At 37.7% G+C, this 115,343-nt stretch carries 107 protein-coding genes (1 of these 107 running past the window's edge); 65 read left to right on the top strand and 42 right to left on the bottom strand.

The features are described from left to right. Positions 1-786 carry the 5' portion of an efflux RND transporter periplasmic adaptor subunit gene (locus tag J8L70_RS09330; RefSeq protein WP_211055299.1) on the bottom strand. 294 nt of this gene lie to the left of the window's left edge, so the window shows 786 of its 1,080 coding nt (coding positions 1-786); the start codon lies at positions 784-786; its stop codon lies off the left edge, out of view. Between the two features lie 117 nt (positions 787-903). Here J8L70_RS09330 and J8L70_RS09325 point away from each other — a divergent pair, with 117 nt between their 5' ends. Further along, on the top strand, positions 904-1,809 hold the full coding sequence (locus J8L70_RS09325; protein WP_211055298.1) for a LysR family transcriptional regulator: 906 nt from the start codon (positions 904-906) through the stop codon (positions 1,807-1,809). Further along, positions 1,809-2,114 (top strand): MGMT family protein, encoded by a 306-nt coding sequence (locus J8L70_RS09320; protein WP_211055297.1) that lies wholly within the window; start codon positions 1,809-1,811, stop codon positions 2,112-2,114. The genes J8L70_RS09325 and J8L70_RS09320 overlap by 1 nt, the downstream gene beginning before the upstream one ends. Before the next feature lie 46 nt (positions 2,115-2,160). On the opposite strand, the gene msrA is transcribed toward J8L70_RS09320, so the two are convergent. Then, complete coding sequence (gene msrA / locus J8L70_RS09315; RefSeq protein WP_211055296.1) at positions 2,161-2,751, bottom strand: peptide-methionine (S)-S-oxide reductase MsrA; 591 nt, start codon at positions 2,749-2,751, stop codon at positions 2,161-2,163. 162 nt (positions 2,752-2,913) lie between these two features. Continuing rightward, on the bottom strand, positions 2,914-3,540 hold the full coding sequence (locus J8L70_RS09310; RefSeq protein ID WP_211055295.1) for a hemolysin III family protein: 627 nt from the start codon (positions 3,538-3,540) through the stop codon (positions 2,914-2,916). A 256-nt stretch (positions 3,541-3,796) separates the two neighbouring features. Here J8L70_RS09310 and J8L70_RS09305 point away from each other — a divergent pair, with 256 nt between their 5' ends. From J8L70_RS09305 to J8L70_RS09230, 16 genes are all read left to right on the top strand, one after another. Next, positions 3,797-4,141 carry a hypothetical protein gene (locus J8L70_RS09305; protein ID WP_211055294.1) on the top strand — a complete coding sequence of 115 codons (345 nt, stop codon included), beginning with the start codon at positions 3,797-3,799 and terminating at the stop codon, positions 4,139-4,141. Between the two features lie 209 nt (positions 4,142-4,350). Beyond that, positions 4,351-4,644 (top strand): hypothetical protein, encoded by a 294-nt coding sequence (locus J8L70_RS09300; protein ID WP_211055293.1) that lies wholly within the window; start codon positions 4,351-4,353, stop codon positions 4,642-4,644. A 281-nt stretch (positions 4,645-4,925) separates the two neighbouring features. After that, positions 4,926-5,495 carry an LON peptidase substrate-binding domain-containing protein gene (locus J8L70_RS09295; RefSeq protein ID WP_211055292.1) on the top strand — a complete coding sequence of 190 codons (570 nt, stop codon included), beginning with the start codon at positions 4,926-4,928 and terminating at the stop codon, positions 5,493-5,495. 77 nt (positions 5,496-5,572) lie between these two features. After that, the gene (locus J8L70_RS09290) at positions 5,573-6,196 is read left to right on the top strand and encodes a sigma-70 family RNA polymerase sigma factor (protein WP_211055291.1); all 624 of its coding nucleotides are present in this window, start codon (positions 5,573-5,575) and stop codon (positions 6,194-6,196) included. After that, positions 6,189-6,872 (top strand): ChrR family anti-sigma-E factor, encoded by a 684-nt coding sequence (locus J8L70_RS09285; RefSeq protein WP_211055290.1) that lies wholly within the window; start codon positions 6,189-6,191, stop codon positions 6,870-6,872. Before J8L70_RS09290 ends, J8L70_RS09285 begins: the two co-directional genes overlap by 8 nt. 8 nt (positions 6,873-6,880) lie before the next feature. After that, positions 6,881-7,834, top strand: a complete 954-nt coding sequence (locus tag J8L70_RS09280; RefSeq protein ID WP_211055289.1) for a DUF523 and DUF1722 domain-containing protein — start codon at positions 6,881-6,883, stop codon at positions 7,832-7,834. After that, entirely contained in the window at positions 7,834-9,228 is a 1,395-nt protein-coding gene (gene phrB / locus J8L70_RS09275) for a deoxyribodipyrimidine photo-lyase (RefSeq protein WP_211055288.1), read from the top strand. The genes J8L70_RS09280 and phrB overlap by 1 nt, the downstream gene beginning before the upstream one ends. A gap of 1 nt (position 9,229) precedes the next feature. Further along, positions 9,230-9,658: a nuclear transport factor 2 family protein gene (locus J8L70_RS09270; protein WP_211055287.1), complete on the top strand. Its 429-nt coding sequence runs from the start codon at positions 9,230-9,232 to the stop codon at positions 9,656-9,658. Positions 9,659-9,660: 2 nt separating this feature from the next. After that, a complete protein-coding gene (locus J8L70_RS09265; protein ID WP_211055286.1) occupies positions 9,661-10,371 on the top strand; it encodes an SDR family NAD(P)-dependent oxidoreductase in 711 nt (236 codons plus the stop codon). Continuing rightward, positions 10,368-11,624 carry an FAD-dependent oxidoreductase gene (locus J8L70_RS09260; protein ID WP_211055285.1) on the top strand — a complete coding sequence of 419 codons (1,257 nt, stop codon included), beginning with the start codon at positions 10,368-10,370 and terminating at the stop codon, positions 11,622-11,624. The genes J8L70_RS09265 and J8L70_RS09260 overlap by 4 nt, the downstream gene beginning before the upstream one ends. After that, the gene (locus tag J8L70_RS09255; RefSeq protein WP_211055284.1) at positions 11,617-12,357 is read left to right on the top strand and encodes a DUF1365 domain-containing protein; all 741 of its coding nucleotides are present in this window, start codon (positions 11,617-11,619) and stop codon (positions 12,355-12,357) included. The genes J8L70_RS09260 and J8L70_RS09255 overlap by 8 nt, the downstream gene beginning before the upstream one ends. A gap of 31 nt (positions 12,358-12,388) precedes the next feature. After that, entirely contained in the window at positions 12,389-13,651 is a 1,263-nt protein-coding gene (locus J8L70_RS09250; protein WP_211055283.1) for a cyclopropane-fatty-acyl-phospholipid synthase family protein, read from the top strand. Beyond that, positions 13,626-14,129, top strand: a complete 504-nt coding sequence (locus J8L70_RS09245; protein ID WP_211055282.1) for a DUF2878 domain-containing protein — start codon at positions 13,626-13,628, stop codon at positions 14,127-14,129. The genes J8L70_RS09250 and J8L70_RS09245 overlap by 26 nt, the downstream gene beginning before the upstream one ends. A 145-nt stretch (positions 14,130-14,274) precedes the next feature. Further along, positions 14,275-14,679, top strand: coding sequence for a chalcone isomerase family protein (locus J8L70_RS09240; protein ID WP_211055281.1), 405 nt, complete (start codon positions 14,275-14,277; stop codon positions 14,677-14,679). After that, entirely contained in the window at positions 14,672-15,208 is a 537-nt protein-coding gene (locus tag J8L70_RS09235) for a DUF3833 domain-containing protein (RefSeq protein ID WP_211055280.1), read from the top strand. The genes J8L70_RS09240 and J8L70_RS09235 overlap by 8 nt, the downstream gene beginning before the upstream one ends. Positions 15,209-15,403: 195 nt before the next feature. Then, the gene (locus tag J8L70_RS09230) at positions 15,404-15,679 is read left to right on the top strand and encodes an HU family DNA-binding protein (protein ID WP_211055279.1); all 276 of its coding nucleotides are present in this window, start codon (positions 15,404-15,406) and stop codon (positions 15,677-15,679) included. A gap of 310 nt (positions 15,680-15,989) precedes the next feature. Here J8L70_RS09230 and ilvN read toward each other — a convergent pair whose 3' ends face one another. Both ilvN and J8L70_RS09220 read right to left on the bottom strand, forming a co-directional pair. Beyond that, positions 15,990-16,487, bottom strand: coding sequence for an acetolactate synthase small subunit (gene ilvN / locus J8L70_RS09225; RefSeq protein WP_211055278.1), 498 nt, complete (start codon positions 16,485-16,487; stop codon positions 15,990-15,992). Then, a complete protein-coding gene (locus J8L70_RS09220) occupies positions 16,487-18,211 on the bottom strand; it encodes an acetolactate synthase 3 large subunit (protein ID WP_211055277.1) in 1,725 nt (574 codons plus the stop codon). The genes ilvN and J8L70_RS09220 overlap by 1 nt, the downstream gene beginning before the upstream one ends. Before the next feature lie 448 nt (positions 18,212-18,659). Here J8L70_RS09220 and J8L70_RS09215 point away from each other — a divergent pair, with 448 nt between their 5' ends. Continuing rightward, on the top strand, positions 18,660-21,692 hold the full coding sequence (locus tag J8L70_RS09215) for an immune inhibitor A domain-containing protein (RefSeq protein ID WP_211055276.1): 3,033 nt from the start codon (positions 18,660-18,662) through the stop codon (positions 21,690-21,692). Positions 21,693-21,738: 46 nt separating this feature from the next. Here J8L70_RS09215 and J8L70_RS09210 read toward each other — a convergent pair whose 3' ends face one another. From J8L70_RS09210 to J8L70_RS09185, 6 genes are all read right to left on the bottom strand, one after another. Further along, complete coding sequence (locus tag J8L70_RS09210) at positions 21,739-22,746, bottom strand: isocitrate dehydrogenase (protein WP_211055275.1); 1,008 nt, start codon at positions 22,744-22,746, stop codon at positions 21,739-21,741. A gap of 177 nt (positions 22,747-22,923) precedes the next feature. Next, positions 22,924-24,621: a hypothetical protein gene (locus J8L70_RS09205; protein ID WP_211055274.1), complete on the bottom strand. Its 1,698-nt coding sequence runs from the start codon at positions 24,619-24,621 to the stop codon at positions 22,924-22,926. After that, positions 24,621-25,007, bottom strand: coding sequence for a DUF3192 domain-containing protein (locus J8L70_RS09200; RefSeq protein WP_211055273.1), 387 nt, complete (start codon positions 25,005-25,007; stop codon positions 24,621-24,623). Before J8L70_RS09200 ends, J8L70_RS09205 begins: the two co-directional genes overlap by 1 nt. Positions 25,008-25,060: 53 nt before the next feature. Then, positions 25,061-25,840, bottom strand: coding sequence for a flap endonuclease Xni (gene xni, locus J8L70_RS09195; protein WP_211055375.1), 780 nt, complete (start codon positions 25,838-25,840; stop codon positions 25,061-25,063). A gap of 10 nt (positions 25,841-25,850) precedes the next feature. Beyond that, positions 25,851-27,194, bottom strand: coding sequence for a nucleotide 5'-monophosphate nucleosidase PpnN (gene ppnN / locus J8L70_RS09190; protein ID WP_211055272.1), 1,344 nt, complete (start codon positions 27,192-27,194; stop codon positions 25,851-25,853). A gap of 64 nt (positions 27,195-27,258) precedes the next feature. Continuing rightward, entirely contained in the window at positions 27,259-28,809 is a 1,551-nt protein-coding gene (locus J8L70_RS09185) for a GGDEF domain-containing protein (RefSeq protein WP_211055271.1), read from the bottom strand. A 208-nt stretch (positions 28,810-29,017) separates the two neighbouring features. Between J8L70_RS09185 and J8L70_RS09180 the strand changes: the two genes are divergently transcribed. Continuing rightward, positions 29,018-30,790 carry a PDZ domain-containing protein gene (locus tag J8L70_RS09180; protein WP_211055270.1) on the top strand — a complete coding sequence of 591 codons (1,773 nt, stop codon included), beginning with the start codon at positions 29,018-29,020 and terminating at the stop codon, positions 30,788-30,790. 78 nt (positions 30,791-30,868) lie between these two features. Here J8L70_RS09180 and J8L70_RS09175 read toward each other — a convergent pair whose 3' ends face one another. The 10 genes from J8L70_RS09175 to hisG form a co-directional block, all read right to left on the bottom strand. Then, on the bottom strand, positions 30,869-31,627 hold the full coding sequence (locus J8L70_RS09175; RefSeq protein WP_211055269.1) for a glycosyltransferase family 25 protein: 759 nt from the start codon (positions 31,625-31,627) through the stop codon (positions 30,869-30,871). 68 nt (positions 31,628-31,695) lie between these two features. Beyond that, a complete protein-coding gene (locus J8L70_RS09170) occupies positions 31,696-31,875 on the bottom strand; it encodes a DUF1289 domain-containing protein (protein ID WP_211055268.1) in 180 nt (59 codons plus the stop codon). Between the two features lie 42 nt (positions 31,876-31,917). Beyond that, on the bottom strand, positions 31,918-32,532 hold the full coding sequence (hisIE, locus tag J8L70_RS09165; protein WP_211055267.1) for a bifunctional phosphoribosyl-AMP cyclohydrolase/phosphoribosyl-ATP diphosphatase HisIE: 615 nt from the start codon (positions 32,530-32,532) through the stop codon (positions 31,918-31,920). Continuing rightward, complete coding sequence (hisF, locus tag J8L70_RS09160; protein ID WP_211055266.1) at positions 32,523-33,302, bottom strand: imidazole glycerol phosphate synthase subunit HisF; 780 nt, start codon at positions 33,300-33,302, stop codon at positions 32,523-32,525. Before hisF ends, hisIE begins: the two co-directional genes overlap by 10 nt. Continuing rightward, positions 33,284-34,018 (bottom strand): 1-(5-phosphoribosyl)-5-[(5-phosphoribosylamino)methylideneamino] imidazole-4-carboxamide isomerase, encoded by a 735-nt coding sequence (locus J8L70_RS09155; RefSeq protein WP_211055265.1) that lies wholly within the window; start codon positions 34,016-34,018, stop codon positions 33,284-33,286. The genes hisF and J8L70_RS09155 overlap by 19 nt, the downstream gene beginning before the upstream one ends. A 33-nt stretch (positions 34,019-34,051) precedes the next feature. Next, the gene (gene hisH, locus J8L70_RS09150; protein ID WP_004586382.1) at positions 34,052-34,642 is read right to left on the bottom strand and encodes an imidazole glycerol phosphate synthase subunit HisH; all 591 of its coding nucleotides are present in this window, start codon (positions 34,640-34,642) and stop codon (positions 34,052-34,054) included. Continuing rightward, entirely contained in the window at positions 34,639-35,700 is a 1,062-nt protein-coding gene (gene hisB / locus J8L70_RS09145; protein WP_211055264.1) for a bifunctional histidinol-phosphatase/imidazoleglycerol-phosphate dehydratase HisB, read from the bottom strand. The genes hisH and hisB overlap by 4 nt, the downstream gene beginning before the upstream one ends. Then, a complete protein-coding gene (gene hisC, locus J8L70_RS09140; protein WP_211055263.1) occupies positions 35,697-36,806 on the bottom strand; it encodes a histidinol-phosphate transaminase in 1,110 nt (369 codons plus the stop codon). Before hisC ends, hisB begins: the two co-directional genes overlap by 4 nt. Beyond that, complete coding sequence (gene hisD, locus J8L70_RS09135) at positions 36,796-38,097, bottom strand: histidinol dehydrogenase (RefSeq protein WP_211055262.1); 1,302 nt, start codon at positions 38,095-38,097, stop codon at positions 36,796-36,798. The genes hisC and hisD overlap by 11 nt, the downstream gene beginning before the upstream one ends. Before the next feature lie 5 nt (positions 38,098-38,102). After that, positions 38,103-39,002, bottom strand: a complete 900-nt coding sequence (gene hisG / locus J8L70_RS09130; RefSeq protein WP_211055261.1) for an ATP phosphoribosyltransferase — start codon at positions 39,000-39,002, stop codon at positions 38,103-38,105. A gap of 386 nt (positions 39,003-39,388) precedes the next feature. Here hisG and J8L70_RS09125 point away from each other — a divergent pair, with 386 nt between their 5' ends. Further along, on the top strand, positions 39,389-39,616 hold the full coding sequence (locus J8L70_RS09125; protein WP_211055260.1) for a hypothetical protein: 228 nt from the start codon (positions 39,389-39,391) through the stop codon (positions 39,614-39,616). Between the two features lie 39 nt (positions 39,617-39,655). On the opposite strand, the gene J8L70_RS09120 is transcribed toward J8L70_RS09125, so the two are convergent. Then, positions 39,656-40,939, bottom strand: coding sequence for a sodium:proton antiporter (locus J8L70_RS09120; RefSeq protein ID WP_211055259.1), 1,284 nt, complete (start codon positions 40,937-40,939; stop codon positions 39,656-39,658). A 308-nt stretch (positions 40,940-41,247) separates the two neighbouring features. On the opposite strand from J8L70_RS09120, the gene J8L70_RS09115 reads away from it, so the two are divergent. From J8L70_RS09115 to J8L70_RS09105, 3 genes are all read left to right on the top strand, one after another. Continuing rightward, positions 41,248-43,074 (top strand): ATP-dependent DNA helicase, encoded by a 1,827-nt coding sequence (locus tag J8L70_RS09115; RefSeq protein WP_247664755.1) that lies wholly within the window; start codon positions 41,248-41,250, stop codon positions 43,072-43,074. 8 nt (positions 43,075-43,082) lie between these two features. Further along, positions 43,083-43,784 carry a tRNA (adenosine(37)-N6)-threonylcarbamoyltransferase complex dimerization subunit type 1 TsaB gene (gene tsaB, locus J8L70_RS09110; protein WP_211055258.1) on the top strand — a complete coding sequence of 234 codons (702 nt, stop codon included), beginning with the start codon at positions 43,083-43,085 and terminating at the stop codon, positions 43,782-43,784. Between the two features lie 67 nt (positions 43,785-43,851). Continuing rightward, positions 43,852-44,178 (top strand): hypothetical protein, encoded by a 327-nt coding sequence (locus J8L70_RS09105; protein WP_211055257.1) that lies wholly within the window; start codon positions 43,852-43,854, stop codon positions 44,176-44,178. A gap of 71 nt (positions 44,179-44,249) precedes the next feature. Here J8L70_RS09105 and J8L70_RS09100 read toward each other — a convergent pair whose 3' ends face one another. Next, on the bottom strand, positions 44,250-45,539 hold the full coding sequence (locus J8L70_RS09100; protein ID WP_211055256.1) for an alkaline phosphatase: 1,290 nt from the start codon (positions 45,537-45,539) through the stop codon (positions 44,250-44,252). A 163-nt stretch (positions 45,540-45,702) separates the two neighbouring features. Here J8L70_RS09100 and J8L70_RS09095 point away from each other — a divergent pair, with 163 nt between their 5' ends. The 4 genes from J8L70_RS09095 to J8L70_RS09080 all read left to right on the top strand — a co-directional run bounded on the left by J8L70_RS09095 (position 45,703) and on the right by J8L70_RS09080 (position 50,058). Next, positions 45,703-46,554: an alpha/beta hydrolase gene (locus J8L70_RS09095; RefSeq protein WP_211055255.1), complete on the top strand. Its 852-nt coding sequence runs from the start codon at positions 45,703-45,705 to the stop codon at positions 46,552-46,554. 117 nt (positions 46,555-46,671) lie between these two features. Then, the gene (fadD, locus tag J8L70_RS09090; protein ID WP_211055254.1) at positions 46,672-48,324 is read left to right on the top strand and encodes a long-chain-fatty-acid--CoA ligase FadD; all 1,653 of its coding nucleotides are present in this window, start codon (positions 46,672-46,674) and stop codon (positions 48,322-48,324) included. A gap of 51 nt (positions 48,325-48,375) precedes the next feature. After that, positions 48,376-49,506: a ribonuclease D gene (gene rnd, locus J8L70_RS09085; RefSeq protein ID WP_211055253.1), complete on the top strand. Its 1,131-nt coding sequence runs from the start codon at positions 48,376-48,378 to the stop codon at positions 49,504-49,506. A 30-nt stretch (positions 49,507-49,536) separates the two neighbouring features. Continuing rightward, positions 49,537-50,058 carry a DUF1697 domain-containing protein gene (locus J8L70_RS09080; RefSeq protein WP_211055252.1) on the top strand — a complete coding sequence of 174 codons (522 nt, stop codon included), beginning with the start codon at positions 49,537-49,539 and terminating at the stop codon, positions 50,056-50,058. Between the two features lie 2 nt (positions 50,059-50,060). On the opposite strand, the gene J8L70_RS09075 is transcribed toward J8L70_RS09080, so the two are convergent. From J8L70_RS09075 to J8L70_RS09060, 4 genes are all read right to left on the bottom strand, one after another. Then, positions 50,061-50,669 carry a flavin reductase gene (locus J8L70_RS09075; RefSeq protein ID WP_211055251.1) on the bottom strand — a complete coding sequence of 203 codons (609 nt, stop codon included), beginning with the start codon at positions 50,667-50,669 and terminating at the stop codon, positions 50,061-50,063. A 9-nt stretch (positions 50,670-50,678) separates the two neighbouring features. Next, complete coding sequence (locus J8L70_RS09070) at positions 50,679-51,413, bottom strand: SDR family NAD(P)-dependent oxidoreductase (RefSeq protein WP_211055250.1); 735 nt, start codon at positions 51,411-51,413, stop codon at positions 50,679-50,681. Then, positions 51,410-51,778 carry a DUF393 domain-containing protein gene (locus J8L70_RS09065; RefSeq protein WP_211055249.1) on the bottom strand — a complete coding sequence of 123 codons (369 nt, stop codon included), beginning with the start codon at positions 51,776-51,778 and terminating at the stop codon, positions 51,410-51,412. The genes J8L70_RS09070 and J8L70_RS09065 overlap by 4 nt, the downstream gene beginning before the upstream one ends. A gap of 190 nt (positions 51,779-51,968) precedes the next feature. Then, positions 51,969-52,529, bottom strand: coding sequence for a CGNR zinc finger domain-containing protein (locus J8L70_RS09060; protein ID WP_211055248.1), 561 nt, complete (start codon positions 52,527-52,529; stop codon positions 51,969-51,971). Positions 52,530-52,690: 161 nt separating this feature from the next. On the opposite strand from J8L70_RS09060, the gene J8L70_RS09055 reads away from it, so the two are divergent. Together J8L70_RS09055 and J8L70_RS09050 are read left to right on the top strand one after the other, a co-directional pair. Next, complete coding sequence (locus J8L70_RS09055; RefSeq protein ID WP_348772146.1) at positions 52,691-53,317, top strand: glutathione S-transferase; 627 nt, start codon at positions 52,691-52,693, stop codon at positions 53,315-53,317. Positions 53,318-53,386: 69 nt separating this feature from the next. Further along, a complete protein-coding gene (locus tag J8L70_RS09050; RefSeq protein WP_211055247.1) occupies positions 53,387-55,012 on the top strand; it encodes an FAD-binding oxidoreductase in 1,626 nt (541 codons plus the stop codon). 79 nt (positions 55,013-55,091) lie between these two features. Here J8L70_RS09050 and minE read toward each other — a convergent pair whose 3' ends face one another. Genes minE through minC form a run of 3 tightly spaced genes read right to left on the bottom strand, consistent with a single transcriptional unit; the run spans position 55,092 to position 56,876 of the window. Then, positions 55,092-55,355, bottom strand: a complete 264-nt coding sequence (gene minE / locus J8L70_RS09045; RefSeq protein WP_211055246.1) for a cell division topological specificity factor MinE — start codon at positions 55,353-55,355, stop codon at positions 55,092-55,094. Position 55,356: 1 nt separating this feature from the next. Beyond that, entirely contained in the window at positions 55,357-56,166 is an 810-nt protein-coding gene (minD, locus tag J8L70_RS09040; RefSeq protein WP_211055245.1) for a septum site-determining protein MinD, read from the bottom strand. Between the two features lie 5 nt (positions 56,167-56,171). Further along, on the bottom strand, positions 56,172-56,876 hold the full coding sequence (minC, locus tag J8L70_RS09035; RefSeq protein ID WP_211055244.1) for a septum site-determining protein MinC: 705 nt from the start codon (positions 56,874-56,876) through the stop codon (positions 56,172-56,174). Positions 56,877-57,017: 141 nt separating this feature from the next. Between minC and J8L70_RS09030 the strand changes: the two genes are divergently transcribed. The 3 genes from J8L70_RS09030 to J8L70_RS09020 all read left to right on the top strand — a co-directional run bounded on the left by J8L70_RS09030 (position 57,018) and on the right by J8L70_RS09020 (position 60,088). Beyond that, positions 57,018-57,299 carry a YcgL domain-containing protein gene (locus J8L70_RS09030; protein ID WP_211055243.1) on the top strand — a complete coding sequence of 94 codons (282 nt, stop codon included), beginning with the start codon at positions 57,018-57,020 and terminating at the stop codon, positions 57,297-57,299. After that, on the top strand, positions 57,292-58,308 hold the full coding sequence (locus J8L70_RS09025; RefSeq protein WP_211055242.1) for a lytic murein transglycosylase: 1,017 nt from the start codon (positions 57,292-57,294) through the stop codon (positions 58,306-58,308). Before J8L70_RS09030 ends, J8L70_RS09025 begins: the two co-directional genes overlap by 8 nt. Before the next feature lie 229 nt (positions 58,309-58,537). Then, positions 58,538-60,088, top strand: a complete 1,551-nt coding sequence (locus J8L70_RS09020; RefSeq protein ID WP_211055241.1) for a PAS domain-containing methyl-accepting chemotaxis protein — start codon at positions 58,538-58,540, stop codon at positions 60,086-60,088. A 289-nt stretch (positions 60,089-60,377) separates the two neighbouring features. Here the strand turns inward: J8L70_RS09020 and J8L70_RS09010 are convergent, their stop codons facing one another. Further along, the gene (locus tag J8L70_RS09010) at positions 60,378-60,923 is read right to left on the bottom strand and encodes a MarR family transcriptional regulator (protein ID WP_211055240.1); all 546 of its coding nucleotides are present in this window, start codon (positions 60,921-60,923) and stop codon (positions 60,378-60,380) included. 156 nt (positions 60,924-61,079) lie between these two features. Next, entirely contained in the window at positions 61,080-62,351 is a 1,272-nt protein-coding gene (locus J8L70_RS09005; protein WP_211055239.1) for an amidohydrolase family protein, read from the bottom strand. Positions 62,352-62,515: 164 nt separating this feature from the next. Between J8L70_RS09005 and J8L70_RS09000 the strand changes: the two genes are divergently transcribed. From J8L70_RS09000 to J8L70_RS08980, 5 genes are all read left to right on the top strand, one after another. Then, positions 62,516-64,336, top strand: a complete 1,821-nt coding sequence (locus J8L70_RS09000) for a DUF885 domain-containing protein (protein WP_211055238.1) — start codon at positions 62,516-62,518, stop codon at positions 64,334-64,336. A gap of 66 nt (positions 64,337-64,402) precedes the next feature. Continuing rightward, positions 64,403-64,915 (top strand): YcgN family cysteine cluster protein, encoded by a 513-nt coding sequence (locus J8L70_RS08995; protein WP_211055237.1) that lies wholly within the window; start codon positions 64,403-64,405, stop codon positions 64,913-64,915. Further along, positions 64,915-65,424 (top strand): RNA methyltransferase, encoded by a 510-nt coding sequence (locus tag J8L70_RS08990; protein WP_211055236.1) that lies wholly within the window; start codon positions 64,915-64,917, stop codon positions 65,422-65,424. Before J8L70_RS08995 ends, J8L70_RS08990 begins: the two co-directional genes overlap by 1 nt. A gap of 216 nt (positions 65,425-65,640) precedes the next feature. Continuing rightward, entirely contained in the window at positions 65,641-66,531 is an 891-nt protein-coding gene (locus J8L70_RS08985; protein ID WP_348772145.1) for a transporter substrate-binding domain-containing protein, read from the top strand. Positions 66,532-66,729: 198 nt separating this feature from the next. After that, on the top strand, positions 66,730-67,344 hold the full coding sequence (locus J8L70_RS08980) for a DsbA family protein (RefSeq protein ID WP_211055235.1): 615 nt from the start codon (positions 66,730-66,732) through the stop codon (positions 67,342-67,344). Between the two features lie 48 nt (positions 67,345-67,392). Here the strand turns inward: J8L70_RS08980 and J8L70_RS08975 are convergent, their stop codons facing one another. Further along, positions 67,393-68,214, bottom strand: a complete 822-nt coding sequence (locus tag J8L70_RS08975; RefSeq protein WP_211055234.1) for a hypothetical protein — start codon at positions 68,212-68,214, stop codon at positions 67,393-67,395. 501 nt (positions 68,215-68,715) lie between these two features. On the opposite strand from J8L70_RS08975, the gene J8L70_RS08970 reads away from it, so the two are divergent. The 9 genes from J8L70_RS08970 to asd all read left to right on the top strand — a co-directional run bounded on the left by J8L70_RS08970 (position 68,716) and on the right by asd (position 82,325). Continuing rightward, the gene (locus tag J8L70_RS08970) at positions 68,716-69,468 is read left to right on the top strand and encodes a DUF3450 domain-containing protein (RefSeq protein WP_211055233.1); all 753 of its coding nucleotides are present in this window, start codon (positions 68,716-68,718) and stop codon (positions 69,466-69,468) included. Between the two features lie 10 nt (positions 69,469-69,478). Further along, positions 69,479-70,846, top strand: a complete 1,368-nt coding sequence (locus J8L70_RS08965; protein ID WP_211055232.1) for a MotA/TolQ/ExbB proton channel family protein — start codon at positions 69,479-69,481, stop codon at positions 70,844-70,846. 2 nt (positions 70,847-70,848) lie between these two features. Beyond that, the gene (locus J8L70_RS08960) at positions 70,849-71,376 is read left to right on the top strand and encodes a MotA/TolQ/ExbB proton channel family protein (protein WP_211055231.1); all 528 of its coding nucleotides are present in this window, start codon (positions 70,849-70,851) and stop codon (positions 71,374-71,376) included. Positions 71,377-71,428: 52 nt separating this feature from the next. Further along, positions 71,429-71,839, top strand: coding sequence for a biopolymer transporter ExbD (locus tag J8L70_RS08955; protein ID WP_211055230.1), 411 nt, complete (start codon positions 71,429-71,431; stop codon positions 71,837-71,839). Between the two features lie 9 nt (positions 71,840-71,848). After that, the gene (locus J8L70_RS08950) at positions 71,849-72,454 is read left to right on the top strand and encodes an energy transducer TonB (protein WP_211055229.1); all 606 of its coding nucleotides are present in this window, start codon (positions 71,849-71,851) and stop codon (positions 72,452-72,454) included. 37 nt (positions 72,455-72,491) lie between these two features. Then, complete coding sequence (locus J8L70_RS08945; RefSeq protein WP_211055228.1) at positions 72,492-73,817, top strand: CDC27 family protein; 1,326 nt, start codon at positions 72,492-72,494, stop codon at positions 73,815-73,817. A 277-nt stretch (positions 73,818-74,094) separates the two neighbouring features. After that, complete coding sequence (locus tag J8L70_RS08940) at positions 74,095-78,192, top strand: hypothetical protein (RefSeq protein ID WP_211055227.1); 4,098 nt, start codon at positions 74,095-74,097, stop codon at positions 78,190-78,192. A 63-nt stretch (positions 78,193-78,255) separates the two neighbouring features. Then, the gene (locus J8L70_RS08935) at positions 78,256-80,958 is read left to right on the top strand and encodes a TonB-dependent receptor (protein ID WP_211055226.1); all 2,703 of its coding nucleotides are present in this window, start codon (positions 78,256-78,258) and stop codon (positions 80,956-80,958) included. A gap of 227 nt (positions 80,959-81,185) precedes the next feature. Beyond that, positions 81,186-82,325, top strand: a complete 1,140-nt coding sequence (asd, locus tag J8L70_RS08930) for an aspartate-semialdehyde dehydrogenase (RefSeq protein ID WP_211055225.1) — start codon at positions 81,186-81,188, stop codon at positions 82,323-82,325. A gap of 79 nt (positions 82,326-82,404) precedes the next feature. Here the strand turns inward: asd and J8L70_RS08925 are convergent, their stop codons facing one another. Further along, positions 82,405-83,205, bottom strand: a complete 801-nt coding sequence (locus tag J8L70_RS08925) for an ion transporter (RefSeq protein WP_211055224.1) — start codon at positions 83,203-83,205, stop codon at positions 82,405-82,407. A 99-nt stretch (positions 83,206-83,304) separates the two neighbouring features. Between J8L70_RS08925 and J8L70_RS08920 the strand changes: the two genes are divergently transcribed. From J8L70_RS08920 to J8L70_RS08900, 5 genes are all read left to right on the top strand, one after another. After that, positions 83,305-83,514 carry a hypothetical protein gene (locus tag J8L70_RS08920; RefSeq protein WP_211055223.1) on the top strand — a complete coding sequence of 70 codons (210 nt, stop codon included), beginning with the start codon at positions 83,305-83,307 and terminating at the stop codon, positions 83,512-83,514. Between the two features lie 5 nt (positions 83,515-83,519). Then, positions 83,520-83,801, top strand: a complete 282-nt coding sequence (locus J8L70_RS08915) for a hypothetical protein (protein WP_211055222.1) — start codon at positions 83,520-83,522, stop codon at positions 83,799-83,801. A gap of 61 nt (positions 83,802-83,862) precedes the next feature. Next, positions 83,863-84,054: a YwbE family protein gene (locus tag J8L70_RS08910; protein WP_211055221.1), complete on the top strand. Its 192-nt coding sequence runs from the start codon at positions 83,863-83,865 to the stop codon at positions 84,052-84,054. After that, positions 84,054-84,575, top strand: a complete 522-nt coding sequence (locus tag J8L70_RS08905) for a DUF4240 domain-containing protein (protein ID WP_211055219.1) — start codon at positions 84,054-84,056, stop codon at positions 84,573-84,575. The genes J8L70_RS08910 and J8L70_RS08905 overlap by 1 nt, the downstream gene beginning before the upstream one ends. 135 nt (positions 84,576-84,710) lie before the next feature. Further along, on the top strand, positions 84,711-85,160 hold the full coding sequence (locus tag J8L70_RS08900; RefSeq protein ID WP_211055217.1) for a hypothetical protein: 450 nt from the start codon (positions 84,711-84,713) through the stop codon (positions 85,158-85,160). A 90-nt stretch (positions 85,161-85,250) separates the two neighbouring features. Here the strand turns inward: J8L70_RS08900 and J8L70_RS08895 are convergent, their stop codons facing one another. The 3 genes from J8L70_RS08895 to J8L70_RS08885 all read right to left on the bottom strand — a co-directional run bounded on the left by J8L70_RS08895 (position 85,251) and on the right by J8L70_RS08885 (position 87,403). Then, positions 85,251-86,510 carry a Y-family DNA polymerase gene (locus tag J8L70_RS08895; protein ID WP_211055215.1) on the bottom strand — a complete coding sequence of 420 codons (1,260 nt, stop codon included), beginning with the start codon at positions 86,508-86,510 and terminating at the stop codon, positions 85,251-85,253. Beyond that, entirely contained in the window at positions 86,498-86,911 is a 414-nt protein-coding gene (locus J8L70_RS08890) for a S24 family peptidase (protein WP_211055213.1), read from the bottom strand. Before J8L70_RS08890 ends, J8L70_RS08895 begins: the two co-directional genes overlap by 13 nt. Positions 86,912-86,983: 72 nt before the next feature. Then, entirely contained in the window at positions 86,984-87,403 is a 420-nt protein-coding gene (locus J8L70_RS08885) for a MarR family transcriptional regulator (RefSeq protein WP_211055211.1), read from the bottom strand. A 125-nt stretch (positions 87,404-87,528) separates the two neighbouring features. On the opposite strand from J8L70_RS08885, the gene J8L70_RS08880 reads away from it, so the two are divergent. The 5 genes from J8L70_RS08880 (at position 87,529) to J8L70_RS08860 (ending at position 93,720) form a co-directional block, all read left to right on the top strand. Next, on the top strand, positions 87,529-88,272 hold the full coding sequence (locus tag J8L70_RS08880) for a siderophore-interacting protein (protein ID WP_211055209.1): 744 nt from the start codon (positions 87,529-87,531) through the stop codon (positions 88,270-88,272). Between the two features lie 100 nt (positions 88,273-88,372). Further along, entirely contained in the window at positions 88,373-89,401 is a 1,029-nt protein-coding gene (locus tag J8L70_RS08875; protein WP_247664758.1) for an LLM class flavin-dependent oxidoreductase, read from the top strand. 296 nt (positions 89,402-89,697) lie between these two features. Beyond that, positions 89,698-90,711, top strand: coding sequence for a patatin family protein (locus J8L70_RS08870; RefSeq protein WP_211055207.1), 1,014 nt, complete (start codon positions 89,698-89,700; stop codon positions 90,709-90,711). 416 nt (positions 90,712-91,127) lie between these two features. Then, complete coding sequence (locus tag J8L70_RS08865; RefSeq protein ID WP_211055205.1) at positions 91,128-92,534, top strand: alanine/glycine:cation symporter family protein; 1,407 nt, start codon at positions 91,128-91,130, stop codon at positions 92,532-92,534. Between the two features lie 139 nt (positions 92,535-92,673). Further along, positions 92,674-93,720 (top strand): patatin-like phospholipase family protein, encoded by a 1,047-nt coding sequence (locus J8L70_RS08860; RefSeq protein ID WP_211055204.1) that lies wholly within the window; start codon positions 92,674-92,676, stop codon positions 93,718-93,720. A gap of 114 nt (positions 93,721-93,834) precedes the next feature. Here the strand turns inward: J8L70_RS08860 and J8L70_RS08855 are convergent, their stop codons facing one another. Then, the gene (locus J8L70_RS08855; protein WP_211055202.1) at positions 93,835-94,398 is read right to left on the bottom strand and encodes a YSC84-related protein; all 564 of its coding nucleotides are present in this window, start codon (positions 94,396-94,398) and stop codon (positions 93,835-93,837) included. A 123-nt stretch (positions 94,399-94,521) separates the two neighbouring features. Between J8L70_RS08855 and J8L70_RS08850 the strand changes: the two genes are divergently transcribed. Both J8L70_RS08850 and J8L70_RS08845 read left to right on the top strand, forming a co-directional pair. Then, positions 94,522-95,733, top strand: coding sequence for a site-specific integrase (locus J8L70_RS08850; protein ID WP_211055200.1), 1,212 nt, complete (start codon positions 94,522-94,524; stop codon positions 95,731-95,733). Next, positions 95,733-96,920 carry a cation:proton antiporter gene (locus J8L70_RS08845; protein ID WP_211055198.1) on the top strand — a complete coding sequence of 396 codons (1,188 nt, stop codon included), beginning with the start codon at positions 95,733-95,735 and terminating at the stop codon, positions 96,918-96,920. Before J8L70_RS08850 ends, J8L70_RS08845 begins: the two co-directional genes overlap by 1 nt. Positions 96,921-96,964: 44 nt before the next feature. On the opposite strand, the gene J8L70_RS08840 is transcribed toward J8L70_RS08845, so the two are convergent. Next, positions 96,965-100,009 carry an FAD-binding and (Fe-S)-binding domain-containing protein gene (locus J8L70_RS08840; RefSeq protein ID WP_211055196.1) on the bottom strand — a complete coding sequence of 1,015 codons (3,045 nt, stop codon included), beginning with the start codon at positions 100,007-100,009 and terminating at the stop codon, positions 96,965-96,967. Between the two features lie 147 nt (positions 100,010-100,156). Here J8L70_RS08840 and J8L70_RS08835 point away from each other — a divergent pair, with 147 nt between their 5' ends. Further along, positions 100,157-100,366: a PGPGW domain-containing protein gene (locus tag J8L70_RS08835; protein ID WP_211055194.1), complete on the top strand. Its 210-nt coding sequence runs from the start codon at positions 100,157-100,159 to the stop codon at positions 100,364-100,366. A gap of 192 nt (positions 100,367-100,558) precedes the next feature. On the opposite strand, the gene ppsA is transcribed toward J8L70_RS08835, so the two are convergent. Next, positions 100,559-102,931, bottom strand: a complete 2,373-nt coding sequence (gene ppsA / locus J8L70_RS08830) for a phosphoenolpyruvate synthase (protein WP_211055193.1) — start codon at positions 102,929-102,931, stop codon at positions 100,559-100,561. Positions 102,932-103,073: 142 nt separating this feature from the next. Here ppsA and J8L70_RS08825 point away from each other — a divergent pair, with 142 nt between their 5' ends. Further along, positions 103,074-103,886 (top strand): pyruvate, water dikinase regulatory protein, encoded by an 813-nt coding sequence (locus J8L70_RS08825; RefSeq protein WP_211055191.1) that lies wholly within the window; start codon positions 103,074-103,076, stop codon positions 103,884-103,886. Between the two features lie 67 nt (positions 103,887-103,953). Here J8L70_RS08825 and J8L70_RS08820 read toward each other — a convergent pair whose 3' ends face one another. Continuing rightward, positions 103,954-105,303 (bottom strand): 3-deoxy-7-phosphoheptulonate synthase class II, encoded by a 1,350-nt coding sequence (locus J8L70_RS08820; protein WP_211055189.1) that lies wholly within the window; start codon positions 105,301-105,303, stop codon positions 103,954-103,956. A 1,273-nt stretch (positions 105,304-106,576) separates the two neighbouring features. Between J8L70_RS08820 and J8L70_RS08815 the strand changes: the two genes are divergently transcribed. Continuing rightward, the gene (locus tag J8L70_RS08815; protein WP_211055187.1) at positions 106,577-107,446 is read left to right on the top strand and encodes a DNA replication terminus site-binding protein; all 870 of its coding nucleotides are present in this window, start codon (positions 106,577-106,579) and stop codon (positions 107,444-107,446) included. A 67-nt stretch (positions 107,447-107,513) separates the two neighbouring features. Here J8L70_RS08815 and J8L70_RS08810 read toward each other — a convergent pair whose 3' ends face one another. Continuing rightward, entirely contained in the window at positions 107,514-108,728 is a 1,215-nt protein-coding gene (locus tag J8L70_RS08810; RefSeq protein ID WP_211055185.1) for a replication protein A, read from the bottom strand. A 782-nt stretch (positions 108,729-109,510) separates the two neighbouring features. On the opposite strand from J8L70_RS08810, the gene J8L70_RS08805 reads away from it, so the two are divergent. From J8L70_RS08805 to J8L70_RS08795, 3 genes are all read left to right on the top strand, one after another. After that, positions 109,511-110,740, top strand: coding sequence for an AAA family ATPase (locus J8L70_RS08805; RefSeq protein WP_211055184.1), 1,230 nt, complete (start codon positions 109,511-109,513; stop codon positions 110,738-110,740). Between the two features lie 22 nt (positions 110,741-110,762). Continuing rightward, positions 110,763-111,725: a transcriptional regulator gene (locus J8L70_RS08800; RefSeq protein ID WP_211055182.1), complete on the top strand. Its 963-nt coding sequence runs from the start codon at positions 110,763-110,765 to the stop codon at positions 111,723-111,725. Between the two features lie 379 nt (positions 111,726-112,104). Further along, positions 112,105-115,251: a DEAD/DEAH box helicase gene (locus J8L70_RS08795; protein WP_211055180.1), complete on the top strand. Its 3,147-nt coding sequence runs from the start codon at positions 112,105-112,107 to the stop codon at positions 115,249-115,251. Positions 115,252-115,343 lie beyond the last annotated feature (92 nt).

Genomic DNA, 115,343 nt, shown 5'->3' with positions numbered 1-115,343 from the left:
ACGAGCGGTCATACCCGCTAATAAGTTAAAGTCGGTGGGTACTGGCAGTGAAAATACAACTTTGTAAGTTAATGTGGCTGGATCTGCTTGCGTATCCCACTCTTTAATACTTAACGAATATTGCTTGTTATCATAACCATCAAAGATAACGGTCGGGTGGTAACCCGTTCCTTTTTTAAAGCGCGCGACAATTTTTTCGGGTACTTGAATCACAACATCCATTAAGTCGCGGGTTTCTAAGCGTAATATATTTTGTTTGGCTTGAATGTTTTCAAAGTTTTTAACAAATACCTTTGCAACTGTACCAGCAAATGGAGCGCGTAATTCGCTGTATTCTAAATTTGTTTCGGCAATTTTAAATGCAGATTCAGCCACTTGCATGTTTGCTGTGGCTTCATCAAGCTCAGATTGACTGGTGATGCGCTTATCGAATAGTTTTTCTATGCGGTTTAATTGAGATTTTGCTAATTCGTAACGTGCTTTTCTCTCATCGTATTGTAGCTGAAAATCTTCGGGATCTAATTTTGCTAAAAGTTGTCCTTTTTTTACGTGCTCACCAGCTAAAACAGGAAATTCAACGAGCTCGCCATTAACACGAAACGCTAAATATGACCCTTGATTGGCAACTACCTCACCAGGAAAACTACGTAAGTTTGTTTGCGAATCGTGGCCTATAGTGAATAATTTAACCGGACGAATGAGCTTTTCTTTCGTTATTTTCGGTTCTGAGCATGCAACTAATCCTGTAATAACGGTGGCTATTAAACAAAAGCGAAAGAGGTTCATGTGTTCTCCGAACAAGGTTTTACAAAATAATTAAGTGCAGCATACGCTGCAAACATATAAAATAAAAATCATTATATTTTAAAAACAATATAAATTTAATTAATGGTGTTTGCATCAATGAAAATTAATCAATTACAAATATTAGATGCCATCGTACAAAGTGGCAGTTTAAGTGCCGCGGCCCACAAGCTACATAAAACACAACCCGCTTTAACGCTTGCTATTAAAAATTTAGAAAACCAAATTGGTTTTGAGTTATTAGATAGAGAACATTACAGACTGCAATTAACACAAAAAGGTAAAACCTTTCACCGACAAGCATTGCAATTACTTGATGCAAGTACTGAATTAAACTTATTGGCGAACGAGTTAGCGCAAGGTAACGAACCGTTATTTAGGATTTGTTACGAACAGATATGCCATATGCAAAGTTACAACACCATAATCAGTAATACGTTTAAATCGTTTATGAGCACCGAGTTTAGTTTAAACAGTGGTAAGCGTTTTGTATCGCTAGAGCAAGTAAATACAGGGCAAGCTGAGCTTGGAATTGGACCATGGTTTGATTTATTTCATGCCACCGGTGATTTAGAGAGTATACCCATTGGTAAATTAGATATTGGCATCGTGTGCGCTAGCGGTTTATTACCTAAATCTTTAAGTTACAATGAGCTGCAGTATTACCCGTGTTTAGCGATGTTTGAAAGTGATTTGAGCTTTGATAGCGACCGATTATCATATTCAAAAGGTGCTGCGATTATGAAAATAGATGATCTTTCAAGTTTAAAAGCTTTTTTACTTTCAGGTGCAGGTTGGGCAATGATGAGCTTAGAGCATTGCAATCATGAAATTACCGCAGGTTTATTACAAGAAGTGAAAATAACCGATCGTGAATACCAATTTAGTGCACAAATTAGAGCATTTAGAAAGCATGCAATGCATCATGGTCCGGTGGCTCGACAAATTTGGCAGCAGTTTAAAGAATTAAGTCACGAATATATGCAACAGGAAAATATAAAATAATGGAACCTGATAAAAATACACTCATATATACAATTATAGGAACAATCCCCATTGGTTCTGTGGCAAGTTATGGCCAGGTGGCTGCATTGGCAGGCTACCCTCAAAATGCGCGTTTGGTAGGGCGTTTATTAAAGGAAATGCCTAACGATTCAACCATTCCATGGCATAGAGTTGTTAATAGCCTGGGGAAAATTTCATTTGCTGTTGGCAGCGACAAATACCAACAACAAAGGCAAAAACTGTTATTAGAAGGTGTTACGTTTAAAAACGAAAAAGTGAATATGCGTGAACATCAATGGCTTTAAATACACTGAGCGTAAAACAAGGGTTTTACGCTCAGTTAAACATTAATTAATGCGTGGCTTGGTCACCCCAAATTTGTTCTAATCGACTGTCTCTTCCACAGCGCCAGCGGTATGTATTATAACGAATAGGATTATTTTTATAATAATCTTGATGGTAGCTTTCTTTGCCTTTAATAGGGTAAAAAGTACTGGCACTTAAAATGGGAGTCACTACGGTTTGATTTGGAAATTGCGCGACAACAGCCTGTTTAGATTGCAGTGCAAGCGCTTGTTCTTTTTCATTTGCGACAAAAATTGCACTAAGGTAGCTTGGGCCTTTATCACAAAATTGGCCTCTGCTATCAAAAGGGTCAATATTCACCCAATAATGGTCAAGTATTTCTTTATAAGACACGACTTTTGGGTCGTAAGTAATTTCTACCGCTTCGTAATGGCCTCGGTGATCACCATTATAGGTCGGGTTTTTAATTTTACCGCCAGTGAAACCAGAAATCACATCGGTCACACCCGCTAGCTTTTCAAAATCTGACTCCATACACCAAAAACACCCTCCAGCTAAAACGGCTTTATCGGCTTGCGCTGTTGAGGCATAAAATGCTGCGGATAGTGTTAAAGTAAGTGCGAGTAATTTTTTCATAATATTCTCTTGGCTTGAAAGAAATAACATAAGATACAAACAAGACCTGACTTTTTTGACAAATATTTCGTTACTTACCTTCAATTTAATAACAGCGTATATTTTATAGTTAGAGGAGAAGCCCCCAATTATATTAGTACGTTTAGTTGAAATGTTTTGCACTTAATAAACATACTTACTAATGGCGATATAATGACAAACACAACCCGCTATCACAAATAAGTGCCAAATAGCATGATTGTAGCGTAACGAATTTACACTATAAAAAAATGTGCCGACACTATATAACAAACCTCCAGACACTAACCAATACAGCGCATATATATCAATGTTTAAATACAAAGGGTAAATGATAACAACAGCAAACCAACCCATTAATAAATAGGTGGCAAGCGACACTTTTTCACTGCCATTGATTATTAATGCCTTATAAATGACACCGGCTAAAGCCACAGTCCAAATGAATATAAATGGTAACCAAGACCAGTAACCTTCTAAAGATAATAATAAAAATGGGGAATAAGTACCTGCTATAAGTACATAAATAGCGCAATGGTCACACTTTTTATAAAAAGCTCTTAGTCTAGGATGTGTACTGGCGTGATATAAGGTTGAGGCTAAAAATAAAATAAAGAGGCTAGTGCCATATATAATGGTACTTATATGTGCCTTAATATTTTCTCCTTGGCTAAATAAATCCCACATAACAATGAGCGCAAAAATAACACCTAAAGCATGGCTAAGTACATTTAGCTTCTCTTCTTTTTGAGAGTATGGCGTTGCTGACATAAAAATTATCATTCTTAAATTGAGTTCAGTGTACAAGTGTACACTGAATGGATTGATTTCAAAATCATGTGCTTATTATTGTTTTAATACTACACAAATTGCTTTATAAGTTAATTATATAATTTTAAAAGTGAAAGAGAGCTCGCATAAGATTATATAAATGCAGCCTAAGTATGTAATTAACGAGTTAGTTAATTTAAATTACTTGGGGTACAGCCGTTAAACTAGGATTTAAATTTTCATTCAAAAGGTTAATATGAAACCCTTATACAAAGCATTATTACTTTCAAGTATCGTCTATCCAGGTTGTGGTCACTTTAGTTTAAATAAAAATTTAATCGGGGCAGTATTTTCACTTGTGTTTACGGTGTTACTTTTATGTGTGACCTATAGTTTGTTTTCGTTCTCTCAATGTATTGCCCATGAAATAATTGACGGCAAAATTAATAGCAGCTTTTCGGCGATAATGAATACAGTTAACAATCCTCCCCCCTCATGCAAAGCACTTAGAAGCACAGCGACTGATTATTTCCCTTTTTTACTGATTGTATGGGGCTTTAGCTTGCTTGATGTTTATCGTATTGCTAGCAAACAACGGTAGATATAACACAACCTTGGTTCGGTTGTTAAAATAACTAATAGTTAGTTTATTACACTGTTATTAGTGGTTAAATTAACTATTGGTTTATCGTTTGTTTAATTGTTATTTAAATTTGTTGTTTTAATTCAATTACTTATTTTTATATTTAGATTGGCACAACCTTTGATTATATAAATACGTCTAAAGACTATTAATAAAAGGAAATGAACATGAAAAATGTAATTAAACTAATAGCAGCGAGTGTTTTATTAATTGGCACTTCACACGCACAGGCCGTAGAAATTGAACTAGACATAACGCGATTATTAAATGAAAGTGTCAGTCGCTTTGTACAACAAACTTCGCTTGAACTGGAGAGTTCATTAAAAGAAAGTTTAAATTTCGATACTCATTTTGTATTGGATAACTTATTTGAGCCTCGTTATGCGAAACAACAAAGTGTAACGCAAGAGAACTTTAGCAAAAAAATAAATGTACACACAGAGGACTCAGTTGATGAATAATGAGCTTGAGCTATTTATTTTAATGCTACTTCCTGTTGTGAGTTTACTAAGTGTTTACTACTCATTCCAAATGCTTAAAAGCATGAGTCATTGGTTTAGTTTATAACTGCATTAATCAGTTTTAAAACACCGGCTAGCTAATTACAAAAGCAATAAAACTAATTTAATGTGTGAGTAAATAGCATTGTTGAAGTCAGGATTAAATTTAGTATGAGTTAATTTGATCGCCAAACGTATGACGCACGTAGTTAAGGGTATAGTTTTTAGCAGAAGCAGACTTTATGAAACGTGCGATTTTTCCACTCCCTTTATTTATTTTACCTGGCGGTTATACACGTTTGCGGATATTTGAAAAACGCTATTTAACCATGGTAAAAAATGCTTTAAAAGATGACTCCGGTTTTGTGTTATGTACATTTGAGCATAATACACCACTGAATGTGAGTAAGTACGGGTGCTTAGTGGACATAATCGATTTTGACCAGGATGAAAATGGATTACTACTAATAGATATTTATGCCCGTCAAAGTGTCGAAATAGTTAATACCTATTTGGGTGATGAACAATTACGATTTGCATCAGTATCGCTAAGTGATGAGCCTAAGTGGTATAACAATACAAAAGAGATTGCGCTAACTGATATGCCTTTAGCTGATAGCTTAAAGGGTGTATTTATGGATAACCCAGAGTTAAGTTCTCTTTATAGAAACACCGAATTTAATCAGCTATCGTGGGTAGTTGCCCGTTGGCTTGAAATCATTCCTATATCAATCGATAAAAAACAGCAACTTGCCTTCAAAAGTCATTTTGATAATTTACGAAACTTCCTCCATACTGTGGTTAACGAATAACTTTCATTTTAATGTGATCCTACTTTTGTTTTTTATCGTAAATCTATTTATGAAAAGCAAAACGCGGATTAAATAAGATGGTAAGTCAACAACAGTCACCATACTGTGAACCTAATGCAGGTAAATACACTGCCATGTCAGAAACGCCAAGTACTGAACTGAAAAACGCTTTAATTGCGGTTGCGCAAACACGTGATAAAAAAGCATTCGCTTTTTTGTTTGCCTATTTTTCACCGAGAATAAAACGCTTTGGTATCAAACAATTTAACTCTGAAGCACAAGCCATGGAGTTAGTACAAGAAACACTAACATCAGTTTGGCGAAAAGCACATTTATACCACAGTGAAAAAGGGGCTGCTACAACGTGGGTTTATACCGTAATGCGTAATGCGTCGTTTGACATGTTACGCAAAATGAAAAGTAATAAAGAAGATCAATTGAGTGAAGATATATGGCCAATTTTGACTGAGAGTCAACAAGATAACCATGAGTTTAGTGATCATCTAGAAGATAAAAAAATTAAAAATTATCTAGATAAGCTCCCAGCGGCACAACGTGAAATAGTCCGCGGAGTTTATTTTCAAGATTTATCGCAAGAGCAACTTGCGAAGCAATTAAATATACCTGTAGGCACGGTTAAATCACGTTTACGGTTAGCTTTACAAAAACTACGTAACGAAATGGGAGACCAGCATGATTAAACATCACCCAACAAATCAATTATTAACACAATATTGTGCAGGAAACCTAAGTGCATCATTGAGTGTTGCGGTGTCAATTCATGTTGATATGTGTCCACTGTGCCAAGAAAAAGTGGCCCATTATGAGCAGCAACACGCCGAACATGCATTTATGCACCGACAATCTGACTCGCTCGAGGACGTATCATCGAACCCTGAGCAAGCTGAAGAAGACTTCGACTCTATGTTATTTAATACGATTGTCTCTAATGACGAAGTTGATGAGGTTTACGAGATAGAACCGGTTACTGTCTGTGTAAAAAATACTGAATATACTTTACCACGTACACTCACTCGTATCGGACACAGCAAGTTTTCATCACTGGGTAAGCTTGCCCGCTCACGTGTTGATATTGACGATGGAGAGTTGCGCTCTAGTTTATTTCATATTGATGCTGGTGGAGAAATACCCGAGCATACACACACAGGTTTTGAGCTAACATTATTACTCGATGGTGAGTTTAGCGATGAAGCGGGTAGTTATGTGCCAGGTGACTTTATTTGGCAAGATCAACAACATCAGCATACTCCAGTGACTAAAGATGGGTGTTTGTGTTACACCGTTGTAAGCAGTGCATTGCACTTCAATAAGGGATTAAGTAAGTTATTAAACCCAATTGGACAATTTATATATTAAGGACATTTATGGATACAGATACCATTCATATAGGTTTAAGTGCTTGTCTGGCCGGTGAAAAAGTAAGATTTGATACCGGCCATAAAAAGTCTAATTTTTGCATGAACGATTTAGCAAAGCATGTTGAGTATACAAAGTTTTGTCCAGAAGTTGCGGTGGGTTTACCGATCCCTCGTCCTACGATTCGTCAAGTTAAAGTGGGAGACACAATTAAAGTCTGTCGCCCTGATGGCACCGGTGATGTGGGTCCGCAACTTACACAATACGGTAAAAAGGTGGCCACTGAACAAGCAAAAAACTTAAGTGGTTTCATTTTTTGTGCAAAAAGCCCTAGCTGTGGCATGGAAAGAATAAAAATATATAACGAAGCGGGGACCGGCAATACCTCCGAAGGGGTTGGATTTTTTGCAGAGCAAATAATGCACCATAACCCGCTACTACCATGTGAAGAAAATGGCCGTTTAAATGACATGCATTTACGTGAGAATTTTGTAATGCGTGTGTACACATTTAAGCACTGGCAAAAATTAGCTTCGGAGCCATTATCGCTTCATAAATTAACCCAGTTCCATGCCCAATATAAGTACTTACTTATGGCTCATAATTATCAAGCTTACCGCGATTTAGGTAACCTTTTAGGGACTTACCAAGGAAGTGATATAGAGGCATTGGCCGATGAATACATACTTGGTTTAATGATGGCATTAAAAAGCCCGGCATCACGAAGAAATAACACAAACACATTAATGCACTTGCAAGGGTACTTTAAAAAAGCATTATCAAAAATAGAAAAACAAGAACTTCGAGATGCAATTGATGAATACCGCAGTGGTTTAGTGCCTTTATATGTGCCTTTAACATTGCTAAAACATCATTTAAAAGTACACCCTAATTCATATTTAGAAAGTCAGGTGTTTTTTAACCCTTACCCAAATGAATTAAAACTACGTTATGGTATTTAATGAATACATTATTTTGGTTTAGGCGTGATTTACGCCTTTTTGCAAATGAAGCGCTGATTGCTGCGTTAAAAAATGGCGCCAAAAACGCCATTTTTTTTATTACAGAAAAACAATGGCAACGTCATGGTTGTGCCCCGATTCAACTTGATCTTATTAAACGCCGAATTGCTTACTTACAAAAGCAATTAGCGCAGTACGGTGTAACCCTTCATGTTATTAATGCACCTTTGTACAGTGATTGTCAGCAGGCACTCATTGATTTTTGTCACAGTAACAATATTGAACACATTATTGCTAACAGCGAGTATGAGCTTAATGAGGTAAACCGAGATCGTGCTATTTTAAAGGCATGTGATGGTGCGAATATGACATTTACTTTGTACGAAGGTGATTTAATTGCACCGGTTGGTAGTGTTAAAAATCAAAGTGGCGAAATGTTCAAAGTATTTACACCCTTTAAGCGTGCGTGGTTAAAGCAGTATCATCATCATTATTTTAGTTTATCGGTGTGGCCATTAACGGAGCAACCTTGTGAGTTGGTAAACGAATTTGATTACAAAACGGATGAAAGCTCGCAAAAGTGGCCTGTTGAAGATGATGCATTAGCCACAGTCGTTGATAATTTTATTGCAGAAAAACTAGCAGATTATGACGATAAGCGTGATATCCCCAGTGTAAAAGGAACCTCGGGGTTAAGCCCTTACTTAGCGCTGGGTATAATTAGCACAAAGCAGCTTCTGATAAACATACAGCAACGTTTCCCCGATATTTTAACTACCTCAAAAAGTAAAACATTTAGTTGGGTTAATGAACTGATATGGCGAGAGTTTTATCGCCATTTAATCGCAGCCTATCCTAAGTTATCTCGTTATGAAAACTTTAACGAAAAATACAATGGGATTGTTTGGCGTGAATCATCGAGTGATTTTGCTGCCTGGTGCGAAGGTAAAACAGGGTACCCATTAGTTGATGCTGCAATGCGCCAATTATTACAAACGGGTTGGATGCATAATAGACTAAGAATGGTGGTAGCAAGTTTTTTAACCAAACATTTATTAATTGATTGGCGAGAAGGCGAACGCTTTTTTATGAAGCACCTAATTGATGGCGATTATCCCTCTAATAATGGGGGGTGGCAGTGGGCTGCTAGCACGGGTTGTGATGCCCAGCCTTACTTTAGAATATTTAATCCTATTACTCAAAGCGAACGATTTGATCCCAATGGTGAATTCATTCGTAAGTATTTACCAGAGCTTGCGCATGTGCCAAATAAACAAATTCATTTCCCTCATACTTATTTAACACTAAGGGGTGAAAACGAAAAAGTATATTGGCCTGCCATTGTCGATCATAAAGCAGCACGAGAGCGTGCGTTAGCAGCATTTAAGGTGTGATATGCAAAATCAGTTAGTGTTAGATAAATTTATAGATAGTTATCAAAAGCTTAATAAGGATAATTTAACACTTTTAGATGACATATACAGTGCAGATATTGTTTTTGTCGATCCGATGCACCAAGTAACTGGGCTTGAAAGTTTACGCACTTATTTTGCAAACTTGTATAGTAATGTATCGCGTTGCCAATTTAGCATTTGTGATTCTTTTACTGTGCAAAACGATGGTTTTTTATATTGGACCATGCAATTTTCGCATAGCAAACTAGCTCATGGCGAGACAATATATGTACAGGGCCATAGTAAATTAAAATTTAAAAACGACAAGGTGGTTGAGCACCGAGATTATTTTAATGTTGCTGATATGCTCTATAAACATATTCCGATACTTGGCAACGTGATCAATTATATTGATAAACGAGCAAGTTAAATATGAAGATTTTAATTACCGGTGCGACTTCGGGTATTGGAGAGCAACTTGCTTTGCAATATGCACAACAAGGGCATGACGTGGTTGCATGCGGTCGAAATAAGCATAAATTACACTCGCTTAGCGTTCATAAAAACATACAAGCCTGTCAATTTGATACAACTAAACTTGATGAGATAAAACACGCTACCGAAAGTTTCACACAACTAGATTGTGTTGTATTAAACGCTGGTACGTGCGAATACATTGATGACGCTAAAAATTTTGATAGTGAGCTATTCGCAAGGGTAATTAACACCAATTTAGTGTCATTAGGTTATTGCTTAGACGCTTTATTAAACAAAATAAAGCCGCAAGGGCAATTAGTTATTGTTAGTTCTAGTGTGACTTATTTAGCATTACCTCGTGCTCAAGCCTATGGCGCTTCTAAGGCCGGGGTTAGTTATTTAGCCAAAAGTTTAGCCATTGATTTAAAAGATATAGATGTATCGTTAGTTCATCCTGGATTCGTTAATACGCCACTGACCGATAAAAACGATTTTTCTATGCCTATGGCTATTAACGCAACTAAAGCGGCCGATTATATTATTAAAGGCGTGGCTAAGCGTCGCAAAGAGATTCATTTTCCTCGCCGATTTACCTTTATATTAAAATTACTCACACTGCTGCCATTTACAGCATGGCTAAAGATAGCAAAAGGATTATCACGTTGAAAAAAATAGCAATAATAGGAACTGGTATTTCAGGTCTCACATCTGCGTATTTATTACATAAGCATTATGATGTCAGTGTGTTTGAAAAAAATGATTATATAGGTGGCCATACGGCAACGGTTGATGTAACGGTCGATGGCATTGAACATGCGATTGATACCGGGTTTATTGTTTTTAATGACCGAACCTACCCGTATTTTGAAAAACTGTTAAAACGAATTGGTATCGATAGACAACCGACACAAATGAGCTTTAGTGTTCATAATGATGAAACTGGTTTTGAATATAATGGCCACACTTTTACAAGTTTATTTGCACAAAGGCGAAACATCTTCAGACCGAAGTTTTGGCGTTTACTATACGATATTGTTAGGTTTAACAATCTGTGTAAATCGTTACACAGTGAAGGTGTTTACACGCAGGGACAAACACTGGGTGAGTTGTTAGTGAACCACAAATTTAATGATTTCTTTAAATATCATTATATTTTACCCATGGGCGCCGCTATTTGGTCAACAAGCATAAAAGAAATGCAGTTAGTCGATGTTGAGTTTTTTGTTAAGTTTTTCTTTAATCATGGATTATTAGATATTACTAATCGCCCACAGTGGTATGTTATACCGGGTGGTTCTCGCCAATATATCAACCCATTAATTAAGGGGTTTGCCGATAAAATAACATTAAATAGCGACATAAAATCGGTAAAGCGCAGCGGTGAAGGTGTCGCCGTTGAATTTGGTACTGGCGAAACGCAGCTTTTTGATAAAGTGATCTTTGCTTGTCACTCTAATCAAGCGCTCGCTTTGTTAGATGATACAACAGCGCAGGAGCGTCACGTTTTAGGTGACATTGCGTACTCAAAAAATTCAGTGGTATTACATACCGACACTAAATTACTCCCCGATAGAAAAGCTGCGTGGGCAAGTTGGAATTATTTGTTAAATAATAATGCTGACAAAAGCGCTGTAGTAACTTATCAAATGAATATATTACAAGGGCTTTCAAGCGATACACAATTTTGTGTCACGCTTAATCATTTACATGGCATTGATAGCGATAAAATACTGCGTGAATTTAATTACGAACACCCTGTATTTAATAAACAATCAATTGCAGCACAGAAACTTAAACATACCATTGATGGTAAAAATAATAGCTATTTTTGTGGCGCTTATTGGTATAACGGTTTCCATGAAGATGGTGTTCGAAGTGCCGTGGATGTCGCTAAACAACTTGGTGTCGAATTTGAGTAGTGCTATTTATTTAGGTGATGTGAAACACCGACGTTTTGAGATAAAACATCACCATTTTAGTAATCCTTTATACATGATGTGGGTTAATTTATATGATCCACACTCATTAAATAATATTCATCGTCAATTAGGTACTCAAGGCTTTAAAGCATTAAAGTTTAAAGAGTCAGACTATCTAAACACTGATGCAAATAACATGCACTTAAGCATCGTTAAACGCGCTCATTGTAAGCTACAAGATTTAGGTGTTGAAACCCGCTTTTCTCATGTGTACATGCTAGGGCAATTACGTTGCTTAGGCTTATATTTTAGCCCGGTAAATTTTTACTTTTTTGGTGATAATACTACCCATTTTAAATATATGGTGGCAGAGGTTAGCAACACGCCTTGGAATGAGCGGCATTATTATTTAGTGCCTTTAGATAAAAAAGTGAACTTTAATAAAGTGTTTTCCGTATCACCTTTTATGGACTTAGATATGCAATATCATTGGCGTGTTAAACAATCAATAAATAACCTGCTAATACACATTGCTAATAAGCGTGATGAGCAATGTGTTTTTGACGCCACTTTGCGCTTAAAAAAGTTCCCAATAACCGAACAATCAGTGTCTGCTTTGTTAAAACGATTTCCTGCAATGACTTGGATTATTGTTAAAGGTATTTATATTCAGGCACTTAAGTTGTTTTTAAAAAGAGTCCCTTTTTTAGGGCATGCAGATAATTATAAATAGCCATTTAGCTTATAAATAAAAAAGGTGAAGCGTGGAAAAAGTAACCAATTTACGTTGTGAAGAAAGCCCAAGCTGGTTTACAAGCTTTTATAAAAAGCTGGTTTTTAGTGCTTTTTCAACCATTGAAACTGGGTGTGTTGTTGTTATTGATGACAATCAAACGTTTACATTTGGTGAAAAAAACTCTCCCTTAATTGCCACAATAACCGTTAAAGACAAAGCAATGTATAAAGCATTTACGCTCAGTGGCAGTGTAGGTGCGGGGGAGTCGTATATATTAGATCATTGGTCATGTGATAACTTAACGCAATTAATCGAAATATTTGCAATAAACCAACAGCAATTAGATAAATTTGAAAGGAAGTTTTCAAAATTAAGTGGCTTATTCCATAAGATTAACCACATGAAGAATAAAAATTCGCATGCAGGTGCTAAAAAAAATATTGTGGCACATTACGATTTAGGCAATGAACTTTATACCTCATTTTTAAGCCCAGAAATGCTGTACTCAAGCGCTGTTTATCCTTCGCCTAGTAGCTCTCTTGAACAAGCCCAACAAAATAAACTCAAACGTATTTGTGAGCAAGTTAATCTACAACCTGGAGACTCTGTGATTGAAATTGGTACAGGTTGGGGGGCATTTGCTATTTATGCTGCTACGCACTTTGACTGCCATGTAACAACCACCACCATTTCGCAAGAGCAGTACGATTACGTAGCGAAAAAAATTAAAAAATTACGATTAGAGCATAAGATTACTTTATTGCAATTAGACTACCGTGATTTAACGGGTAAATACGATAAATTAGTTTCAATAGAGATGATAGAAGCCGTTGGTCACGATTATCTTGGCAGCTTTTTTAGCCAATGTAATGCACTATTAAAAGATAATGGGGCAATGTTAATTCAAGCAATAACCATTGCTGATCAACGTTATGCACATTATTTAAAAAACTCTGATTTTATACAGCAATATATTTTTCCTGGCGGTTGTTTACCATCACTGGGTGAAATGAACGCACAAATAAAAAATGAAACCGATATGGTAATACACAGTATTAACGACATCGGCGCGCATTATGCCAAAACACTGGCCGATTGGCGCACACAATTTATTAAAAATTGGCCTACACTCGATAGATCTAAATTTGATGATCGCTTTTATCGTTTGTGGTTATTTTACTTTGCCTACTGTGAAGGTGCATTTAGAGCAAAAGCGACAAGTACAGTACATTTAGTGGCGACCAAACCACGTTTTTTTACTAGCCATGATACAAAAACACTCAGTTATTAACTTTTGTTTGTTTCAAGCAGTGTGGTTTACAACCTTGCTGCTTGAAGAACATGCCATATTTATCAGCTGTACTGTTATTTTGATCATGTTTTATTTATCAAAACAAAAAACACAGGACATTATTTTATTAATTACTGCCTTACCTTTGGCTATTGGCCTGGAATTATTAAGTGTATATTTTAATTTAATAACCTTTAAAACCAGCTTTATTCCTTTATGGTTAGTTTTATTATGGGCTGCGCTATTACTGTGTATTAACAGCTCAATGGCACTTGTAACACGTATTAAACCACCCAATGCATTTATTATATGTATGTTGTTTGCTCCATTGAGTTACCTTGGAGCCGCTAATTTTGGTGCTTTTACACTGTCAGTTGCGACCTGGCAGTTTTACTTGGTTTATGGTTTTTTGTGGGCCAGTGTATTTTGCTGCATTTTACAGATTAATAATAAAATCAAAACTTACCTGGTAAGTTGATCCCCCACTTTTTTCTTTTCGTACAATTATTACAATCCTGTTATTTAGCCTTGGAAGTGTTGTGCGTAAAATATTTTTAATCTTCTCACTGCTTATGTGTTGCAACACATTCTCAGCCGATTTTATAAAAGTGGGCGAAAGCCGAATGAGTTATCTTTTTTGGGATATTTATGATGCAAAATTATATACCCACACTGGAAAATACCAACATATGACACACCCCATTAAGTTCTCCTTACGGTATTTAAAAGACATAAAAAAAGAAGATATTGTTAATGCAACCAATGAGCAATGGCAGCACTTAGGTAAAAGCGAGCTTATAAGCCGTTACAGTCAAACTTTATTAAAACTTTGGCCCGATATACAAAAGGGCGATACGTTAACGCTCATAACCTCAGACACAGGAGAATCAACCTTTTACTTTAATACGTTGGCGCTAGGTGAAATTAATGACCCTGAATTTGCCGAGCAATTTTTAGCTATTTGGCTTAGTAAACACACCTCACAACCTTTACTAAGAAAACAATTATTAGGATTAAGCGATGACTAAAATAGTGAAGTTATGTTTGCTGATTATATTTACAAGCATACTTAGCAGTTGTTCCTCAGCTGACGTGAGTGCGTATAAAGAAACAACCCCTGATTTTAATTTTAAACGCTTTTTTAGCGGAAAATTAAAAGCCTATGGTGTAGTACAGGATTATAGCGGTGACTTGGTGCGTAAATTAGTGGTCGATATGGACGCAAGTTGGCAAGGTAATAAAGGCACCATAAAAGAAGACTTTATTTATGACGATGGCGAAACACAGCAACGGACTTGGTATATTACAATTAATGATGACAACACAATAACAGGTACGGCTGATGATGTGATAGGCACGGCAAGAGGTCAAAGTAGCGGTGGGGTATTTCATTGGCAATACGACGTTGAATTAGCCTACGACGATTCTATGGTTGAGGTTCATTTTGATGATTGGATGTATTTAATTTCTGATGATCGCTTAATAAATCGTACATCAATAAATAAGTTGGGCTTGCAAGTCGCGGAGCTTACCTTATCAATCGAAAAAGTAAAATAACGCACAGTATCTTTAAATAATTAATATTTAGTTCATATTGTTGCATTATCTAGCGTATTTTTGATTAATAAATTTTAAATATCACTCAATTTTCAATGAAATTACGTAAAATATGCAATTTGGTGTTGCCATCACCTTTAAAATACATAAAGATAGGATTTGCGAAGGCAAAATAATAACGAATAGGAATTTAAAATGAATAAAGCTCAATTAGTTGATAAAATTGCGACTGACGCAGAAATCTCAAAAGCAGCTGCTACTCGCGCACTTGACGCGTTTACAGGTGCTGTTACTGCTTCATTAAAAGAAGGTGATTCAGTTGCATTAGTTGGTTTTGGTACTTTCTCTGTTAAAGAGCGTGCAGCACGTACAGGCCGTAACCCTCAAACTGGTGCTGAGATCCAAATCGCAGCAGCAACTATCCCAAGCTTTAAAGCAGGTAAAGGTCTTAAAGACCAAGTTAACCCTTAATCGCTTTAAAAGATTGTAAAAAAAAGGGCTTTTATAGCCCTTTTTTCATTGTCGGTCCTTTTTAATCTTCACTTTTAATAAAAATACGATCAATTACTTTACTACTTGCCCGAACCTGCCTTATTAATAAAAACACAGTGTTTTTCACATCTACGCATTAGTATGATTTAAGGTGAGTTTGTTGATGTATTTGTCATTTACCCTATGGGCAACACTAATTCTTGTTATCGTGAGTGTGAAGAGGGATAAGTGATGAGATGGGGCCTAATAGTGTAAAACAGTATTAGACCCAATAAAGCAGGTTGAAGCGCTATGCTTTTAAGGCTTTGTCGCCTCGTCCAATGCCTACAGCACCGGAGCGTACTACTTCGATAATTTCGCTTTCATGGCGTAAGGTATCTAAAAATGACTCAATTTTTTCTGTGCTACTGACCAACTGTAAACTATAACTCAGCCGACCCATATCTAAGATAGTACCTTGGTAAATATCGGCAACGCGAGTTACCGCAGCACGTGTGCTTTCGTCTTGAGCAAAGACTTTAACAAGTAGCAATTCACGTTCGATATGACTCATCTCGGTTAAATCAATTATTTTAAGTACATCGACCAATTTATTAACTTGTTTGGTGATTTGCTCCACAATGCGATCATCGCCCATCGTCGTGATCGTAATACGAGATAACGACTCATCATCGGTAGTACCAACCGTTAAACTATCGATGTTGTAAGAGCGCTGTGAAAACAAGCCAACAATACGTGATAGGGCACCGGGTTCATTTTCTAATAATATAGATAAAATACGACGCATTATGCTTTCACTCCTTTACGTAACCACATCTCATCAATGCCACCTAATTTAATTTGCATTGGATAAACATGCTCTTTTTCATCAACACGTATATCAAGAAATACTAATTTGTCTTTTATACTCATTGCTTTGTCCATCGCTGGCTGTAGCTCTTCAAGGGTATCTACTTTAATCCCAACATGGCCATAGCTTTCGACTAATTTTACAAAGTCAGGGAGAGAGTCCATGTAAGATGATGAATGGCGTCCACCATAAATCATATCTTGCCATTGGCGAACCATGCCCAGTGAGCGGTTATTTAGTGATACCACTTTGACGGCAAGGTTATACTGTAAACAAGTAGATAACTCTTGAATATTCATTTGAATTGAACCATCACCGGTCACACACACCGATTCTTTGTCTCTAAATGCTAACTTCACGCCCATTGCCGCAGGTAAGCCAAAACCCATGGTGCCTAAGCCACCTGAGTTAATCCACTGACGAGGGTATTTAAATGGGTAATATTGCGCAGCAAACATTTGGTGTTGTCCAACATCAGAACTAATATAAGCTTCACCATCCGTTGCTTTATAAATTGCCTCTATAACCGCTTGAGGTTTAATTTTATCGCCTTCGTTTTTGTAACTTAAACATTTTACTTCACGCCAGTTATTGATTTGACGCCACCACGCTTCTTGTGCGTTTTTATCTATTTGTATTGTACTTTCATCGATCGCGCTTTGTAATTGCTCTAGTACGGTTGCTAAGCAGCCCACTACAGGGATATGCGCTTTAATTGTTTTAGAAATCGACGTAGGATCAACATCGACATGTACAATGGTGGCATTAGGGCAGAATTTTTTAACGTTATTGGTAACACGATCATCAAAGCGTGCACCTAGCGCTAAAATGACATCTGCATGGGCCATGGCTTTGTTTGCCTCAACAGCGCCATGCATACCTAACATACCGATAAAATTAGGATGCACACCTGAGATACCGCCTAACCCCATTAAAGTATTCGTGATTGGTGCATTGAGCGTTTCAACCAAATGTGTCAATTGCTCTGAGGTATTTGATAAAATAATACCGCCACCTGAATATATTACTAAATTCTTAGCCTCTAGAATGGCTGTAACAGCTTTGCGAATTTGTTTAGAGTGGCCTTTTGTATTTGGGCTGTAAGTTCGCATTTCTGTTGTGGCTGGAAAATCAAAATCAAATTTAATTGCAGGGTTGAGCATATCTTTAGGTAGCTCTACTACAACAGGGCCTGGACGACCAGTACTGGCAATATAAAATGCTTTAGCAAGAATTGTCGGAATATCTGCAGCACTGCGACAATTAAAACTGTGTTTAACCACGGGGCGTGAACAACCAACAATATCGGTTTCTTGAAATGCATCATCGCCAATTAAGCTAGTGGGCACTTGGCCTGAGAGTACAACCATAGGCACAGAGTCCATATAAGCTGTTGCGATACCTGTAATACAGTTGGTAGCGCCAGGGCCCGAAGTAGCCAGTACAACACCTACCTCACCCGTCGAACGGGCATAACCATCTGCCATATGAGTAGCAGCTTGTTCATGGCGCACTAAAATATGTTCAATATCGTCTTGTTGAAATAAAGCATCATATAAATCAAGCACAGAACCGCCTGGGTAACCAAAAATATACTTTACTTTTAATGCTTTTAAAGCTTGAACAACCAGTTCGGAGCCATTAAATTGTTGTTTATTCATCCTCATTCCTCTGTGCTGCAGTGCATGTATACCAAAAAAAAACCCTCGCTATTTGCGAGGGTTTTAAAAAGGAGAATCACTTTTTAATACATCCCCGCTGGGCTTATTACCAAGACCAGTACGAGAGAAATTAAAATGCGAAACGTTAAATTCATAAATAATCACTTTTAAACAATTAAACTGTTTACTACCTAATATTTTATAGCTCTATTTTTAAGGTTTTACGGCTTTATGTCAACAGTGAGATTGAATTAAAATTGCAAAAAATAGATTCATTTAAATAAAAAGAAACTTCAGAGGCTTCTTTATAAGCTTTTATTAGAAAAAATATACCTTTTAGGCGTGCTTGATACTCATTTATACACATAACAATATAAATGATAGAAAAGGTACATAGAGCTGGATATTTTGGGTATGATTAATAGCTAATCTGTTTGAGGGACTTACAGTGAAAATTATTACTCGCTTAGTATTAGTATTGTGTACTTTTTTTAGCATTTTTATCAACGCAGCAACTCCGCAAGATTTGGGGGTGGTTGATAAAGAAAAAATTCTATATTGGTTAAAAAAAGATAAACCGTTATCTGAGGAAGATTTAGCGATTAAATATGCTGAGTTTATCAATTTTGATGCGGCTAAAAATCATAATGCATTATCATTAAAATACGGCTTTAAACACCCCTCTTTGCACGTGATACCGCCTTCGAACATAACTAAAACACGCTCAGCACCCACTTCATTGATAAGCGATGAGGTAAATAATACTCTCGATTCTGTTAAAGTTCTGGCTATTTTAATCGATTTTCCTGATTTATCTCATGATGATAACAAATTAAATGAAACCGACACTGATATGTATTATTCGCAATATCCAGTGTCTCATTATCAGCAACTATTATTTTCTGAATCTGGATACACAGGACCTAATGGTGAAAACTTACAAACTGCATTTGAGTATTATAAGGCGGCCTCGGGCAATAGTTTACAATTTACAGGTGATGTATTTGGATGGGTAACTGCTGATCATCAAGCAAGTACATACGGTGCTCGTTTAGGAACCCAAAGAGATATAGCCGCTCCCGATTTAGTTAAAGAGGCGGTTGAAAAAGCTGTAGAAGCTTATGATATAGATTTGAGCGAGTATGACTTAACTGATTTAGATGATATTGACGGTGATGGAATCATTAATGAGCCAAATGGTATTATCGACCATGTGGTGATTTTTCATTCTAGTATTGGTGAAGAAGCGGGTGGAGGGTATTTAAGCACCGATGCTATTTGGTCACATCAATATTATGTATTAGATGATGAAAATCAACCCACTTCTATTGCAAATAGTGATGTGAAAGTGTTTGGTTATACCATTAATCCAATAGATGCTGCTATTGGTGTTGTCGTTCATGAGTTTGGCCATGCACTGGGGCTTGCTGATGAATACGATTTGAGACCCAATAGCATTGGCGAGCCAGTTGCTAATTGGTCTGTTATGTCGAACGGTACTTATGGCGGCGCATTGAGTGGCACTGAGCCTGTCATGTTTAGTGCATTTGCACTTGATTATTTGCAAAATCGTTATCAAGGAAATTGGGTTAATCAATTAACATTATCAATGCGTGAACTTGATGAACGCCCTGAGCATACGCTGACACATGCTGCGAATACAGATACGCAGTTAAGCCAAATAAAGTTACTGTCAGAGAAAACCTTAGAAGCATTTAAAACCCCAGTAGAAGGTAATTTTCAATATTATTCAGGCACCGGCGATAATGTAACTCATCGTTTTACACAAACCATTACTTTGCCATCAACAGATGAAGCGTTAACCCTCGCGTTTGTTGCTTTTTACAGTATTGAAAAAGACTATGATTTTGTTCAAGTTAAGGTTAATTCCCAGCCAATTGAAGGTAATTACACCGAAAGTGTAAACCCATACTATGGTAATATAGGCCCCTATATTTCAGGTGATTCATTTAGTAATGGGGATGCACAACAACCTAATAACTACCTTAACTATAGCTTTGACTTATCATCTTATAATGGTCAAACCATCACATTAAGTGTTGAATATTATACAGATACAACAACACATTATTATGGTTTTGTGTTTGATGACGCGAAAATAACACAAAGCGATACTGTTATTTGGCAAGATAACGCAGAGTCTTTGTCCAGTGCTGATTTATCTGGCTTTAGTCGTATAAGCAGCTACATTTATGCTCCTGATACACATTACTATTTGCAATTACGCGCTCATTTGGGCATTGATTCGGGTTTACAAAATGAAGCTTATTCACCGGGGTTACTGCTTTGGTTTAGCTCTCAAGCATATGATGATAATAATGTAACAACGCATCCAGGATCTGGTTTTGCGTTAATTGTAGATGCTGATCAACAACAGATTAATCAAGGGACTACGACTAATGCAGCCGCAACGAGTATTCAGATACGCGATGCCGCATTTAGTTTATACGATCAAACGCCTGGCTTAGGTGATACCGAACTCTCCGCTATTAGTCAATTTAGTGATGCGGATGATTATAGTTTTGCGGTACAACCGGAGTCTGGGGTGGTATTGCCAGCTAATGGTTTCAATTTTAATATTATTGAACAAGCTTCAAATAGTGAAAGTATCACGATTGCCCTTAATTACGATCAAGTGCAGCATATCCAAACGAGTCAACAAGACAAGCGTGTAACATTTACTGTCGAAAACCTTAATATCAATGCAGCTGATACGTTGTTATGGGATTTTGGTGATGGTGAGTTTAGCGAACAATTAACTCCCACGCATGATTATTCACAATATGGTACCTATGATATTTCATTTGCTGCAACCGATGCTGAGGGTGTTTTAAAATCCGCCGTCGCAACTTTAACTGTGGCAGAGTCGTTTACAATTGAAAAGGTTAATTATCAAGTTGACCAATCTATACTTAGTGCAAGTGTTGAGTTGACTGGTGGGCAAACCCCTTTTTCATATTTATGGCAGTTAGGGGATGAGACTCAGTTAAGTGATGCGGTGATTTCGCATCAATATTTACTTTCGGGTGAATATACAATTTTACTCACCGTGACAGATAATGCTCAGCAATCGGCATCGCATAGTTTTATAGTCAACGTTGAGGTGCCGTTGCAACTTGATGCGCAAGTAGCGGTATCAGATAAAACGGCTTCTTTTAGCGCTCAAATAGCAGGGGGTTATGGTCAGTACAGTTACCATTGGGATTTTGGTGATGGTAACGAGGTATCAAATAGTCAAAACCCAAGCCATACCTACATTAATAGCGGTCGTTATAACGCAAAAGTGACGATTACAGATACGACAGATAATAAAACGATCACTAAAACAGTGGCTGTCGATATTTTAGAGCAAACAACAGTAGAGAAAAAAAGCAGTAGCTCGGGGTCGTTACAGTTTATGTTGATCGTTTTACTAATGGGGTGGGTATTTAAAAATTGTCAATATAACGTCAGGCCATAAAGCCAACTAAAACGGCTTTATGGCAATTAATTATAAAAAGGTTAAATTATAAGCGCTCAATCACTGATTGGGTGAAATCGGTTGTACCATGATTTCCGCCCAAGTCGCGTGTTGTTCTGTCGCCAGATTTAATCACTTCAGCAACCGCTTGACGAATACGCTGTGCTGTATCGCCCATATTTAAATGTTCTAACATTTGAATTGACGCGAGAATAACTGAGGTTGGGTTCGCTAAATTTTTACCTGCGATATCAGGAGCACTGCCATGTACAGCTTCAAAAATAGCCGCATCTTCACCAATATTAGCACCCGGTGCCATTCCTAAACCACCGACTAAACCAGCACACAAGTCAGAAAGAATATCGCCAAATAAATTAGTCGTCACAATAACGTCAAACTCATCTGGGCTCATTACTAATTTCATACACGTGGCATCAACAATCATTTCAGCTGATTCGATTTGTGGGTAACGCTGGGCAACTTCGCGTGCCACTTTTAAAAATAAACCAGATGTTGATTTTAAAATATTTGCTTTATGGACTGCGGTGACTTTATTGCGACCTTCTCTTATTGCTAACTCGTAGGCAAAGGTTAAAATCTTTTCAGCACCTTCACGTGTGATCATTGACATGGCTTGCGCTTCATTACCATCTTCACTTGTGACTTGGCCTAAGCCTGAGTACATTCCCTGAGTATTTTCACGAACAGTAATAATATCAATATTATCGTAACGTGCTTTTGTACCGATAAAGGATTTAACAGGACGAACATTCGCGTATAAACCAAATTGTTTGCGTAAAGTAACATTAATCGAGGTAAAACCTTCACCAACCGGTGTGGTTAGTGGACCTTTTAACGTGATTTTATTTTTCGCGATAGTATCAATTGTCTTTTGCGGTAATAGTTCACCGGTTTTTTCTAGGGCAGTTAATCCAGCATCAACAAATTCATAATCAAAATTACAACCCGCTGCTTTTAAAATTTCTAATGCGGAGTCTATGATGCTTGGACCAATACCGTCGCCTTTGATCACTGTAATCGTTTGATTAGTCATTGAATTTTCCTATAAAAATAATTGCACATAAATAGTTACTCTAAAGAGAGCACACTTGTTAGGATATTTATGTGACGAAATGAGATATGAGGCTGTATTTATACCAATAGGCGATGCATTTAGCTAGTTTATAATATTTATATGGGGTATAAGCTTGGTTTATAGTAGCAGTGCAATCTACAAAATGTCAGATAGATTAAGTTCACTTATCGCGCAGTTAAACGCTTCTTGTGACTCCCAACCCTGAAGCTTAAGTTGTTGCGCTAATGTTTGCTGTTGCCAACTGCTGAGTATGAGCGTGGGTTTGTAGATACATTGTGCAATGATTTTTAAGCATACCCAAAGTTTACTGTCTACTGTGAGTTCTGCTTTGCTGCGCTGTTCAGCATCAAGTAATGCGGGCATCCATTTATTATCATTTAATAAATCAGTCAGTCGCTTATTTTTGTGCTCATCTAAAGTATGCGATACACCAAAAAAAGCACCTAGTGGCGCGCTGTATGTTTTATTTTCTTGCTCATTAATTACTATTTTTCGTGAGATTGTGGTACTTTCATAGGTCAGTAAATAATAGGCATAAGCATAAAGAGGCAGTACGATATGCTCAAATTGTAGCGCTTTATTTTTACTGACTATAAGCGCTGTTATATCAACTAAACTTGTTAATCTGTTTAAGAAAAACTCATGCATTGGGTGAGCAATGCTTTTTACTAATTCACAAAAGATAACCCGTTGTAAAACCGCAGGCAAATTGTAATAGCCAATCATAGACAAGCAGTGTTTTAAATTACTCGCCGTTTGTTGTTCTTTGTTATAAAACTTTGCAGCGTGACAAAGTTGTTGCACAACACAAGGGTAGGGCTTAAGCATGACGTCTAAGCTTTTAAAAGTATATTCGTGATTAACCTTTAATTTTGTTAAAAGTTCAACGAGCTTTTCTGTATGAGCGGCTTTTTTGTTATCAATAGGTCGTGGTATATATTGGCTATTCCACATATTAAAATGTAGGCGAGGGTCATTACATTCTCGTTGTTTGGCATTGTTATTTAATCTCGCTTTTAGACTAAGCCAATTAAGTTTACCCCCAGATGTATTCTCAACGAGTATTGCTCTATTTTTCTGATCAGTACACACAAATACAGCCTGTTTTTCGCCATAAGTTACCAGGCTTGCAGGCAGTATAGGTCCAATATGCTCAATCAGGCATTGCAACGCTGTTTGTGTAAATATATTGGGTGTACGGATATATAAGTCACTAATCGCCTTATAAAAATCAATATGCTTTGACGATTTTTTAAATGTTATATTTGTAGAGATAATATTTGCGATACTTAATAATATGACACCACGGTCATAAAGCATCACTTTTGGTGCATTTAATAATGCCTGCTTATATTTTTGTAACTTACTAAGCGAGCTTGAAAAAATAAGTAAAGAGGGATGCTCTGTTTGCAAAATTTTTAACGCTAGTTTATGTCGTGAGTGCCATAGCTGTTTGTCACTCAGTACTAAAGGAACATCGTTATCTCGTTTATTTAATTGTGTTGTAATACAAAAGTTATCTAATAATGAAACACAGATAAGATTGGTTGAAATTTCATCATCATAACCTTGAGATTTACATAATGCAGCGGTGATGATGCACTGATTAATTGTTAAATTAGTTGCATAGCTGAGTTTTGCATGATGTAAAACCCATTGCGCTTGCATTGCAAGGGGAGCTTGAGAATACAATTGCCAGTATTGTTGTGCGAGTTGACTTAAAACAGGGTAAACAGTGTGCCATTTCTCTTTGTTATAATATAAAGTGCTAAATAACGCGGTTCTTTTTAATAAAGCATTGAGTTGTTCCGCTATCGTATTATCACTATTCACTAGGCTGTATACTCTAAATATTTTTTATAGGCATCAGGGCCCCAGTAAATAAGTTCGCCACTTTTAAATAGTAAACCCGTACATTCATCCATCGTTGTAATGCCGTCTGAATTGACATGTTGAGTTCGATAGAAAATAACTTGCCAAACTAACTCTCCTTGGCGTTTTGCGTAGGTTAAATCTGGGCTCCCCAAATAATCTAATACAGTATTAACGGTTGTGGTTTGTTCAAGACTAATTTTTTCTATATACCGTTTATTAAATGCTTCACGGTCCTGCCATATCATTGCTTGTGGATCATCTTTGTAAAAGGTGATCACTAAACTTGCTATGAGTGCGTACATACCAAGCCCTAATACTAAATACCTTAATACTTTTTTTAACATTATCGACTCGTATAATTAATATTCATAGTGGCAAAAACGACGAGGTTCTCCCGTTAATTAGCTGGAAGACGTAACTGTTTTAAACTAAATCCCAGATTAATATCACAACGTAAACTCACTAGATTTTTAGATATTATAAACATAGCCATGTCTGATTGTAATTTTTTTTGTAATGATGGGGACAGCGTGTCGCTGTTTAATGCCAGTTCTATTTCATCATTGTGGTTAATTATTTGCAGTGCTGATTTATTACCTATGCCTTTTACTCCCGGTACATCATTGGTTTTATCTCCCGCGAGCGCCCAAAAATCAATTAATCTATTTTTTGGTATAGCAAATCGATTATGTATATCATCTTCATTAATAAACTGTTTTTTAAAATAATCATAAACAGCGATGTGCTGGGATAAAAAAGGCAAAAATCCTTTATCCGTCGATACAATTGTACTTGAAATCGCATTATTAGCCGCTTTATTTGCTAATGTGGCAATCACATCATCAGCTTCATCATTAATGGGTTGATAGACGACAATCCCAGTTTGTTCTATGGCGTCTTTAAATAATGGCAATGCTTGTTTAAGCTCACTCGGCATAGGCGAACGAGAGTGTTTATATTCTTTATAGTAATGGTAGCGCCAACTTTTATCACCATCGAACACGGCAATAGCATGGGTAGGTGAGACATTAGCAAGCAACTTTTTACACGCATGATTTACACGGGCACAACTGCTCGCTATCATTTTTTCATCACTGTGATGTGTTTGATTGGCATCAACAGCATAAATGCGCCTAATTAAATTAAGCGCATCGATTAACAATAATTGGGGTTTCAACAAGCGATACTCACGTTTTTAATTTATAACACGGTATATAGTCAGTACCAGGCAATTTCATTCGCCCTTGTGTGACAAAAGCGCGTAATAAACGATCTAAATTAGTCATAAAATCTTGGTCACCATCTAAAATAAATGGACCATATTGTTTGATAGCTTTAACGGCATCATCTTTTATATTCCCCGCAACAATACCTGAAAAAGCACGCCTTAAATTAGCGGCTAATAATTGTTGGGGTTGGTTTAAGTGTAAATCTAACGACGCCATATTTTTATGTGTCGGTGCAAATGGTCGCTGAAAATCAGGGTCTATGTGTAATGTCCAGTTAAAGTAATAAGCGTCACCTTGGCTTTTTCTATATTGGCGAACTTGGCTCATGCTTTGATTTAAGGTGGTTGCTACGCGTTTGGGATCATCAATAATCACTTCAAATTTACTCAGCGCAGCTTCACCTAAAGTCATCTCGATGAATTGACATAATTCTGTAAAATACGCTTCGCTTTGTTTCGGTCCGGTTAAAATAACAGGTAAGCATTGTTTCTCATTCTTAGGGTGTAATAAAATACCCAGTAAATATAATAGCTCTTCTGCAGTTCCGGCACCTCCAGGAAATATAATGATTGCATGGGCTGTACGAATAAAAGCCTCGAGTCGTTTTTCTATATCGGGGAGAATAACCAACTCATTAACAATGGGGTTAGGCGGCTCTGCTGCAATAATACTGGGCTCTGTGAGCCCTAAATAACGATTATTGCTGATACGTTGTTTCGCATGCCCAATAGTGGCTCCCTTCATGGGCCCTTTCATTGCGCCAGGACCACAACCTGTACAAATATTTAAGCCTCGTAATCCAAGTTCATAACCGACTTGCTTAGTGTATTTATATTCTACTTCATTAATCGAATGTCCACCCCAACACACGATCATGTTTGGTTCACTATTTACTTCTAATGCACCGGCATTACGCAACATATCAAAAACCATATGAGTTACCGATTTTTGGTCTTGATGAACACCGTCGTATTTTTGGCAAATAAATAAAATATCGCGAAGAACAGAGAAAATGTGTTCATGAATCCCTGTCATTATTTCACCATCAACAAAGGCGGTTGCTGGAGGATTACTTAACTCAATTTTTATACCGCGCTCACGGCTTATTAGTTTAATGTCAAAGTCGCTAAATTGGCTGTATATTTCTTGTTCGTCATCGGTGTGACTTCCTACATTTAATACAGCTAAAACACAATTTCTGAAAAGTCTGTAGCGCTCACTGGTCGATGAATGTTCAAGTAGGTCAACTTCTAATTGAGAAAGTAAACTTAATACGCCTGTGGGGTTAAGTTGTATTTTCATTGCAATTCCTCGTCGATATAACTAAATAATTATACAGTTAAGCAACATAGTATTACATCTGTATTTACTTACTAAGACAAAGGCGGTCTCTACCCGAGTTTTTAGCTGTATAAAGTGCATCATCAGCACGATTAAATGCATCTAATTGTGTATCACCAGACTTTAATTGCGTAGCGCCTAGTGAAATCGTAATTTGTATTTGAGTGTCTTTAAATTTAAACGGGATTGCTTTTATTGTCTTACGTAATTTTTCTAACGGAATACTCGCAAACTCTAGTGGCGTTCCAGGCATTAAAAGCACAAACTCTTCACCACCGTATCGGGCAATAAAATCAGACTTTCTAATTGATTTTTGTAATGCTTTAGAAATTACTTGCAGGGTAATATCTCCTGCACTGTGCCCAAACCGGTCATTAATCGATTTAAAATGGTCCACATCGATTACGACTAAAGTTAAGTCACTTGCTTCCATATTATACAGATGAATTTCATGGTTATAACGCTCATCAAATGCTGCTCTATTTGGTAATTTAGTTAAACTATCAATTAAACTTTGCGAACGTTGCTCGTTTAAACGCTTTTTGTATTTAGTCAGTTTACTTTCTAAATTTGAAATATGTTCGTTAATATTTTTAAAACTATCGATTAACGTGTCTCGTTCAGCTTGTTCTAGTTTTTCTTTAGCTAAAAAATCTTGGCTAAGGGATTTTAGTTCGTTATCGACAATTTCTTTTAATGCTGAAATAGAGGTCGCTTTTTGTGTTTGAATATTCAGGTTTTTAATTTTGCTTTCAATTTTACTGTTTAAATCTTTAAATTCTTGGTTCATCGATTCTGAATGAGTGCGAGTTGAAACGATAGAAACATGTAACTCTTCAATGGTTTGGTTTAATGAAACCAAAAAGTTTTGAGCCGATTGCCTTTCTTTAGAAATATTTTTAACAACAATTTGAATTATCGCTATCGCTGAATTAAGTAATGAATCAAGCGAATCATTTTCGGCAAGGTCGTTTTGAATGTCGATTATTTGCTTGGCTGCATTATCTTCTAATTTTAATTCGTTTGATAATTGAAGTAATTTTTTTGCGAGTGCCGGGTTCGCTGTTTCATTTTTACTCTCGCTTATTATCTCTAATTTTACTTTTAAAACTTCGTGATAAATATTAACTAATTTGTCTAAAAGTGGAATATAGGCTGGAGTTGAGTGAACATTTGCTAGTTCATGGTCAAGTAAATTACGTAATACGCGTCGTGTTTCTTCAGGCATTTTTTTTGTTTTTTGCAGTTGTTTTCCTGCATTTTGCACTGATGAAAATAACGCTTGTTGCTGTGATAATTGTATTTTTTCTTGTGATTGCAACATGTGCATAATGTTATCGATCATAGGAATGAGTAATTCAAAATCGATGCCTTTAGTTAATGCCGTTCTAAATTTAGCCAATTTGTTATCAAGCTGAATATCAATGCCTTTACTGCATAGGGATAATTTAGCAGCAAGCTGTGACAACTTATCAACTTGAAATTTACGTGCATCTTCAATAGCAATGCGAGCTTCTATTGCCTGCTTTAATTTTTGATTCGTTACATTTGAGTTGTCTTGCACTGATAGTTCCATTTGGCATTTAACTATGTATTTAGTTTACAACAAAAATAAACTATGTGTAGTTATCTCTTTATATTCTTAGTATTTTTAGCTAAAAAATTGATCCCGTCGGGTTGTTTTACTCCTGTCAACTCATACAGTGGGTACTTTAACGTTTTTTATTCACTTTTATTTTTTCAATTGTTAGTATCTCAGTCACTAATAATTATTAAAAGCTGCTATGAAAAAACTAATCGCACTGTCTCTTCTTATTACATCTTTACCGACTCTTGCTGATGTAAATTATAGCCTTAGCATTGACCAGCCTCAGCATCACCTTGGCAATGTGGAAGTAGAATTTCCAAAAACAGTCCAAGCACACTTAGACGTAAAACTGCCAGCATGGCGTACAGGTCGTTATGAAATGCTTAATTTAGCAAATGGCGTACGTTATTTTGATGCTAAAGATAGCAAAGGTAACCCATTAAAATGGGAAAAAATTGACTTTAGTACCTGGCGTATACATCTTGATTCACCGAGTAAAGTGAATCTGAGTTATCAAGTATATGCTAATGAGCTAGCTAAACGAGCACGTCACATTGATGATAGTCATGCATTTATTGATGCTTCAGGTTTTTTTATGTTCAGCGAAGCTTTTCGTCAGGAGCCTGTGACAGTCGCTTTAGATGTGCCTAAGCAATGGCGTTCTGTTTCGGGTATGGAAAACCATAAAGGACAACATAGTTTTACTGCTGCCGATTATGATATTTTAGTTGATTCACCAATCGAAACGGGGATTAATCATCACTACACCTTTGAAGTCGAAGCAAAGCAATACGAATTAGTCATTTGGGGTGAAGGGAATTACGATGTTGATTTAATGTTGAGCGATCTGAAAAAGCTTGTCACAACCGGTCATGTAATTTGGCAAGAGTATCCATATGATCGTTATGTATTTATGGTACATGCTACTTCTGGTGCAGGGGGCGCCACCGAACATATTAATTCGACAATCATTCAACGCCCTCGTGATCGCTTTGGTAGCCGCGAAGATTACTTAGCATTTATAAGTACCGCAGCTCATGAATTTATTCATACCTGGAACGTAAAAGCATATAGACCAAAAGGTCTGGCTCCTTATGATTACACACATATGAATTATTCAAAACTATTATGGATTGCAGAAGGCTCAACCAGTTATTTTGAAGATCATCTTATGGTTCGTTCAGGAATTGAAACCACAGATGAATTTTTTAATGTGATGACTAAAACGATTAATCGTCATTTACAAACACCTGGCAGAAAAGTGCAAAGTGCCAGTGAAACCAGTTTTGACAAATGGATTAATCAAGGGGGCGATCATGCTAAAAACTACAGCACGAATATCTATTTAGAAGGCTCTCTTATCTCTATGCTACTTGATATTAACTTACTTGAAACAACAAAGGGCAAAGTTAATTACCGTGATGTACATAACGAACTTTATAAACAGCACAAACTACCAGATGGCTTTACTGAGCAAGATGTACTGGCTATTTTAAAGCAGTTAACAGGTCAAGATTACTCTCAGTGGTGGCTTAATAACGTGACAAACCCTGCACAAATAGATTTTGAGACCTTATTATCTAAAGTCGGCTTGAAGTATGAGCGTCCAATTAAAGCTAAAGCACTTGCTAGCATAGATGCGTTGGCAAAAAACACTGGCGAGCTACTTACGTTAACCCATGTACGTCGTGATGGTGCTGCATGGTTAGCAGGTTTAACAACCGAAGATAAAATTGTTGCTATCAACAAACAACACGTAGGCAAAAACTTAAAAGCTAGTTTAGAGGCGTTTAATGCTGGGGATAAAGTCACGGTAAGCTTTATTCGTCGTGATGAGTTGCATGAAACAACATTAGAGTTAACTGAGGAATTTGATAAACCTAAAAAGGTAGTTGCTGACCCTCAAGCAAGTTTAAGCCAACGCGCAATGTTTAAAGCATGGATTGGTGTAGAACATCCTGCAATGTAATTAAATTACACCGTTAAAAAAGTAAATAAACTCTTTTAACGGTGTTTAAATTAACTGCTAGTTAATTTAAATTATTGATTATATGTGGCTATTTTGCGTTTTTTTTATAAATTCTTTAGTTGCTTTGCTGTTTGCTAGCATCGCTGATAGCTGTTGAATTTTACGTTTAAAAAACGCTTTCTCTGCTCTTTTTTGTGAGCTTCTTGCCTTAATATCACTCTTGATTTCTTCATCTTGTAAAATAGGGTAGGGCATCAATGAATAACCAAAAACCCCAGTTTCCCAGCTATGCTGTAAATCACAATCAACAGGACGACCAAAGCGAGTTGTTGCTTCTAATAATTGTTTCGCACCAGAATAACTTATAGCGGTTGCGCAACATCCTGTCATTAACTTGCTGTGAATCACTAAGCGCTGTTGATGATTAAGCGCTTGGCTGTAAGCAATAGGTCGAGGCCTATTTTGATAAGCGGCTAATTTGATAAGTTGCCATGGCTGAGAGAGTTTTTCGATATTATTAATGGCGTGATGAATACTGGCATCAATATAGAAATCATCTTCTAGTACAATGGCATATTCTAATTGACGGTCAACAATTGTTTGCCATGCTTTTCGATGGCTAAGGTAACAGCCAATTTGCCCAGGTTGCAGTGGATAATGGTAGTTTTTTTTATTTAAATTGATATCGTAGTGTTGACTAATTTCTTGTTCGGATAACAAGGCTCCATCAACGGCATCAATTCTTTCAAAGGGCAAAGATACAGCAGCTAATCGATCATGGGTTTGCTGTAATCGATCTTTCGAACGTGCTAAATTTATTACAAATACAGCAGCCATTGTTTACCTCAAAAATAAAAAACTAATTATAATCTTGCAAACAACGAAAGACAACTAGCGCTATAGCATTAATCTTTTCGATCTTCTCTTGGCATGGCTAAAATCGCTTTTTTTTCATCATCACTAAGAATGATCCAATCAAAGATTTCTTCATTTGTACGCCCACAGCCTTTACAATACCCACTTAAGCGTTCACAAATACCTTTACAATCAGTTTTATATTTACTTGTTTGATTAGTATTTTGCATATAAAAATGCTGATCTAAGCAAGGCTTAGATCAGCGAAACCCTTATTTATGACGGCTTTGTAAACACTTTACAACATCTTCAAGGGCTAAGCCTTGGCGTTGTAGTAGTACCGTCAGATGATAAATTAAATCAGCCGACTCGTTAGTGAGTTCATCGTTATCGTTTTTCATTGCAGCAAGCGCCACTTCGACCCCTTCTTCACCTACTTTTTGACAACTACGACTTAAGTCTTTAGCAAACAATGAAGCGGTGTAGCTTTTTGATGGGTCGTCGTTTTTACGCTCAACAATGACATCTTCTAATTGTGCTAAAAAGCTCAGGCTAGGTTTAGCGTCATCGCCAAAGCAGCTTTGTCTGCCTAAGTGGCATGTTGGGCCCTCAGGGCTTGCCAGTACCAAAATTGAGTCGTAGTCACAATCAGTATGTACTGATACTACGTTTAAGTAGTTTTCTGATGACTCGCCTTTAGTCCATAAGCGCGATTTAGAACGTGAATAAAAGGTCACCTTGTTACTTTCAAGCGTTACCTTCAGCGCTTCGCTGTTCATAAAACCTTGCATTAAAATAACCCCAGAGCGAGCATCTTGAACAATAGCAGGGATCATTTCGCTTTTAGCAAAATCAACTTGAGTTTGGTTTTGTATGGTTAATTGCATAGTCTTGCTGCCACTTGGTTATCAGTTAAAAATTGTTTTAGTTCGCTAATGTTTATCACATTTTTATGAAAAACACTGGCTGCCAATGCGCCATCTACTTCGCTTTGTTTAAATACATCTACAAAGTCTTGCATGCTGCCTGCACCGCCAGATGCTATCAAAGGTATATTACATAAAGCGCGCATTTTACTTAGTTGCTCGTTGTCATAACCATTACGTACACCGTCTTGGTTCATACAGTTTAAAACAATTTCGCCTGCGCCTAAGTCTTGTACGCGTTTTACCCATTCCTCGGTTTTATAACGTGTACGGCTCGATGCATTAGGATCGCCGGTTAATTGATACACTAAGTAATCGCCGGTCACTTCATCGTAAAAGCTATCAATACCAACAACAACACATTGCTTACCAAATTCATCGTGTAGCTCTTTAATTAGCTCAGGGCGGGCAATAGCAGGGCTGTTAATACTTATTTTATCGGCGCCGCGCTCTAATACACGCGCTGCATCGGCTACGGATTTAATCCCCCCAGCCACACAAAAAGGAATATCGATGTGGCGGGCAATGCTCTCTACCCAATTAACATCAAGTAGGCGTTTTTCAACACTGGCGCTGATCTCATAAAACACCAGTTCATCGGCACCGGCATCGCTGTATGCTTTTGCCATTGTTAAAATATCGCCAACCACTTCATGGCCTTTAAATTTAACGCCTTTAACAACTTGGCCGTCTTTCACGTCTAAACACGGGATTATGCGTTTTGATAACATACCAACGCCTCCTCAACGCTAAATGCACCATCGAGCAGTGATTTTCCTAAAATAACACCGCCGACACCGAGCTCTTTTAGCTTTTTAATGTCATCAAGTGAGCTTACGCCACCCGAAGCTTGCACTTTAATAGTACTGTTATGGTTAGTTAAATCTTCATATAATTCAAACGATGGGCCTTTCATGGTGCCATCTTTACTGATGTCCGTACATAAAAAATCAATAACGCCTAAGCTGACATAAAAATCAACAAGCTCAAGTAAACCAAACTCAGACTCGCTCAACCAACCGTGGGTAGCAGGTGCCCAGCCAGTGGCTGTTTTATTTACATCAAGGGCAATAACAAAGTGCTCTGCGCCAAATTGTTCAATCCAGGCTTTAACTTGCTCGCGTTTTTCTACCGCCATAGAGCCAATAACAACTTGGTTAGCACCGGCTTTTAGCCAATCACTTACATCTTGCTCTGAACGAATACCGCCGCCCACTTGGTATGGTACATTAAGCGCTTTAGTGGCTGCTTGAATATGTTGCCATTGTTTTTTACTCGGATCGCGTGCACCTTCTAAATCGACAAGGTGTAGCTTACCTGCGCCACTATCGGCATATTCTTTTAAACGAGCACCAAGCTCGAATGGGTAAAACTGAGCGGTGTCGTATTTACCTTGGTATAAACGAACAATTTGATTTTGTAATACGTCTAATGCTGGAATAATCACAACTAATCTCTTTATTGTTAGTTGATGGGCGGCTTATAGCTGCCAATCAACAAAATTTTGTAATAAACGTGTGCCTACTTTTGCACTGCGCTCTGGGTGAAATTGCATGCCAGCGTAGTTGTCTTTTGCAACAATGGCTGAAAAGGTTTGGCCGTATTCGCCGCTTACAAGTGTTGCATCGTTTACGGTGTGAGCAAAGCTATGTACAAAGTACACTTGCTCATCTTGTGTTAAGCCTTTAGTAAGTGCATGCTCTTTATTTACGCTTAAGTTATTCCAACCCATATGCGGCGACGTTAAATTACCTACATCGAGTGCTTTTACTTGCCCTGGTATTTTACCTAAGCACTGTACGTTACCTTCTTCGGTGCTTTCGCACAGTAACTGCATTCCTAAGCAAATGCCCATCAGTGGGCGCTGATATTCATTGATTGCTTGTTGCCAGCCGTTATCTACTAGGCGTTTCATCGCAACCGATGCATGACCAACACCTGGCAATATAGCGCGCTCAAAACCCGCTAATTGCTCTGGTGAAGTAATTACTGTTGGCGTTTGCCCTAAGCGTTCAAACGCAAAGCGTACTGAATTTATATTGGCACAACCGGTATTTATTATGGCTATCATAAACATCCCTTAGAGCTGGCTGTTTGTTGGGTCGTGTCTTGTGCTACGGCCATACGAAGGGCACGTGAAAATGCTTTAAATAACCCTTCTACTTGGTGATGACAATTACCGTCGCTCACCGATAAAATAAGGCTAATAGCAGCGTTATCACTTAAGCTTTTGAAAAAATGTTCAACCATTTGCACGTCTAAATCGCCGGCTTTTTCGCGGCTAAAGTTGGCGTTTAATACAAATGAGGCACGGCCAGATAAATCAATTTGCGCTTCCGCTTTACATTCATCCATCGGTAGTGCAAAACCATAACGCGCAATTTGTGATTTAGTACCAAGGGCTTGTTTAAGGGCGACACCTAGCGCAATACCAATGTCTTCAACAAGGTGGTGCTCATCGATGTGTAAATCGCCTTTGGCTTTAATATTTAAGCCAATGTTTGCGTGGGTACGAATTTGATCAAGCATATGATCAAAAAAGCCAAGACCCGTTTCAATACTGCCGTTTTTAGTTTGATCTAGGTTTATGGCGACATCAATTTGAGTTTCTTTGGTATTACGGGTAACACGGCCTTCGCGGTTTGCAGTGGTTAGCTTTGTTACAATTGCAGGCCAGCTGCCATCGTACAAAATGCCTTCACAACATAAATTTTGTGCAAGACCAATATCGGTTTGGCGATCGCCAATTACATACGAACGTGCTAAATCCACTTTGCCCGATCGCATAAGCTCGGTTAGTAAGCCTGTTTTAGGTTTACGACAGTCACAATTTTGCTCATCAAAGTGTGGGCAAATTAATACGCTGTCAAAGTTAATCCCTTGACTTTGCATTATATCCATCATTTTATCTTGTGCTATGTCAAAATCAGCAGTCGGGAAGCTGTCTGTGCCTAAACCATCTTGATTCGATACCATCACTAAGCGATAACCTGCCGCTTGTAATTGTAATAAAGCTGGGATAACACCTGGTAAAAAGGCGAGCTTTTCTAGGCTATCAACCTGTTTGTCTGTCACCGGTTCTTCAATAATGGTGCCGTCGCGGTCTATAAATAAATAGGGGTTACTCATGATACTTCTTTTCCTGCTAATGATGCTGTGGCCGCTGGCATTTGTAAGCCATCTAACCAGATTTTTACTTGTTCGAGCTCTTGTTCACTACCAATTGATATACGTAACCAATCATCTTCACCATATAAAGTGAAAGCGCGCATGACCAGCCCTTGTGCAAGTGCTGTTTTAAAGTAGTTTCTATCGGCTAATTTTAAAGTAACAAAGTTGCCTTCACCAGTGAGTATTTTTAATACACAATCCGAAGCCTCTAACCAATCAATTAATTTGGCTTTTAGGGTATTTAAAATGGTTACTTGACGGCGCATCGATGTAATTGCATCGGGTGCAATCGCTTGCGCTGCAATACTTGCTACCACACCCGATACAGGATACGGCGCTATCACTTTGCGGATAGGTGCAAGCACGCTTTCTTGTGCAAGCGTAAATCCCGTTCTTAATCCAGCAAGTGCAAAGGCTTTTGATAATGTACGTAATACCACGACATTACTATATTGGCTGATGAGTGCGGTGGCACTTTGCTCTGGGCAAAACTCAATATAAGCTTCATCAACGATAACAAGCGCTTTACCCGCAAGTGCACTTGCAATGGCTTTGACTTTATCAAGGGGTGTTAAGCTACCCGTTGGGTTATTTGGGTTACAAATGAACACCAATTTAGCGCTTGCGACAGCGGTGACTATTTCCTCAACACTGCCATTTAATAACAACGCTTGCGTGAGTGCATTAATGGTTACATTGTGTGTATCTGCGGTTACTTTGTACATGCCGTAGGTGGGTAAAAAAAGCGCAATACTGTCTTTTGCGGGTTCACAATAGGTGCGTACTAAAAGCTCAATACCTTCATCAGCGCCACGCGTCATTAATACATTTTCGTTATCAAGCTGTGTGTAAGCCGCGTAACGTTCTATCACCAGTTGTGGTTGTGGGTCTGGGTATCTATTTAAATCTTCAATACTTAACTCAAGGTTTTTAGCATACGGGCTTTCGTTCGCATTTAACCACGTTGTACCGCTAAGTTTTTCACTTTTTGCTGAGCTGTATGCAGCAAGGGCTGCAATGTTATCAGGTAATAAGCTAGACGCTGTTGCGCTCTTATTGCTCATTTTTAATTGCCTCTAAACGAATTGATACTGCATTTGCGTGAGCATCAAGGCCTTCAGCATCTGCCAGTGGTAAAATAGCTTTAGAAAGTTGTGTTAGGCCACTTTTAGTAATGGTTTGTACGGTGTAAGTACGGAAAAAATCAAGTAAGTTTAAGCTTGAATAAGTTGCACTATAACCGTAGGTCGGTAACACATGGTTAGTACCCGATGCGTAATCGCCTGCTGACTCTGGTGTATAATCACCGACAAATACCGAGCCTGCATTTTGTACTTTATCTAAATATGGTGTGGCATCAGCAAGCTGCAAAATTAAATGCTCTGGACCGTATTGAGCAGAAACCGCAAAGGCTTGCTCAATGCTGTCGACTAAGATAAGTGATGAATTAGCCAGTGCTTGTTCAGCCGTTTCTTTGCGGCTTAAGTTGGCGAGTTGACGTGAAAGAGCGTGTTCTGTTTGCTCAATTATATTCTCGCTGTTACATAATAAAATAACTTGCGAGTCGCCGCCGTGCTCAGCTTGCGAGAGCAAATCGGCTGCGATAAATTCGGGGTTTGCACGCTCATCGGCAATAACTAAAACTTCAGATGGGCCGGCGGGCATATCAATTGCCATACCTGGAATGGTTTGTGCCACAAGCTGTTTTGCCATGGTTACAAAACTATTACCGGGGCCAAATATTTTATTTACTTTGGGTACTGATTCTGTGCCGTAGGCCATAGCAGCAATTGCACCGGCCCCGCCACTTTCTATTAATGTGGTGATGCCGCACAGTTTTGCTGCATATAAAATGGCTGGGTTTATCTTCGCATTACCTTGTACTGGTGTTGCTAAAACCACAGTTTTTGCACCGCTTAATTGTGCAAGCACACCTTGCATTATAACCGATGATGGTAGTGGGGCACTTCCCCCTGGTACGTAAATTCCAACTGCTTCGATGGCTTGATATTTTAATTCACATTCAACGCCTGGTTGAGTAGATAGTTTAATATCTTTAGGCAATTGTGCTTGGTGAAAACGTTTTACGTTTGCATAAGCGGTATCAATTGCATATTTAAGCTCTGCGCTCAGTGATTGCTCTGATGCATTTATTTCATCAAGCGGAACACGTAAACGAGGGTTAACTCTATTATCAAACTTTTCAGCCATGGCTAATAAAGCGTTGTCTCCGTGCTCTTTTACCTGTGCTAAAATGCCCTGACAAATAGCCTCTACTTTAGCGCTTACAGAAACAGCAGGGCGCATAAGCGCTGCTGTTTGTACTTGTGAAGATTCCTCATTCCAACGAAGCATGGTAATTACTCCATCATTTTTTCAATTGGCATAACTAAAATAGAGTTTGCGCCTAAAGCTTTAAGCTGCTCCATTGTTTCCCAAAAAAGTGTTTCACTGCTTACCATGTGAAGTGCTACGTACTCCTCAGAACCAGCTAAAGCGAGTAACGTTGGCTGACCCGTACCAGGTAATAAATCACAGATTTCGTCTAATTTATCTTTTGGTGCGTGAAGCATAATGTACTTGCTTTCTTTTGCTTGCTTAACACCACGTAAACGCGGCATTAGCTTGTTGATTAACGCTAATTTGTCTTCGTCTTGTAGGTCTTTATTTTGAATTAAACACGCGTTCGATTCTAAAATAGTTTCACCTTGCATTAAGCCATTCGCTTCAAGTGTTGCACCGGTAGATACTAAATCACAAATAGCATCGGCAAGGCCTGCACGTGGCGCTACTTCTACAGAGCCCGTTAACATAACAGTGCTTGCATTTATCCCTTCACGGTTTAACCATTGTGTTAAAATTTCAGGGTAGGTTGTTGCAATACGCTTACCTTCAAACCAGCTTTTATCGCGTTCACCTAATTCTTGTGGCCATGCAAGCGCTAAACGACAGTAACCGAAGTCTAGTTTAGCAAGTTTGCTAACTTCGCTACTGGCACCTTGGCGCTCGCGTTCAGCTTGTACTTCTACTAATACATTTTCGCCAACGATACCTAGATCACATACACCGTCCATTACTAAGCCTGGAATATCGTCATCGCGCACGCGTAGTACGTCAATTGGCATATTTGTAGAGTGTGCGATTAAGCGTTGTTCACGAAGGTTTAATTTAACGCCAAGTTGTTTTAGTAAGTCTTGGCAATCTTTTGATAAGCGTCCGCCTTTTTGGATAGCGATACGTAGGCGATTTGTGTTACTCATTATTCATTTTCCTTTAATTTAAAAACTAAAAACCCCGAGTGGAACCTCAGGGCGAAAATGAATCATATAATTTGACTCGCCAGAGGTTCCTTTTAGGAATAACCTCTCAGCGAAAGACCTGACAGGTTATTCCGGTGAATGGTGGTGATGATGTACTTTTGTCAGGTTTAAACGCATTTTGTTTCCTATAATACTATCGTGATAATCACAATAGATAAAAATTGTTTGTTAAATATTTCAAGGCCATAAAAACATATATAACGCGGCTTTGGCAAGCTTTTTTTTAATGTAATTAAAGAATAAGTTATAACGGCCGATTAATTTTATAACTATGCGAAGACGTTGACTAATTATTTTAATCAATAAATAACGGTATAGAGGTTTGTATGGACATAATGATCCCATATTTAGGGCAAATTACGCGCTTAACTGCGCAAAATAAAAGTGTCTTTCAAATTGCCGGAGTGCAAAAGTCTGCGCCTGAAAAACGCCTTATAGATAATAAAAAAAAGCAATGGCTGGACGAACAAAGTAAGCACAATCACAATGAAATTGATAAAGAGTCAGACGATGATGAAAATGCGAGTAAATCGCACTTAGATACATGGGCTTAAAGTAAGTAAAATGTGTTTACTTACTTTAAGCCGGTTTTATTATGTTTTATACTCAGTTGCTTTAATACTGCTTTGGATTAACGGTGAAATAGTTAACCCTTGAACAATAATAGAAAAGATAACGACGACATAAGTAACAATAACAATTAAGTCGTGTAAATCTGTCCCGCCAATAAAAACTTTGTCGTGTGGAATAGCCGCTGCCATAGCCAGTGCTAAGCCACCTCTTAATCCACCCCATGTTAATATTTTTACACTGTGCTTATCGTAAGTACGATAGCGTTTAAAAATGATAAACGGAGTGCCGACACTAATAAATCGCGCTATTAATACCGCAGGTACCATTAATAAGCCAAGTCCAATTTCATTAAATGTAATGGGCATGGTCACGATAAGCATACCGATTATCAAAAATAATAACGCATTTAAAAAGCTGTCAGTGGCATGCCAAAAATCTTTCACGTAGCGGGTATCATCAGGGCCTGATATTTCGGTTGCTTTTGCTCTAGTAATATTGCCCAGTAAAATACCACTGGTCACCATGGCTAATGCACCCGATATATGCCAAAGATTTGCCGCAGCAAAGCCCGCAGAGGGAATTGATAAGGTAATCAGTAAACGAATGTTCACATCACGACTATTTATGATTAAGTAATGCCCGACTAATGCAATCACTAGCCCAAAAGCAATGCCACCTAATGCATCGGTAATAAAGAGTTCGGCAATATCAGTAAAGTTTGCTTGCGTACCATAAAATGCAACGGCAAAAATAGTCGTAAAAATAACTAAACCAATGCCGTCATTAAATAATGATTCACCTTCGACTTGGACCGATATACCCTCAGGTGCTTTCATTTGTTTAATAATGGCAAGTACTGCTATTGGATCGGTAGGGCTAATTAAAGCGCCAAATAATAAACAGTATATAAAAGGCACCGGCCAGCCTAATGCTGAAAAAATATAAAAACTAAGGTAACCAATTATAAAAGTAGAAGTAATGGTGGAAAAAAGAACCAAGGCGGTTATTTCAAAACGCTGTTTTTTTAATGCTAATAGATCAATTTCTAGTGCACCTGCAAACAATAAAAAACCTAACATGCCTTTAAGTAATAGTTCGTTAAAGTTAATACTAGAAACAATCTGTGTCATTGCCAGTGCATGCTGATCGCCAAGCAATTTCACCGCAACAATCAATAATAAAGAGATAATTACAGAGCCAGTTGTAATGGCAATAGTGGTTTGCATTTTAAGTATATATTGATTCGCAAATGCAATAAAAATAGCCAGTGCAGATAAAAAACAAATGAGGTACCACGCATTCATTTATAGAGCCTTAAATAGTGAACGTTGTAAAAATTAAAGAGTCGAGTTTTGGACGCGTGTATGGTACTCCTGCATTAGCGATATGTCACAAGTTTAATGGTGTTTTTTTAGCATCACTGTTTGGCAAAAAAATGCGTTCTATTTAAGGCAATTCAAATAGATTTGTATTTGCGCTTGTGCACTTGCTTGCGTAAAATCGCGTTATTATTATTTTATTTGCGATTGCTGTTATCAAACAACTGTTTAGTGCAACCGGACCTTTAGCTTTAGCATTAACTGGCTATACACCTCGCCAGCCACAAATTGATATGGCTGTTGCTGTCGATACTGCATTAAAAAACAGCTCACAATTAGTGGTTGAAGCCGGTACGGGCACCGGTAAAACCTATGCTTATTTAGCCCCAGCACTTAAATCAAAAGGAAAAACAATTATCTCTACGGGGTCAAAGGCACTGCAAGAGCAGCTTTATCACCGTGATTTACCCCAGTTAGTGAATGCGTTAAAAACCAGTAAAAAAACAGCTTTATTAAAAGGTCGGGCTAACTATTTATGTACGTATCGATTAAATCAACATATTGCTCATGTGCCTACAGACGACAGTGATGTAATGCATCAGCTGGCTATGGTGGCCAAATTTGCAAGTGAAACGCAATCGGGTGATTTGGCTGATTGTGTTGGTATAGAAGAAGACGCCAAAGTGTTGCCTTATGTTAATTCTACGACCGATAACTGTTTAGGCAAAGAATGCCCTGATTTTCAAAGTTGTTATATCCGAAAAGCACGTTTAAATGCTGCACAAGCGGATGTCGTGGTGATAAATCATCATTTGTTTTTTGCCGATATGGCGGTAAAAGACAGTGGCTTTGCTGAGTTAATGCCTACTGCCGACGCGTACATTTTTGATGAAGCACATCAACTAAGTGAAATTGCCAGTGATTATTTTGGCGAAACGGTCAGTACTAAAAAGCTCGTTGATTTAATAAATGATTTAAGAGCAATTTATCGAGCAGATATTCCCGATATGCTGCAATTAGGTAAAAGTTTAAATAAACTCGAAACCAGTACCGCAGATTTACGACTGCAATTTGGGGTGGATGGAAGTCGTGGTGATTGGCGAGAAAAGTTGAGTGATCAACAAATTTGTGCCGCATTGCATCGCGTTATTAGCGATCTAGATTTTGTGTATCAAGTTTTAAAGCTATGTTTAGATAGAAGTGAAAAGATAGAACATCCTTTTGAAAGAGCATTGGCTTTTAAAGGCCAGTTAGAGCGTGTGTTTGATACAGCACAAACGGGTTTTAGTTATTGGTATGAAACCACGCGGCGCTATTTAAGCATTAACATTACCCCGCTAAATGTATCAGCAAAATTTGCACAAATGATGAAAGACACCGGCGCAGGGTTTGTGTTTACCTCTGCGACTTTATCTGTTGATAATGAATTGAGTCACTTTAATGATAGCTTAGGCTTAAAACCAGCCCAAAGCATGATTGTAGATAGTCCGTTTGATTACCCAAATCAGGCTATGTTGTGTTTACCGCGTTATTTACCCGAATCGCACGCTGATAATATGCCCCATGCCATTGTTCGATTAACACTTGAGTTAATTAAATCGGCAAAAGGGCGATGTTTTGTGCTCTTTACCAGTTACCGTATGATGCACATGGTCGCTCAGGGCCTGACAACTCAAATAGATTATCCTGTGTATATGCAGGGGCAAATGTCAAAACGTATTATTTTAGAAAAATTTACCCGTCATGGGAATGCTGTGTTATTAGGTACGGCTTCTTTTTGGGAAGGGGTTGATGTACGTGGTAGTACATTAAGTTGTGTTATTATTGACAAATTGCCTTTTGCAGCACCCGATGACCCTTTATTACAAGCAAAAATGCAAGATTGCCAAATGCAAGGCAAAGACCCATTTGCCCATATTCAATTACCACAAGCAGTGATAGCACTTAAGCAAGGGGTTGGGCGTTTAATTCGTGATAATAAAGATAAAGGCGTATTAGTGATTTGCGATAATCGTTTAGTAACGCGCCAATACGGACAAGTATTTTTAAAAAGCTTACCGCCAATGAAGCGCACACGTAGTTTAGAGCAAGCAAATAAATTTTTACAACAAATTAATTGAGTAACAAAATGATAAAAAGCAATATTTTAGCCCTAGATGCATCAACCGAAGCCCTGTCGATAGTGCTACATGTTAATGGTAAAACATTTCATCATTTTGAAGAGTGTCCACAACAACATAGTCAAAAAATATTACCGCTGATTGATGAGTTGTTGGCAAATGCGCAATGCAAATTGAGCGATCTTGATGTGATTGGATTTGGCCAAGGCCCAGGTAGTTTTACCGGCGTACGTATTAGTGTTGCCATTGCACAAGGTCTAGGTTACGCCGCTAAGTTGCCTTTGGTTGGCGTATCTACTTTAGCAATTATGGCGCAACATGCATTTGAGCAGTGTAATGCAAAGTGTATTTTTCCTGCAATAGATGCACGTATGGGAGAGATATATTTTGCACACTATAAAGTAACAAATGGCTTAGTCGATTTAGTTAACGATGAATGTGTAATTAAACCTGAACTTTTACTTAAAGAAAACGAGTTAGCCGATTTATCAGGTGTTGCTGTCGGTACCGGCTTTAAAAGTTATCCCGATACATTAGATGAGGCTCACGATATTACGATAAATACTGAAATTACATTACCTGATGCAAAGTATATGTTGGCCTTGGTCGATCACGCATTTATAAAGGGGGATGTTGTTAAAGCAAGTGAAGCGCAGCCTAAATATGTACGCGATACCGTCACATGGAAAAAACTACCTGGGCGTGAATAGCCTGTTAAGTTGCAAATTGCTCTTTTTTACAGCATAATTTTATTATGTTTAATTTTGGAGTTGTACAATGACATTACCAATTGGATCGGGTTTTTATACCGGTGATATACCAGGTAAGGTTACTTCTACATCGGTTGCTATTAAAGCTAAACCGTTACTAGAACAAACAACAACCACCGAAATTAACAACCAATTTGTAAAAAATACGCGACAAGGCCAAGAGCAAGCAGAGGCATTTTTTCAAGCAAATAGTGCACAGTCGCAATACAGTAATACAATTTATGACCAACCTAACGCACAAACGAGTAAAGCCATTTCTACTTATACTGAGTTTGCAAACTTAGAGAGGCGCGCTGAGGTTCAAAGCATGATTGGCGTAGATATTTACGCTTAATGCTTAATTGATGTGACAAAAAACCCGGTTATTACACCGGGTTTTTTTATGCTTAAAAATATTTACACGCTTTATTGTTGAATGAAATTGATTAATTTGTCTGCAATGTCAATATTGTTTTGGGCGCCAATAAATTTCTCGCTCCCTTGACCATAAGCGAACACTTGCACATCAACCGCAGTGTGACCCGTAGTTGTCCACCCGGTAAAGCTTTCATTACTAATGATTGACTTTATAGCTAGGTTTAATGCTTTATCGCCCAGTTTTTTAGCTTGTTCAAGCTGCGCCTTATGTACAGGAGTAAATTCTATATTAGTATATTTATTCCATACAGGCGCTAAATCATCAGCGGCTAAAAGTAACTTAGTGAGTTTAACAGCCGACGCTTTTACCCCCTTAACAACGTTTGTATCCCATTTATATTGACCGTGAGCACCTATTGTGAATCCGCCAGTTGAGTGATCGGCTGTAACAACTAAAATGGTATCTGGGTGTTTGTCAATATATTGCTTTGCTACCTTAATAGACTTTGCAAAGTCATCCATTTCAGCCATAGCACAAGCAACATCATTTGCATGGGCACACCAATCAATTTGGCTACCTTCGATCATGGCAAAAAAACCATTTTCGTTCTGATCTTCTAGTAAGTTTAGTGTTTTAGTGGTTAGCTTAGTGAGACGCGTTGGGTTTTCATCAATAGCAAATGGCAAGCCCACTTCAGCATACAAGCCTATCGCTGGTATTTGCGTTAGTTCAGCTAAATTATTAATATTGTCATTGTACTGATAGCCGGCTTGTTTAAATTCAGCAACTAAATTGCGCTCATCACGGGTAAAGTATTTAGTCCCCCCACCTAGCATTAAATCGACAGGTAGCTTACCTGCAATTTTATTATCTATATATTGATCTGCAATAGCATCATAGTTATTACGCGATTCATTGTGAGCTGCAAAACTTGCCGGTGTGGCATGGTTAATTTGAGATGTTGCCACTAAGGCCGTTGTCATACCACGCTCTTTTGCGATTTCTAGCATGGTTTTTACGCTTTTTTTATCGGTATCAACAGCAATTGCACCGTTATAACTTTTATGACCACTACTTAATGCAGTTGCACCGGCGGCGCTGTCTGTCACATAAGTATGATCATCAGGGTAAGTGCGTGCCATACCCGTTAAAATCGTATCGAAAACAGTTGTTTCAATTTCTTTGGTTGCAGGATCATCTTTATAATAACGGTATGCGGTTGTGAATGCGGGGCCCATGCCATCACCTATCATGTATATGACATTCTTTGGCGCTTCATTTGCGTAAATACTCGTAGCCGAGCACAATAACGCTAATAAGCTAAGTTGTTTTTTCATTATTATCCCTTAAAAGTACCTAAAAAATTTAACCGCTGTTATTGTATACCCATCGGCAGATAAATAAATGATATTTATTCTGATTATAATTAATTTACAGTCTATTTTTTATTATATTCACGTGTTTAATAAACAGATATAAGACGAAAAGCAAGGGTATTAAGTGCAGTCTATTAATATTAAAACAGCGCATCTTCAGTTAAGTGGGTTTAAAGCAGGGGAAGGTGACGAAGTCGTTATTGCACTTCATGGTTGGTTAGATAACTGTCACAGTTTTTTACCTATGCTCTGTGATAAAGCGCTGACACATACTTGGTATTGCTTTGATTTAGCTGGACATGGTTTATCGTCTTGGCGTGGCGTTGATGCACAGTATCATTTTGTTGATTATGTTGATGACTTATATAATTTAATTAAAACATTAGGCTATAAAAAAGTTCATTTGGTTGGGCATTCGATGGGGGCAATGGTAGCCGGATTGTTTGCAAGTAGTTTTAATGAATATGTAAAGTCAGTGACCTTTATAGAAGGTTTTGCTTTGATCACATCTGAAGAACATGAAACTGCCATACAATTAAAACAATCAATACTTAGTAGAAAACGAGCGAATGAAAAAGCACTAAAAACTTATGAAAATGAAAAAATGATTCACTTGGCGCGTGCTCTAAATAGTGATTTAACACTTGAGCAAATTGAGTTACTGATGCAGCGAAACATAAAATCAGTGGCTGGTGGTTTTAGCTTAACGACAGATCCAAAGCTTAAAAATAAATCAGCTTTTCGTTTTAGTAAGGCGCAATGTATTGGTGCAATAAAAGATTTCTCTGCACCATGTCAGTTAATATTGGGCCATAATGGCTATGATTTTGTAAAGCAAAACTTTGAACAGTACGGTAATTATTACAATAACTTAACTGTGAAAAAAGTTAATGGAGGACATCATTGCCATATCCAAAGTAGTGAACTATGTTATGAACATGTTCATGCCTTTATCGTGCAAAATAGTGCACCTTAATTGTAAATTGACGGTAAATATGGGATTATTCTTCGATTAGAGTATTTGCTCAATTGCACGAACTACCTTACTGACAACACTAAGGTTAAAAAACTATAAATAAAATAGGAGCTAAGTGTGGAAAAAATCTGGCTTAAACGATACCCCGAGGGTATGCCCGAAACAATCGACCCTGAGCATTACAACTCATTATTAGAAGTATTTGAAAAATGCTTTGATGAATACACACAATTACCCGCTTTCACCAATATGGGTAAAACACTCAGTTATCAAGAAATAGACGACGCGACAAAAAAAGTTGCATCATATTTACAGCATGATTTAGGGCTTAAAAAAGGCGACAAAGTTGCTGTTATGATGCCTAACTTGTTACAAACACCTATTACCATTTTGGGTGTTTTGCGAGCGGGTTGCGTTGTGGTTAACGTTAACCCACTTTACACCGTACGTGAGCTTGAGCATCAATTAAAGGATTCAGATACTTCTGCTATTTTCATCTTAGCTAATTTTGCTGTCACACTTGAAAAAGCATTAGCTAAAACAGATGTTAAACATATCGTAGTCACCGAAGTTGGCGATATGGTAGGGAGTATTAAAAAGCATATCGTTAATTTCGTTGTTAAATACGTGAAAAAAATGGTGCCTGAATTTAATTTACCTAACACCATTAAATTTTCTGACGTGCTTAAAGCCGATGCCAATAAGTACGAAAGACCTGATATAAATTTATCCGATCTTGCTTTTTTACAATACACGGGTGGTACAACCGGTGTATCTAAAGGTGCAATGCTAAGTCATGGCAATATGGTGGGTAATTTAGAGCAAGTATCTGGCTGTTTAGATAATGTACTCGAACGTGGTAAAGAAGTAGTGGTAACAGCGTTGCCTCTTTATCATATCTTTGCGTTAACAGCGAATTGCTTAACCTTTATGAAATACGGGGGATTAAACTTATTAATCACAAACCCTCGCGATATGCCTGGCTTTGTAAAAGAGTTAGGTCAACATAAATTTACCGCAATTACTGGTGTTAACACTTTGTTTAATGGTTTATTAAATACGCCAGATTTTGACACACTTGATTTTAGCCATCTTAAAATGTCGTTAGGCGGGGGGATGGCAGTACAACGTCCCGTTGCCGAAAAATGGCAACAAGTAACGGGTGTTAAACTCATGGAAGGTTATGGTTTAACTGAATGCGCCCCATTAGTAACGATTAGCCCTTATGATTTAGACGCCTATAATGGTTCAATTGGTTTACCTGCTCCTTCAACAGAATTAAAGCTGATGCTTGAAAATGGTGAAGAGGCTGCAAAAGGTGAGCCTGGCGAGTTATGGGTAAAAGGTCCTCAAGTTATGGTCGGTTATTATAATCGACCTGATGCAACTGATGAGTGTTTAACAGATGGTTGGTTTGCAACGGGTGATATTGCAACTTATGATGATGAAGGCTTCTTTTATATTGTAGATCGTAAAAAAGATATGATCATTGTATCTGGCTTTAATGTATTTCCTAATGAAATAGAAGAAGTTGTCGCAATGCATGAAGGGGTATTAGAGGTTGCGGCCATTGGTGTACCTCATGATGTGAGTGGTGAACAAGTTAAAGTTTTTGTTGTGAAAAAAGATCAATCTTTAACTGAAAAAGATATAATAAAACATTGTCGTGATAATCTAACTAATTATAAGGTCCCTAAACTGGTTGAGTTTAGAGATGAGTTACCTAAAACAAACGTAGGTAAAATACTCAGAAGAGCCTTAAAAGATTAGTATTTAAAAAAAGCCGACAACCATGTCGGCTTTTTTATTGTAGGAGACTAAGTGCAGTATCAATTGATTGAAAACCAAAACCAGCTAAATAGTTTTGTTGAAAAAATAAAAAATAAGCCCATTTTAGCCATAGATACTGAATTTATGCGTAGGCGCACTCTCTACCCAGAAGTGGCACTAATACAAGTGTTTGATGGTGAGCATTTAGCATTAATTGATCCCCTTGCTGAGCTATCGTTATTTGATTTTTGGCAAATATTAAAAGACCCCAATGTATTAAAAGTATTGCACTCGCCCTCAGAGGATATTGAGGTATTTCAAAAATACGCAGGTTTTGTTCCTGCGCCATTGTTTGATACACAGTTTGCTTTACAGCTATTAGGCGAAGGCAATTGCATGGGTTTTGCGTTAATGGTTAACAAATTACTTGATGTTGAAATTGATAAAAGCGAATCAAGAACCAATTGGTTACAACGCCCATTAACTGAAAAACAACTTGATTATGCCGCAGCCGATACTTATTACCTACTACCATGCTTTGAACAAATAATAGAAAAAATTAATCATGCTGGGTTTTTTGATATTGTCATTAATGAAAGTTGCTTGGTTGCTAATAAACGCGCCTTTTCATTGCCTGATAGTGAAATTTACAAAGATATAAAAAATGCTTGGCAGCTAAAACCTCATGAACTTGTGGTATTAAAAGAGCTTGCTGCATGGCGGAAAAACAAAGCGATAAGAAAAAATTTAGCATTAAATTTTGTACTTAAAGAGCACAACTTAGTTGAAATTGCAAAACGGGCACCTTCAAGTTTAAACTCGTTAAGACAAATCCCGGGTGTTGAATCAATGGAAATTAATCGTTCAGGTATTGAAATTTTAAAATGCATTGATCGAGCGAAAGCAATCGACCCTGAAAATTTCCCTGCACAGCTTAAGCGCCTTATTGATTTTGTTAATTATAAAAAAGTAGCAAAAGAAGTCAGACAAAAAATCACTAAAGTTGCCAAAGAGCATGACATACCTGAAGATGTTATGGCCTCTAAAAAGCAAATAAATCAATTGTTAAGCTGGAATTGGAAATTAACTCCCGCACAAAGAGAGAACCATATTAAGCCTGATTTATTAAGTTCTTGGCGCTATAAGTATGTTAAAGATGTATTGAGTGAATGGGATACTTAACCAACTCGATAAGCTAAATAAGGAAATGAGATGGAAAAATTTATATTACTGTTTAGAGGTATAAATGTGGGTGGTAACAACATTTTACCCATGAAGCAACTTGTAGGTTTGCTTCAAAGTGCAGGGTTTAACACTGTATCTTCATACATTCAAAGCGGTAATATTGTTTTACAAAGTCAGAATAACCCACTAGAGAAAGTAAAAAAAATAGTGGCTGAAAACTTTGGTTTTTCCCCTTCGATATTTTTATTTACTGAAGAAGAATTTTTGCGAAATAGTGTACAAAACCCTTTTTCGGATCACGAGCCTAAGTCAGTACACTTATACTTTTGTGATACCCGTATAAGTGTAAATATTGATTTATTAAACAAATATATAGCCGAAACAGAAAACTACTCGGTTATAGATAATGTCTTTTATTTATATGCGCCGCAAGGGATCGGCCGTTCAAAATTAGTAAAAAACATTGCTCAATGTTTATCGCAAACGACCACTGGGCGTAACTTAAACACGGTAAATAAACTCAAGCACATGTTAAGTCAAATAGAATGATGCTATTTTTTTGCATACGGTAAGCGCGCTAATTTTTCGGTGCTGTGGTAACAATCTAATCCGCTTAGTGCAACTGTGTCTATCGCTTGTAAGTTTACAAAACCATCGTCATCAATTGCTTTATCATCAACATGAATCTCAACGATTAAACCAATGACAAGTTGGGTATCATTAACAGATAAACATTGGTTTTCGACTAACTTCACACCATACTTTAATCGACTTTGTTTTACATAAGGGGCATTTAAACCGCCTAAGTATTGTTTAGTTAATCCTGTATTATCAAACTCAGATTCGAATTTATCGTATCGTGCAGAAGTTTGGTGAGCTTGTTTATAAATATCTCCATTTACCTGATTTATTGTATAAAACCCAGTTTCAATAATATTTTCAAGGGTGTGTCGTGGTGAACTGTGAGGTCGAATTATCATTCCTACCAAAGGAGGGTGTGCGCCTAAATGAAACACTGAGCTGACTATTGCTAGGTTAGTATTTCCGAATAAATCTTGAGTACCAATTAGATTCGCACTTTTAAAACCCGACAACGAGTTTATTAAATGTGTTCTGTATTTCTTTTCTAACTTACTTATAGACTCAGTATTAAATATCATTGTTTTCCTTTACCAGCTTATGGGTTGACCATTGAAATCGATATAAGCTGGGTTGTTTGAATCAGCTTGAGACGATAAATTTTGTAATTGAGCGAACAGACTCTGCGCAACAAAGTCCGGTGTTAACAGGTTTTCTTTATTTATATTCTTTTGAAATGGTTTTGATAGTTTCGTATCCGTTGTCCCTGGGTGAAATAATACAAGCTGTGTGTTTTTAGCTCTTCGTGTTATTTCTATTGCAGCTGTTTTAAAAAGCATATTAAGTGCAGCTTTACTTGCCCTGTAGCTATACCAGCCGCCAAGCTGATTATCATTAATACTGCCTATTCGGGCACTTAAAGCCGTTATTGTGCACGGTGTGTTATGAGATAATAATGGCAGTATTGCTTGAATACATAAAATTGGCGTTAAACTGTTAGCCTTCATTAAGGTGTTGAAGTAATTGGCATCAATGTCTTCAATTTTCTTTTCTGGTGCATGGTTGTCATAATGCAATAGACCATTAAAAACAATAACTTGGTTTAAGCTGGTAACTATAGTTTTAAGTTTATTGGTGATTTTCTTTAAGCTTTGTTCAGAGTAGTCACAATAAAGGCTTGTTACTTTTATAGGTAAATCAGCGAAATCATTGGGTTTGCTACTAATACAAATTACATGACTAAGTGGCTTGGTTTTAGCTAAATACCGTACATAACTTTTTGCAATGTCACTGCTGGTGCCAAATAGTACATAGGTTAAACTCATCTTTTTAAACCACATGAAGAGCGACAAAAAATTCCCACGATAGGTTGACGATATTTAGCAAAAAGCCAGTACCCAATATCTGCAAAAATATTAATTAGTGGAAGCTTTAAAATGTTAAGCCATTTGTGCTTACCTACCGTTGCCCATGCTTTTATTGTGACATCTAAGCCATAAAGCATTTCGCCTTCATTGGTTTGCCCGTGTAAAAACCGCAATGCATCTTCACGTTTAATATAATTAAAACGCTGTTCGAAGTCTGGAGCGTTAATGTCTTCTAAAACAATGTTGTTGTTATAATCAGCTTGTTTAAGTTTTCTCATTTCTGTTGAGCACAATGGACAGTTCCCATCATAAAAAACAATCATTTCTCTAACCAACTTAATTAATAATATTAGCTATACGTTGAAATTGATTTAAACGATTACTTTTAAATAATAAATTATTACTTTTATTGTTTTAGCGGTTTACAGGCTTTTGTTTGACTTAGAAAAGAGGCACTACGTGCGCTTGAGATTATCATTATAGTTATAATGATAATCATCAAGGAGTGAAACGTTATGAGAGTTGTTTTTTATAGTGTTTGGCAGCTTTTGCACGGTTTCCGCATATTTCCATACTACACCATCGTCTTTTTTTTGTACGAGAGGTATCTAAAAACATTAAAACACAGTGTGGATTACTACAATTTTTTATGTTTTTAACTTGATCACTGCATAGTAATTTAGCGCATTCATAGGCAAGTTTACCAAGGAGTGATTCGATTGTGTGTGCACAACGCTCATGTGTTAGGTTAAATGAATTTTGTGCTTTATTGAACGTTAGTAGGTTATTAGGCCTATGTTTACTGATGTATTCGTTTATTTTTGCAATATCATCTTGGTTGTTACTTGCATTTAAGCAGTTATATATACATTGTCTTAGCTCAATGACAGACGCTAATTCATCAGATGTTATGTCTTTATCTAATTCATAATCCACACTTTCACACCAACTTTTAAGATCTTCTTGCGTACTTAGTAATTCAACTAAAAGAGCGTCTTCCATTATTTGTGTATTTACAAAGTCGATGACGATGTGATTGCCAACGAGGACAAAGTTGTTATTTGTAGTTTTCATATAACCACTATAAATCATTTGACAGGTTAGATAAACCTCTTTAGCATACTAACCACTCTAATGGGTTAATAGTGGTTAGGTGTTTTGTTGATGTGTATTAAAAACACACTAATTGAGTATTAATTCACTTTATTTCGCATTCAAATAAATAGGTACTTTTTGTGGTCAATAAAATAAAGTTATATAGGAACCCTAAATCAGGTCATTGTCATCGGGTTGAACTCATGTTGGCATTACTAAACTTGCCTTATCAAACTATTGATCTTGATATGGAAAATGCAGAGCATAAAAAAGCAGCGTATTTAAAAATAAGCCCATTTGGGCTAGTGCCAGCAATTGATGACGAGGGTTTTACATTATCAGATAGCAATGCAATTTTGATTTACCTTGTACAAAAATATGCACCTAACTCACAGTGGTTACCGTGTGATGCTAAATCTGCTGCAAATGTTCAGCGTTGGCTTTCGATTGCTGCAGACAATATTTATTCAGGTCCATGTGCGGCCCGTTTAGTAACATTGTTTGGCGCACCGTTGGATCATGCTGGCGCAGTTAAAAAATCACATGATTTATTGATTATGATGGAAGCCTATTTAGAAAATCGCCAGTGGTTAGTGCAAACGCATATTACAATTGCCGATGTTGCAGCATATAGTTATATAGCACATGCGCCAGAGGGAGGTGTTTCGCTAAAAGCATACCCTAATATTCGTGCTTGGATAGGGCGTATAGAGCAATTACCAAATTTTGTTCCTATGATACCTTCAGCACATGTTGAATTAAGTTAACGCTTAGGCACGGTTAATTAAAGTAAGGTTCAACCTTCATTAAATCGATAGTATAAAAGAGTAGGCTGCATGAAAATCTCACAAACCCCATCTCCTTTTCATAAAGGGGAGATACTTGCTCAAAAACGAGCTGGTGCGAATGATATAGCGCAATGGGCCGGTGATTTCATTCGTGATTATTTGCCTGAGCAACACCGTGATTTTTATACTCATTTACCGTTTTTAATTGTCTGTGGCAGTGATAATCAGCGTAATGTATGGATAACGCTAATTGAAGGAGATGAAGACTTTATTCAATCTCCTAACAAACATTTAATAACATTATCAGCGAAGATAAATGATGATGACCCTTTAAAACTTAGTTTTTCCGATGGTAGTCATATTGGTGTATTGGGGATTGAGCTGCAAAATAGACGCAGAAATAGGTTCAGTGGGTTTATAAAAGCCCTAAATACAGGGTATGAGATAAAAATAGGCCAAACCTTTGGGAATTGTCCGCAATATATCCATCCACGAAACTGGACGCGTGAGTTCACCGAAAAGCCATTACCTGCAATATCTAGTCATGAATTGAGTAACGAGCAGCAACGTTTTATAACCCATGCCGATACCGTATTTATAGGCTCTGGGCAGTTAAATGAATCTGAGCCATTATCAAGCGGGTTTGATGCCTCTCATCGTGGCGGCGAGCCGGGCTTTGTTAAAGTAATGACAAAAACCAGACTCTATTTACCAGATTATTCGGGAAATAATTTTTTTAATACGATTGGTAATATTATCAGTGATGGCCGTATCGCCTTAGTGTTTATTGACTTTGAAACTGGAGGTTTACTGCATATATCAGGTCATGCCAAGATAGATTGGGAGCCTGTTAATCCCCACGACAGTGCTGCTAAACGAATGATAATTATAGATATTGTTAATGTAATTGAACGTCCTAACGCCCTTTCTCTGCGCTGGCAAAAACAAGATGATCAATTATTAAATTTAAAATTAATAAAGCGAGAAGAAGAATCAGCAAATATTACGTCATTTTATTTTTCTACTGTAGATAATACACCACTAGCGCCTTATGCGGGTGGGCAGCATTTACCGATTGAGATACAAATCCCCGGACAAATGGGGTTATCTAAACGCAGCTATTCTTTATCTTCAGGTTATGATGATGGCCAATATTATCGAATTAGTGTTAAACGCGAAGAAATGGGCGTGGTATCTCGTTTTTTACATGATCAATTTAATACCGGCGAGACTCTAAAAGCAGGGCGTCCGACTGGCAGTTTTGTGATAGATAATGTAGACACACCCATTGTATTAATTAGCGCAGGGGTTGGTTTTACCCCGCTGTTGTCTATGTTACAAAGTTTAGTAGAGCAAACTGAAAAACCGGTTTGGTATGTTCATGGAACACAAAATAGCCATACTCATGCGTTACATCACGAAGTAAAAAATATTACTGAGCAATATAATCACTTTAATCATGTTACTTTTTATAGTAAACCTCTGGGTAATGATAAATTGGGGAAAGACTATAATGAAACCGGACGCATAAATGCCCATTATTTAATTAATTTGTGTAAAGCGAGCAATACACAATATTTTTTATGTGGTACTTATGGGTTTATGGCTGAAATCCGCCAGAACTTAGAGTCTTTAGGCGTGTTAGAAACTCACATCCACTATGAAAGCTTTTAAATCAGTCATTTTTTAACTAGACACTAAAAAGCCCATAATTAATTATGGGCTTTTAACTTACCAGTGTATTGGATAAAGCTTATTTAGGCTCTTCGTCTGGTAATGTAACGTTTAGTTCGAGTACGGCTAAGTCATCTTCATTTTGATCAAACTGTACTTGAACAGCCTCAGTACTTACGTTAACGTACTTACGGATCACATCTAATATATCTTGCTTTAATTGTGGCAAATAATCAGGTGTTCCTCGCTGCGAACGTTCATGTGCAACAATAATTTGCAGACGTTCTTTTGCTAGCGAAGCTGTGTTCTTTTTCTCAGAACGGAAATAATCAAGTAGTGACACATTAACCTCCAAATATCCGTTTTAGTAAGCCTTTTTTCTCTACGTCTAAAAAGCGAAAATCGACAGTTTCTCCAAGTAATCTATTGATGGCATCTGCGTAGGCTTGTCCTGCGTCAGAGTCTGCATCTAAAATTACAGGTTGGCCCGAGTTTGAAGCACTTAATACTGCTTGTGATTCTGGTATAACACCAAGTAGTTCAATCGAAAGAATATCTTGTACGTCTTCAACAGAAAGCATTTCACCTTTTTCGACACGCTCAGGATTGTAACGAGTTAATAAAAGGTGCTCTTTTATATTTTCTAACCCTTCTTCAGCACGTTTAGATTTACTATGCAAAATACCTAAAATACGATCTGAATCACGCACAGAAGATACTTCTGGGTTAGTGGTTACAATTGCTTCGTCAGCAAAATACATCGCCATCATTGCGCCGGCTTCGATACCTGCAGGCGAATCACATACGATGTAATCAAAATCTTCTTTTAATTCGTTTAATACACGCTCTACACCGTCGCGAGTTAATGCGTCTTTATCGCGAGTTTGTGAAGCGGGTAATAAAAATAACTTTTCAACGCGCTTATCTTTGATAAGTGCCTGATTTAAGTTTGCTTCGCCATTGATGACATTAACAAAATCATAAACAACTCTGCGCTCGCAACCCATTATTAAGTCTAAGTTACGTAGTCCAATATCAAAGTCGATAATGACTGTTTTATAGCCTTTTAAAGCTAAACCGGTGCCTATTGCAGCACTTGATGTTGTTTTACCAACACCGCCTTTACCTGACGTTACGACAATTACTTTTGCCATGAGATTTATCCTTTAACCAAAGCTGAAATTTCTAATGATTCATTATTTTGTTTTATTTGTACTGCACTACTCCAGTGTTCTCCTTGTAGAGAGTCACTTAACCAGTAGTTACCATTAATAGACACCAATTCGGCCTCTAATTTTTGGCAAAAAATATGTGCGCTATCTAAACCTTTAGCCCCAGCAATTGCTCTGCCTCTTAATGTACCATAAATATGTACATTGCCATCTGCGATAACCTCTGCACCGTGACTGACGGCACCGATAACGATTAAATCACGTTCTTTTGCATATACTTGCTGGCCAGAGCGAACAGTACCATTAATTATTTGAGCAGGTAAATGCACTGTCTTTTCAATTACTGATGTATTTTCTACCGGCTGTGGTGGGGCATTTTTAACATCTTGAGCATAGTTTAAAACTGATAAGCCTGCTGATTTAGCAAGTTTATGTTGTTCTTCACTGCCATTACAAACACCAACAGGATTAAAATTCAGTCGTTCTATTAACGATTTTAAATGAATAAAATCGATACTTTCACCTTGCACATCACTTAAATTTACGACAATAGGCGCCCCTTCAAAAAAACGTGGCGCTTGAGCAACCTTTATATATAGTTGCTCTGCTAATAACGTTATATCAGCGCTAAATAGCTGCAAAACTGATAATGTGAAAAGATTTCCTTTTAGCTCAAAAATTTGATCCGACATAAACACTCATAAGGTTGTTTGATTAGCTATATACATGCTTTTATAACGATAAACATGTAATCTGTAATCTATTTTTTCTAACTTATTATTACTCTCATGTTATAATGTGGCGAACTGTTAAGCAAGATATAAAGGGCGATAATGCTAACTGCGGTATATAAAAGTATTAAAAAAGCGGACACTTTCTTATTTGTTGAAAAAAGAGATGATTTTACAAAAGTGCCTGAGCCATTATTAACCATGTTTGGTAAGCCTAAGTATGTCATGTTAATCAATTTAGCTAAGCGAGATAATTTAGGAACTGCTGATTTAGAAACTGTTAAGGAGGCATTAACCGAGCAAGGTTATTATCTACAAATTCCACCGCCGCAAGAAAACTTGTTGAGTGAGCTACAAAAAGAAAACGGAGTTGATAGTGTTTAAAAAATTAGTCATTTTATTATGTGGAGCGTGTTTAAGCGTCCCTGTTACAGCTAAAACACAAGCTGAGTTTGATATTTATTTAAGTGATCTTAAAGCGCAAGCTTTAGCAAAAGGGTATGAGCAACAACTGGTTGATCAAGCATTTGCTACAGCTAAATATAAAAAAAAGGTCATTTCAGCTGATAAAAATCAACCTGAAGTAAAAGAAACACTCGAAACTTATTTACCTAAAAGAGTGCCGCAGTGGAAAATAGATAAAGCACGTCAACTTTATAAAGAAAACCAAGTTGTACTTGAAAAAATAGCGAAAGAGTATGGTGTGCAAGCCCGCTTTATTGTTGCTTTATGGGGCCTTGAAAGTAATTTTGGCAGAATTCAAGGTGGACATAATGTTATATCGTCTTTAGTTACCCTTGCTTTTGATGGCCGCAGAGAAACTCTTTATAAACGCCAATTATGGGCTGCTTTAGATATATTAAAATCAGGCCATATCAGTTTAGATAAGTTTAAAGGCTCTTGGGCAGGTGCCATGGGGCAAACACAGTTTATGCCAACGTCCTTTAATGCCTATGCTGTTGATTATAATAATGACGGACGTAAAGATATTTGGACCACAAAAGAAGATGCCTTTGCTTCCATTGCAAATTACTTAAAACAAGAAGGCTGGGACGATGAGCTTACTTGGGGCCGACAAGTAAAATTACCAGATAACTTCGATAGCAAGTACGTTTTAAAACGCGGCACTAAAACACGTAAACAATGGCTAGAATATTGGAATGACTCAGAGCGCACTTTAGCTGATTGGCAAGCACTTGGTGTACGAAAAGCTGATGGCTCTGATTTACCTAAGGCTGATGTGCGAGCAGCATTAGTTATGCCAGACGATATTAATGGCCGAATGTATTTAGCGTACGACAACTATAAAGTATTCATGCATTGGAATCGCTCTTATTATTTTGCTACCAGTGTTGGATACTTATCAGATCGTATTGGTTACCCTAAATTGTAAAACACCACATTTTAAAGCCAGTGGCTCCCGTCACTGGTTAAATTTAAAGCCTCAATTTAAACCTTATATTCGTCATATGCCTCCTTGTTTAAATTAATTTTATAGTAAATATAAAGTATTGTTTTTATGTTTATTAGCGATTTTAATTTATAACAACTAATATTAATTATTCCTATTTAGCTAAATCATAATTAATGAACATACGTAAATAATACAAGGATCAGGTGTCATGCGTAAAAATCTACCTGTTACAACCATCGGTAAAACATTTGATGCCAACACCAAGCTCATTTCGGTTACGGATATGCAAGGCATCATTACCGACTGTAACGATGCATTTGCCACAATAAGTGGTTTTTCAAGAGAAGAGTTAATTGGTCAACCTCATAATATAGTCAGGCATCCCGATATGCCTCCTCAAGCTTTTACTGTAATGTGGAGCCATTTAAAAATCGGTAAACCTTGGATGGGACTGGTTAAAAATAGGTGTAAAGACGGTGGCTACTATTGGGTCGATGCTTATGTAACGCCTGTCACCGAAAAAGGGAAGGTTGTTGGTTATGAATCAGTCCGCTCTGTCCCTAAAGCAAGCGATATTGCAAGATGTGAAAAGCTTTATGCACGTTTAAATGATGCCAAGGGGTTGGTAAAACCATTACCATTAGCAAAATCCACGCTATTTATTTCAACTCTATTTATAATCTCCACACTGCTATTTTTTTCTGGCTTTAGCACATTAGGCTTCATTGCCATGGCCATAACCGCGTTACTAGGTGCGGGTATTTTAAATTATAAACATACTGCGCGTTTAAATAATTTATCTAAACAGTTAGAAGGGACGTTTTCTGATGATTTGTCAGTACAATCTTATACCGATAGAACAGGATTAATCGGTCACTTAGAAGTTTCAATTATTAGCATGCACGCACATATGATTACAGTGATAAGCCGTATTGAAAATGCAGCTCAACGGGTCGCTAAAGAATCGTCAGAATCTTATGATTTAGTTCAAGATACAAAATTAGGTATAGATCAACAACAAGCCGAAACAGCCCAAGTGGCCACTGCGATGAATGAAATTACAACCACCATAGGTCAGGTTGCTAATAATGTGTCTGATACAGCAAGCCAAGCAGAAACAGCGTATGATTTAGCTAAAAAAGGTGAAGCATTATCACAAGTTACCAGTGATGCAATTAATGGCTTAAGCGATACGGTCGAAGTCATTAGTACATCTGTTTCTGAGGTTGCTGATCAAACTAATTTAATTGCAAAAGCAGCCAATATGATTGAGCAAATAGCAGAGCAAACCAATTTATTAGCGCTAAATGCAGCTATTGAGGCGGCAAGAGCAGGGGAGCATGGTCGAGGCTTTGCCGTTGTTGCCGATGAGGTTAGAAATTTAGCTAAGCATACTCAAGATTCAACCAGCGAAATTTATAAAATAGTATCGACATTGACAGCGAAAGCAAATGATTCGGTAGAGATAGCCGATAAAGGACGTATAGGGTCAAACGCAGGCTTAGAAAAAGTACTACAAAGTGCAAACATGCTAAATGGGATCGTAAACTCAGTCGGTGAAATTACAAATATGTCGACACAAATAGCAGCCGCGGTAGAGCAGCAATCTCATGTAGCAGAAGAAATTAACCAACAAGTTGTTAATATTTCATCGTTAGCAGATAGCAGTGCCCAGGCCACACACAACGCGTCAACCTCGTTAGCGCACTTAAAAGATATATCTGATGAGTTACACGAATTAGTCGTACGCTTTAAATAATGTTTAAGTTATACCTACGTAGCCTCTTATATTGAGGCTACTTATGCATAGCCATTTGTATCACGGTATCCTTCAGATTCGTTAGCGCTGCGTGCTGAAGTTGATAATATATTTGATGAAACGTATTACACCAATTCGTTTGCTGATGCATGGGTACAACCGGGAACCCCTCGCAGTGTTCGACTATCGGCAAGCTATAAGTTTTAAATAATAGCCATAAAAAAAACCTATAAACATGGATGTGTTTATAGGTTTTATTTAAATAATTAATTGTAATACACTATTTTATTTATTCTTTTTTAAATAGTTTATCTTTTAAATCAATGACTTTTCCAATCCCAGAGCCTAACTTCATTAAATTATTTAATTGCTCAGGGGTTAAACGTTGTAATTCAGATGACCATTTAGTTACTGTTTCAAGTAAATTATGGATTTCTTCCATTTGTTTTTGTGCATACTGTTCATCTTCATTAGCCGCTTGCTCTAAAAGATTATCGCGTAGCAGGCTGAGAGTGGGCTCAATTTCACGTTTTTTTCTTTCTTCAAAAACACGATTTGCCATATCCCAAATATCACCCGCGGGGGTGTAATACTCTTTACGATCGCCAGGAATATGATGTACTTTTATTAATTGCCACGACTGTAATTCTTTAATACCCATACTCACATTACCTCGTGAGATACTTAATGCATCGGCAATTTCATTTGCAGTCATTGGATCTTTGGTAATAATTAATAAACCACACATTTGGCCTATAGTGCGGTTAAAGCCCCAACGACTTCCCATTTCTCCGCAGTGCATAACAAAGGCAAAGTTTTTTTCAGATAATGTCATGATTTTTAGTTTTCAGTAATTTCAATAAATTAATGCTAGCACGGTTAAAAAATATAGCAATGATTAGCACTCATTGACATTGAGTGACTAAAATTAATTTATAAAAAACGCCTATTAGGTAGGCGTTTTTATTATTTATTGGCCTTTTTTAAGCGCTTATTGTTTGTAAACTATGCCTGCCTTCATAACAAATGGTACTTGTTCTAACACTGATATATCGTTCAGTGGATTACCTTTAACGGCAATAATATCACCGGCATAACCTTTTTTAATTTGCCCAAGTTGTGTATCCATTTTTAACAACTTAGCGCTATTTATAGTAGCCGCTTGGATTGCTTGAAGTTCGCTCATACCAAATTTAACCATACGAGAAAACTGTTTGGCATTATCACCATGCGGGTATATTGCAGCATCGGTACCAAACACCATATTTACGCCTGCTTTTACTGCACGACTAAAACTATCACGTTGTCTTTTTGATACTAGCCTTTCTTTATTAAGATTTTCTTCATCAACCCCGTTTTGTTCGCCATACGCTAAAGTATATTCGGTGTTATATATATCCATTGATAGCCATGTACCATGTTTTAGTGCAAGTTCAATGGCTTCGTCATCTAAAAAGCTTGCATGTTCAACGCTGTCTACACCGGCTTTTATTGCGTCTTTTATACCGCTTGTACCATGTGCATGAGCAGCAACCGGCAAATCTCGTCTATGCGCTTCACTTACGATTGCTTGCATTTCTTCAAGTGAGTATTGCTGCGCACCAACCTTGGTGCCTTTTGAAAACACGCCACCTGTGGCACAAAACTTAATAGCATTGGCGCCGTATTTTATGTTTTCTCTTACTTTTACACGGACTGCCCAAGGGCCATCTGCTACACCATCTGCAGTGTATTTAAGTTCAGGAGGTAGGCGGTTGTTATCACAGTGACCACCGGTTATGCCAAGTGAAGGGCCTGCTGCCCAAATACGAGGACCTACAACATCTCCTGCATTTATGCCATCTCGTAGTGCAATAACACTGTAACCTGGAGCACCGACATTACGGACTGTAGTAAAACCTGCTTCGAGTGTTATTTTAGCAAAGTGAGCCGCTTTAACCGCCATACGCGGAACTGATTGGCCTACACGCTCACTACGAGACACCGTTGGATCGCTGGTTAAATGCACATGCATATCCATTAAACCAGGCACTAATGTCAGCTCTGGCAATTGTATGTATTCATCTTCTTCGGTAATGGTTGGTTTAGTATTTTGTTGTACGGCGATAATTTTTCCGTTATCAATACTTATTAAAGGCGATTTTAGTAATTTACCGGTTTCTACATCTAGCATTGCCTTCGCACTGATATAGGTAATAGCGTGGCTTGGTAAGCTGGTAGCACAAATAAGGGCAAGGGAAGCTGCTAAGATCGATTTTTTCATTCGTTTCTTCTTATTGATTAATTAATGTTTTAGAGGCTGTTTTTTTAATGTAGCAATCATCGATTGCACTGTAAATTAATAATGATGTATGTCACTGACCGCAATTGCTTTTAATCAGCTAAATTTAAGCCCATAATCGGGGCAAAGTTATCATAAGGAACAACATGAAATTTATAAAACTAGCGTTAGTCGCAACAAGTGTGATCGCTGCATTAAGTGGTTGTACACATACACCTAACTCACAACACACCCATTTAGCTACGAATAATAAAGTGGTGTCTGAGTTATCAGCCGAGCAACAACTCGATGTATTAGTTTCATTGTATTTTGAGCAATCTTTAACGTTTAACCCAATTAAAGCAACTTATGTTGGCGATAATTCATTTAATGATCAATTTTTACCGGTTATTTCTGCAGAAAATAGGGCAAAACAAGCTCAATTTTATCAACATTTTCAAAACCGTTTAGCGCAAATAGATAAAACGCAATTGACTGGCCAAGCATTATTAAGTTTTGAAGTACTTTCGCATGAACTATCTATTAAACAACAAGGTATGCAATTTCCATCGTATTTGTTACCCATCAATCAAATGTCGGGAGCGCATAATACATTTGCTGGGCTAGGGTCTGGGCAAAGCGCACAACCTTTTAACACACCTGCAGATTATGAGGCATTTATTGGCCGAGCTCATAGTTATATTGCGTGGTTAAATAGCGTACAAACCGCTATGGCACAAGGCATTAAACAAGGGATTGTGTTACCAAAGCCTTTGGCAGAAAAACTACTTCCACAATTTAAAGCACATGTTGTGACTCAGGCCGAAGATTCGTTGTTTTATTCACCAATAAAGCAAATGCCAGCGTCGTTTACAACACAGCAAAAAGAAACGCTGACCGCTAAGTACAGCGCATTAATTTTAGAAGAAATTGTCCCAGCGTATGCCGCTATGAGTGAATTTTTAGCGCAGCAATATATACCTAATAGCCGTGACTCAATAGGGTACAGTGATTTACCTAACGGAAAGGCTTGGTACGAATATCAAATAAAACAAAATACCACATTAAGTTTATCGGCAGACGAAATCCACGAAATTGGCTTAAGTGAAGTGGCACGTATTTTATCGCAAATGAAGCAAGTAAAAGAAACGGTTGGCTTTAAAGGTGATTTACATGCGTTTTTTAATCATTTACGTGATTCAGACGAGTTTTATTTTAATACGCCAGAAGAATTAGTCGCAGCGTACGAACAAGTAAAACAAAAAATTGATGCGCGCATTCCTTTATTATTTGATATTGCCCCTAAAGCGCCTTATATCGTGAAACCGGTTGAAGCGTATCGTGCACAATCGGCAGCGGGCGCGTCGTATGCCTCTCCGGCTCCGGACGGTTCTCGTCCTGGGATATTTTATATCAATACATTTAATTTAAAGGCTCAACCCAAGTTTTTACTCGAAACATTGTCTATTCACGAAGCGGCACCGGGGCATCACTTTCAAATAGCCTTACAACAAGAAGTTGATAATCTACCTTTATTTCGAAAATATGGCGGATACACTGTATTTGCAGAAGGCTGGGCTTTATATGCAGAAAGTTTAGGTAAAGAATTAGGTTTATTTACCGACCCTTACATGTGGTATGGCCGCTTAAATGACGAGCAATTACGTGCAATGCGATTGGTACTCGACACGGGCTTTCATGCCAAAGGCTGGACCCGCCAACAAGGTATCGATTACATGCTGGCAAATTCTTCAATGGCAAAATCTGACGTCATTGCCGAAGTTGAACGTTATATTGCATGGCCAGGGCAGGCACTGAGTTATAAATTAGGTCAATTTAAAATTCAGCAATTACGTGACTATGCAAAAGAGCAGCTAGGTGAGCACTTTGATATTAAGGCATTTCATAGCCAAATATTAATCGACGGAGCTATGCCAATGCCAATTTTAGAGCGTAAAATTAAACGTTGGGTTGCTGCACAAAAATAACAACTTTACGGTGTATATCGCAATACGCTAAAATGCGCGCTCTTAAACGGGGCGCGCGAGTATTATATGGTTTCACAACAGTTAGCACAGACACAGTTTTGGCTTAAAAAGAGCCTTGAAGAAATGCAGCAACATGAATGGGAAGCTATTTGTGATGGCTGTGGTAAATGCTGTTTAAATACATTTATCGATAGTGAAGATGAAGATGACTTTACCGCCACTGACCAATTGCGTGAAGGTGAACAACTGATATTTACTAATATTGTATGCCAATACCTAGACAACCAGAGTTGTGGTTGCAGTGAATATGAAAACCGCCAAACCCTCGTCCCATCGTGTGTTAAGTTAACCAAAGAAAATCTAAAAGATATTTTTTTCATGCCGCAAAGTTGCAGCTACCGTCGTTTACATGAAGGCCGTGGTTTAGCTTCATGGCATCCACTATTAAATAATGGCAGTAAAGAATTAATGCACGAATTAGGTATTTCTGTTCGTGATAAAACGGTAAAAGATGACGAAGTATCTCTTGATGATTTTGATTTATATATTGCCAGCTGGCCAACCATGGATTGTGATTAATGAGTGAGTTAAAAGCCACAATTGGTTTAATTAACCCTAAAAGCCCTACAAACGTCGGGGGTGTTCTGCGAGCTGCAGGGTGCTACGATGCAAAGCACGTTTTTTTTACCGGAAACCGGTATTTAAATGCAAAAAAATTTCATACCGATACTAAAAATGCCGCTGAACATATACCGTTAACTGTTACAACGCAATTATCTGATGTTACCCCGCCAGGGGCTAAAGTGGTTGTAATTGAATTAATTGAGGGTGCAACACCGTTACCTGAATTTATTCATCCAGAGAACGCTTTTTATATCTTTGGTCCAGAAGATGGCTCTGTGTCAAAAGACATTTTAAAATGGTGCGATGAAGTCGTTTATGTACCCACCATTGGTTGTATGAACTTAGCAGCTACTTGCAATGTGGTGCTATATGATCGATTAGCTAAATTGGGTGGTATAAAGAGTAGCGACGAGACTATTATTAGTTCGCGCGATACTAACAATAAAATGAAATGGCAAAAGTAAGGTGCAATAAACCTAAGTCTGCATATCAGTGATAATAAATTTAATTTAGGCGTGTGCCGAAGTGATGCCAACCTTGTAGTTCAAAGCAAATAAGATAAAAATGTTGTATAATAACCGCTCATTAGCGATTACAGCGAAATTTGCTATGGTAGCGTTTATATAACTTGTTACCGTTATTTAAAATTATTTATTTTGATTAACCTAGGTGTAAGAAAAGTGCGATACATTAGTTTATGCTTGCTATTTTTAAGTACTTTTGCAAATGCAAAAGTGGTGGTGCAGTACTATGCTAATGAAAAGCAAAACACAGTAACCAGTGAGTTTTATAAATCTGGTTTGTTATTTAAACACCCTAATAGTCAGCGTACATTACGATTAGTCACGTTAAATTGGCCTCCATATATTAGCGACTCTTTGTGTAACAATGGTTGGATATTACAATTTGTCGTTGCTGCACTTCATCAGCAAAATTACAATGTGCACATTGAATTTATGCCTTGGGCACGTGCGGTTCGATACGTGGAGTTAGGTCAAGCTGATATTTTAATACCCGAATATGATATAGAACATTCGGCGCCATCAGATAACATAACCAATACGACACGCCTTAAGCTATTAGCTTTAAGTGCCCCGTTTCCTGGTGGGGCTTTGTCTTTTTTAAAGCGTAAAGATGATGAATTTACCTTTAATGGTGATTTAAATAGTATTAAAACACGACAGCTAGGAGTTGTACGGGGTTATCAAAACACCCCCGAACTTGATGCAATGATTGATAATAAATTAATCGAACCTGTGTATGCTGTTGATGATTTTCAGTTAGTCAGATTGTTAGCTGAAAACCGGGTAGATTTAATTGTCGGTGATCCTCTGGTGTTCCAACATAGCATTATTAATTCAAACTTAGACGATGAACAAAAGCACGCGTTAATGCAAAAACTCACTCCCGTTGGTAAACAGATTGCTGATAAATCATTGCATTTTGCAATTAGTAAACGTATACCCCATTGGCAACGTGTGCTTGCTGATGTTAACTCCTCTATCTTAGCTATGAAAAATAATGGTGAATTAGCGCGCTTAGCACACACCCCCGTACGCTACTGTAAATAACTTTCCACCTAGCTATATGTGAATAACTAGCAGGCTTTAATGGGCAGGCAAAGTATACTTTTGCTGTTTTTAGGCACCGAGTCATTGTAAGTGTTGTTTAATAGAGGTTACTCACAGCTTTTAGGTTTTATTAATATTTGTAATACGCTAAGGTAGTGATTAAATTTGTTAATTTAAATATATGCTATTGGTTTAAATATGAAATTATTATATGTACACGATCCTATGTGTAGCTGGTGTTGGGGTTATGCGCCGACTTGGGATAAATTAAAACAAAGTTTAAATGGTATTATTGACATTGAATACCGTGTGGGTGGATTAGCGAGTGACTCGGATGAGCCAATGCCTGAACAAATGCAATTAATGCTGCAAAGTACGTGGCAGCGCATAGCTGATTACTTAGGCACTGAGTTTAATTTTAAATTTTGGCAAAATTGCCAACCAAGACGATCGACTTACCCTGCTTGTCGAGCTGCTTTATTAGCACGTAAAGAGAATAAAGAAGTACAAATGATAGCAGCCATCCAACAGGCTTATTATTTACAGGCAAAAAACCCTTCAGATGTATCGGTTTTAGCACAGTTAGCCCAGGAGCTAGGTTTAGGTACTCAGGCTGAGATTGAATCGAAATTACTTAGTGATGAATTAAACCGTGAGTTAATGCAAGAGTTATCCATGCTACAAGCTCTTCCCGTACAAGGGTTTCCATCATTAATTTTGTTACATAACGAACGTGCAATACCCATTGCGATTAATTATGAAGACCCCCTGATTACTGCTGAGCAAATTAAGCAGTTACTTGCTAATGGTTAACAAAATAAAAGCGACATAACGTCGCTTTTATTAAAATTTAACAATGACTTAAGCTTTGTTATCAACAAGCTTGAAGTTCATCGTGCTAACATCACCAAACTTCACTGTTGAGGTTGAACCTACCAGCGTTTCATGAACCCCGGTGATCGCGCCTGAGCTACAAAATGAACCGGCTGGCAAAGTAATACCACGCTGAGCACAACAATCAATCATAAATGCAAATGCAGCCATTGGCCCATTTAATATGCCATCAGTTGGAGCTTCGTTAATTAACTTATCGTTAATTGATACACTGGTACTCATTGACGCAATTTTATTTTGCCAATCTTCGATTACGCTACCAACAATCATACCGTATTGATTACCAATATCGGCGATAATAGCTGTTGGGCCATAGCCATTTAAATCAACAACTGGGCTACTGGCAATCTCAATACCGGCGTACACATTTTTAACTAAGTGCTCCACTCCTTTTGAAGTATCAATACTACCAGGTTTAATTTCTTGATTTGTTTCTATCATCAACTCTGCTTCAATAGCGATAAAGCCACCAGCATATACTGGTAATTCAAATGCTTCGCCAGTACCTTGTGCTTGAGTTAAATGATGATAAACATTATTAAATACAGGGCCTAAAACACGTTCAGAACCTAACTCTTCGCGTAACTCAGGTGGGACCATGCCCACTTTCCAACCTACAATTGTATCGGTTGATGCCTTAATTGAACCATCTTGTACTGTATATGCTTGTTCTAACGTACTTGGGATTGGTCCTGGGAAAGTCGGTAAAATTGTCGCCTCTTTACGTGCGTCAGATAAGGTTTTTGCAAGTTCATCAATTTGCACACTGGTTAAAGTGGTTGTAGACATAAATATTCTCTCTTTATGTGTAATGCGATTATATTTTGATAATGCATTCGTTTCTGGTTTGTAGATATTTAATACCTAGTATAAACAGATTAAAAATATCAAACAAATAGCGATGCCGGCTATTGTGGCAATTAATTAATAAAAAGTAAGAGGGAAGGGGTTTTAAAATGATCATAAATACCGCCACCTTTATGACAGTTTTGTCTTACTAGCGTTAATTTATTTTATTTAAATGAGTGCGTAAATAATTTTAACTATCACATTAAATATTTAACCTATTGATATTTAATAGTTAAAATGCTTTTTTTGTTGTGTGTGGCAAGTTTGTTTCTTTTGTAATAAAACTGACTTTTTAGCGCAACATGCTTGTCATTTTTCATCTATACAATCTCGTTCATTGAAATTTATTGCTTAAATTAAGCTTTATATAAAAAGTTAAATTTTAAACAAAAAATTAAAACTAATAGCAAATCCGCTAATTAACGAGTAAAGGTGTATGCGATGAAAGCCGTTAAACCATTAATCTTAGCTGGTATTGTAGCAGCCAGTGCCGCAGTACAAGCAAATGATTTAAATAAGGTTATCGATAAAAGCAGCAAAATTAACGAAACTGCTGAGCAATCTCAAATTAAAATAGACAAAATTGCAGATTCGATGCAAGGACGTTTACAACAGTTTAAAATCCTTAATAAAGAAATTGATGGTTTAGCTGTTTATAACGCGCAATTAACGAAACAATTAAGTAACCAAATTGAAGAAATGGAGTCGCTTAACTTTTCGATGGATCAGGTCTCAATCATTGAGCGCCAAATTACACCTCTTATGTTACGTATGATCACAGGCTTAGAGCAGTTTGTATCTCTTGATGTGCCATTTTTAAAAGAAGAGCGCACCAAACGTACCGATTCATTAAAGGCCATGATGGATCGTGCTGATATTTCATCAAGCGAAAAATTCCGTCGTGTACTAGAAGCATACCAAGTTGAAGTAGATTATGGCCGTACTATCGAGTCATACACAGCGCTATTAACAGTTGAAGGTAAAGAAAGAGAAGTTGATTTTTTACGTATTGGCCGCCTTGAACTTATTTATTTAACACGCGATGGCAAACAAGCGGGTAGTTGGAACAAAGAGTCTAAATCGTTTGTGAGCTTACCTGATTCAGCCATTAGCCAAATTAATAAAGGTTTACGTATCGCTCGTAAGCAACTTGCCCCAGACATGTTAACCCTGCCAGTACACGCAGCGGAATAAGAGGTTAAAAATGAAATTGTTTACTCAAATGACAAAAATGGCCGTTTTTGCTGCAAGCTTAACGTTTGCGGGTACATCGGTAGCTGCCGAGCCAATGGACTTAGATGCTTTATTAAAAACACTTGAACAAGGCCAATCAGCGCAAGATGCACAAAATAAAGTGCGTGAAGATGCGTTTGTTCAGCGTCAAAGCGAGCAAGTGCAAATGCTTAAAGATACACAAGCTAAGCGTAATCAAATGCTGGTTGAATCTGAGCGTTTAGAAACCCAGTTTGAAGAAAATGAAATAAAGCTGGCTAATTTATCAGATACGTTAGCTAATCGTATGGGCACTTTAAAAGAGCTTTTTGGTGTTCTTCAGCAAGTGGCTGGCGATTCAAGTAATAAATTTGCAACGTCAGTCGTATCGGCTGAGTTACCTAATCGTAGCGTATTTATGGATGATTTAGCGCAAAAAATGGGCTCAACATCTAAACTGGCATCAATTGAAGATATCGAAAAAGTATGGTTTGAACTTCAACGCGAAATGACAGAGCAAGGTAAAGTGAGCCGTTTTAATACGTCGGTTATTGTTGCCGGTGGTAATAAAGCACAGCAAGAAGTGGTCCGTGTTGGCGCATTTAACCTTGTGTCTAATGGTAAATACCTTGAGTTTAACCCACGTACTAACACACTGAGTGAATTAACACGTCAACCAGTGACACGTTATAGTGATACTGCAGAGCAATTACAAAGTGCAACATCAGGTGTTGTTCCATTTGCACTTGACCCAACGGGCGGTTCAATACTTGGTTTATTAGTGCAAGCCCCCGATACATCTGAGCGAGTGACACAAGGTGGTACCGTTGGTTATGTTATTTTAGGTGTGGGTGTAGTAGCACTTATTATTGCTTTAGAACGCTTTTTCTCATTATTGTTTATTGGTGCAAAAATGCGTCGTCAGTTAAAAACTGATGTGCCAAGTAACGACAACCCGTTAGGGCGTGTTATGAAAGTCAAAGATGACTTCCCAACGGTTGCTTACGATACGCTAGAGCTTAAATTAAGTGAGGCAATATTACGTGAAATGCCAAAAATAACGCGAAATCTAACGCTCATTAAAATTATATCTGTGGTTGCGCCATTACTTGGTCTATTAGGTACGGTCACCGGTATGATTAATACCTTCCAAGCAATTACCCTATTTGGTACTGGCGACCCTAAATTAATGGCCGGTGGTATTTCACAGGCATTAGTTACCACCGTACTAGGTTTGGTTGTGGCTATTCCAACCGTATTTTTATACACCTTATTAAACACACGCGCTAAAAACTTACTGCTTATTTTACAAGAGCAAAGTGCCGGTATTATTGCTGAGCGTAGTGAGAAGGGAGCATAAACATGGTGCTATTGATTGATTCAATCAATGCTATCCGTGATTTTCTCGACACCGGTGGCCAAGTTCTCTTGGTCATTGGGGTGTTAATCTTCGCGATGTGGTTATTGATACTCGAGCGATTTATATATTTTTTTATTGGCTTTGGTCAGTACAAACGCAACATTAAAAAGACCTGGATTAACCGTCACGAACGCAACAGTTGGAACGCAGAGCAAATTCGCCAAGCAATGGTGTCTCGTGCCGGACTGCGTTTAAACACCAACTTAGCACTAATCAATGTCATGGTTGCTTTGTGTCCGTTACTCGGTTTGTTAGGCACAGTGACAGGTATGATCGAAGTATTTGACGTAATGGCGATTACCGGTACCGGCAGTGCTCGTTCTATGGCATCGGGGGTATCAAAAGCAACGATACCTACAATGGCTGGTATGGTTGGCGCATTATCGGGCGTATTTGCATCTACATTTTTACAACGTAAAGCAAAACGCGAAGTTGAATTACTTGAAGACAGCATGGTTTTAGACCACTAAATAACTTTTAACAACAGCTTTATTATAAAGCTGTTGTTTGCAGGAGAATAAAATGAGAGCACCACTGGGTAATTTAATGCAAGAAGATGATGCTGAAGAAATTAATATGACACCGATGCTGGATGTTGTATTTATTATGCTTATTTTCTTTATTGTTACGGCATCATTTGTAAAAGAAGCCGGTATTGATGTTAACCGTCCTGAAGCAGCCACCGCGGTTAAAAAAGAGCGCGCCAACATTTTAGTGGCTATTTCAGATAAAGGCGAAATTTGGATTAACAAACGTCAAATTGATGAACGTGCTGTACAAGCTAATATTGAACGTTTAAAAGCCGAGAACCCACAAGGTAGTGTGGTTATTCAGGCCGATAAAAAAGCAACCACCGAAACATTAATTAAAGTAATGGATGCGGCCAGAGCGGCGGGTGTATTTGATGTATCGATTGCAGCGCAAGAAGCATAAGGGTTAATTATGCGTTATTTAGTAGCATTAGTAATAGCAGGCTTAGTCACCTTCTTTTTGTTTTTAGGGATGCAAGCACTGATCACCGGCGGTGAAGGTGCTATGAGCGAACCTGCAAAAGGTAATGTGCTTGACTTTGTCCGCTTAAAGAAAGAAGAAACCGTACAAAAGAAAGAGCGTAAACCGCAAAAGCCGCCTACACCCAAAGAGCCGCCTCCCCCTATGGAGTCGCCACAAATGCAAGATAACAATAGCGATGCAGGTGCAAATAACTTTGATTTTGGAGCCGAAATTAGCGGTGATGTTGACCTCGCTGGTGGTTTAGCGCTTGAATCAAGTGATGGTGAATATTTACCGATTGTTAAAGTTGCCCCCGTTTATCCAAGACGCGCATTATCGCGTGGTATTGAAGGGTATGTAATTGTTGAATTTACAGTAACTAAACAAGGCACCGTTCGCAGCCCTAAAGTGATTAAAGCAGAACCTGAATCATTATTTGATAGAGCAGCAATGGACGCCGCTTCTAAGTTCAAATATAAACCACGTGTGGTTAATGGTGAAGCGGTTGAAGTGGCCGGTGTACAAAATAAAATATCTTTTAAAATAAATGGCTAAGCCAATATTTATAGCTAGTTAGAAACGCGAGGCGATTATGAAATTATACCCAGCAGCTAAATATTTAAAACTAACCTTGTTTTGCACAGCAGCAATCACAGCCAGTGTTGTGCTACCCAGTGCACTTAACTTATTGCCCGGTGTGAGTATGGGGATTGTAAATGCACAAGAGCAAAAAACAGTGCGTGTACCTTCATTACGTAACAAGGTTTACAGCCAATTAGCACGTGCACAAAAGCTTGCCGATGACGGTGATGCAACCGCAGGGTTAGCAGCACTTGATAGTGTTAAAGAGCGTATATCTAGCATGAATTCATACGAAATTGCGATGATGTATAACTTTTACGGTTTTATTTTATATAACGAAAATGATTTACCAGGCGCTATCGCGGCGTTTGAAAAAGTGATTGCAGAGCAAACTATCCCTGAAACACTGCGTTTAAGTACCACATTTAGCTTAGCGCAATTAGCCATGGCGAATAGTGATTACAATAAAGTTGTTTCATTTTTAGATCAGTGGGACGCTATCAACACTAAGCCTAAAACCGATGCATATTACGTATTAAGAGCGCAAGCGTACTATCAGCTAAAAGAGTATGAGCAAGGTTTAAGTTACATTTCACAAGCGATTAATTTAAGCGACAGTGCCGATAAACAGCCGAAAGAAAACTGGCTAGTGTTACAGCGTGCTATGTACTACTCACTGAATCAAAGCGACAAAGTGGTTGAAGTGCTTGAGCGCATGGTTAAATTGTACAATAAACCTGAATATTGGGTGCAGTTATCGGGGATGTATGGCGAAACGGGTAACGAAAAAGCACAGCTAGCAGTGATTGAAGCGGCTTATCAGCAAGGGTTTTTAAAATCTAAGTCGGATTACCGCCAGCTTTCTCAAGTGTATTTATATAATGGTTTAGCGTACAAAGCAGCTGAAGTTATGCGCGAAGCCATTAATTTAGGTATTGCCCAAGACAATGCTAAAAACAATGCATTTATCGCTGAAGCTTTTATCGCTGCTAAAGAAGATGACGAATCGGTGAATTATTTTGCTAAGGCGGCCGAACTGTCAGAACATGGTAAGTTTGATCAACGATTAGCTGAAGTCCTTGTTAATATTGAAAAATACGATGAAGCAGCCGATGCTGCGCGTATGGCACTTGATAAAGGCCAATTAGATTTTGAGTCTAATGCTTACGTTGCACTTGGGATGGCGCAATACAATTTACAAAACTTTGATGCGTCAATTTTAGCGTTTGAACAAGCGCAGAAACACAAAAAGTCACAGCGTTTAGCTCAGCAATGGATTAAGTATGTGAAAAGCGAAAAAGTGCACGCACAAACACTTAGAACCGCACTGTTATAATTTTAGCGTTGCTTTTGGGCAACGTCACCCTTTCATAATCGCAACACCCAAACCGCCTAACGGCGGTTTTTTTCTATCTATAACTTTAACTTATTGAATATGCGTTGTTTTATATTGTCATTTTAGTTTTATTAAAGTGTAACAACTTTGTCATATGTCTGGCGTAAGGTGTGTCGAATTAGAGACAAATTACCTTAGCCGATTATTAAGTCTGCTAACGTAACTTGGGTTTATCCATAAACGAACAAAATAATTAAATACTTTAACGGAGTGAACAATGAAATTATCTGACTTATTTAAAGTTAGTTTGATTGCATCTGCAGTGACTTTAGCGGGTTGTGGTGGTGATTTAGTTGTATCTGAAGGTGATACTTCAACAACAATTAATGAAGGCGATACAATAACAAATATCATTGATGATTCAGATGATAGTAATGATGAAACTTCACAACGTGATGATTCACAAAATGCGACGACGGGTTTTCCTAGTGATATAGATAACGCGTTTGTGCAAGGTTTAGCGACCGATGTTTCAAGTGAATTTAGTTCAATTACAGATAAACCTGTGTATCGTTTAACAGCAGATACAACGTTTACATCAAATGTAAGTTTAACCAATGATGCATACTGGATTATCAGCGGGCGTACGGCCGTTGGTAACGACCGTGCAGATAACGCTGTATTGTATATTCAACAAGGTACAACCATTATTGGTGAATCTGGCGATGACTTTTTAGTGGTTCGTCGTGGTTCGCAACTTGAATCAGTAGGCACAGTAAGCCAACCGATTACAATGACTTCAATTGAAGATGTGACCGGCGGTGAAACGACCATTGGTCAATGGGGTGGGTTAGTTTTATTAGGGAATGCACCTGCTAACTCGTGTGGCGATCAAGAAGGTGAAGCAACCGCCGATGAACTTGCTAACTGTGGTGTGTCTGCTGAAGGTGATGCGGGTCAGTTTGGTGGTAACATCAGCGATGATAACTCAGGTACATTAAAGTATTTAGTCGTAAAACAGGCTGGTAAAACACTGGGTAATGGCGATGAATTAAATGGTATTTCATTTGCAGGTGTAGGCTCAGCAACAACGGTCGATTACATCCAGGTTCATGAAAACCTGGATGATGGTATTGAGTTTTTTGGTGGTACCGTTGATGTTTCAAACGTTGTACTTACCAGCATCGGTGATGATTCGCTTGATTGGTCATTTGGTTGGACTGGTTCGGCAACAAACGTTTATATCCAACAACAAGAAGATACCGGCGATAATGCAATTGAAGCAGATAACTCTGAGTTTGACTCACAAGCAACGCCATTAACTAACCCAACTATTTCTAATGTGACGATTGTCGGTGCTGGCGGTAATAATGGTATTCGTCTTCGTGCCGGTACAGCCGGTGTGTTATCAAATGTATTTGTAACAGGCCCAGCCACTTACGAAAACTGTTTACGTGTAGGGTCTGATTCTGTGCCACGTGCTGAAGACGGCACGTTAACTATTACCCATTCAATTGTTGCCTGTGAAACAACAGCCAATAACTTTGGTAGCGAAACCATTAACGGTGACTCTGTTCAAGCATGGTTTGAAGCACAAGAAGGTAATCAAACTCTTTCAACTACCGAGTTAATGCTTGATGACGATGGGTTTACGCCATTATCAGGTTCGCCATTATTAGCCGATGGCCAAGTTGGCGCATTTGATGGTGTGACTAACTGGATGGACGGTTGGACTGTTGCTATAAACGGTGGTTTTCCAGAAGATATAGATAATGCCTTTGAACAAGGACTGGCAACCGATGTGTCGAGTGAGTTCTCAGAAATCACCGATAAACCTGTTTATCGTTTAACACAAGATACCACTTTTGTTGAAGATGTAACGTTAACTAACGATGCATATTGGATTTTAAATGGTCGAACAGCCGTTGGTAATGATCGCGATGATAATACCGTACTGTATGTTCAATCAGGGACTACGTTAATTGGTGAGTCAGGCGATGACTTTTTAGTTGTACGCCGTGGTTCGCAGATTAATGCGAACGGCTCGGCATCGGCACCTATTACGATGACTTCTATTGAAGATGTTACGGGTGGCGAAACTACAATTGGTCAATGGGGTGGCTTAGTATTACTAGGTAACGCACCTGCTAACTCATGTGGTGATCAAACAGGTGAAACAACCGACGACGAATTAGAAAACTGTGGGGTTGCTGCTGAAGGTGATGCCGGACAGTTTGGCGGTAATATCAGCGATGATGATTCTGGTGTTCTTCGTTATGTTGTTGTTAAGCATGCAGGTAAAACTTTAGGTAATGGCGATGAGCTAAATGGTATTTCGTTTGCAGGTGTCGGTTCAGCGACAAAAGTTGAATACATACAAGTTCACCAAAACCTAGATGACGGTGTTGAGTTTTTCGGTGGTAGCGTTAATGTGCGCAATATCGTATTAACCGATATTGGTGATGATGCGTTTGATTGGTCTTTTGGCTGGACGGGTCGTGCGCAAAATATTTATATCCAACAAAGCGCTGTTGAAGGTGATAACGCAATCGAAGCTGATAACTCTGAGTTTGATTCTAACGCCACACCATTAACGAAACCGCTATTATCAAATGTGACGATTGTTGGTGCAAATGGCACAAACGGTGTGCGTTTACGAGCAGGGACTGCGGGGGTTATTCGTAACTTAGTAGTCACAGGTCCAGATTCGTATGAAAATTGTTTACGTGTAGGTTCAGATTCTGTTGCTCATGCCGAATCGGGCGAATTGTCTATCGAGAACTCAGTTATTGCTTGTAGTACCGATAACAACTTTGGCGATGAAAGCATTGGCTCTGGCAATGTTCAATCATGGTTTGAAGGCCAAACAGGCAACCAAACGCTTACCTCTAGCGACCTAAATTTAGCCACCGATGGGTTTACACCTAAATCTGGCTCTCCATTACTGGGCAACGGTGTTGATGCTTCTCAGTTAGATGCATTCTTTACTTCGACTAATTATGTGGGTGCCTTTGATGGTGATACTAATTGGATGGATAACTGGACTGTGGCTATCACCCCTAGCTTTCCTGATGATGTAAGCAATGCTTTTGAGCAAGGTTTAGCAACCGATGTATCTAGCACGTATGCAGCAATTACTGATAAGCCTGTTTATCAATTAGACCAAGATGTTGTCTTTACATCCGATGTTACTTTAACAAACGATGCACATTGGATACTCAAAGGGCGTACGGCCGTTGGTAACGACCGTGCAGATAACAGTGTGTTATATGTGCAATACGGCACAACATTAATTGGTGAGTCGGGAGATGACTTTTTAGTGGTTCGTCGTGGCTCACAAATTGAAGCGCAAGGTACGGCTACGCAACCAATCACGATGACATCGATTCAAGATATGACGGGCGCCGAAACCGGTATTGGCCAATGGGGTGGGTTAGTATTACTTGGTAATGCACCCGCTAACTCGTGTGGTGATCAACAAGGTGAAGCAACCGCAGAAGAATTAGAAAACTGTGGCGTATCTGCAGAAGGTGATGCGGGTCAGTTTGGCGGTAATATCAGCGATGATAATTCAGGTACTTTAAAGTACGTTATTGTTAAACAAGCGGGTAAAACACTGGGTAACGGTGATGAGCTTAACGGTATTTCACTTGCTGGTGTAGGTAGCCAAACCGAGCTTGATTACATTCAAGTACATGAAAACTTAGATGATGGTGTTGAGTTCTTTGGTGGTACAGCAAGCATTAGCCACCTTGTATTAACAAGCATTGGTGATGACTCACTTGATTGGTCATTTGGTTGGACAGGAAATGCCCAATATGTATTGATTAAGCAATCAGGTTCAGAAGGTGACAATGCAATAGAAGCCGATAACTCTGAATTTGACTCTGATGCAACGCCTCTGACACTGCCTACGGTATCTAATGTTACTATTATTGGTGATGCCGGTGTAAACGGAATTCGTTTACGAGCGGGTACTGCGGGTATCCTTAAAAATGTGCTAGTGACCGGTGGTGAAGGTTACGAAAACTGCTTACGAGTAGGTTCTGATTCGGTGCCACGTGCTGAAGATGAAACATTAACAATCACTCATTCTGTTGTTGCTTGTGAAGCGGCAAATAACTTTGGCTCAGAAACGATTGGTACAGGCAATGTAGAATCGTGGTTCTTAGCGCAACAAGGTAATTCAGTGCAAGCAGCGGCTGATTTAGGCTTAGATGATAATGGCTATATGCCAGCGTCGGGTTCATTACTATTAAGTAACGGGTTTGATTCATCTAGCTTAAATAGTTACTTCGACGCTGTCGATTATATTGGTGCGATGGATTCAGATAAAGACTGGACAGCAGGTTGGGTTACAGTAGGTCTTGAATAACTCACTGTATATTATGGCCGGGCATTGCCCGGCTAGTATATTGTCTTGTTTCGGAGTAAAAAAATGAATTGTATCAAACCTTCTAGCCTTGTTTTATCAAAGTTAAACTATGCAGTGATTGCTGGATTATTGGGGCTATCGACCCACACTGCGGTTGCCGCACAAGCGCAAGCACAAGAGCAAGAAATAGAAGAAGTTGTTGCTGTAGGGCAACGTTTAAAAGGCAGCGCAGGCGCTGTTTTGCAAGAGCGCCAAAATCAAGCCTTTGTTGCTGATATTATGGGTGCTGACCAAATTTCTAAAACCGGTGACGGTGATGCGGCTTCGGCACTGCGTCGTGTTACAGGTTTAACCCTGGTTGATGGTAAATTTATTTATGTTCGTGGTTTAGGTGAGCGCTACTCAAGTACACAGCTAAATAATATGTATGTACCGAGTCCCGATCCTACGCGCTCTGTGGTACCGCTTGATTTATTCCCTTCAGATATCATTGAGAGTCTTAGTGTACAAAAGTCATTCTCGCCTGATATGCCAGCGCATTTTGGTGGTGGTAATGTAAATATCCGTACTAAATCAATCCCGTCTGACTTTTTGTTTAATATTCAGGTAGGCACTTCGTATAACACATCAAATAGCGATACCGGTTATTTTTACCAAGGTGGTGACACTGACTGGATGGGCCGTGATGATGGAACTCGTTCATTGGCGCCATCATTTGTTGAGGTATTTAACTCTGATGCAGGTCTTGAAGGTGATATTAATACTACGCTCGATGAGCGTATTTCATTAATTCAAGATTTAGATTGGGATGTAGGTATCAGCGAAAAAGACGTAAGCCCAGCGATGAGTTTTTCGGTGTCATTAGGTGATCGCTTTGACACTGAAGTGGGTACTTTTGGGGTACTTGCTGCGGTTTCTTATGATAACGAGTGGGAAGTAGTACAAGAGCAAAATGGTGCGAGTCTAGGGAGTTTAGGCTGTGAAGATAAGTGTTATGCTCAGTACTACTCAGGCACGTCTACCGAGCAAAATGTACGCTGGAGTGGTACTTTAAATTTAGGCTATGAGTTTAACTCAAACCATAAATTTGAACTGACTAACATTGCTTTACACGATATGAGTGACCGCGTGCGTAATCGTAGTTATTACGATGCAAACGAAACAGAAGAAGGCGATACTGAGCTACGCCGTGTGGACATTACGTACGAAGAACGTGAGATGTTTTCAACACAGCTTAAAGGCACGCATAACTTTCCTGAGTATAAGAATGTATTTTTTGATTGGTATGCTGGCTTAAGCCGTGCAAACAGAGATGCACCCGGTGGTATTGATATTGTTTATCAAACTAATTTAGATGACGGTGTGTTTGAATCAGAACAACTACAAGATGTTGCTGCGACTAATATCAGTCGTGAGTATCAATCATTACACGATGACGTAGAAACATTTGGCTGGAATATGGGGATCCCTTTTTATGGTGATGGCTATGAGCTTGAGCTTAAAATCGGCGGCGATTTTTCAGAAAAAAAACGTGACGCAAGTAATATCAGCTTTGGTATAACACACCGTGGTATTAGCGATGACTATACTTTTGGTTCAAATATTAGTGACATTTTTGCTGATGAAAATACCGCAAATGCTGATTTTTATTCAAGCGCGACAGGCTCTGGGATTTTTGATGATGGCACCACCGATGGCGATGCCTATGTAGCAGCACATCAATTAAATGCTTATTATTTTATGGCCGATTACTTTTTAGCTGACACATGGCGTATAACTGGCGGCGTGCGGTGGGAAGATTTTTCTCAAGTCTCTATTGGTTATCAAGCTCATACCCAGTTATTTGATTCATCACTTGAAGAAATTCAGGCCGTGGCTATTAAAGAAGATAACTTTTATCCTTCTTTAGCATTAACCTATATTATGAATGAAGAAATGCAGTTTCGTTTAAACTTAAGCGAAACCACAATTCGCCCTGATATGCGTGATGTTAGCTCTTCTTTCTTTGTTGATCCTTTGACTGAGTTCTTAGTTCGTGGTTCGCCTACGTTAGAAAGTTCAAATCTGACCAATGCTGATTTTAGATTTGAATGGTACATGCCATCAGGTGATAACCTATCGGTTGCATTGTTTTATAAAGACATTGAAAATCCAATTGAAATGGTTGAGTTAGCTGGGGTAGGGGGAGCCTCTCCTCAGTTACTTACAGCGAATGCTTCATCGGGTAAACTTGCTGGGATAGAGGTTGATTTTTTAACTGATTTTAGCTTTATTAATGCCGATTGGTCTGCGTTATTTTTATCAGGTAATGTCACGTTATCTGATTCAAGTGTGGATTTAGGAATTGATGACTCTGATGGTGTCGATTCGTTATTTGAATCACAGCTAAAAGATGCATTAGATGCCGATACCGTATCAAACATTGTCACTAATAACGAACGTCGTTTAGTTGGTCACTCACAATGGGTTGCTAACCTACAAGTTGGTTACGATTCACCAGATGGATTTCACTCAAGTTCACTTGTTTATAATGTGTTTGGTCCACGTATTATTGTTCCGGGTACACGCGGTAATGAAGATGCGCAAGAGCAGTCGTTTCATTCTTTGGATTTAGTGTATTCTTACTTTCCTAACTTTAATTCTAAAGTTAATTTTAAAGTGAAGAATATTTTAGGCCAAGAAAAAGAAATTGAACAAGAAGGCTTAACCTTGTGGAAGCAAGAAACCGGGACTGAGCTGAGTTTAAGTTTTAGCTACGAATTTTAGTTACTTCCTTAGCAAAAGCATAATTAACGTGTTTTTATGAACCCCATACTCGGTATGGGGTTTTTTTATGCATGTAATTCTGTATATGAAATAATTTTAAGTTATGCTTTATTTGCTAGTGTTGTCACCCTAGCAATGGTAGTTTACTGCTCTGAGCCTTTAGTTTTGGCTTTAAAAATTAAATCTCACGCAATGAATTTTAATTTTTATGTATTAAGGCATTTTTTATGAATCAAACAGTGGAACAAACAATGAAAAAAGTAGGTTTAGTCGGTTGGCGTGGCATGGTTGGCTCGGTGTTATTAGAGCGTATGGAACAACAAAGTGATTTTGCACATATCGATACCACTTTTTTTACCACCTCTCAAACGGGCCAGTTAGGTCCTGATATTGCGGGTCCTGCAAAACCACTATTAGATGCCAGTGATATTAGCGAACTGGCTAAAATGGATATTATTGTTACCTGTCAAGGTGGCGATTACACAAAAGCGGTTTATCCTGCACTGCGCGATAGCGGCTGGGATGGGTATTGGATTGATGCTGCATCTGCACTGCGTATGGCTGATGACAGTATTATTGTTCTTGATCCTGTTAATAAAGACGTTATTGCACAGGGCTTACAACAAGGTATTAAAACCTACGTAGGCGGTAACTGTACTGTATCGTTAATGCTGCTTGCTTTAGGTGGTTTATTTGAACAAGATTTAATTGAATGGGTAAGCCCAATGACTTACCAAGCAGCTTCGGGTGCGGGTGCGCGCAATATGAAAGAGCTGATTGCGCAAATGGGGGCTATTCATTCAAGTGTGGCTGAACAGTTAGATAACCCAAGTTCTGCAGTGCTTGAAATTGACAAAATTGTGAGCGAAAAAATGGCAGCGAATGAGTTGCCACACGATCAATTTGGGGTCCCATTAGCAGGGAGCTTAATTCCATGGATTGATGTACCTATGCCAAGTGGTCAATCTAAAGAAGAGTGGAAAGCGCAAGTCGAAGCAAACAAAATATTAGGCACATCAGAGCAGCAAGTCCCTATTGATGGCTTATGTGTACGTATTGGTGCAATGCGTTGTCACAGCCAAGCGATGACGATTAAGCTACGTGAAGATATTAGCGTAGAAAAAATTGAAGAGATTTTAGCCTCGCATAATGAATGGGTTAAAGTTATTCCAAATGAGCGTGATATTAGTGCAACTGACTTAACGCCGGTTAAAGTAACCGGGACTTTAAGTATTCCTGTAGGACGTATTCGTAAATTAGCGATGGGCCCTGAATATATTAGTGCCTTTACGGTTGGCGATCAGCTTCTTTGGGGGGCCGCAGAGCCACTTCGTCGTATGCTTCGTATTATTGTTGACGAAAAATAACAGCGCGTTAATACCTATAAATAGACCTACAAAAAATACCTGACAAAAAGGGCGAATTTATCGCCCTTTTTATTGCGTGTTATTTTTGTTCGAGTGCTTTGCTAAGCGCGGCTATTTGCGCTTGTAGTGCTTTGACTTGCCCTTGCGTTGCGGGTAACGAATCGGCATCATTTTCTTCACGGGCATTTTTATGTTCTTGCGACATGACTTCTAAGATAGTACCGACCATCATGTTGAGGAATATAAACGCAGTTAAGAATATAAAGGTTAAATAGTAAATCCAACTGAGTTCATACACCGCCATTGTTTCGTACATAATATCGGTCCAATCTTCAAAGGTGGCAACACGAAACAGTGTTAACATTGATATGGATACATCTTTCCATAATGTAGGATTGATATCGGCAAACAACATGCTACCCATCGCCGCATAAATATAAAAAATAACAAACATGAGTAGTGCAATATACCCCATTTGTGGAATGGCTTTGAGTAATGCATTTACTAATAGCCTTAGTTCGGGGATCATCGATACTAATCGTAATACTCTAAATATTCGTAATAACCGTGCAAGTAACATCGCAGAGCCAGCCGCTGGGTATAAGCTGCCTAATACAATCAGCGTATCAAAAATATTCCACCCTTTAGAAAAAAAGTGCTTAATGCCTCTACTGGCAATAAAACGGATCACTAATTCAATTAAGAAAAAGCCGGTAATAGCAATATCCATCCAGTTTAAAATAAGCTCAACCGTTGGATGTAAAGTATAGGTATGCGCGCCGACTGTAAGCGCAGAAATAATAATTACGGCAATAACAAATGATTGAAATATTTTACTTTTATCGATACGCTCGAATAATTGTTGCAACTGCGACAACATATACAATAACCTTGAAATTAATTAAATTTTAATTGAGCTAATATACAATATTATGGTCTTAGTTGAACCTACTTTTAATTTCAATTTGTAAGGAAATTTATGGTTACTAATAAATCGACTAAATTAAGCGCATGTTGTGTTTTTTTAGCGCTGGTGGCAGGGTGTAGCTCTGATGCTCGCTTTCATGAAATTCAAGCCGCTCGTTTAGCTGAATGTAAGTTTAAAGCCGATAAAGAATATGCCGAATGTGTAGAGCAACAAAACGATAACTTTGAAGAATTTAAAAAACAGCAAGTGCAGCAGCCTTAATTATTATGACTAAAACACAAAAACTTCGTGATAAACAAATACGCCAAGCCTTAACACGCGCCTGTGATGCAATTAAATTACAACATTCTGAGTTTGATTTTTTAACCCACAGTGTCGATTTAAAAAATGAAATGCGCACACTCAAGGTAAGTTGCTTTTTTACAGATACACAGGCTTTAAATTGTGCCCAAGAACAACCCCAATGTATTACCGATGTTATTATTGAGCAGTTATCTGCTATCAAATTATCGATTAAGCCCACACAAATCTCATTTTCAGTGAAATAGCGTTGGTTTGTGTTAAGCGCACTTGTATACTTCAGCAAATTATTTTTAAGGGTGAGCATTAATGGCGGTTCCAACACGTTCGCAAATTAGTATCGGTAGCGAAGTAAACATTGTTTTAAAACAAGATCAACGCAGTGGCACTTTAATCAATGGGATCGTTGCCCGTTTGTTAACTAAGTCTCCTGTGCATCCTCATGGTATTAAAGTGCGTTTAGACGATGGCCAAGTTGGTCGCGTAAAAGAGATTTTATAATGAGTAAGTTAACAACGCAGCAGTTTTGGCAATTAGTGACGGCAACCGATTTAACCGCAGCGCCTGATATTGTAAGTGAAAACTTAAAAGCGCAATTGGCTAATTTAAACGATGAGCAATTAATAGAGTTTGATAAGCTTTTTGCTATTCGTATGCGCCAATGTTTTACTTGGGAGTTATTTGGTGCTGCTTTTGTTATGGCTGGTTGCAACGATGAATATGGGTTTAGCGAATTTAGATGTTGGCTTATTTCTCGTGGCGAAAGCGTATTTAATAATGCATTAGCTAATCCAGACTCGTTAGCGCAATGCCCTTGTTTGTATTACCTTAACGAACAGCCTTATCCGTATATTGACGAATACGATTTAATTGCTGGTTTTATATTTGAGCAACGCAATCAAGACGAACTCCCTTACTTCCCCTCAGGCGGTGAGCAACCTAGTGGTAAACGTTTTAAAGATAAAGCAAAATACTTAAAAGCGAGTTACCCTCAATTATTTGCAAAGTACTGGCAATCTTAGTCGTTATAGCTTTCACTTAGGGGATTAGTCGGTGTTTGTAGCTGCTTTGTAAACCACGCTTATGCCCTATATTGTTACAGTTAATATAGGGTTAGTATGTAGTGAAACTGACCAAAACAGGACTCTTTTTTACTGATGAAATTTTTATCGGCATGCCTTATTTTATTTTTATGCAGCAGTTTTTATGTTAATGCACAACTAAGTAGTAAACGTCAGTTTGTGCAGCTTTTAGCCAATAAAGTGGGGCATTATTCTGTTCAGCAGAGTAACTCTTCGTTATGTACAGACGCCATATTACGCTTTATTGATAAAGCTAACCCAGAGCAAGGGGTTATGCTGTCTAAGCAAATCATGGTGGGCCCTTTTCATAATGGAACACAAACAACAAAAAAAGAAGGTTATTGTTTTATTACCAGCTCCTATAAATACAAAACCGATGGCGTGATCCACAGTATTAAAACAAGCCGTTGTGCCAACCCAAGTAACGAGCAAACGTTAACGCAAAGCTTTAAATTTAAAGATAATAACCTGCACTATAGCTTAAAAGAAAAAAACATAAGCTGCGATTTCAAGTTAAATAACTAACGCTTTAAACACCATATTTAAGTTAGTGCATATTTAAGCTAGTGCATGTTTAGGGCTAGGGCTTATGACTACTATTGTTATGTGCCTATGCTACTGGCAGTGTATTTTGGGAATATCGCGCCAACGCGTTGTATAGTGTGGAGATAAAAAATCTCGGTTCATACGCCAGCGCGTGTTTAACTGGCTACTGGCTATATTTAGCATGCCTTTTCCGTAACGATTATTTACCGTATCTAAACATTGCATTAATTTAGGATTGTCGGTGTTTTTATTAAATAAATCGGGCTGTTGATAATGCTGCGATGTGAGCTCTATTGCACCTATTCCACATTTATAAAATCTAACCCCCGGTTGATAAATATTATTAAATACTTGTGATACCGCATTAGCCATTACACAGGTATCGTTTGTCGGTGTTGTAAATTTATACATAAATGATTTTTTACAATAGCGGTTTTCGTGTCGCCCAGTGGCTGCAAAAATATAAAGTTGCTGAGTTAGCGAGTGTTGCGCACGTAATTTAGTGGCAACCATGCTCACATGATTCATCAGTGCTGCTTTTAATGTTAAAGGTTGTGTAATACGTTCGCCAAAGCTACGGGTTGAATAAATTTCGCGTTTGTCTTGGCGTACATCGTCCCAATTTAAGCAGGTAATCCCATTAAGCTCATTCACAGTTCGCTCTAGCACTACGCTAAAAGCGCGACGTATCGTTTTTGGATTTTGTTGGGCAAGCTCCCATGCGGTGTTTATGTTCATTAGGTTAAGCTTTTTTGCGAGGCGCTTTCCTACCCCCCATACATCTTCACAGCGCATTCTTGCTAAAATAGCATGGCGGCTTTGTTCGTTATTAATAACAGCGACACCATTAAATCCGCTTAGTTTTTTAGCTGCATGATTAGCCGCTTTAGCTAAAGTAGGGGTTGGCCCAAAACCAACACCTACTGGCAGCTTTGTCTCACGCCAAACGGTACGTCTGATAATATGGCCATATTCGTGCCAACTTTTTATTAATGGCGAGTAACCATTAAAGTGTAAAAAGGCTTCGTCAATCGAATAAACATGCTGCACATCGCAAAAACGAGCGATCACATTCATCATTTTTTCGCTTAAATCGGCATACAGCTCGTAATTACTAGAGCGGATCACAACCTGGTGTTGTTCAAGAAAATGCTTAATTTTAAAGTAAGGGCCAAACTTAGGGATATTGAGTTTACGTGCAATAGGGCACACCGCACATATACAACCATCGTTATTAGTTAATACCACCACCGGCTTTGTACGAATAGCAGGGTCAAATACCTTTTCTGCACTGGCATAAAAGGCGACCGCATCTACTAAGGCATACATGTTAGTAACTCTGGGCTTGGGCGGTGCATTCTTATCGATAGCGTTACTACGCCTTCAAGCTGAAATTGATCGCCTTGCGTAAGTTGCACCGGTTTATGTAAAGGAGAGGCCGAAAGCAGTCGGGCATTGGTTTTATCAAGCAACTTACATACAAATAAACCATTTAAATTTGCAACAATAACATCGCCATTATTAGCGTGCTCTGCGCGGTCGACAATTAATAAATCGCCTGCAAAAATTCCAACCTCTTGCATTGAAGACCCTGATGCAATACCAATAAAAGTGGCGTCGGGGTGTTTAATCAAGAGCTCATCAAGCGATACCCCTAGCTCGGTATACTGGGCGGCGGGGGATTCAAATCCGCAAATACCGGCTTCTATATAAATGGGAATAACAAACATAACTCAATCACATATACTGTACATTAATACAGTATATGTTTTAAATAAAAATATGCCAATTAAAAACGCAGATCACTGCATATTTTTAATCATCTGCTGAGCTGTTAGCAAAAAAGTATTGAGTTGCTCGGGCGATAAGTTTTGGCACATTTTTTTATTTACTTTTTCTTCAGCGGCTAACAGTTGGTTAAATAATTCGCTGCCTTGTACGGTAAAGGTCAAAATGAAACAGCGTTTATCGTGCTCACTGGCGCATTTATTTATTAAATTTAAATTAATTAACTCTTTGATTAACCTTGCTATTTGTGCTTTGTCGCGTTGGCTTTGAGTCACAATATCGTTAGCGGTGCAGTGCTTTGTTACTGCAATGATATGTAAACAGCGCACATGCATCGCGTTTAATCCTAAATCGTTTGCATTAATCGCTTCACGAATTGTAACGCGGTAATTTTGCATTAATGCAAACAGGGTATTCGCAAGAGGTGTGTTCATTAGAGCCTTAAAGTAGTTGACAATATCAATTAAAAAAGTATAGTTGATTTTATCAACTAATGGGGCGTTGTGCAATATTCGCTATAAAAAGCAGTTAACTATTTTATTACACGAGGTGATTTTAAATGGGTAAACAAGTTCGCAAAGCTAAAGTACTAAGTACGCAGCAAATTACACCGCATTTACAGCGTATTGTTGTAAGCTCAAATGATTTTGCAGATATAACGTCCGCGCACATTGGTAATTACGTAAAAGTACTTATTCCGCAAAATGGTATTGCCGATTTTAATTTAAAAACGGCATGTATGCGCTCATACACAATACAACATGTAGATGAGATAAGTGGCACACTAACGCTTGATTTTGTAATTAATATGCACCAAGGCCCAGCAACGCACTGGGCTAAAATTGCACAAGTAGGAGATGAGCTAGGTATAGCAGGCCCAGGCCCTAAAAAGCTTGATAACTACCAGCATTCACATTATGTATTACTTGGCGATTTAACATCGGTAAACGCTATTAAAGGCTATGTGCACACGCTGCCTTTATTTTCAAAAATTGATGCGTTTATACATGCCCCAACAGAGCAAGACATTATTGATTTAGACACCACACGCAACATTAATTGGATAATCACCAATAACGCCGATGAAACAATGCTCAATGCGATTAAAACTATTGAGCAAACACAGCAGCCACCTATTGTATTTATGGCGCTAGAGGCTGGTTTAGTGCGTAAAGCCAAAGCCGTGTTTTGTGAGCACTTTAATATACCGCGCGGTAATATAGTGTCATCAGGTTATTGGAAAAAAGGCGTGAATTGCGAAGGGTATAAAAAACAGCGCCAACAAAATGCTCAGCTTGCCTGAATACCTTAGAGCAAAATGGCATATATTTATTTTGCTTTTATCCATACCCTTAACTTGAATTGATTTAATAGCAGACCCACTTAAGTGTTTTATACTGATGATGAACCCATTATTAGTATGCATTTTAGGAGCTGCTATTTTGTTATCTTCCATTCCCTTTTCGCTATTAGAGCTTGCCCCCATGATCAAAGGGGAAAGCGTTTCGCACACACTCGATAAAACCACTCAATACGCCCAGCGCGCCGAACAGTTAGGCTTTAATCGCTTTTGGCTGGCTGAGCACCACAATATGCCCGGTATAATTTGTGCTGCTACTTCAATATTAGTAGGCCACATTGCAGGTAAAACTCAGCGCATACGTGTTGGCTCTGGTGGAATAATGCTACCGAATCATTCGCCATTAGTTGTGGCGGAACAATTTGGCACGCTAGAAAGCTTATACCCCGGGCGAATAGATTTAGGCCTTGGTCGTGCACCCGGTAGTGATCCCGTTACCAGCCGCGCACTTAATAACGATATGAGCCGAGCTGAAAACTTCCCAAAGGAGGTAACAGAGCTACAAACATTATTAGGCCCATACAACGGTACTCACCCAATACGTGCTATTCCGGGGGAGAATACAAACGTACCACTTTGGTTATTAGGCTCAAGTTTATTTAGCGCTCAATTAGCCGCACAAAAAGGGCTCCCTTATGTATTTGCAGGGCACTTTGCACCGCGTTTTGTACATGATGCAATAGCACTGTATAAACGTGAATTTAAAGCCTCAAATGTACTCGATAAACCCTACGTGATGCTCGCATTACCGCTGGTGGCAGCAGAAACTGACGAAGAAGCGCAATACTTATCGACTACCTCAAAACAGCGAGTGCTTGAACTAATACGTGGCAAAGAGCTGTGGTTAAAGCCACCAGTAGAGAGTATGGAAGGTTTATGGAGCGAACAAGAACGCGCCCATGTAGAGAACTTTTTAAGCTTAAGTGTGGTAGGCGGCCATGTAAGTATAAAACATAAGCTTGAGATGATAGCTAAAGAGCTTGAAGTGGATGAGTTTATATTTACAAACGACGTATACAATAGCGAAAAGCGCCACCGTGCACTGGAAATTTTAATGGAAATAAAACATTAATTGATTATTTAGTTAAGCAAGCGTACACCCTAGGCTTGTTAGTATACAGACATCATCAAACGTTAATTGTTTTGTACATCGTTTATTAACTTTTAGTGGTGTCTGTATTGAGCTTTTTTTCGGTATTTTAATCGTGAATTTAAAGTGTATTGCCAATTTTTAGTGGCTGCTTTTGCACTTATTACCGTTCTGTTTTTTCAATCAAATTGATTTAAACAATCAATTTTAAGATATCACGTTAGTTTTTTATAATGACTGTATAAACCAAACATCATTAAATTAAAGGCAGGTATACCGTGAACTCTCTAAACACCCCATCAGCTAATTCAGTTACTAAATCAGCGCAGCCAAAAGTTGCTCTGATTGCTGAAGGTGGCGGACAACGAGGGATATTCACAGCCGGTGTACTTGATGCGTGGTTAGAGCAAAACTACGACCCATTTGACTTATTTATTGGTACCTCTGCTGGATCGCAAAATTTAACGAGTTATTTAGCGCGTCAAAAGGGTTATGCTAAACGCTTAATTAGAGGGCTTTCGCGCAATAAACGTTTTTTTCAGCTAGGCCGTGGCTTGGTGGGTAAGCACATAGTCGATTTAGACTGGTACTTTGAAAAAACCACCGAGGTAAACAGAGTACTCGACTTTAAAACAGCGAAAACCAGTTTAGGCGACCGCGAGCTTTTAATTACCGCGACTAACGCACGCGACAGAAAAGCCTATTACTTATCACCTACCGGTGAAGGTAAGCAATGGCGAGATTTGTTAAAAGCATCAAGCGCATTACCGTTTTTATACAAACAAGGCGTTAAACTCACACCTTGGTTAGATACAAAAGCGGCAAACGAAGCGCACTTAGCGACAGATCAAAGCGAAGAAGACTTTTACCTCGACGGCGGTTTAGCTGCACCATTACCGGTACGCGAAGCTTATAACCGTGGTGCCCGTAAAATAGTGGTTATAAGAACCGTAGACGCACACTTTCAAGCGCAATCTGCATGGGTGCAAAAATTAAGAACGTTTGCATGTGCATCGGGCTATTGCCCAAAAACACTCGACTACTTAATTCAGCATGAGCAAGCGTATTTAGATGAGCTTAACTTTATTGCAAGCCCACCAAGTGACGTAGAAATTATACAAATTTTTGCAGACGAAAAGCTGCACAGTAAATTATTAGGCAGCTCGAATGACGACTTACGTTTTGATCATAAATTAGGTTTAGATGCAGGACGCTCATACTTAGCAATGCAAAATTTACAGGTTAACAGTAATAACTACTACGGTGCTGCTACACAATACAGCTATAACTAAGCTGTAAATAAGAAGCCAAATTTTAAATATAATTAATAAATAGCGCATACCTTTATGCGCTATTTTTTGTCATTAATGACGCTTATTACGCCTAACCGTATTAAAATAAAAAGCGGTTACACCCTTCATACACCAAATAATATACTGAATCTTAAAAAGATATTATTGATTTTTTAACTAATCAATATAAAGTGTAATTGTGATTTATTATTCACATTTAAAGAAATAAAATTCACAGTTAAAGTGAGTTCTATCGCTGATCAATAAACACCCAAACACGCTTCACTAGAAGGTAAAGTCAACTTTAAAAGCAATGATCGTTTAATGTTTATCGATTTGCTAAATAGCGCGATATGGCACAGTTTAAAATGGGTGCTTATATAGAGAAAAAATATAAAAATAAAAAGGATTAGCCCATGTTCGATACCGTAGTTAAAAGTGTAAATGGCCTATTATGGGGAGAAGGGCAAGTACTCATTTACATACTACTGTTTGCTGGTATTTGGTTTTCAGTACGTTTAAAAGCAATACAAATACTTAAATTTAAGCACATGTTTAGCCTATTAAAAGGTAGCAGTAACTGTAAAAAAGATGACATATCATCGTTTCAAGCGTTGTGTACTGGGCTGTGTGCTCGCGTAGGTACGGGTAACTTAGCCGGAGTTGCCGTTGCTATTTCACTTGGCGGTAGCGGTGCCATATTTTGGATGTGGGTTATTGCTATACTCGGCATGGCCACAGGCTTTGCAGAAAGCGTATTAGGCCAAGTGTATAAAGTACGCGATAGTAGCGGCGAATTTAGAGGCGGGCCTGCTTATTATATTCAACAAGGTTTGGGTAGCCGCGCGTTTGCCATTGTGTTTGCCGCCTGTTTATTTTTAGGTTACGGTTTTACTTTTAGTGCAATGCAAACCAATACTATTACTGATGCTTTAAACTATGCATTTGAAGTACCTACCATTTATTCTGGATTAGTTATTACCGTATTAGCAGGCTCAATTATATTAGGTGGCTTTAAAGCCATTGCCCGCTTTGCTGAACGCGTAGTGCCAATAATGGGTATATTGTTTGTAGCAGCTGCTGTTATTATTACAATTATGAATTTACCGCAAGTACCGGCCATGCTTAAAGATGTGTTTTTATCGGCCTTTGGCTTACAAGAAGCGGGCGCAGGCGCGATGGGCGCAGCGATTAAAAATGGTATTCAACGCGGTTTATATTCTAACGAAGCCGGTGCGGGGAGTGTGCCCCATGCCGCAGCAAGCGCAAGCCCAATCCCTAATCACCCAGTAACTCAGGGTTACATACAAATGCTTGGCGTATTTTTCGATACCATTGTACTTTGTAGTTGTACCGCCGTGGTTATTTTATTAGCCGATGTAAATATAAGCGGCGAAATGGAAGGTATTCGTTTAACACAAAGCGCTATGACCGCACATTTAGCACAAGGCGGGGTGTATTTTGTTGCCGCAGCTATTACGTTATTTGCCTTTACCTCGGTCGTGGCCAACTATGCTTACGCCGAAAGTAACCTGCATTTATTTAAGCTCGATAACAAAGTAGGGCGCGCAATTTATACCTTACTTTATTTATCAATGATGCTTTGGGGTGCGTCGGCCTCATTAAAAGAAGTGTGGGACTTAGCCGATATAGCATTAGGGCTGATGACAGTGGTTAATGTAATCGCTATTATATTACTCACACCAACTATTTTGTCTGTTAATCGCGACTACAACACACAAAGAGAAAAAGGCATAGAGCCCGAATTTAAAGTAAAAGATGTAAAAGTACAGGGTAAATGCGAAAGTGGCATTTGGGATTAATTAACGTATTTTAAGCAACTTTAACGATAAATAGCGGTTTTATGGCAACATAAAGCCGCTTTTTAATTTTGCATAATTATTCATTTTTAGATTTTTTTTAAAGCAGTGAAATATAAAAATAATAAGGTAAACCGATTAGATGATCACTATTCACGCGGGTAAAACAGCCGCAAAAATTATTAACGAGCAGGGCTTTAAACCCGAGTTATTTACCTCTTTTTTAGGGGCAAGTGGCGGCCCTAAATGGTTTACTTTATTTGGATTAGACAGATATATTTTTGGCGAATTTTTTAAAAACCGTACCCAACCACTTAATTTAATTGGATCATCTGCGGGTGCTTTTCGCTGTGCATGTTTTGCACAAAACGACCCCGTTGCTGCTATTGAGCGTTTGGCAAAATCGTATTCGCAAACCCGTTATTCTAGTAATAAACCAACGCCCAGTGAGATCACAATAAAAGCCCGGACACTACTTGAAGAGGTTTTTGGCGATAAAGGCGTAAGCGAAATTATAAATAATCCCGTTTTTAAAGCGCATTTTATCGTGGCTAAATCGAATGGTTTCATCGCTAGCGAAAATAAATTAATTCAGCTTTTAGGTTTATCAAAAAGTTACATGCTTAACAGAGTTAGCCGAAAGTTATTAAGCTCGCAGTACGAGCGGTTTATATTTGGCGCACCGAATAGTAATTTATCAATAACCGATAGCTATAATTTTAAAACGCAAAACATAGCGCTTAGCCAAACTAATTTAAAAGATGCCTTACTTGCATCGGGATCTATTCCGCTTGTTATGCAAGGCATAAAAAATATTGCAGGCTCGCCACAAGGTATGTATCGCGATGGTGGAATAATTGACTACCACTTTGATTTAAAAATAAATAACCCAGGATTAATTTTATATCCGCATTTTAATAGTGATCCCAAAGCCGGTTGGTTCGATAAAAATTTAAAACGTAAAGTGGCTCCACAAAATTACGATAACGTGGTGATGATTTCACCATCTAAAAAATTTATAGCAAGTTTACCTTACGGAAAAATCCCAGACAGAAATGACTTTACTGATCTTGATGCAGACACGCGTATTAAATATTGGAATACGGTGTTTAGTGAAACTGAGAAATTGGCTGAAGCGTTTGATAAAAACTTAACATCACAAATAAAGCTAAAATCATTTATAGAGTGATATTAACAAACAAAGCAATAACTACCTATAATTTACGTTATGTTAAATTGGATGTTTTAAAATAAAGTGGGCGTCATTATACAAATCAGCCCACTTATAGGAGAGTTTGTTTTATTAATTTAGCTCAGAATCTAACCAAAATTTAGTGCCTTTTAATACGGCTTGTAAAGCCAACCCGCTTTCGGTTAAAGAATATACAGTAACTTGTCCTGCAATTGCTTCGGCAGCGAGTGCTCCACCATCATTTTTGTACTTTGCTGCGGCATCGGCATGTGCGCTAAAAACCCAGCCGTTTTCAATAAACTTATTAATGGCTTGTTGGTTATGAAACACCATTACGACGTTAAAATCTTTAACCCCTAAACCTAATCCTAAACCGGCTTCGCCCATATTCATATAACTCGATTTTCCAGTCAGGTTATTTTTAACAACGCCATAGCCACCACCAAAACTGGCAAGTACAACATTTACATTCGCGTTATCAAAAACGGCATAACCGGCAGCATTTTTTACTTGTTGTTTTACATCGGGTTTTTCTTCATATAATTTTTCTAGTGTGTTGCTTTTCATACTTTGAACTAGCGCTCTTTTTTTGTCTGCAGAGGCGCTGCCTGTCGTTGCACAGCCAGCAACCGCAAAACTAAAAACGATAATGAATAGAGTAAAAAGGTTTTTCATTATTATCCTATATAAAATAGTGGCGACATTATTTGAATTAACATTAATTTAAATGTCCAATACTAGACGGTATCGGACATTAAATGTATTATAACACTTACTTTATCAAATAAGTTTAATAATATGCTCGTTGCTTTAGTCGATACTTTAAAACAATTACGATATCAAATTGCACATATTGAAGATGATACCCTAAAGTCAGAATACCCCGAACTGTCTGTATTTATACAAGATGTTAGCTTGACTGTAACTGAATCAAAAGCAGAACTAAAATTTTTATATCAATTTTTATATGTATATGGTCGAAAATCCGAAGCAACATTTAATCGCTTTAGAAATGAACTTGAACGTTTTCATTTATGGAGTTGGCTTATTCAAGAAAAGCCGGTGTTATCATTAAAGCGGGAAGATATTGAAGCTTATGTTGATTTTATGGTTGAGCCAGACAAAGAGTGGTCAACTACATCGGTACAATGGCGTTATAAAGACAAGCAAGGTATACGTTTATTAAATAAAAATTGGCGCCCTTTTATTGCTCGCGACTCAATTGCGAGTCAACAAACATTAGCCGCTATGTTTACCGCACTTAATGTATTTTATAAATTTGCGATACTAGAAGAAAAAGCATTTGCTAATTTTGTCCCTGTCGTTAAAAAAAACAGCCCCTATTTAGTGGTTCAATCACAAATACAAATCCCTGACACATTAAGTGATATTCAATGGGAATATGTATTTGGTGTAACGCGTGATTTGTGTGAAAAAAAACCAGAGCTAGAACGTAATTTATTTACCTTAGCATGTTTAAAGGGGTTGTATTTACGCATTTCAGAATTGTCAGAGCGCCCGCAGTGGTCGCCGGTCATGTCACATTTTTGGCAAGATAATGATGGATTTTGGTTTTTACGTATTATGGGTAAAGGTAATAAACTGCGTGATGTAACATTAAGCGATGATTTTTTAACGTATTTAAAACGCTATCGAATTTATCGCAGCCTCCCCGCTTTACCTCGTGTTGATGAATCGCATCCGCTAGTGCACAAAATTAGAGGAAGCGGCGGAATGACAGTAAGGCAAATTAGGCGTTTAGTTCAACAAAGTTTTGATTTAGCAAAAAAATCATTGTTAGATGATGGCTTTACTGATGATGCACAACAATTAGAAGCTGCAACAGCACATTGGCTAAGACACACTGGGGCAACACATGATGCGCAAACTCGTCCGCTAAAACATTTATCTGAAGATTTAGGCCATGCTAAAATTGCAACGACAGATCAAATTTATATTCAAACAAATATAAAAGAACGTGCAAAGTCAGGATTAAAAAGGAAGGTGTAATGCCCTATTTAGTAATTTCGTATGTTGGATTATTATTTTTAATTTATTCTTTATCGATTAGGCAGTTAGAGCGTAGTGATGTATCGGGTCCGATGTTTTTTGTACTGGGCGGAATTTTATTAGCTTGGTTTTTGCCTGGTGACGTTGCAAGCGTAGAAAATAAAATAGATTTTTTATTACCGCTTATTGAAATAACGCTGAGTATTTTTTTATTTTCTGATGCTGCCAAATCAAAACTGTCGGTTTTAAAATATAGTTTTCAATACCCGAGTTTATTACTGTTTGTTGCCCTCCCCCTCACATTTTTATTAGGCACAGCCATCGCATTATTTATGTTTGCTCAGTTGAGTTTAGTTCAAGCGGCATTAATCGCTATCATACTTACACCAACCGATGCCGCGTTAAGTAAAGACTTGTTAAGTGCTGAAAATGTGCCAGAAAAAATACGCGAAGGAATTAATACCGAAAGCGGTTTGAATGATGGTATGTGCGTGCCTATATTTTTAATTTTAGTACTATTAGCCAAAAATCCAGATACAGCAATTAGTGCAGGAAAAATTAGCGAAGTGTTTGCCAGTGAATTAGGTATTGGCATTATGGTAGCCATGTTTAGTGTTTTGTTACTAATACCTATATTAAATTATGCAATGGAAAAACATTATTTTGCAAAAAACACGAGTCCATTTTTATTACTTGGCTTTGTGATGCTGATTTTTTCAAGCACTCAGCTTTTAAATGGCAGTGGATTTATTGCTGCATTTGTTGCTGGGTTGTTGTTTGATAAGTTTTCTAATCCAGAAATTCGAGAAGAACTTATCGCAGGTTCAGAACATATTGCCGATTTTACATCGTTGATGATTTGGTGTTTATTTGGATTTGTATGTGCGTATTTAGTTTTTTCACACATAACAATAAAAATAATTATCTATGCACTACTTAGCACAACATTGATCAGAATTATTCCTGTTATGTTGAGTTTAATGTTTACTAAACTCTCTATTAAAAACAGATTTACTTTTGCGTGGTTTGGCCCAAGAGGTTTAGCATCTATTGTATTAACAATGATGGTATTAGAATCAAAAATTGATAATCAATTTGAAATAGCCACGATTGCGATGACCACTATTTTATTGAGTGTGTTTATTCATGGTGTAACCACAAAACCGATTACTAAAAGCTACAAATAAAAAACCTAACTAGGTTAGGTTTTTATATTTGTAAATTAATAAGGTTAAAGTAATTCGGCGAGTAACTCTATTGGGTGTTTTGGTTTAAATTTTTCGAATCGCTTAACCTGACTCCGACAAGAAAAACCGGTTGATAACAACTGCTCCGCTTTATTTTTATCAACAATAGGTTTCCAACTCATGTCGTATAACGCTTTTGAATTTTGTTGGTTTTGTAATTCGTGGCCATAGGTACCTGCCATACCGCAACATCCAGTATGAGTTGTGTTTAACACTAAACCTACATCGTTAAAAATAGTTTTCCATATAGCGGCCGCTTTTGGTAACGCAGTTGTTTCGCTGCAATGACTTAATAATGTAAATTCAGCTTGGTTAGTATTGTCGACTTCTAAATTTTTAAATGTTTGATTTTGCAACCATTCATGTGCAAGTAAGACATTAAAGTCGCCACGTTCGTGTTGCAAAATACTGTTATATTCATCACGGTAACACAAAACTAACGATGCATCTAAACCAACTAATGGGGCATTTATATCGTTTAATTGATTTAAAAAGTCAGCGGCATTTTTAGCGGTCACTTTAAACTCATGCAAAAAACCTTTTACATGTTGTGGTTTACCATTGGGCTTAAATGGAAGCAGTATTGGTTTTTTACCTAAATGTTTTATCAATTTGATAAAGCTGGTCACTAACTCAGCTTCATAAAAGCTAGTAAATGGGTCTTGCACAATGAGTACGTAATTACTTTGTTGCTCAGCAGTCATCTTTTTAAGTGCTGCTAAATTAAACTTTTCATCTTTAGTTATGCGTTTTGTTAACGTGGGACTACTTAATTGAGGTGTATTTACATAGCCCACGGTTTTTTCAATAGCTTTACTGACAAATGTTGTGTTTACAACGGGATTAATTACCCTTGCCAATTTTGCCATCAGTGGCGCACTGCTTTCTATATTGGCAACTAAGTAATCTTTTAATGGACGCGCATAATAACTATGGTAATAATTTAAAAAACGGGCACGAAATGTAGGAACATCTACTTTTATTGGGCATGCGGTTGTACATGCTTTACATGCCAAACACTCATCCATTGCTTCTTTTACTTCGTGCGAAAAATCATACAAGCCTTTATTTTTTTCACGGCTGTGAACATAGCGTTCCCACCATGTAATCACTTCGCCCTTATTTAATTGTTTTTCAACTTCGAGCAAATCAATGTGTTTATTTTGCTGTAATCGCAACCATTCACGCATTAAAGTTGCTCGCCCTTTTGGTGAATGTCGGCGGTCGCCGGTCACTTTATACGATGGACACATCGGTGAATTTTCATCGTAGTTAAAGCAAATGCCATTACCGTTACAGGTCATAGCATTATTAAAACTAGATTTTACATCGATAGGAATTTGTTTATCAAACCAAGAACGTTTTTGCCCGTCAACACTAACAAGTAAGTCCTTACTGTCGATAGGAGTACATATTTTACCGGGGTTAATGCGGTTGTTAGGATCAAATGCTGATTTTATTTTTCTAAGTTGAGTAAATAAATGTTCGCCAAAAAAATCAGGGCCATATTCGCTACGGTATCCTTTTCCATGCTCGCCCCACATCAAACCGCCATACTTTGCTGTCAGGTTTACGACTTGATCAGAAATTGTACGTAGTAGCTTTTCTTGTTCCGGATCGCACATATCCAACGCTGGCCTAACATGTAATACACCGGCATCAACATGACCAAACATACCATATTGTAAATTATGACTATCGAGTAAGGCTCTAAATTCTACAATATAATCGGCTAAATTTTCTGGTGGCACTGCGGTATCTTCAGCAAATGCTAATGGCTTTTGGCTCCCTTTTACATTGCCTAATAGTCCTACTGATTTTTTTCGCATTGCGTAAATTTTTAATATATCAGCTTTATTATTAGTTAGTTGGTACCCTATTACACCATTGGTTTTATTTTCGACGCATTGATCAAGTAATGAGCATAAGCTATTAACTTTGTCTTTTATGTCTTCGGCTGCCACGGCATTAAATTCGACCATGTTGAGCCCTTGCATATCTTTATTTGATACATCGGTTATTAAGTCCGATACTGAATGCCAAATAATATCTTCGCGTGCGAGGTTTAATACTTTACTGTCGACGGTTTCAACCGATGTTGCTTTTGCTGATACTAAAAAAGGAGAATGGCGCAATGCTGAGTCGAAACTATCGTATTTAATATTAATTAATGTTTTAAATTCGGCAATAGGCGTTAAATTTAATTTAGCTTCACTTACAATACCTAAAGACCCTTCGGCACCGGTAATTAACCGACTCATATCAAATGTTTGTAAGTCTTCACTTAGTACATGCTCTAAGTCGTACCCGGTTAAAAAGCGGTTTAAGCGTGGGAATTTTGCTAAAATTGCATCGCGCTCACCAAGGCTAATATTTAATACCGTACTATAAAGTTGGCCTATTAATGTGTCTTGCTGGGCTATAATTTGTGCTTTTTCAATATCCATTGCACTGCTACACATTTGTGTACCATCCACTAAATACGTAGTGAGCCCTAATACATGATCGCTGGTTTTGCCATAAACTAACGAGCCTTGTCCAGATGCATCGGTACTTATCATACCGCCAATGGTTGCTCTATTACTGGTAGAAAGATCGGGCGAAAAGAAGAAACCATAAGGACGTAAAAAATCATTTAATTGATCTTTTATAACTCCTGTTTGAACGCGGACCCAACCTTCTTCTACATTTATTTCGAGAATTTCACGCATGTAGCGCGATAAATCAACAATAATTCCGGGGGTGAGTGACTGTCCGTTAGTACCGGTTCCGCCCCCACGTGGACTAAATGTTAATGATAAAAATGGGTCGCGAGATGCTGTTTGCAAAGCCGTTTGGATGTCTTTTTCAGATTTGGGAAAAATAACACCTTGCGGTAATTGCTGATAAATACTGTTATCGGTTGAAGCGGTTAACCGCGTTGCATAACTTGCATCGGTATCACCGCTAAATCCTTGTTTTTTTATGGTATCTAAATAGTGTGCAACCAAGTCAGTTGCGGCATCTTGCTGAGAAATAGTTGCTATCATAACGACGTTAATTTATGGCATTTAAATAATTATATCATGGCATTGAACAATAGAAATTGAAGAATTTACAGTTTGTAACACTCTTTTTCGTGATTTAGTGTCTAATCCAAATATACTCATAATGAAATAACACAACGAAGGTGAGTTATGAAAAAATTAGTATTATTATTGCTAGGCGCTATTTTTATATTGCTTGGGTTATTTTTTGCTGTGGTACCGGGGCCATCACTTATTTTTTTAATTGTTGGTTTAATGTGCTTTTCATTTTATTACCCTAAAGCACGTTATTATTTAGCGTTATGCCAAAAAGCGTTAACCAAATCGTGTGCGTTTTTAGATAAAAAATTAGCGAAGTAATTAAAAGCCAGACTGACGCTGGCTTTTTAGTATTAATACCATGCGTATGCACAATATTTTATTTATATACAATGGCTTAATTAATGTGTTGTACTTAAATAATGAAGCCATTGCAATTGAGTTTATTAATATAAATAAGTCGTTAACAGCCGAGTATGTTTAATTTAAATATAAACATACTCGGATAACTTATTACTTTAGGCTTTTAGCTAAATATAACCAGGTCTCTAATACGGTATCGGGATTTAACGATACCGAATCAATCCCTTGCTCTACTAACCATGCGGCAAAGTCTTCGTGATCAGAAGGCCCTTGGCCACATATTCCTACATATTTCCCTCGCGCTTTTGCGGTTTTTATTGCCATTGAAAGTAACTTTTTAATGGCGGGATCACGCTCATCAAACAAATGGGCAATAAGCCCTGAATCACGGTCTAACCCTAATGTTAATTGTGTTAAGTCGTTTGAACCAATTGAAAAACCATCGAACATATCTAAAAACTCATCGGCTAATAGCGCATTAGATGGCAGTTCACACATCATAATTACTTTTAAGCCATTTTCGCCACGCTTTAATCCATGCTCTTCTAAGAGTTCAATAACTCGTTTTCCCTCTTCAAGGGTGCGAACGAACGGGATCATAATATCAATGTTAGTCATCCCCATGGTATTTCTAACACGCTTTATGGCTTCACATTCTAAAGCAAAACAATCACGAAAATCTTCAGAAATATAACGGGCAGCACCACGAAAACCAATCATCGGGTTTTCTTCATCTGGTTCGTATTGTTGCCCACCAACGAGGTTGGCATACTCATTAGATTTAAAATCAGACATACGTACTATCACGCGCTCGGGTGAAAATGCACACCCTAGCGTTGAAATACCTTCTACTAATTTCGTAATGTAAAACTCTACAGGCGATGAATAACCGACGATCATTTGAGTTATTTCATCTTTAAGTTCATCGCTTTGTTTATCAAAATTGATAAGGGCTTTAGGGTGCACCCCAATCATGCGATTAATAATAAACTCAACCCGCGCTAAACCAACACCCGAATGAGGAAGCTTTGCAAAATCGAAAGCACGATCTGGGTTACCCACGTTCATCATTACTTTTATGGGTAAATCAGGCATTTCGTTAACACGTGAAGTAAGTACTTCGTAATCTAGCAGGCCTTCGTATATGTAACCTGTGTCGCCTTGTGCACAAGATACTGTTACGCTTTGCCCTTGATTAATTAATGCCGTTGCATTACCACAACCTACCACTGCAGGGATACCTAGTTCGCGAGCAATAATTGCGGCATGACAAGTACGTCCGCCTCTGTTTGTTACAATCGCTGCGGCACGTTTCATTATGGGTTCCCAGTCAGGGTCGGTCATATCTGTGACCAAAATATCACCTGGCTGAACTTGATCCATTTGTGAAATAGAGTCAAGTACACGCACAACGCCACTGCCTATTTTATGGCCAATAGCGCGTCCTTCAATAATTGTTTTACTGCTACTATTTAATTGAAAGCGCTCCATTACATTTGCATCTTCGTTAGAGCGTACTGTTTCGGGACGTGCTTGAACTATATATAACTTACCGTCGTTTGCATCTTTTGCCCACTCAATATCCATGGCTCTACCGTAGTGTTTCTCGATAATAATGGCCTGTTGAGCAAGTGATTCTACTTCGGTATCGGTAATAGAAAATGTATTAGATAAAGTGGAGTCTACATCTACAATTTCTACTTGTTTGGCATGTTCTTCGCTGTTTGAGTAAATCATCTTAATGGCTTTTGAACCAATATTACGTTTTACAACAGCTGGTTTCCCTTTTAATAAGGTGGGTTTATGAACGTAAAATTCATCTGGGTTAACGGCACCTTGTACGACCATTTCGCCTAATCCGAAGCTAGATGTAATAAATACAACATCTTCAAATCCAGATTCAGTATCGATGCTAAACATAACCCCCGATGCTGATTTATCAGAACGAACCATTTTTTGTATACCTGCACTGAGCGCAACACCACGATGATCATAACCTTGGTGGACGCGATAGGATATAGCGCGGTCGTTAAACAAAGAGGCAAAAACGTGTTTTATTGCCACCATAATGGCGTCTATTCCACGTACATTTAAAAATGTTTCTTGTTGACCTGCAAATGATGCATCGGGCATATCTTCTGCTGTCGCAGATGAACGTACGGCAAATGAAACATCGGCGTGTGTGTCGCCATGTAGTTGCGCGTATGCATCACGAATTGCTTGGTCTAACTTAGGTTGGAAAGGAGTATCGATAATCCATTGGCGGATATCGGCACCTACCTTTGTGAGAGTATTTACATCATCAACATTAAGTGTGTCTAATATGTTGTGAATTTTGGTATTTAATCCTGATTGCTCTAAAAATTCATTAAAAGCATCAGCCGTAGTGGCAAAGCCACCAGGGACTTGAACACCTGCGTTTGCTAGGTTAGAAATCATTTCTCCAAGTGAAGCGTTTTTACCGCCAACTCGAGGAACATCTTGCATGCCTAACTCTTGGTACCAGAGAACGTATTCTTGCACAGATCTTTCTCCATAAACAAATTGTTGTGAGTGTGTATTAATCAACCCTTTTATTAAGGTCGCTATCATTCTACACTGACCTAAATGTTTACGTAAACTGATACACGCTGATTTTAAGTATAAAAATATAAATAGGAATTTTATGAGAACCGCATTTTACATCTCAGACGGCACCGCGATTACTTCGGAGGTATTTGGCCACGCAACGTTGTCACTTTTTCCCATAGAGTTTAACCACAAAACTATTCCGTTTGTTGAAACAATTGAAAAAGCACATGAAATAAAACAACTTATAAATAACACGGCAATAAAAGAAGGTGAAAAGCCATTTGTTTTTTTTACTTTTGTGAATCATGAGCTCGCTGATGTGATCAACTCATCTGATGCTCTGTGTTATGACTTTTTGACCAGTTATAGTGAAAAAATTAAAACCGAATTAAACTTAGAACCCGTCCCTAAAATGCATAGAACTCATTCAATTCATGAAAAAAGTTATGACTTTAGAATTGATGCCGTAAATTATGCCTTAATGAATGACGATGGGGGCAATATTAAAAACTTTAGTGAAGCCGATATTATTTTAATTGGTGTTAGCCGAAGTGGTAAAACGCCAAGTAGTTTATATTTGGCATTACAATATGGAATTAAAGCCGCTAACTACCCCATTACTGAAGAAGATTTAGATAGTGAAGGCTTACCTACTTGCTTGTTACCTTATAAAAATAAGTTGTTTGGATTAACGATAGATCCACAAAGACTGGCTGATATACGACAACGACGTATGGCTAATTCTAAATATGCCTCTATTCGTCAATGCAGAATTGAAGTAAAAGAAGTCGAAATGCTTTATAAAAAACACAATATTAAATATTTTAATTCAACCCATCATTCTGTTGAAGAAATATCGGCAAAGATTATTGTTGATGGCAATTTACAACGTCGTAAATACGTTTAACTATGCTTGTATTTTTAAATATAAAAAAACCGCAATTAAGCGGTTTTTAAACGAAGACGTTGACAATTTATTTGCGAGCGTCTTTTAGTAAATCAGCGACTAAAAAGCCTAGTTCTAGCACTTGGTCGGCATTTAAACGTGGATCACATTGGGTTTTATAACGTTGCCCTAAATCTTCTTCTGATAAGTCGTAAGCACCACCAGTACATTCGGTAACGTGTTGACCCGTCATTTCTAAATGTACACCACCGGCATATGAACCTTCGGCTTTGTGCACTGCAAAGAATTGACTAATTTCACGCATAATATTATCAAAGCTACGGGTTTTATAGCCTGAGCTGGCTGTACCTGTATTACCGTGCATTGGATCTGAGCTCCAGATTACTTTACGGCCTTCTTGTTGTACTTTACGTACTAATGCAGGTAGTTTTTCTGGCAATACATCTGCACCCATGCGGGTAATTAATGTTAAACGACCTGGTATGTTATCTGGGTTAACCGCATCAATTAAGCGAATTAGATCATCTGGGTCCATACCTGGACCGACTTTTACACCAATCGGGTTTTTAATCCCTTTAAAGAACTCAATATGTGCATGGTCTAATTGACGAGTACGTTCACCAATCCAAACAAAGTGAGCAGAACAGTCGTACCAATCGCCAGATAAATGATCACGACGAGTTAATGCTTGCTCATAACCAAGAAGAAGTGCTTCATGGGATGTGTATAAATCAGTTTCTTTAAGGCTTGGTGCCATACTTGAATTAATGCCACATACTTGCATAAATTCCAGAGCATCTTGAATTTTATCTGCAAGTTGTTGGTATTTTTCTTTTAATGGGTTAGCTGCCACAAAGCCCATATTCCAACGGTTAACCTGATGAAGATCAGCCAAGCCACCTTGTGCAAATGCACGTAGTAAGTTAAGTGTTGAAGCACTGTGATGATACGCTGTCATTAAGCGTTGTGGATCTGGAATACGTGCTTTTTCAGTAAATTCAAAACTATTTACAATATCACCGCGATAAGAAGGGAGTGAAACCCCATCTTTAGTTTCTAAATCTGCTGAACGAGGTTTTGCATATTGACCTGCCATTCGAGCAATTTTAACAACCGGGCATTTACCGCCATACGTTAAAACCACAGCCATTTGCAAAATTGTTTTAAATGTATCGCGAATATTCATCGCGTTAAAGTCGCTAAACGACTCAGCACAATCGCCACCTTGTAATAAAAAGGCACGGCCTTCACATACATCTTCAAGTTGCTTAAATAAGCTACGTGTTTCTTCAGCAAACACCAGTGGTGGTGCACTGTTTAATTGGGCTTCTACAGAAGCTAATTCGTTTTGGTCTGGGTAATTAGGTTGCTGTAATATTGGCAACTTTCTCCAGCTATCTGGGTTCCACTGTGACATGTTCTTTCCTCATTCCTACTTTTACCTGATAAATAGGAAATTAACGTATATATGGCCTATTACACAAGGACTATATTCACTAATTATTATTTAATTTTTTATAAGATAGTATTTTTGATGATTTTAGAAGGTATTGTGATTAAAAATAGAAGGTTAAACTTTTATTACTGTTTATATAATAGCTTAAATTACAGTAACTTAAATAATAGATTTGTAGTTATGAGATTTGTGTATCTATTTATATTTAGTTGCTTGTTTTATGCAGAAACAAAAAGAACACATCATACTAAATATCGGATTAATGTAATCTAAACTTTACAGTTAAAATAAATTAATTAGTCACCACAACTAGGTTTTATTTAAATTATGTGCTAGCTGCTATTTTGACTTGTTAGCTCAGAAGTAAAAGTTAACTCTATTTAGTCTTAAAAACTGTTTTAAAACGCGATAGCGTAAAGCTAAGGAGATGATACTTAGTTTGTTATATTAACAACACCGGATATAAAATGTTGTTGGTGCCTCCCCTACTTACTTGTAAATCGTTCTATACTTAAAGGAGAAACCTTAAAGCATAATAAAGTAATTTGTTAAGCCGCTTTTTATATTTTGGCTAAATCTTCTCGTACAACGCATTGCAGTACTCTTGCTATAGCTACGAGTATTCATTTTATGTTTCACCAGAGAATTTTGCAGGTAATCGACGTTTATCATACTCACAGATCGCTTAACAATGTCAGGCCATTGCTTTTCTGATTTTATATTTTAAAAGCTTTTGCAACATTTAGAGTGTTTTATTTTTTCTATTAATTATTTACTACCTACAACAACCAACCAATGTGCCGTTTTAAGATTTTAAGTAATGATTGTTGATTGTAAAAACCTACCCTCAGTCGCCTCTTAAACAACTGTAGTTAATCTATCTAGACAAATATTGCGCACCTTTATGATTTTAGTTTTAAATTATAAAGGTGCGGCATCAAGTTTTGAATAACTCCTTTTTAAGAAACTATTAGGTTGTATATAACACCGTATTGATTGTAGATGGCGACAATCATGATGAACATTTAGTGTACTAACGTAAAATAATAAATCCGTTTATTTAAAAGCCATAATAATAAAACAGCGAGTAAAGTGTTTGTTATTACATTATTAAAAGAACACATCATACTTAAGTAAATTAGTTGCACAAACTTAGCGCTGAGTAAAAATAATCTTTAAATAAACAAAAGATAAGGTTAAGCTTACGGATAAGTTAAAGTAAGATGTGTTCTTTATGGTTTCTAAAATAAGTTTACGTAGTCATTTTGATTTAATGACAGAGTTAAGTTCTTTATTAATTGAAGAATTGCGAGGTTGTGAATACAGTAAAGCTGAATTTTATCAATTACCCGATATTGATGCTAATGATGAACAAACGGTTCCCGAGTTCATTAAAGTAAATAAATTAACCGGTGCATCTGCTCATGAGTCAATTTTAAACGCTTATTTAAATATTTATACAAAAGCGGGTCAAAGTAGTAAGGTTTTAAAGCGTTATCCTGGTGTACTGGTGTTAAAAAATCCAGATACCACAGCGATTAAAAATCGCATAATGCAGGTTAATCAAGCAAAAGCAGATTTTAAAGCCTGTGTACTTTCAATCGATAATAATGATGCGCGTTTTGAAGCGGTGCATAATGCCATTCCTAATTTAATTACACTGGCTGCGTATCGTAAAATTCATTGTGAAGTTGATTCTCCTTTCTCAGTAAGGTTTACTTGGATGCATAAACACGCAACGAAAACTCTCACAAAAAAATTAGCTTTAGAGATGCTTGAAAAATCAGCAAGTTATAATAACCCCCGCATGATAGATCAACACAGTTGGTTAGCATTAGTCGAACAAGAAAAAATGCGTGTAGCTAGTTTATCTGAACATGAAAAATTAAGAATAAGGCGCCCTACTCGAGTAAGTCCGCAAGTAAATGTGAGGTATACGGCAAAACAGCGATATCACGTTAGTGCAGCATTGCCATTTATTTTAATTAATCCGCAACCCGATGTTAAAATAGGTGAGCTAAAACACTATGAAAAACCGCAAAATCATCCACGTAAACGCGAATATGATTTTTTAGTTGATAGACTTTATTTAGAGCAAGTGTAAAATTATTATGTTAAAAAGGCCATAATCTATGGCCTTTACTGTGTAGTGGATTAAGATTTTTATAGATTTAATCTTTAACAATTTCTTCTATTTTATCTTCATCTATTAATACTGCATTTTCTACAATGCGTTTCCCGCCTTGTATTTCAATACGCTTGTTTTGCTTGTTAAGCGTTAAAATCTCATCACAAAACTGATCTGAAGGGTGCATTTCGTAAGTGTAGTCGATGATTTTTCCTGTTTTATCATCTTTTACATTTGTAATGCTGTATTCAGAGATAGCTCCTTTTTCAATTAAGTCTTTCATTGTCGTAGTCATATCTCTACGCAAAGCTTTTAACTTATTTTCAGTCAGGTTATCAGTAGAATAAATAGATCCGTATTTTTCCATTATAGATAACAATCTAAAATGATACGTTTTTCCTGGCGCAGCATAACGCCAAAGATGATAAAGGCGTAGCATCATCCACCTTGATAAACCACGCTTTAATTCTTGTGCACTGTTAAAGTAATAGCCTTTATATTCTAAATTATCGATCATGTTATGAACAAAAGCATTTAAACAGGCAACACATTTTACATTACCACCCTGACCTTTTTTGCCACTAAAATGTAAAGATGATAAAAAGTTCATATTTGACTCATAAAACGAATCATCTACGTTGGTATTTTTAGTATCGGTTGCTGAATATTTAAATGAAAGCTTAGAACCTTGTAATGCTTCAAGTGATTCTTTAATTTGCGGATATGGCATAGATTGGCCAACAGCTTTAAGCTCTTGAGCCAATTCATTCATCGAAAAAACAACCGCATATTGAATACCGGACTTAAAATTAATTTTTACAATTTTACCTTTAGAAGCCAGTCGTATTAGCGCTCTTTCTACTTTTTCTTCACGATCAGATGGCCAAACTAAATACTCAACATCTTCGCCATCTTTACGACTACTGACAACGGCGGGGGTTATCTTAATTTCACCATCGTATAATATGCCATCTACTTTTTCGGATATTTTACGGGTTATAATTGTTTTTTTAGGCGCTTCTTCTAAAGGCAGTTTTTTATAGCCCGAACGAACAAAGCGTCCCCATAAATCGTAATGGTTAAAAGTATTTGAATAAGCACGTAAGCCATGCGCTGCATTTTCTATTGAAACGCGTACATCTTTATTATCTGTAAATAACGCTAAGCTTTCGTTATCAATTGCACTTTCCACCCCATGGATTTGGCCTCTAAGTGTATCGGGCAAGTTATCTACTGAGATGTTGACCTTTCGGCTCATTGTACTTATTTCCATTTTTATTGTGACAGTTAATAACAACACATAAATCAACAAAAGTTAAATGTTTAAGTTAGTATAAAATTGATCTGAAGCTAATAATAATTTTCAGATCATTATTTTACTAAGTATAATAGGATTTATTACTTTTGGATCAACATTATACTAAGTTTATCGTTATAAACCTAAATTTTACTAACTCAAAGTAAAATAATTAATGACTCTTAGCATTTTTAGGCTTATTTTTAGAGTGAACACACTGATATTCACTCGTTTTTGTAAAGGCCTGTGGATAAGCCAAGTTCCAGTTAGCATAGATCTGATCTGTACTTACTACAGATCAGATCTATACTAATTTAAATCGTTTTTATAAGCGAAGGTCATTGGATAAGTATCTAAAATAGTTAGTATTATTCTGATCTGAAACGATATTATTGTTGATAACTAAGTGGGTAAGTTGTTAATAAAGCAAAAGTTAAAATTTAAGTTAGTAATAACTCGATCTGCCACTTAATAAAGATCTGATCTTAACCAAGTATAATTACGATCCAACTATTTTAATATTATTCATAAATATCAACTGGTTATATTACAATTATTGTAGCTTAACCTTTAATACCTATATACTTAACCATACTTAATCTCTTTATTTATACTTAAGCGATATTAAAAATTAATAAATATAATTTTAATGTCTTCTTAGTAAAATACATGTCGTGCTAAATAGTTGTTTACAGCAAAATAAATGGACATTATACTTAATGCATAACTTTGAGGAATTATGTATGTCTATTAATAATAATGCGTTATCAACTTATCGGCTTTTAAAAGCAACGGCAGAGGTGGCAGAAAAGTCACTTAAAGGTCGTATACAACATTATAGAGCTCATTTAAAATCTGAAGAAAAAGAACTTAGAACATACACTCAAAAAGCAGCCGCTGATTTGTTAGGATGTAATAATCGTACTTTAAAGCGCAGACACGACAATGGTGATTTTGATTCGCTAAACATAAAGCGCGGTGCTAATGGCCATTATGCATACACATTAATGAATATTTACGCCATGGCAGACATCATGGACATTCAGGCCGATCATCGTACCGCGCAGGATAAGCTTCAAGTTATTGTTATTAATTCATTAAAGGGTGGCTGTGGTAAAACAACCAGTATGGTTAATATTGCTGCAGCACTTGCTACAACAAATATAAAACGCTATCGAATTGGCATTATAGACCTTGATCCTCAAGGATCTTCTTCAAGTTTTTTCCCTTCGAATGAACACGATCCTACAACGGTTGGCGATTTAATGCGCGACTGTATCGATTTAGATGAAGGCGAAAAATGGTCTGATGTTGTCTCTAATGCTTTTGTTACAACGCATATCCCTAATATTCGTGTTTTACCTTCTGGGATGGATGACTTTTATTTTGAACATGAAACGGCAACATTATTAAAAGACACCAGTGGCTATGATCAATCTCGTCATTATCATAAGCTACTCGAAAAAGTAATTAACCCTGTTAAAGACGAATTTGATATTATTTTAATTGATACAGCCCCTACCCTTAACTTTATGTTTTATAATGCATTAATGGCTTCTACCGCAATGTTAATACCGGTACATCCAGAGGCCGTAGATTTTGATGCTAACAATAAGTATTTAAAACGACTTGGCGAGATTTACCACACTGTTGCAGCGTTAGGTCACGATGGCTGGGACTTTATGCAGTTCTTAGTTACTAATTATGTAAAAGGAAATCACTCTCAACGCGACATTGTTAAAGATGTGCGCAGTGCATTTGGTCGCCAAGTCATGAGCTACCCTATTAATCATAGTTCTGCAATTACAGCCAGTTCCTCTTCGTTTAATACAATATTTGATCAAAAAGCATCAGACAGTTTAGCCAGTAGGGAGTCACTGATGCGTGCACAAGAAAATATTAAAGACGTTGTAGATGAACTTGAAATGCTGATCAGATCTAACTGGGTTTCTACCCAATCAACTATTAAATAACACTAAGTAAGGATGTTATAAAATGGCAACTAAACGTAAAAACGACACCCGCTTAGACCCCTTTGCTAGCGCCGTAGGCAGCAGTAGCTTAGATGCATTACTTGAACAAGCCAGTGCTGGCGATGTTATTCGTATGCCTGCACCGAGTGATCCTAAGCGCGAAATTACACTTATTTGTAAAGTCATTCCATCAAGTGATATTGAAGCGCTTACCGAGGTATATGGTAAAAATCGCCGTGTTCAAGCTTTATTAAACGAAAGCTCTGTTTCAGACATACTGCCAGCAATTGCTGAAGATGGCCGTAACCAACATCCCGCTTTGTTGTGGGACCAGGGTGATAAAAGTTTAGTATTAGCGGGCTCTCGTCGTCGTAAGGCGTGTATTTTAAGTGGGGCCGATTATTTAGTGCTCAGCTCTAGCGATTTTACCGACCAGGATGCAAAAGTACTGGCGGTTTCATCCGATCAATACATAGCGCCGAGCTTATGGGAATTAGGGCAAGCTTACCAACAAACAAAAGATGAGCTAATAGAGCAAGGTAAAAAAGGTTCATATCGCGAAATAGCAGCTATTGAAGGGGTTTCTCATACAGCCATCGCCGATGCAATTAAAGCATTTGAGCATATCCCTGCTGCCGTTATCACGCTCTACCCTACCGCTAATCATGTAGGTCGTGAGGTAGCTAAAAAACTCATTGCAGCAAAAGAGAAAAACCCACAAGTATTTGAAAAATTAACCACTACAGCAGCAAGCGATGAAGCACTGCAAAGCATGGCTAGCGATGATAAACAAGCTGCTGCGATTACTAAATACTTAACAGCAGAGCAAAATAATATAGCAAAACGAGAAGCCGTATTAGAAAACGATTTTGTATTAGTACAACGCCATTTGAAAAGTGGCGATTTATCTATAAAAATTAACAATAAAGTTATGACAGACAAGCGTTTAGAGCAATTAACTAAATTATTAAGTGCATTTAATTAGTTAGTAAAATAACGATCCGAAAAAAATTATGTTAGTAATACCATGATCTAAACGCTCGTTTACTTAGTAAAAATATGATCTATACAAGCTGATTTTTGTGGTTTTTTACCTTATTTGGCTTTATAGATCAGTTTTTTACTAACTTAATCAATTATTTTTTAAATTTATCTCAATTTACGCTTTTGTTAGTAAAAAAGTGATCTGTACTATTTGTTGAGTGTTATAGCCCCTTTAAAATTTCCCACTACTTGTTATTTGTGTCTTATTTTTTGATTGATCAGATCCAACCAGTTTATTTACCTTTTATAGGGCTTTAGCTCTGGCTAGAATAAGCATATACTGGCTAAATTATTTTTTATACTTAACCATACCGAGTAAGATGTCTGCTAACTTATCAAAAAATGATTTACTGGCTATTTTTGAAGAAATTAAAAATGAGCAGGCCGCCCAGTTTCCGCTTACCGAGCGGTTTATAAATAAACTGTTTAGACCTACCGTTCTCAATAAAGCAAAAGAGTATTATAAAAACGGAAAAATTACTTGGTTAGAGTTCAACGACGACTTTTCTGTTATTGACTCAACGGTTGTTGGCGATAAAGGCACTTCTTTTAACCAGCGTATTGAGATCAACAAAATACCAACTGGTTACTCTGTTGATGCTCATTGTACTTGTAGTGCTAAATCAAAATGCAGGCACTTAGCTGCGGTATTGTTAAAACTTAAGATTGAGCATTCAGGTGAATATGGCGAAGACTTTTTTATTAACGACTGGTTTAACGAATTATCCTCATTAAAAAATACCCCTACTGAACAGCCCAAAAATGTACTTTTATTTGTACTCGATATAGAAAATAATAAAGTATTTATAATCCCTAAAATTGCAAGCTTTAGCGATAATGGCCACTATAATCTCGGTCGGAATTTGACTGAGCAACAGCTAAATAGTTTTATAACTCCAACCGATGTACTCGAATCTGATTTTAGGCTTTTCAGTTGGATACGCTCTCAAAACGCCATTGGTAACTTAGAGTTAAAAGGAACATGGGGATTTAGCGCTTTGCAGCAATTAATAGCAACAGAGCGTTTATTTTGGCAACAAACACGAACGTCTCTAACCGCCCAAGAGGGTCAAGCTCTATTATTTAATTGGAATAACACCAGTGATACAACGCAATTAGAAGTTAATCTTGAAAACGCGACAAATTGGGCGTTACTAAAAACCACACCACCGGCGTACATTGATATTGAGCAATTTAAAGTGGGTCGTATAAGAACCCCACTTAGCGCAGATGAAATTGCACATTTAAAAGCTATTCCAGCTATTCACGATACTAATTTTGATCGTATATATAGCCAGCTTGCTAATAACTTTGGTGCTGATGTTATTCCTCACCCGACTAATTCAATTATTGAGCCTCCTAAGCACGCTAATAATGCTATTTTAAATCTAGCCACAACCGCACAAGGTCTTGAACTTAATTTAAAATTTAAATACAAAAATAAAAATTATTTAGCCGCAACAGCACCTAAAAATATAATAAATAAAGCATTCGAAAACACGGTAACAAACGAATTAATAAATCTTGGTTTTGAAAATTGTAAAGGGGGTTTACAAAGCGACTTTATATTTTCAAAACAAACACCGATGCATATACATTGGCTTATTCACGAAGTATTGCCCGTATTTAAAAAGCGAGGCTGGACTATTCATGCCAATAAAGTGTCGGCAAAAAGACCATTATTGAATGTTTTATTGCATGTTTATAGAGGTAATGGCCATCAAATACACAGTAAAATAGTGTTAGCTAATGTAAAAGGTAGTCACTTATTTAACGACTACGATGGGGCTTATCAATCATTAAATAGACAAAGTGAATGCTTTTTTTATTTTCCGATGGGCCAACAATTTGGTGTGATCCCTAAAGACGCTATTAATTTATTAAATACATATAAACAGCGTTTCGAATTTATTAAATCCAGAGATGAATTTAATATACCGCTATCATATTTATCAGAATTAATGGCACAACAAGTCATCGATATTGAATTACATGATGAAGCGCTACAGCATTATTTAAATGAATTAACCGAACTAACGCCTAATACTACACCGATACCAAATACAGCCTTAAACCCCGGTGTAGAATTAAGAGAGTATCAGCAACAAGGTGTGCAATGGCTTAGCTTTTTAAAACGCCATCAGCTTGGGGGGATTTTAGCCGATGATATGGGGCTTGGAAAAACCTTACAAGTAATCGCATATTTGGCAAGTTGTAGTGAAAAACCACAAGCTGGGCCAACATTAATTGTTTGTCCAACAAGTTTGGTAAGTAATTGGCAAAATGAAATTAAAAAATTCACATCTCAATTAAAAGTGACAACTATATTTGGTTCGCATCGCCATGACTTATTGCAAAATATTTCTCAAGCGCACTGCATAATTACAACGTATCCGTTATTAAAACGCGATATAGCTTATTACCCTGCTTTGTACTTTGAAAATATTATTCTCGACGAAGCGCAATACATTAAAAACGATACAGCTCAAGTTTCTCGTTTAGTAAAGCGCTTAAGCGCCGACTTTAAATTGTGTTTAAGTGGAACCCCGATAGAAAATAACTTATTCGAGCTTAAATCTTTACTCGACTTTGCAATGCCCTCTTTATTAGGCTCACAAGCTTATTTTAAACAACATTTTCAAACACCAATAGAAAAAGAAGCCGACAGTGAACGTGCAGAGCAATTAAAGTCGTTAATTATGCCGTTTATTTTACGCCGTACTAAAGCACAAGTGGCCCAAGAGCTGCCTGAAAAAACTGAATTGGTGAAAGAATTTGAATTTGAACCAAAGCAAAAAGAATTATATTTATCGATCACAAATGCACTGGAAGAAAAATTAGTAGGACTTTTTGCCGAACAAGGTACACAAAAAAGTAAACTTGCTTTTTTAGAGGCCTTATTAAAGTTAAGACAAATATGCTGCCACCCTAAATTAATCGATTCTACAAGCCAAGCGGGTAGTGCCAAGCTTGATTGGTTATCGCAGCATTTACCTGTAATGCTAAGTTTAGGCAGAAAAGTTATTATATTTAGCCAGTTTACCTCAGCACTTGATCTGATCTCTGAGCGCTTAAGTCACGAAGGTATTTTATTTAGCATGTTAACGGGGCAAACACGTCATCGTGATAAAGTAATAAACGAATTTACCAGTGGACAAACATCGGTATTTTTAATTAGCTTAAAAGCGGGCGGTACGGGACTTAACTTAACACAAGCCGACACTGTTATTCACTTTGATCCTTGGTGGAATCCAGCCGTAGAAAAACAAGCAACCGACCGAGCTTATAGAATTGGGCAAACTAACCCTGTATTTGTATACAAACTAATTATGAGCGACTCCATTGAGCAAAAAGTATTTACAATGCAAAAAGAAAAACAAGCGCTTGTTGATGCATTATTTACCGAAAAATCAATGACTTTCACTCAGTTTGATGAAAAGCAAATGTTGTCATTAATTAAAAGTTAGTTTTAATTAAATTAATTTGAACTTATACATACAGTGCAGGTCTATTATTATGCTTGTGATTAATTGCAGTTGCTCACAAGCTTCATGTTGAT

It is taken from the genome of Pseudoalteromonas sp. MMG010, from assembly GCF_018100905.1.
Classification (GTDB): Bacteria; Pseudomonadota; Gammaproteobacteria; order Enterobacterales; family Alteromonadaceae; genus Pseudoalteromonas.
Note: the sequence above shows the minus strand (reverse complement) of the source record. Positions and strands in the feature narration are given on the sequence as shown.

Coding starts and splice junctions, on each gene's coding strand:
- J8L70_RS09325 (WP_211055298.1), top strand. CDS start 904: ATGAAAATTAATCAATTACAAATATTAGATGCCATCGTACAAAGTGGC.
- J8L70_RS09320 (WP_211055297.1), top strand. CDS start 1,809: ATGGAACCTGATAAAAATACACTCATATATACAATTATAGGAACAATC.
- msrA (WP_211055296.1), bottom strand. CDS start 2,751: ATGAAAAAATTACTCGCACTTACTTTAACACTATCCGCAGCATTTTAT.
- J8L70_RS09310 (WP_211055295.1), bottom strand. CDS start 3,540: ATGTCAGCAACGCCATACTCTCAAAAAGAAGAGAAGCTAAATGTACTT.
- J8L70_RS09305 (WP_211055294.1), top strand. CDS start 3,797: ATGAAACCCTTATACAAAGCATTATTACTTTCAAGTATCGTCTATCCA.
- J8L70_RS09300 (WP_211055293.1), top strand. CDS start 4,351: ATGAAAAATGTAATTAAACTAATAGCAGCGAGTGTTTTATTAATTGGC.
- J8L70_RS09295 (WP_211055292.1), top strand. CDS start 4,926: ATGAAACGTGCGATTTTTCCACTCCCTTTATTTATTTTACCTGGCGGT.
- J8L70_RS09290 (WP_211055291.1), top strand. CDS start 5,573: ATGGTAAGTCAACAACAGTCACCATACTGTGAACCTAATGCAGGTAAA.
- J8L70_RS09285 (WP_211055290.1), top strand. CDS start 6,189: ATGATTAAACATCACCCAACAAATCAATTATTAACACAATATTGTGCA.
- J8L70_RS09280 (WP_211055289.1), top strand. CDS start 6,881: ATGGATACAGATACCATTCATATAGGTTTAAGTGCTTGTCTGGCCGGT.
- phrB (WP_211055288.1), top strand. CDS start 7,834: ATGAATACATTATTTTGGTTTAGGCGTGATTTACGCCTTTTTGCAAAT.
- J8L70_RS09270 (WP_211055287.1), top strand. CDS start 9,230: ATGCAAAATCAGTTAGTGTTAGATAAATTTATAGATAGTTATCAAAAG.
- J8L70_RS09265 (WP_211055286.1), top strand. CDS start 9,661: ATGAAGATTTTAATTACCGGTGCGACTTCGGGTATTGGAGAGCAACTT.
- J8L70_RS09245 (WP_211055282.1), top strand. CDS start 13,626: ATGATACAAAAACACTCAGTTATTAACTTTTGTTTGTTTCAAGCAGTG.
- J8L70_RS09240 (WP_211055281.1), top strand. CDS start 14,275: ATGAGTTATCTTTTTTGGGATATTTATGATGCAAAATTATATACCCAC.
- J8L70_RS09235 (WP_211055280.1), top strand. CDS start 14,672: ATGACTAAAATAGTGAAGTTATGTTTGCTGATTATATTTACAAGCATA.
- J8L70_RS09230 (WP_211055279.1), top strand. CDS start 15,404: ATGAATAAAGCTCAATTAGTTGATAAAATTGCGACTGACGCAGAAATC.
- ilvN (WP_211055278.1), bottom strand. CDS start 16,487: ATGCGTCGTATTTTATCTATATTATTAGAAAATGAACCCGGTGCCCTA.
- J8L70_RS09220 (WP_211055277.1), bottom strand. CDS start 18,211: ATGAATAAACAACAATTTAATGGCTCCGAACTGGTTGTTCAAGCTTTA.
- J8L70_RS09210 (WP_211055275.1), bottom strand. CDS start 22,746: ATGACTAATCAAACGATTACAGTGATCAAAGGCGACGGTATTGGTCCA.
- J8L70_RS09200 (WP_211055273.1), bottom strand. CDS start 25,007: ATGTTAAAAAAAGTATTAAGGTATTTAGTATTAGGGCTTGGTATGTAC.
- ppnN (WP_211055272.1), bottom strand. CDS start 27,194: ATGAAAATACAACTTAACCCCACAGGCGTATTAAGTTTACTTTCTCAA.
- J8L70_RS09185 (WP_211055271.1), bottom strand. CDS start 28,809: ATGGAACTATCAGTGCAAGACAACTCAAATGTAACGAATCAAAAATTA.
- J8L70_RS09180 (WP_211055270.1), top strand. CDS start 29,018: ATGAAAAAACTAATCGCACTGTCTCTTCTTATTACATCTTTACCGACT.
- J8L70_RS09175 (WP_211055269.1), bottom strand. CDS start 31,627: ATGGCTGCTGTATTTGTAATAAATTTAGCACGTTCGAAAGATCGATTA.
- J8L70_RS09170 (WP_211055268.1), bottom strand. CDS start 31,875: ATGCAAAATACTAATCAAACAAGTAAATATAAAACTGATTGTAAAGGT.
- hisIE (WP_211055267.1), bottom strand. CDS start 32,532: ATGCAATTAACCATACAAAACCAAACTCAAGTTGATTTTGCTAAAAGC.
- hisF (WP_211055266.1), bottom strand. CDS start 33,302: ATGTTATCAAAACGCATAATCCCGTGTTTAGACGTGAAAGACGGCCAA.
- hisH (WP_004586382.1), bottom strand. CDS start 34,642: ATGATAGCCATAATAAATACCGGTTGTGCCAATATAAATTCAGTACGC.
- hisB (WP_211055264.1), bottom strand. CDS start 35,700: ATGAGTAACCCCTATTTATTTATAGACCGCGACGGCACCATTATTGAA.
- hisC (WP_211055263.1), bottom strand. CDS start 36,806: ATGAGCAATAAGAGCGCAACAGCGTCTAGCTTATTACCTGATAACATT.
- hisD (WP_211055262.1), bottom strand. CDS start 38,097: ATGCTTCGTTGGAATGAGGAATCTTCACAAGTACAAACAGCAGCGCTT.
- hisG (WP_211055261.1), bottom strand. CDS start 39,002: ATGAGTAACACAAATCGCCTACGTATCGCTATCCAAAAAGGCGGACGC.
- J8L70_RS09125 (WP_211055260.1), top strand. CDS start 39,389: ATGGACATAATGATCCCATATTTAGGGCAAATTACGCGCTTAACTGCG.
- J8L70_RS09120 (WP_211055259.1), bottom strand. CDS start 40,939: ATGAATGCGTGGTACCTCATTTGTTTTTTATCTGCACTGGCTATTTTT.
- J8L70_RS09115 (WP_247664755.1), top strand. CDS start 41,248: ATGGCTGTTGCTGTCGATACTGCATTAAAAAACAGCTCACAATTAGTG.
- tsaB (WP_211055258.1), top strand. CDS start 43,083: ATGATAAAAAGCAATATTTTAGCCCTAGATGCATCAACCGAAGCCCTG.
- J8L70_RS09105 (WP_211055257.1), top strand. CDS start 43,852: ATGACATTACCAATTGGATCGGGTTTTTATACCGGTGATATACCAGGT.
- J8L70_RS09100 (WP_211055256.1), bottom strand. CDS start 45,539: ATGAAAAAACAACTTAGCTTATTAGCGTTATTGTGCTCGGCTACGAGT.
- J8L70_RS09080 (WP_211055252.1), top strand. CDS start 49,537: ATGGAAAAATTTATATTACTGTTTAGAGGTATAAATGTGGGTGGTAAC.
- J8L70_RS09075 (WP_211055251.1), bottom strand. CDS start 50,669: ATGATATTTAATACTGAGTCTATAAGTAAGTTAGAAAAGAAATACAGA.
- J8L70_RS09070 (WP_211055250.1), bottom strand. CDS start 51,413: ATGAGTTTAACCTATGTACTATTTGGCACCAGCAGTGACATTGCAAAA.
- J8L70_RS09065 (WP_211055249.1), bottom strand. CDS start 51,778: ATGATTGTTTTTTATGATGGGAACTGTCCATTGTGCTCAACAGAAATG.
- J8L70_RS09060 (WP_211055248.1), bottom strand. CDS start 52,529: ATGAAAACTACAAATAACAACTTTGTCCTCGTTGGCAATCACATCGTC.
- J8L70_RS09050 (WP_211055247.1), top strand. CDS start 53,387: ATGAAAATCTCACAAACCCCATCTCCTTTTCATAAAGGGGAGATACTT.
- minD (WP_211055245.1), bottom strand. CDS start 56,166: ATGGCAAAAGTAATTGTCGTAACGTCAGGTAAAGGCGGTGTTGGTAAA.
- minC (WP_211055244.1), bottom strand. CDS start 56,876: ATGTCGGATCAAATTTTTGAGCTAAAAGGAAATCTTTTCACATTATCA.
- J8L70_RS09030 (WP_211055243.1), top strand. CDS start 57,018: ATGCTAACTGCGGTATATAAAAGTATTAAAAAAGCGGACACTTTCTTA.
- J8L70_RS09020 (WP_211055241.1), top strand. CDS start 58,538: ATGCGTAAAAATCTACCTGTTACAACCATCGGTAAAACATTTGATGCC.
- J8L70_RS09010 (WP_211055240.1), bottom strand. CDS start 60,923: ATGACATTATCTGAAAAAAACTTTGCCTTTGTTATGCACTGCGGAGAA.
- J8L70_RS09005 (WP_211055239.1), bottom strand. CDS start 62,351: ATGAAAAAATCGATCTTAGCAGCTTCCCTTGCCCTTATTTGTGCTACC.
- J8L70_RS09000 (WP_211055238.1), top strand. CDS start 62,516: ATGAAATTTATAAAACTAGCGTTAGTCGCAACAAGTGTGATCGCTGCA.
- J8L70_RS08995 (WP_211055237.1), top strand. CDS start 64,403: ATGGTTTCACAACAGTTAGCACAGACACAGTTTTGGCTTAAAAAGAGC.
- J8L70_RS08990 (WP_211055236.1), top strand. CDS start 64,915: ATGAGTGAGTTAAAAGCCACAATTGGTTTAATTAACCCTAAAAGCCCT.
- J8L70_RS08980 (WP_211055235.1), top strand. CDS start 66,730: ATGAAATTATTATATGTACACGATCCTATGTGTAGCTGGTGTTGGGGT.
- J8L70_RS08975 (WP_211055234.1), bottom strand. CDS start 68,214: ATGTCTACAACCACTTTAACCAGTGTGCAAATTGATGAACTTGCAAAA.
- J8L70_RS08970 (WP_211055233.1), top strand. CDS start 68,716: ATGAAAGCCGTTAAACCATTAATCTTAGCTGGTATTGTAGCAGCCAGT.
- J8L70_RS08965 (WP_211055232.1), top strand. CDS start 69,479: ATGAAATTGTTTACTCAAATGACAAAAATGGCCGTTTTTGCTGCAAGC.
- J8L70_RS08960 (WP_211055231.1), top strand. CDS start 70,849: ATGGTGCTATTGATTGATTCAATCAATGCTATCCGTGATTTTCTCGAC.
- J8L70_RS08955 (WP_211055230.1), top strand. CDS start 71,429: ATGAGAGCACCACTGGGTAATTTAATGCAAGAAGATGATGCTGAAGAA.
- J8L70_RS08950 (WP_211055229.1), top strand. CDS start 71,849: ATGCGTTATTTAGTAGCATTAGTAATAGCAGGCTTAGTCACCTTCTTT.
- J8L70_RS08945 (WP_211055228.1), top strand. CDS start 72,492: ATGAAATTATACCCAGCAGCTAAATATTTAAAACTAACCTTGTTTTGC.
- J8L70_RS08940 (WP_211055227.1), top strand. CDS start 74,095: ATGAAATTATCTGACTTATTTAAAGTTAGTTTGATTGCATCTGCAGTG.
- J8L70_RS08935 (WP_211055226.1), top strand. CDS start 78,256: ATGAATTGTATCAAACCTTCTAGCCTTGTTTTATCAAAGTTAAACTAT.
- asd (WP_211055225.1), top strand. CDS start 81,186: ATGAATCAAACAGTGGAACAAACAATGAAAAAAGTAGGTTTAGTCGGT.
- J8L70_RS08925 (WP_211055224.1), bottom strand. CDS start 83,205: ATGTTGTCGCAGTTGCAACAATTATTCGAGCGTATCGATAAAAGTAAA.
- J8L70_RS08920 (WP_211055223.1), top strand. CDS start 83,305: ATGGTTACTAATAAATCGACTAAATTAAGCGCATGTTGTGTTTTTTTA.
- J8L70_RS08915 (WP_211055222.1), top strand. CDS start 83,520: ATGACTAAAACACAAAAACTTCGTGATAAACAAATACGCCAAGCCTTA.
- J8L70_RS08910 (WP_211055221.1), top strand. CDS start 83,863: ATGGCGGTTCCAACACGTTCGCAAATTAGTATCGGTAGCGAAGTAAAC.
- J8L70_RS08905 (WP_211055219.1), top strand. CDS start 84,054: ATGAGTAAGTTAACAACGCAGCAGTTTTGGCAATTAGTGACGGCAACC.
- J8L70_RS08900 (WP_211055217.1), top strand. CDS start 84,711: ATGAAATTTTTATCGGCATGCCTTATTTTATTTTTATGCAGCAGTTTT.
- J8L70_RS08895 (WP_211055215.1), bottom strand. CDS start 86,510: ATGTATGCCTTAGTAGATGCGGTCGCCTTTTATGCCAGTGCAGAAAAG.
- J8L70_RS08890 (WP_211055213.1), bottom strand. CDS start 86,911: ATGTTTGTTATTCCCATTTATATAGAAGCCGGTATTTGCGGATTTGAA.
- J8L70_RS08885 (WP_211055211.1), bottom strand. CDS start 87,403: ATGAACACACCTCTTGCGAATACCCTGTTTGCATTAATGCAAAATTAC.
- J8L70_RS08880 (WP_211055209.1), top strand. CDS start 87,529: ATGGGTAAACAAGTTCGCAAAGCTAAAGTACTAAGTACGCAGCAAATT.
- J8L70_RS08875 (WP_247664758.1), top strand. CDS start 88,373: ATGAACCCATTATTAGTATGCATTTTAGGAGCTGCTATTTTGTTATCT.
- J8L70_RS08865 (WP_211055205.1), top strand. CDS start 91,128: ATGTTCGATACCGTAGTTAAAAGTGTAAATGGCCTATTATGGGGAGAA.
- J8L70_RS08860 (WP_211055204.1), top strand. CDS start 92,674: ATGATCACTATTCACGCGGGTAAAACAGCCGCAAAAATTATTAACGAG.
- J8L70_RS08855 (WP_211055202.1), bottom strand. CDS start 94,398: ATGAAAAACCTTTTTACTCTATTCATTATCGTTTTTAGTTTTGCGGTT.
- J8L70_RS08850 (WP_211055200.1), top strand. CDS start 94,522: ATGCTCGTTGCTTTAGTCGATACTTTAAAACAATTACGATATCAAATT.
- J8L70_RS08845 (WP_211055198.1), top strand. CDS start 95,733: ATGCCCTATTTAGTAATTTCGTATGTTGGATTATTATTTTTAATTTAT.
- J8L70_RS08840 (WP_211055196.1), bottom strand. CDS start 100,009: ATGATAGCAACTATTTCTCAGCAAGATGCCGCAACTGACTTGGTTGCA.
- J8L70_RS08835 (WP_211055194.1), top strand. CDS start 100,157: ATGAAAAAATTAGTATTATTATTGCTAGGCGCTATTTTTATATTGCTT.
- J8L70_RS08825 (WP_211055191.1), top strand. CDS start 103,074: ATGAGAACCGCATTTTACATCTCAGACGGCACCGCGATTACTTCGGAG.
- J8L70_RS08820 (WP_211055189.1), bottom strand. CDS start 105,303: ATGTCACAGTGGAACCCAGATAGCTGGAGAAAGTTGCCAATATTACAG.
- J8L70_RS08815 (WP_211055187.1), top strand. CDS start 106,577: ATGGTTTCTAAAATAAGTTTACGTAGTCATTTTGATTTAATGACAGAG.
- J8L70_RS08810 (WP_211055185.1), bottom strand. CDS start 108,728: ATGAGCCGAAAGGTCAACATCTCAGTAGATAACTTGCCCGATACACTT.
- J8L70_RS08805 (WP_211055184.1), top strand. CDS start 109,511: ATGTCTATTAATAATAATGCGTTATCAACTTATCGGCTTTTAAAAGCA.
- J8L70_RS08800 (WP_211055182.1), top strand. CDS start 110,763: ATGGCAACTAAACGTAAAAACGACACCCGCTTAGACCCCTTTGCTAGC.
- J8L70_RS08795 (WP_211055180.1), top strand. CDS start 112,105: ATGTCTGCTAACTTATCAAAAAATGATTTACTGGCTATTTTTGAAGAA.